The following is a 94,889-nucleotide window of genomic DNA, read 5'->3' as shown; positions in this document are numbered from 1 at the left end:
GTCTCGACAACCGGGTTTCCGCGGCAACCCGGATCGAGGTGGTCACCGAAGGTGTGTTCGCGCGCATGGTGCTCGACGATCCCGAACTTGCGGGCATTTCCGCTGTCATCTTCGACGAATTCCACGAACGGTCGCTTGATGCGGATTTCGGGCTGGCACTGGCGCTCGATGTCCAGTCGGCGCTGCGGGAAGACCTTCGCATCCTCGTGATGTCGGCGACGCTCGATGTCGAGCGCGTTGCCGGGCTGCTTTCCGATCCTCCTGTCATCGTCAGCGAGGGACGAGGCCACCAGATCGAGATCCGCCATCAGGACAGGCCGGCGGGCGAGCGGATCGAGGATACGGTCTCGCGCGCGATCATTGAAGCGCACCGATCGGAAACCGGCTCGATCCTCGCCTTCCTGCCGGGCCAGGCGGAAATCCTGCGCACGGTTGAGCGGCTGCAGGGTCGTTTCGGCCGGGAAACGCTGGTCGTGCCGCTTTATGGCAATCTTTCGCAGCGCGATCAGGATCTGGCGATCCGGCCCTGCCCTGCCGGACAGCGCAAGATCGTGCTTGCGACCTCGATCGCTGAAACGTCGATCACGATCGACGGGGTGCGTCTCGTGATCGACAGCGGTTTGCAGCGGCTGCCGGTGTTCGAGCCTTCGACGGGCATTACCAGACTGGAGACCGTGCGGGCCTCGCGCGCTTCGGCCGATCAGCGGGCCGGACGTGCCGGGCGAACCGAACCGGGTATCGCCATTCGTCTGTGGCATCCCGGCCAGACGGCGGCCCTGCCGGCATTCACGCCACCGCAGATCCTCGCGAGCGATCTCTCTAGCCTCGTCCTCGACCTTGCCCATTGGGGCGTGGAGGATCCGGCATCGCTGGCGTTTCTCGATCCGCCGCCTGCGGCCGCCTTCAAGGAAGCGAAAAGCCTTCTCACCCAGCTCGGGGCCTTCGATGAGCAGGGTCGGCTGACAGCGCGCGGCAAGACCATGCGCGACATGGCGCTGCCGCCGCGGCTTGCGGCGATGACGATTTCGGCGGCAGACGACGGCCATGGCCGTCAGGCTTGCCTGCTGGCAGTGCTCCTGACCGAACAGGGGCTTGGCGGATCGGATGTGGACCTCGACGAGAGGCTGCGACGTTTCCGCAATGAGAAAGGCGAGCGTGCCGACGCGGCAAGGCGGCTTGCGGACCGGATCGCTTCCGGCCTGCCCCGCAAGACGCAACCGGGTTTGCCAGCGACAGCCGGCCAGCTTCTGCTGCACGCCTATCCGGACCGGGTGGCGATCCAGCGCGGCGGGCGTGGCCGGTTTGTGATGGCAAACGGCCGCGGGGCGGAACTGCCCGAAACCGAGCGGCTTGCCGGTGCATCCATGCTTGTTATCGCCGATCTTTCCGGGCGGGCCGTCAAAGCCCGGATCCTTGCGGCAGCAGAAACCAGTCGTGCCGAGATCGAGGCCGAGCTCGACGATCTGATCGTGCGCCAGGACGAGACGGTGTTCGACCGCCAGAGCCTGAAGCTGCGGGCCCGCAAGGTGACGCGGCTTGGCGCCATCGTGTTTGAGGAAAAGCCGCTGCCCCGCAAGACGGGCGAAGCCGCAGCCCTGGCACTTGCCGAGGGTGTGCGGGAGCTGGGCCTTCAGGTCCTGCCGTTTTCCAAGGATGGCGCGCAGCTGCGCGAACGGCTGGGTTTCCTTCACCGCACGATCGGTGAGCCCTGGCCGGATATGGATGACGCGGCGCTGCTGGACCGGCTTGCCGAGTGGTTCGTTCCGTTTCAGGGACAGGCCTCCGGCATCGATACGATCCAGCCCGGCAGTCTTTCGGACGGGCTGCGCTCGCTTGTTCCCTACGACATCCTGCAGGAGCTCGGCCGCTTGGCGCCGACGCATTTCGAAGCGCCGACCGGGCAGCGTCATCCGATCCGCTATGATGGAGACGAGCCGACCCTGTCGATCCGCGTTCAGGAACTGTTCGGGCTGAAGACCCATCCGGCTGTAGCGGGCGGGCGCCTGCCGCTGCTGCTCGAACTGACATCGCCGGCGCACCGGCCGATCCAGACGACAAGAGACCTGCCCGGTTTCTGGTCAGGATCGTGGAAGGATGTGCGCGCCGACATGCGCGGACGCTATCCGAAACATCCGTGGCCGGAAGATCCGGCAGAGGCTCTGCCGACGGCGCGGGCGAAACCGCGCGGGACATGATAGGCAGACGTGACAGAATGCCGCCTGCGACCAAGAGGTGCGGCGCGCTATGAAAAGCGTCGTGACAGTCGAAGCGGAAAGCGGGACATAGAAGAGATGGCGACCAGAGACATGTCCGGCGACGAGATGGCGACCAGCGAAAGCGGCGTCATCGCCCTTTCCGATGCGGTGCGCAGCCGATCCAGCCGGCGGATGCGCCTGCAGACGCTGGTGCGGCTGCGCTGGCTTGCGGTTGCCGGACAGACGGCAACGGTGGTGATTGTCGCCTTCGTGCTGCAGTTCCCGCTGCCCCTGATGGAGGCCGCAATCCTGATCGCGGCGCTTGCCGTGGCAAACCTCACTCTGTCTGCTTGGTTTCCCGCGACGCATCGGCTCGGACCGCGGTCCGTCATTGCGCTTCTGGGCTTCGATCTTCTGCAGATGGCCTCGCTCCTGTTTATCACCGGTGGCCTTGCCAATCCCTTTGCGCCGCTGATCTGCGTGCCGGTGATCATTTCATTTGCGTCGCAACCCTTGCGCCATTCGATCATGCTGATCGTGTTTGCCCTGATCTGCACCACCACCATCGCCTTTTCGCCGTTCGACGTGCCCTGGTATGCGGGCCAGACGCTGGAGACGCAGCCGGTGATGCAGATTGGCGTCTGGTGCGCGATCGCCTCGATGATGATGTTTGCGGCCTTTTATGCATACCGGGTGTCGAGCGAGGCGGCGCTGCTGGCGGATGCGCTGGCCGCGACCGAACTGGTGCTGGAGCGGGAAAAGCACCTCTCGCAGCTCGACGGACTGGCGGCAGCGGCCGCGCACGAGCTTGGAACGCCGCTTGCCACGATCAGCGTCGTTGCCAAGGAAATGCTGCGCGACCTGCGCGAAGACGACCGGTTTCGCGAGGACGTGCTTTTGCTGCGCAGCCAGAGCGAGCGCTGCCGCGATATCCTGCGCCGGCTGACATCGCTGTCGACCGAGAGCGAGGAGCATATGCGCCGTCTGCCGCTGTCGTCGCTAATCGAGGAAGTGATTGCGCCGCATCGGCAATTCGGCATCGATGTGGAACTCGTCGAAAAAAGCGACATTGCCGGCGAGCCGGTCGGCAATCGCAACCCGGCAATTCTCTATGGTCTCGGCAACCTCGTCGAGAATGCCGTCGATTATGCCAGAGAGAAGGTCACGGTGACCACCGAACACACGGCTTCGCGGGTTGCCATCACGATCGAGGATGATGGTCCCGGTTATGCGCCGGATATACTCGCCCATATCGGCGAGCCCTATATGACCACGCGGTCTCGCGAAGACGAAAGCGCGGGTGGGCTCGGGCTCGGGCTCTTCATCGCCAAGACGCTGCTGGAGCGATCGGGGGCATCGCTCAAGTTCGGCAACCGCGATGCCGGCAAGGCAGGCGCCCGGATCCGGATCGAATGGCCGCGCAGCCTGATGGACCGGCCGGCGATAAAATGAGTGGCCGCTTTGCCAACGCGACCCATATTGAAGTGCAGCAACGGACCGTTGTCCGTGGAGACAGACGATGGATACGAATTCTGAAACCATTCCGGCACTCGAGGATCCCCAGCTTGGGGACGATCCGTTCCTGCTGCTCGTCGATGACGACGGCCCGTTCCTGCGCCGCCTGGCGCGCGCCATGGAAAGCCGCGGCTTTATTGTGGATGCAGCCGAATCGGTTGCCGAAGGGATCGCCAAGGCTGAAGCGCGCCCGCCGAAATATGCCGTGGTCGATTTGCGGCTGGGCGATGGCAACGGTCTCGACGTGATCGAAGCCATCCAGAAGTCCGGTTCGGACACCAAGATCGTGGTGCTGACCGGCTACGGCAATATCGCGACCGCGGTGACGGCTGTTAAGCTTGGAGCGCTCGACTATCTGTCCAAGCCTGCGGATGCGGACGATGTGTTCAACGCCTTGATGCAGCGCCCGGGCGAAAAGGCGGATGTGCCCGAGAACCCGATGTCTGCCGATCGGGTGCGCTGGGAACATATCCAGCGCGTCTACGAGGCTTGCGAGCGCAATGTTTCGGAAACCGCAAGGCGGCTGAACATGCACCGGCGCACGCTGCAGCGGATCCTTGCCAAGCGCGCACCGAAGTAAGTCTCGCCGGTCAGATGTCGTCGAAGCTTTTGCCGGTCGCCCATTCGGCCAGCATCAGCCTTCGCGCGGCGAGGCGGGAGAAATTCAGCATGATCGATTTGCGCGATGCGGGCGCCAGCTTATGTTCCGGTGCCTCGCGCATCTGGTGGGCGCCGTAGCCATCGGACAGGAACAGGCCGCAATCTTCCGGAAAGATATCGAGCGGCACGTCCTTGTGGGTGGCGAAGAACAGCCGGTCGCAGGAGGCGCGGTAATCTGGCCATTTGCGATCGACCCGGAAGTCTTCGATGGAGGTCTTGATCTCGATGATCCAGATCTCGCCCTTCTCCGACACCGTTATCAGATCGGCGCGGCGGCCATTGGAAAGCGCCATTTCCGGAAGAATGGCGTGCCGCATGTCATGGAGCAGGATCTGCATGCCGCGGCGGACCATCATGGCCCGCGACGACTGACGGCCGTCGACCAGCGGGTTATTATTGGCAATATTCAATATCGTCATGCACTTGACCTGTCACAGCCCCTCCGGGGGGTTACGGATGTTGCAAAAAGGACATTGCCTTTTGCATTCGTGGAAGCGCGATCCCCTGGCTTACTGCTATCGCTTGCCAAGCGCTGCGCTATGGAAAATAACGGGTCCGAAGGCGCCTGAGCGCCCATTTCAATCGATTCGTACATCAAGAGACATCCATGCGCTTTCGCAACAGCATGCTCGCACTCGGCCTGTTGGCAACCTCTGCCCTGGCCGGCTGCTCCACTACGTCCGACACACCCAGGACGGTCGCCCAGGCCGAAGCTCCGGTCCGTATCGAGACGGCGCAGATCTTTACCGATTCGTATGGGTCGATCACCGATGCAGGTTACACCCTGCCGGCGATCCCGATCAACCGGGTGAAGCCTCAGTTCGTTCGCCAGGTCGTCAATTACGAGACGAATGAGCGCCCGGGCACGGTCATCGTCAATACCCGCGAACGTCATCTCTATTTCATCCTGCCGGGTGGTCGTGCGATGCGCTATGGTATCGGCGTCGGCAAGCAGGGCTTCGCATGGTCGGGTACCGCCTATGTTGCCTGGAAGCAGGAATGGCCGAACTGGCATCCGCCGAAGGAAATGGCAGTGCGCAAGCCTGACATCGCCCGTTATGTCGAAAACGGCATGGGTCCCGGTCTGTCGAACCCGCTTGGTGCACGCGCCATGTATCTGTTCAACGAAAAGGGCCAGGACACGCTGTTTCGCCTGCACGGCACGCCGGAATGGGCCTCGATCGGCACCGCCGCTTCGTCGGGCTGCATCCGTCTGATGAACCAGGACGTGATCGACCTCTACAGCCGCGTCCGTCCGGGCCGCAACACCAAGGTCGTCGTGATTCAGTAACGGTTCAACGCCTGCAAATGCAAAAGCCGCCGAGGATTTCCCGGCGGCTTTTTTGTTGTCTGAGCGACGGGCCGGATTAACCGGCCTTTGCCTTGAGTTCCAGCCGGCGGCGGTGCAGAACCGGTTCGGTATAGCCGTTCGGCTGTTCGCGACCCTTGAGCACCAGTTCGAGCGCTGCCTGAAAGGCGACCGAGGCTTCGAAGTTAGCTGCCATCGGCGTATAGAGCGGATCGCCTTCGTTCTGGCCATCGACCACTGCCGCCATCCGCTTTAGCGTCTCGACGATCTGCTCTTCGGTGACGAGCTTGTGGTGCAGCCAGTTGGCCATATGCTGTGACGAGATGCGCAGGGTCGCGCGGTCTTCCATCAGCGCGATGTCGTTGATATCCGGCACCTTGGAGCAGCCGACGCCCTGGTCGATCCAGCGCACGACGTAGCCGAGAATGCCCTGCGCATTGTTGTCGAGTTCGCGCTGGATTTCTTCCGGCGTCCAATTCGGCCGCGAGGCGACCGGAACCGACAGGATATCGGAGAGCTTCGCACGGGTACGGGTCTTCAACCCCTTTTGGACCTCTGCCACATCAACCTTGTGATAGTGGGTGGCATGCAAAGTGGCGGCCGTCGGTGACGGGACCCAGGCGGTGTTGGCGCCCGCTTTCGGGTGACCGATCTTCTGCTCCAGCATCGCCGCCATCAGATCCGGCATCGCCCACATGCCCTTGCCGATCTGTGCATGGCCGGACAGCCCGCAGGCGAGACCGATATCGACATTCCAGTTCTCATAGGCCGCAATCCAGGCCGCCTGCTTCATGTCGCCCTTGCGGATCATCGGGCCGGCTTCCATCGAGGTGTGGATCTCGTCGCCGGTGCGGTCGAGGAAGCCGGTGTTGATAAACACGACGCGCTCCTTCGCGGCGCGGATCGCTTCCTTGAGGTTGATCGTGGTGCGGCGCTCTTCGTCCATGATGCCCATCTTCATGGCATTGTCGGCAAGGCCGAGCGCCTGTTCGACGCGCGTGAAGATCTCGGCTGCGAAGGCCACTTCTTCCGGCCCGTGCATCTTCGGCTTGACCACATACATGGAGCCGAGCTTCGAATTCTTGCGGCGGCCGGTGATGCCGCCATCCTTGCGACCGATGTCGTGGATGGCGATCAGCGCCGTGACGACAGCATCCATGATGCCTTCGGGCACTTCATGGCCGTCGCGGTCGAGAATGGCCGGGTTGGTCATGAGGTGGCCGACATTGCGGATCAGCATCAGCGAGCGGGCTTTGACTTCGACGGTTGCGCCATTGGGCGCCGTATAGTCAAAATCCGGGTTGAGCGTGCGCAGGAAGTTCTTGCCACCCTTGGCAACCTCTTCCGCTAGATCGCCCTTCATCAGGCCGAGCCAGTTGCGATAGACGGCAACCTTATCCTCAGCGTCGACAGCCGCGACCGAATCTTCGCAGTCCATGATTGTGGTGATCGCCGATTCGATCCTGACATCGGAAATGTGAGCCGGATCGTCCTTGCCGATCGCGGTTGCCGGATCGATGACGATTTCGACATGTAGGTTGTTTCTGACGAGCAGGATCCGGTTCGGCTCGCCCAGATAGCCGGCAAACTGCGTCGGATCGGTCAGGCCTGTCACCTCGCCGTTCGACAGCGTCACGAACAGGGCCGAATCTTCCACCTTGAAGGAGGCTGCATCCTTCCAGCTGGCGCCGGAAAGCGGGGCCGACTGATCGAGGAAGTCGCGCACCCAGGCGATTACCTGTTTGCCGCGAACCGGATTGTAGCCCTTGCCCTTGTCGGCACCATCTGTTTCAGGGATGGCGTCCGTGCCGTAAAGCGCATCGTAGAGCGAACCCCAGCGCGCATTGGCTGCGTTCAGTGCATAGCGTGCATTCATCACGGGGACGACGAGCTGCGGGCCGGCGATGCCGGCAATTTCCGGATCGACGTTTTCCGTCGAGACCTGGAAATCGGGTCCTTCGGGAAGAAGATAGCCGATCTCGCGCAGGAATTCCTCGTAGGCAGCCAGGTCGTTCGGTGCACCGTGCTTGCGGTACCACTCGTCGATCTCGAGCTGAAACGCATCGCGCCTGGACAGAAGCGCCCGGTTCTTCGGCGCAAGGTCGTGAACGATCGCGGAAAACTCGGCGAAGAAATGGTCGGCATTAATACCGGTCTCGGGAAGCGCTTCCGTAACCAGAAAGTCGTGCAGCTTCTGATCGATCTGCAGTCCGTTTTTTTCGATGCGAGTCATGCCGCGCCTCCCGTATGATTTTTTGGTGACATGCAGATTGCCCGCAAGACCTTGTCTGTCAATCGCCGACGATGCCATCGACCATGAAATCATGGGCCGATATGGACCGCTTACAAGAGGTGTTTCACGTGGAGCGCCGCCGGGTGACCTTCATCGGTATTCCGTCCTGCGGCTGGGTGGTAAGCTTTTGAACCGGCCAGACTTTGGTGCCCGGCACCACATCGAACCGGTAACTCTTCATCAACACGGCAAGCGCGATCACCGCCTCCTGCATGGCAAAGACGGCACCGATGCAGGTCCGCGGCCCTGCCCCAAACGGCAGGTACTGGAAGCGATTGATATTGCCGCGGTTTTCCGGAAGGAAGCGTTCCGGCATGAAAGCACGCGGCTTTTCCCAGTAGAGTTCATGCCGATGCAGCGTCCATGGCATGACGAGAACCGTCACGCCCGCATCGATGGTCACGGTCTCGCCCGTCGGGCTGGTCCAGCGATCGCCACGGATTGCCGCGCGGTTGATGGAGGGCGCCGGCGGATAGAGCCGCAGCGCTTCCTCGAAAGCCGCCCTCACCCAGGGCATTCTCTCCAGCCAGTCGACCGGTTCGGCCCCTTCGCCCAAGACCTGATCGATCTCCGTTTCCATCGCATCGCGCACATGCGGCGACTGGCCGACGCAATACAGCGTCCAGGCGAGCGCCCTCGCCGTCGTTTCGTGGCCGGCGCCGATGAAGGTCAGGATATTGTCTTCGATTTCGGCCATCGTCAGGCCGTCGGGCCCTTCGAGCTGCAGCAGCAATGTTAGAAAATCCTGCGGTACGGCATCCGGCGTCTCGCGGATCCGCTTCTGGCGCTGGATCATGGTATCGGCGACGACCTTGCGGAACTTGTCCAGCACGCGCTGGCCACCGATCCGCGTCAAGCGCGGTACCCAAGGAGGGGCGCGCAGAAGATCCATCGGATCGACACGGCCCATGCGATGCAGCAGGCTGTCGACGTCATCGGAAAATTTCTCGCTCTCGGTGACGATCTCGCCGGAAAACAGTGTCTCGGAAAGGATGGCGAACGCAAGTTCCGTCATGTCGACCGAGATGTCGTGGACCGCGCCCGAAGGATGGTCGGCCTCGTATTTCTCGACATATTCCTCCGACTTTGCCAGCATCTGGCCGGCAAAACCGCGGGAGTGGCGCGGCGTGAACACCGGCGCCATCGCCTTGCGCGAGCGCTTCCACACCGGCCCTTCCGCCGTCAGCAACCCGTCACGCAGGATCGGCCGCAGGATGAGCTGACGGATCTCCGACATCTCGTAATTGGCGGAATTATCGACAAGAATGTGCCGGATAAGGCCCGGATCGTTGACGATGAGGGTGCGTTCTTTCAGGAACTTCGTCTCGATCCACGGAAGCGTGTAGGACGGCTTTCCCCACAATTCGAGCGGATTGCGCATCACGGTGCGGATGACTTCCAGCCGCGACGGCGGGACGGTGCGCGGCTCCGGTGCCGGTGGCACGAAAGGTTCGGGGCGCATGTCCATATGAAGGGTCCTCATCTTTAAGAGATGAAGAACATATCAGAACTCAGAAGAGCGATTTCAACTCGGCGATCTTGTCGTTGACCAGCCAGCCGTAATAATTCTCTTCCGGCAAACCGCCGCGCGCCCTCAAGGCTGCCGCCCGTTGTGCCGAGCCGCCGGTGTTATAGAGAGTGGCTGTGATGCCGGGATTGCGGGAGATATCGACATTCGCAATCGTCTTGTAGTCGTCGATCGAACGGCGGATGTTCGCCGCCATGTAGGCGAGCGATTTGTCCGGGTCCATGATCGCGTCATAGACTTCCGATGCCTTGTTCTCGTCCAGCTTCGGGTAACCGGAAACGCGGGCGACGGTGTCTGAAAACATCATCGCCGTCAGCGGATTGAGCTGGCCGAGGCCGAAGGTCTGGCCGGCATAGAAGGGCTGGAAGAAGACCGCGCTGAAACGATTGTCCGGAAACGCCTTGCCATCGACCTTGCGGCCACGGAAAGCGTCTTCCCAGACATTTTCCCGGCAGGTCCAGAGACGGTAGGAGTCGAGACCCGTGCTGCATTTCGCAAATTGCGGGCGCTCTAGAAAATCCTTGATCGATTCGTCGTCGTAGCCGAAGCGGAAACTGTTGCCGGCATAGGCGGCGGCCTTGATGTAATAGGTCTGCAACCGGTCATAGGCATCGACATTATAGGTGTGCTCGCCAACGATCGCGCCGACGATATGGATCGGATCGAAGCCGTAGGCCGCTGCCGCAGATCTGATCTTGCCGATCAGTTTCTTGTCGGTTGCGAGCAGATCGCGGATCTTTTCATACTTGTCGTCGAACGTGGTGCGGCCGGCGCGGGTTCGGCGCACGGAGGCACCCGGCACTTTCGGCTGCACCGTATTGCGGTTGCCTTCCGGCACGATGGTCACCGCGGCCGCGTAGGTCGTGGAAGCGGCCGTCCATGCGACGGTCATCAGAAATGCAAGCAGGAGGCGTTTCAAAATTGTCGTGTCCCAATTACGGTCTGCACCGATAACGCTCCAAACGCTGAAACAGTCAGGTGGGGGAGAGCGGCGCATCACGAAAGCGCGTCACCCTTACGTGAAGAGATGCTGTAATGTCGAGAGAGTGGCATTCAAAATAGCGTCACTGCCAGCGTGAGCGACAGCCGGACGTTGCCCGGCTGCCACGAATTGAAGGTCAGAGGATGTAACGCGACAGGTCGGTATCGTTGGCGAGATCGCCGACATGCTTGCGGACATATTCGGCATCGATGGTAATCGCCGTGCCGCCCTGATCGGGCGCGGTGAAGGAAATCTCGTCCAGCACCCGCTCCATCACCGTCTGCAGCCGGCGGGCACCGATATTCTCGACGGTGGAATTCAGATGCACCGCGACGTCGGCCAGCGCGTCGAGCGCATCATCGGTAAAGTCGAGCGCCAGATCTTCGGTGCCCATCAGCGCCTTGTACTGCCGGATCAGGCTTGCCTCGGTTTCCGTCAGGATGCGGCGGAAGTCTTCCTTGGTCAGCGGCTTCAGCTCGACGCGGATCGGCAGACGGCCCTGGAGTTCCGGCAAAAGGTCCGATGGCTTCGACACATGGAAGGCGCCGGAGGCGATAAACAGGATATGATCCGTCTTTACCGGTCCGTATTTGGTCGAGACCGTGGTGCCTTCGACGAGCGGCAGCAGGTCGCGCTGCACGCCTTCACGTGAAACACCGGCACCCATGCCGCCGTCGCGGGCAGCGATCTTGTCGATCTCGTCGAGGAACACGATGCCGTCATTCTCGACCGAACGCACCGCTTCACGCTGGATCACCTCGTTGTCGATCAGCTTGTCGGATTCGTCGCGCACCAGTTCGCCGTAGGACTTGGCAACGGTGGTTTTGACCTTCTTGGTGCGCCCACCCATCGCCTTACCGAACATGTCGGAGAGGTTGAGAACGCCGATATTGCCGCCCGGCATGCCGGGAATGTCGAAGCCGGGCATGCCCGAGCTGGTGTCGGCCACCTCGATCTCGATTTCCTTCTCGTCAAGCTCGCCGCTGCGCAGGCGCTTGCGGAAACTGTCGCGGGTGGCAGGAGAGGCCGTCGATCCAACGAGCGCATCGAGCACGCGCTCCTCGGCACTTGCCTGCGCCTTCGCCTGCACTTCGGTGCGTTTTTTCTCACGGATCAGGCCGATGCCGATCTCGACGAGATCGCGGATGATCTGTTCGACGTCACGCCCGACATAGCCGACCTCGGTGAACTTGGTGGCTTCAACCTTGATGAAGGGAGCGCCGGCTAGCTTTGCAAGGCGACGAGAGATCTCCGTCTTGCCGACGCCGGTCGGCCCGATCATCAGGATGTTCTTCGGCATGACTTCGTCACGCAGGCTTTCGTCCAGCTGATGACGGCGCCAACGGTTTCGAAGCGCAATGGCAACGGCGCGCTTGGCGTCGTGCTGGCCAATGATGTGGCGATCGAGCTCGGAAACGATTTCCCGGGGAGAAAAATTGGTCATGAGTTCCTCTTGGCGTCCCTCGTCAACCGTCCTGTCAGGCCCGGCCCGTGAGAGATCCTCTGGCTAGGATGGCGTTATTCGGCGTCGAGCGTTTCGACGACGAGATTGTGATTGGTGTAGACACATATATCGGCCGCGATATCGAGCCCCTTGCGGGCAACCTCTTCGGCCGACATGTCCGTGTCCATCAGTGCACGGGCAGCGGCATAGGCATAGTTTCCGCCAGAGCCGATGGCGATCGTGCCGTGCTCGGGCTCCAGCACATCGCCGTTGCCGGTGACGGCGAGCGTAATCGACTTGTCGGCCACCAGCATCATCGCTTCGAGATTGCGCAGATACTTGTCGGTGCGCCAGTCCTTGGCAAGTTCGACGGCGGCGCGCATCAGCTGGCCGGGATACTGCTCGAGCTTCTTTTCGAGACGGTCGAGAAGCGTGAAGGCATCGGCCGTGGCGCCTGCGAAACCGGCAATCACATCACCGGTCTTGCCGATGCGGCGCACCTTGCGGGCATTGCCCTTCATCACCGTCTGACCGAGGCTCACCTGACCGTCACCGGCCATCACCACCTTGCCGCCCTTTCGGACCGTAATAATCGTTGTCATTCCATATACCTCTAAAAGCCCCTGAAGGGCGCCTTCGATTGCAAGCCCCAGCGACGTTCATGGCGGCTCCGTTGTGCCCTATGTAAGTGGGCATCCGCCGAATACAATCTTGTCGAAACGGCGCAGCGTGACGGCCCTGCTTCGACCGCGCTTTTGCTGGATATTTGATCTTGCGCCTGATATGGAGCGCGCAGAATAAGCATGGGTGACATGATGGTCGATACGACAGCCGCACGCACGGGAAGCGTTTCCCGCAAGACCAACGAGACTTCCGTTTCGGTTTCCGTCAATCTCGACGGCACCGGCACGTCAAAGATTTCGACGGGCGTCGGGTTTTTCGACCATATGCTGGACCAGCTTTCGCGCCATTCGTTGATCGACATGGAGATCGACGTGAAGGGCGACCTGCATGTCGACGATCACCATACGGTGGAAGATACCGGCATCGCGATTGGCCAGGCCATTTCCAAGGCGCTCGGCGACAGGCGTGGCATTGCCCGCTATGCCTCGCTCGATCTCGCCATGGACGAAACGATGACGAAAGCTGCGGTCGACGTGTCGGGCCGGCCCTTCCTGGTCTGGAACGTTTCGTTTTCGGCCCCGAAGATTGGCACGTTCGATACGGAACTGGTGCGGGAATTCTTCAACGCGCTGGCCCAGAATGCCGGGATCACGCTGCATATCCTCAACCATTACGGCGCCAACAACCATCATATCGCCGAGACCTGCTTCAAATCCGTGGCGCGCGTGTTGCGCATCGCGACCGAAATCGATCCGCGGCAGGCCAATCGCGTTCCTTCGACCAAGGGTACGCTTGCCTGACGCTTCCAGGAGTTTCATCCTTGAGAAGCTATCTCGTTCTGACGCCGAAAAATGGCCCCGACAGGGAGCACCGTTCCACCGTCATCATGCCGGACGGATTTTCCTGGCCGGCATTTCTGCTCTCCTGGATCTGGCTGTTCTGGCACCGGATGTGGATTGCCGGCGCGATCGCCCTTGCGATCCAGATCGGCAGCGGCGTTCTTTCGACGATGCCGGGTTTTGCGATCGGCGGCTGGCTGCTCGGCTTTGCGATGAACCTCATTGTTGCGCTGGAAGGCCGGCATCTCTACTCGCAGTCGCTGCAGCGCCGAGGCTACACCCTCGAAACCGTTGTGTTTGCGCAGGACAGGAGCACGGCCGAGCAGATGTATTTCTCCAATCTGCCGGAGCCTGAACCGAAGACGATGCCTACTCTTTCCAAGTGGGCGCCACAGACAAATACCCCTTCCCCAGCCGGCGCATGGCAGAGTTCCGGCGCCGGACTTTTCGATCACGGAGCACGCTGATGCGCGTCGCAATCATCGACTACGGATCGGGCAATCTCCGATCCGCCACTAAGGCTTTCGAACGCGCCGCCCGCGAGGCCGGCATCGACGCTGAAATCGACCTCACCGACAAGCCCGATGCTGTGGCCACGGCCGATCGCATCGTTCTTCCAGGCGTTGGCGCCTATGCCGATTGCCGGGCGGGGCTCGATGCCGTTTCGGGGATGCACGAGGCGCTGATTGAAGCGGTCGAGACCAAGGCACGCCCTTTCCTCGGCGTCTGCGTCGGCATGCAGCTGATGTCGTCGCGCGGACTTGAAAAGACCACGAGCGAGGGTTTCGGCTGGATCAAGGGCGATGTCGTCGAGATGACGCCCTCCGATCCCAGCCTGAAGATCCCGCAGATCGGCTGGAACACGCTGGAGCTTGCCAACCCGCATCCTCTGTTCGATGGCATTCCGACCGGACCGGACGGGCTGCACGCCTATTTCGTACACTCCTACCATCTGGCCGCCGCCAACCCTTCCGACGTCATCGCCACGACGGAATACGGTGGCGCGATGACGGCATTCGTCGGACGCGACAACATGGTGGGGGCGCAATTCCATCCGGAAAAGAGCCAGACGCTCGGCCTCGCCCTGATTTCCAACTTCCTGCGCTGGAAGCCCTAAACATGATTCTTTTTCCGGCTATCGATCTCAAGGACGGCCAGTGCGTGCGCCTCAAGCTTGGCGACATGGAACAGGCGACCGTCTACAATCCGGACCCTGCCGACCAGGCCAAGGCCTTTGAGGACCAGGGTTTCGAGTGGTTGCATGTGGTGGACCTCAACGGTGCCTTTGCCGGCGAAAGCGTCAATGGCGCGGCCGTCGATGCGATCCTCAAGGCAACGAAGAACCCGGTCCAGCTCGGCGGCGGCATCCGGACGCTCGAGCATATCGAAGCGTGGCTTAGCCGCGGACTGGCGCGCGTCATTCTCGGCACTGTTGCGGTGCGCGATCCTGCCCTCGTCATCGAGGCATGCGAGAAGTTTCCGGGCCAGGTCGCCGTCGGCATCGATGCCAAGGGTGGCAAAGTGGCGGTGGAAGGCTGGGCGGAAGCGTCCGAGCTCGGTGTCATCGAGCTTGCCAAAAAATTCGAAGGCGCTGGTGTTTCGGCAATTATCTATACCGATATCGACCGCGATGGGATCCTGGCCGGCATCAACTGGTCCTCGACGTTGGAACTGGCAGATGCAGTTTCCATTCCCGTCATCGCGTCGGGCGGTCTTGCCTCAATGGACGATATCCACCGCATGCTGCAGCCCGACGCGGCGCGCCTCGAAGGCGCAATTTCAGGTCGGGCGCTCTATGACGGCCGTATCGATCCTGCTGAGGCGCTGTCGCTGATCCGTGCTGCGAGAGGAGAAGCCGCATGACGCTCAAGGCCCGTGTCATTCCCTGCCTCGACGTGAAGGACGGCCGTGTCGTCAAGGGCGTCAACTTCGTCGACCTGATCGATGCCGGCGATCCGGTCGAGGCCGCAAAGGCCTATGATGCTGCCGGTGCCGACGAGCTCTGCTTCCTCGACATCACGGCCTCGTCCGACAATCGCGATACGATCTTCGATGTCGTCGCGCGCACCGCCGAACACTGCTTCATGCCGCTTACCGTCGGCGGCGGCGTTCGCGCCATCGCCGATATCCGCAAGCTGCTGCTGGCCGGGGCTGACAAGGTCTCGATCAACTCCGCTGCTGTGAACAATCCGGATTTCGTCTACGAAGCTGCCAACAAGTTCGGCAACCAGTGCATTGTCGTGTCGATCGATGCCAAGCGGGTGTCCGCACCAGGCGAGAGCGACCGCTGGGAGATCTTCACCCATGGCGGCCGCACGGCGACCGGCATCGATGCCGTCGAGTTTGCGCGAAAGATGGTCGAGCGCGGCGCCGGCGAGTTGCTCGTGACGTCGATGGACCGCGACGGCACGAAGATCGGCTACGATCTTGCGCTCACCAGCACCATCGCCGATTCGGTTCGCGTTCCCGTCATTGCCTCGGGCGGCGTCGGCACGCTCGACGATCTCGTTGCAGGCGTGACAGAGGGCCATGCGACGGCCGTTCTCGCCGCCTCGATTTTCCACTTCGGGACCTATTCGATTGGCGAGGCAAAGCGCTATATGGCCGACCATGGCATTGCCATGCGGCTCGACTGATATTCGGGACGGGAGGAGACGGTTTTGAGTGAATTCACCCTCGGCGATCTCGAGAAGATCGTTGCGCAGCGCGCCAAAGCCCCGCCGGAGGAGTCCTGGACTGCGAAGCTTGTGGCGGCCGGGCAGACCAAGGCTGCCAAGAAGCTTGGCGAAGAGGCGGTGGAAACCGTGATCGCCGCGGTGGCGCAGGATCGGCACGATCTCGTGTCGGAAAGTGCCGACCTTCTTTATCATCTTATGGTCGTATTGAACATTGCCGACATCCCGTTGCAGGATGTGCTCGCCGAACTTCAGCGCAGGACAGGCCAGACAGGCCTGCAGGAAAAGGCGAGCCGAGCTCCTTCATGAACATCGTTTCGACGCCCGAAAAGCATGATGTGGATATCCAGGAAAGCGGTGTTAACGCGGAATACTACTCGCCCTACCACCACTTCACGGCCGAGGAATGGGCGAAGTTTAGGGCCGATACGCCGCTGACGCTGAAGGCCGAGGAAATCGCCCGGCTGCGCTCGCTGGATGACCCGATCAACATCGACGAAGTCCGGCGCATCTATCTGTCGTTGTCGCGGCTTCTTTCGACCCATGTCGAAGCCTCGCAGCGGCTTTACCGGCAGCGCAACCGGTTTCTGACCCTTCCGGATGTATCAAAGACCCCGTTCATCATCGGCGTTGCCGGGTCGGTCGCGGTCGGCAAGTCGACCACCGCACGCGTGCTGAAGGAACTGCTTGCCCGCTGGCCAGCAAGCCCCAAGGTCGACCTGATCACGACCGACGGTTTTCTCTATCCAAATGCGGTTCTACAGCGTGAAAACCTGATGCAGCGCAAGGGTTTTCCCGAGAGCTACGATATCGGCCAGATCCTGCGGTTTCTTTCGGCGATCAAGGCCGGCGAGAAGAACGTCAAGGCGCCGCGCTACTCGCATCTGACCTATGACGTGCTTCCGGGCGAATATACGCTGGTGGACCGTCCCGACATCCTGATCTTCGAAGGCATCAATGTGCTGCAGTCGCGGGCACTGCCTGTTGACGGCAAGATCGTGCCGATCGTGTCTGACTTCTTCGACTTCTCGATCTATATCGACGCGGACGAGGAGCAGATCCACCAGTGGTACGTCCAGCGATTCATGAAACTGCGGCAGACGGCCTTTCGTGAGCCGACATCCTTCTTCAACAAGTATGCGGCAATCAGTGAGGCTGAGGCCCTTGCCGTTGCCGAAGGTCTCTGGGAAAACATCAACCTCAAGAACCTGCGCCAGAACATCATCCCGACGCGGCCGCGTGCGGATATCATTCTTCGCAAGGGTCGCGACCACTTCATCGAGACGGTGGCTTTGAGAAAACTGTAGGCTGTCCATCGAGACCCATCACACGATGGATCTTCCATCGTCAGCTATTGACCCTTCGCAGTGTCAGATTGATGCGACCGCCGTTCTTGAGAAGCGTCGACGTGCCGGGATAGATCCGGTCGACCCCGTGAAACGCCAGCCGCCCTTCCCCGCCCAGCACCACGATATCGCCGCTGGAGAGCTTGAAGGAGCCTGTCGAATCCTTGCGATCGACCCCGCCGACCCGGAACAGGCAGGTATTGCCGAGCGAGATGGAGAGGACCGGCGCTGTCAGGTCTGATTCGTCCTTGTCCTGATGCAGGCCCATTTTTGCGTCGTCGGAGTAGAAATTGACGAGACATGCCTCCGGCGGCTTGTCATAGCCGGCAAGGTTTTCCCAGAGATCCATCAGTTCCGAGGGAATGGCGGGCCATGGCCGGCCGGTCTGTGGATGGGTCTCCTGGTAGCGGTAGCCGCGCTCCTTGTCCGTTACCCAGCCGAGTGCGCCGCAATTCGTCATCCTGACTGACATTGGTTTGCCCGTGCCGGGCATAGCCGGGATATAGAGCGGTGCATCGGCAACAATGCCGCGGATGACCTCGACGAGCCGCTCCTGTGCGCTCCGGTCCAGATAGTCGGGCAGATGCCGGATGCCGTTTGCCAAAGTCGCCATATGATTCCCTCCGTGGACCTGCGCGGTCAGTCGCCGCTGGGCTTACCACGCATCTTCTTCACATCGGAGCGGCCGGATTTTGCTTTCAGCCGCCGCTCGACCGAGCCTTTGGTGGGCTTGGTTTTCCGGCGCGGTGGTGGTGGCGGCTCGGCGGCCTTGAGGATGAGTTCCTTCAGCCGCTCGCGCGCATCCTCGCGGTTGCGCTCTTGGCTGCGAAACCGGTTGGCCTCGATCATCAGCACGCCGTCCTTGGATACCTTCCGGCCGGCGAGCTTGATCGCGGCTTCCTTGATCCGCTCGGGCAGCGACGGGGAATTGACGAGATCGAAGAACAGCTGGACCGCCGTCGAGACCTTGTTGACATTCTGGCCGCCCGGACCGCCCGCCAGCACGAACTGCTCGGTGAGCTCCCATCCGGCGATGGTGATGCGGGTGTTGATCTCGAGAGGATTGCTGGCCATGGCCGTATTTCCCACAAACCGAAGCAAAAGAAAACCGCCGGCTCAGAGGAGCCGGCGGCTATAATGTTCCACGTGAATCCTTAAGGTCCAGCTGGGACCCAAGGATTACTCGGCGGCGATCTTCAGGCCAGGTGCTGCGTCGCGGACCTTGCTATCGACATGGTCTTCGAACTTCTCGAAGCTCTTGATGAACATCGAAACCAGCTTGGCTGCCTGATTGTCGTAGGCCTGGCCATCGGACCAGGTCGAACGCGGATCGAGAATCGAGGTTTCGACGCCGTTGACGGCGACCGGAACGGCAAAGCCGAAATTGGCATCCGTGCGGAACTCGGCATCCTTCAGGCTACCGTTCAGGGCTGCGGCCAGAAGAGCGCGCGTGGCCTTGATCGGCATGCGGCGACCGGTGCCGTATGCGCCGCCTGTCCAGCCGGTGTTGACCAGCCAGCAATCGACGCCGTGCTTGGCGATGAGGTCCTTCAGCAGGTTGCCGTATTCAGCCGGATGACGCGGCATGAACGGTGCGCCGAAGCAGGTGGAGAACGTGGCTTCCGGCTCCGTCACGCCCTTTTCCGTGCCAGCCACCTTGGCGGTGTAGCCGGAGAGGAAGTGGTACATGGCCTGTTCCGGTGTCAGCCTGGCAATCGGCGGCATCACGCCGAAAGCATCTGCCGTCAGCATGATGATCGTCTTCGGATGCGGCGCGAGACCGGTTTCCGATGCGTTCGGAATGAAATGCAGCGGATAGGCACTGCGGGTGTTTTCCGTCAGCGAATTGTCGTCGAAATCGGGAACGCGGTTGTCGTCGAGCACGACGTTTTCCAGAACGGTGCCGAAACGGCGGGTTGCCGCGTAGATTTCGGGCTCGGCTTCTGCCGAAAGCTTGATCGCCTTGGCGTAGCAGCCGCCTTCGAAGTTGAAGACGCCGTTTTCGCCCCAGCCATGCTCGTCGTCACCGATCAGCGTGCGGGTCGGGTCGGCCGAAAGCGTGGTCTTGCCGGTGCCCGAGAGACCGAAGAACACGGCGGTATCGCCGTCATTGCCGACATTGGCGGAGCAATGCATCGGCATCACGCCCTTGGCCGGCAGGAGATAGTTGAGAACGGTAAAGACCGACTTCTTGTTTTCGCCGGCATACGACGTGCCGCCGATCAGCACGAGACCGTTTTCCAGATCGCAGGCGATCACGGTTTCGGAGCGGCAGCCGTGACGGGCCGGATCGGCCTTGAAGCTCGGCAGATTGATGATCGTCAGCTTCTGCTCGAAACCTTCCAGCGTATCGCGCTTGGGGCGGATGAGGAGGTTGCGGATGAACAGCGCATGCCAGGCAAGCTCTGTGACGACGCGGGTCGGAAGCGCGTTTGCTTCATCGGCGCCGCCGATCAGATCCTGGACAAACAGGGTCTTGCCGCTGGCATGGGCCAGCATGTCAGCCTTCAGCACGGCAAAGTGCTCGGGCGACATCGGCTTGTTGTTGTCCCACCAGATCTTGTCTTCGGTACCCGCGTCGCGGACGACGAATTTGTCCTTGGGCGACCGGCCGGTATGCTGTCCGGTGCGAGCCCTCAACGCGCCGTCGATCGTCAGATCGGCTTCGCCCCGGCGAATCGCTTCTTCGTAAAGCTCGACTTCGCTGAGATTGTAATTCACACGCGATGCATTGCCGAGACCGATGTCTGCGAGCCCGTTCGATGGGTTGTGAAGTCCAAACTGCTCCATACGCGCGCTCCTTTTTGTGGATTGAACCTGGGCGGAACCTAGAGCGGGTTTTTAAAAAGGGCAAGATAATTCTGAAATAGAGTAATAATATCAGTTATTTAATCGATTTAAAAAATTTTATTCTCGATTAAATCGGTTTACGAGGGTTTTCTGTTCGCCGTTTCTGGGGGTCTTTCACGACCTGCAGACTGTGTTTGGCTCATTGGGACAAAGGTCCCTACCGACCGTGCGCCTCTTGGCGTTGCCACAATTTGTTCCACCTTTATACTGAAGAAGCGCATGGCTTTCGCCAATTCTGGCTGGGGACATCCAGGAGATGCGCCTATATGACGATGGAGACGGAGAGAATGCAGACAATCGCGCTCGTAGATGACGACCGCAATATCCTGACTTCAGTGTCGATTGCACTGGAAGCCGAAGGGTATAAGGTCGAAACCTATACCGATGGCGCCTCCGCGCTCGACGGGCTGATCGCCCGCCCCCCGCACCTGGCCATCTTCGATATCAAAATGCCGCGCATGGACGGAATGGAGCTGTTGCGACGCCTGCGACAGAAATCCGATCTGCCTGTGATCTTCCTCACCTCCAAGGATGAAGAGATCGACGAGCTGTTCGGGCTCAAGATGGGCGCAGACGATTTCATCACCAAGCCGTTCTCGCAGCGATTGCTGGTCGAGCGCGTGAAGGCGATCCTGCGCCGCTCCAGCGCACGAGAAGCCCAGCAGGCAAGTGGCGGCGTCAAGCCGACCCCGGACCAGTTGGCGGCCCGCACACTGGAACGCGGCCAGCTGGCGATGGACCAGGAACGCCACACCTGCACCTGGAAGGGCGAAGCGGTAACCCTGACAGTCACGGAATTCCTGATCCTGCATTCGCTGGCGCAGCGTCCGGGCGTCGTAAAAAGCCGTGACGCGCTGATGGATGCCGCCTATGACGAACAGGTCTATGTGGACGACCGCACCATCGACAGCCACATCAAACGCCTGCGCAAGAAGTTCAAGATGGTTGACACGGATTTCGACATGATCGAGACGCTGTACGGCGTTGGCTACCGATTCCGCGAGGCTGCGTAACGGTTGCCAGCTCCGAGACCCGGGAGCCTCTAAAAATTCGATCGTGCGGATGCGTAACTTGAAGCCACCGCGGCACAGGGCTTAGACTGTAAGCTCTCTGGAAGGACTGCACGTGGCAGACCGATTGCATGAAACCGGAACGACCAGACCCGCGAGTGCCGGAATACGCCGCGCCTCACGGCGCTTCTGGTCGCGACCGTTCACGCTCATTCGCCGGGTGTTCGGCCACGCGGTGTTTTCCAGCCTCACCCGCCGCATTCTGTTCTTCAACATCGCGGCGACCGTCGTTCTCGTCGCCGGCATCCTCTATCTCAACCAGTTTCGCGAGGGGTTGATCGATGCCCGCGTCGAGAGCCTGCTGACGCAGGGCGAAATCATTGCCGGCGCGATCTCCGCGTCCGCATCCGTTGATACCAATTCGATCACCATCGATCCGCAGAAGCTTCTCGAACTGCAGGCAGGCCAGAGCATCACGCCGGTGCCGAACGACGAGGACCTCGATTTCCCGATCGACCCCGAGCGGGTCGCGCCCGTGCTGCGGCGGCTGATCTCGCCGACCCGCACCCGCGCCCGACTGTTCGATGCAGACGCAAACCTGCTGCTGGACTCGCGCCACCTCTATTCGCGCGGCCAGGTGCTGCGCTTCGATCTGCCGCCGGTTGAAGATCAGTCGCAGACATGGAGCGAATGGGTTGCCGGCTTGTTCAACCGCATGCTGCAGCCCGGCAACCTGCCGACCTACAAGGAAGCGCCCGGCGGCGATGGCTCGATCTATCCGGAAGTGATGAACGCGCTCACCGGCGTTCGCGGCGCGGTGGTGCGCATTACCGATCGCGGCGAACTGATCGTTTCCGTCGCAGTCCCAGTCCAGCGGTTCCGTGCCGTGCTCGGCGTCCTGCTTCTTTCCACCCAGGCCGGCGATATCGACAAGATCGTGCATGCGGAGCGGCTGGCGATCATGCGCGTCTTCGGTGTGGCGACGCTCGTGAACATTCTCCTGTCGCTGCTTCTGTCCTCCACCATCGCCAATCCGCTGCGCCGGCTTGCGGCCGCTGCCGTTCGGGTGCGTCGCGGCGCCAAGCAGCGTGAAGAGATCCCGGACTTCTCCTACCGCCAAGACGAGATCGGCAACCTTTCGATCGCGGTGCGCGACATGACCAACGCGCTCTACGACCGCATCGACGCGATCGAAAGTTTTGCAGCCGACGTGAGCCACGAGCTGAAGAACCCGCTGACCTCGCTGCGCAGCGCCGTCGAGACACTGCCGCTCGCCAAGTCCGAGGCCTCGAAACAGAAGCTGACCGATATCATCTTCCACGACGTCCGCCGCCTCGACCGTCTCATCAGCGATATCTCCGATGCATCCCGGCTCGACGCGGAGCTTGCCCGGACCGATTCGGCACCTGTCGGCATGGATACGTTGCTCGGCAACCTCGTCGATATTTCCAGACAGATCCGCACCGGCCGCAAACCGGTCGAGATCGATCTGGTCATCGACGCGAAGGGCGGGCAGAAACCAAACTACCTCGTCAACGGCCACGACCTGCGGCTTGGCCAGATCATCACCAACCTTATCGAAAATGCCCGCTCCTTCGTGCCGGAAAAAGGCGGTCGCATTGCCATCCGCCTCGCCCGGGTCAAGGACAAGGTGGTCGTCACCGTGGATGACAACGGTCCGGGCATTCAGGCCGAAAACATCGATCGCATCTTCGAGCGGTTCTACACCGATCGCCCCGATGGCGAGAGCTTCGGCCAGAATTCGGGCCTGGGACTGTCGATCAGCCGTCAGATCGCCGTGGCGCATGGCGGCTCGCTACAGGCGGAAAACCTTGTCGATCCCCAGACGGAGACGCTCAAGGGTGCGCGCTTCACGCTGTCGCTTCCTTCAGGCGAAGAGCCATGAGCGACACGCAACGGGTCAATATCCATGCAACGGCGATCGTCGTCGGGACCCGCGGCATCCTCTTCACCGGTCCTTCCGGCAGCGGTAAATCCATGCTGGCGTTTGCCTGTCTGAGTGCCGCCAGACGCCAGGGCGTCTTTTCGGCGCTGGTGGCCGACGACCAGGTGTTTGTCTCGCGCGAGAATGATCGCCTCGTCGCACACCGGCCGCAGACGATCGCCGGCCTCATCGAATTGCGCGGCAGTGGCATTATCGAAGTAGACTCCGCCCCGTCAGCTGCCCTCGATCTTGCCGTGCGCGTCCTGTCGTCTCCGAACGACGAACGGTATCCGCCGGACAACGAACGCTTTGCGCTTTCGGGTCTCGGAGACATTCCACTGGTGAGATTATGGTCGCTCTTTCCGGAGCCACTTTCCGCGCTTTCCGGCCTTTTCCCGGCATTTCGAGGGGAGCGACCCTTCTGACCCGATCCGGCTCGCGATTTTTTAACTTGAACTTGATGCGGACATGGCGAAGATGGCTCCCCACCGCTGGACGCCTGTATTGCGTTGCGATATTGGCCGCAAGTTTCCATAGCAGGGGGCAGTTTTCATGATCGGAATTGTGCTTGTCACTCATGGCAAGCTGGCTGAGGAATTTCGACAGGCCGTCGAGCACGTCGTCGGACCTCAGAAATTCATCGAAACCATTTGCATCGGCCCCGAAGACGATATGGACCAGCGGAGGCAGGATATCGTCGATGCGGTCGCCAAGGCCGATGACGGATACGGCGTCATCATCCTCACCGACATGTTCGGCGGTACGCCGTCGAACCTTTCGATCTCGGTGATGGAAAGCGGCAAGACGGAGGTCATTGCCGGCATGAACCTGCCGATGCTGATCAAGCTTGCCGGCGTCCGAAGCGACAACAACATGGAGCGCTCGCTGGTGGAGTCCTCCGAGGCCGGCCGCAAATATATCAACGTCGCAAGCCGCGTGCTCAGCGGAAAATAAGAAAGCACTGCAAACGCATGTCTCCCCTTGCCCCACGGCATTTCACAATCGTCAACAAGCGTGGTCTCCACGCGCGAGCATCGGCCAAGTTCGTGCAGATGGTGGAAAGTTTCGAAGCCGATGTGAGGGTTTCAAGGGATGGATCGACAGTCGGCGGCAATTCCATCATGGGCCTGATGATGCTGGCCGCCAGCACCGGCTGTTCGATCGAGGTCTCCGCAAGCGGCCCGCAGGCTGTTGAAGCGCTCGACGCTCTGGAGGCGCTCGTTGCCAACAAGTTCGGCGAAGAAGCTTGATAACCATAGCAACCGAACGGACATAAACATATAAAGACGTCTTTATGTGTTAGTTGCAAGTCAGCCTCAAGCCTGTTACACCGCTGGCGAGATTTTTCGTCGACGCCCGGATGAACGGAAATCCGTTCCCCTGCCTTCGACACACCACGCGGAGAGCTTTATGAGCACTGACAAGGATTACATCGTCGCGGATATCGAACTTGCTGCCTACGGCCGCAAGGAGCTCGACATCGCCGAAACCGAAATGCCGGGCCTGATGTCGTGTCGCGAGGAATTCGGTGCATCGCAGCCGCTCAAGGGCGCCCGCATCTCCGGTTCGCTGCACATGACGATCCAGACGGCGGTTCTGATCGAGACGCTGAAGGAACTCGGCGCCGACATTCGCTGGGCCTCCTGCAACATCTTCTCGACCCAGGATCATGCCGCTGCTGCAATTGCAGCGTCCGGCATCCCGGTATTTGCCGTGAAGGGTGAATCGCTCACCGAGTACTGGGAATACACCGACAAGATCTTTCAGTGGACCGATGGCGGCTTCTCCAACATGATCCTCGATGATGGTGGCGACGCCACCATGTACATCCTGCTCGGCGCCCGCGCCGAAGCCGGTGAGGACGTTCTTTCCGTGCCCACATCGGAAGAAGAAGAGATCCTGTTCGCGCAGATCAAGAAGCGTCTTGCCGCTTCGCCAGGCTGGTTCACCAAGCAGCGCGATGCGATCAAGGGTGTGACCGAAGAGACCACCACAGGCGTTCACCGCCTTTATGATCTTTCCAAGAAGGGCCTCCTGCCCTTCCCGGCCATCAACGTCAACGACTCCGTCACCAAGTCGAAGTTCGACAACAAATACGGCTGCAAGGAATCGCTGGTCGACGGCATTCGCCGCGGCACCGACGTGATGATGGCCGGCAAGGTCGCCGTCGTCTGCGGTTACGGCGATGTCGGCAAGGGTTCGGCTGCTTCGCTCCAGGGCGCCGGTGCTCGCGTCAAGGTCACGGAAGTCGATCCGATCTGCGCCCTGCAGGCTGCCATGGACGGGTTTGAAGTCGTCGTGCTCGAAGACGTCGTCGCCTCGGCCGATATCTTCATCACCACGACCGGCAACAAGGACGTCATCCGCATCGAGCATATGCGCGAGATGAAGGATATGGCGATCGTCGGCAATATCGGCCATTTCGATAACGAGATCCAGGTTGCGGCGCTGAAGAACCTGAAGTGGACCAACGTGAAGCCACAGGTCGACATGATCGAGTTCCCGAAGGGCAACCGGATGATCCTTCTGTCGGAGGGTCGCCTTCTCAACCTCGGAAATGCCACCGGCCATCCGTCCTTCGTCATGTCCGCCTCGTTCACCAACCAGACGCTGGCCCAGATCGAGCTGTTCACGAAGCAGGGCGAGTACAAGAACGAGGTCTATATCCTGCCCAAGCACCTCGACGAAAAAGTTGCCCGTCTTCACCTCGGAAGGCTCGGCGTGACGCTGACCAAACTTTCTGACGAACAGGCTGCTTATATCGGCGTCTCGTCGCAGGGTCCGTTCAAGGCTGAACACTACCGCTACTGATCCGTAGCCGAACAATCCACAACATCTTGTGGCCGCAGCCTTGACAAAGGCTGCGGCTTCTTTTTTGGCCCCGCGCCTTCCCGCTCTCTGCCGCGGCAGGTATTGTTACAGCTCTTGATTCGTACTCGTTCGAGCCTCCGGCTTCGGGCAAGGTGCGATGTGGTATGTCTTGTCGATAAGCGGCAATTGGACGGAGACAGACCGGTCATGTCGGTAAGAAAAACGAGCCTGCGAAAGCAGGCCGATCTCATTTGTGGCGTGGCGATGAGCTGCGGCCTGGACGCCTGCAAAGAGGCGGCAAATGGGCGGTGGAAGAAAGACCTTGCCCGGCTTGCGCCGGTGAGCTTGGCACGTCCGGCTGCAGCGTTCCTGGCGGGGACGGTGCTCTCAGGCGTGGCTGGGATGGCGCATGCACAGGAGGCCGGCACGGTCGGCCCGCACATGTTCTCGTCGACCCAGGTGATCTGGTCGTCGCTGGTGCTTGGCGCGCTGGGGGCTGCCCTGCTGTCGGCCGTCTGGCTGGTTCGCCAGCGCGGCAACATGGAAGCCGAAACCCAGGATATGCGCAGCGCGCTGTCGGATGCGCAGCAGCGGATTTCCAAGTACGAAGCGCTGATCGCCGACAAGAACCGCCGCATCGTGGTGTGGGAAAGCGGCTACTCCAAACCTGAGTTCCTGGGCCAGTTGCCGGCTGAAACCGGTGCGCCGCAGCAGGATCGCGATTTTCTCGCTTTTGGACGCTGGCTGCGCTCTTCTTCGGCAATCGAGCTGGAAAAGGCGATCGACGCTCTGCGCGGCGAAGCCCGCAGCTTCGATCTGGTTCTTGAAACCAACCGCGACGAAATCCTTGAGGTGCAGGGCCGCGTTTCGGGCGGAAAGGCGTTTGTCCGCTTTATCGCGCTCAACAACCTGCGCGCCGAGCTTGCCGAACTGAAGATCGAACGCGAACGGTTGACCCACTCCATCTCGCTTTTCCACTCGCTGCTCGACACGATCGAACAGCCGGTCTGGCAGCGCGACGCACAGGGCAGGCTTGCCTGGGTCAACCACGCCTATAGCGATGCCGTCGAAGCCAAGGTTCCGACGCAGGCCGTTGACGAAAGCCGCGAATTCCTGGGCACGATCGCGCGTGAGAAAATCCGCGCCGTCGCAACAGCCAACTCGCCTTTCCACGACCGCATCTCCACTGTCGTGCGCGGCAATCGTACCGTGTTCGACGTTGTCGATGTCGTAGCAACGAACGGTTCCGTCGGCATTGCGATCGATGTGTCGGAAGCCGAATCGGTGCGCGAAGAGCTGAAGCGGACGCTCAACAGCCACGCCGAAACGCTGGACCATCTCGCGACACCCGTCGCGATCTTCGACGGCGAACGGCGGCTGCAATTCTACAACCAGGCTTTCGTCCAGCTGTGGGGCCTTTCCCTGCCCTTCCTCGAATCGCGACCGGATAATTCCGAACTGCTCGACAAGCTGCGCGCCAACGGCAAGCTGCCGGAAGAGCTCAGCTGGCGCAACTGGAAGGAATCGGCGCTGTCGATCTACCAGGCGCTCGATACCAAGACCGATACCTGGCATCTGCCGAACGGCCAGACGCTGCGCGTCATCGCCACCGCGCACCCTCGCGGCGGCGCCACCTGGGTGTTCGAGAACCTCACCGAACAGGTCGATCTCGAAACCCGTTACAACACGCTGGTTAAGGTTCAGGGCGAAACGATCGACCACCTTGCAGAAGGCGTGGCCGTGTTCGGCCCTGACGGCCGAATCACACTGTCCAACCCCGCTTTCCGTGCGCTCTGGGGCGTGACCGCCGACGAGACCAAGCCGGGCACCCATATCAAGGCGATCGAGAAAGCCTGCGCGCCATCCTATGACGAGCCGGACGGCTGGCGTCATTTCGGGCAGATGCTGACCAATTTCGATGACGAACGGGCCTCGATTCAGGGAACGTTCGAGCTCTATTCCGGCCTGATCCTTGATTATGCCGCGACGCCTTTGCCGAATGCCCAGACGATGTTCACCTTCGTCGACATGACGGCCAGCGCGCGCGCCGAGCGGGCACTCAAGGAAAAGAACGAGGCGCTGCAGAAGGCAGACGAGCTGAAGAACGATTTCGTCCAGCATGTTTCCTACGAGCTGCGCTCGCCGCTGACCAACATCATTGGCTTCACGGATCTCCTGAAGACGCCCGGCATGGGCGAACTGAACGATCGACAGGCGGAATATATCGACCACATCTCCACGTCCTCGTCGGTGCTTCTCACCATCGTCAACGATATCCTTGATCTCGCGACCGTCGATGCCGGCATCATGCAGCTGAACTATTCGCAGCTGGCCGTGGACGAGCTTCTGGACGACGTGGCGATGCAGATCGCCGACCGGCTGCACGAAAATACGGTGACGTTGGAAATCATTGCGCCGACGGCACTCGGAACCGTGTTTGCCGACGAGCAGCGGCTGAAGCAGATCCTGATCAAGCTTCTGATGAACGCCACCAATTTTGCGCCCGAGGGGTCCGCGATCTCGCTGAATTGCTGGCGCGACGAGGGCAACGTGTTCTTCTCGGTAACTGACAGAGGCCCCGGCATTCCTCCTGACATGCTGAAAACGGTGTTCGACCGGTTCAAGGCGAACGCCAAGGGCGGCAAGCGCAGCGGTGCAGGCCTTGGTCTTTCGATCGTCGAAAGCTTCGTCAACCTCCACAACGGGGACGTCTCGATCGACAGCCGGGCCGGACAGGGAACGGTTGTCACCTGCCGCATTCCGGTTGGATCGCGGGCCCGTTCGGTCGCTGCCGAATGATCGCTGCGCCTGGCGACAGCATTGTCGTGACACTGGCCGACGAGGCAGAGACAATTCTCTTCGGCGAGGATCTGGTGCTGGCGCTGAAGGCCGGCGACTGCCTGGCCCTTTCCGGCGATCTTGGCGCCGGCAAATCGACTCTGGCCCGGGCCTTCCTTCGGGCCATGGCGGACCAAAACGATCTGGAAGTCCCGAGCCCTACTTTCACGCTGGTCCAGATCTATGACCTGCGCATTCCCGTGGCGCATTTCGATCTCTACCGGCTGGCCGATCCATCCGAGCTCGACGAGCTTGGTTTCGACGAAGCGCTTTCCTCCGGCATCTGCCTTGTCGAATGGCCGGAAATGGGCGGCGATCTCCTGCCTCTCGACCGCATCACGCTGACGCTCGAGCACGAGACGGTTGGCCGACGCGCGACGATCACGGCACCGGAAGCAGCCTTGGCCCGCATTCGCCGGGTGATCGCCATCCGCGAGTTTCTTCGCGCAAACGGCCACGCCAATGGCCGACGCCGGTTCCTGACCGGCGATGCCTCGATGCGGGCCTATGAAACGGTTCTGAGCGAATCAGGCGAGACACTGATCCTGATGGACTGGCCGAAGCGGCCCGAGGGTCCGCCGGTTCTCGACGGCAAGCCCTATCCGAAAGTGGCGCATATCGCCGAGGACGCCTATCCGTTCGTGGCGATCTCCGAATACCTGCGCGGCATCGGCCTTTGCGCGCCTGAAGTGCTCGAGGTCGATTACGACCAGGGCATTCTCCTCATCGAAAATCTCGGCCAGGACGGTGTGCTCGACGAGGACGGGCAGCCGATCGGCGAACGTTACCGCGAAAGCGTCGTGGCGCTGGCCTATCTGCATGGCCATGAGATCCTCCAGGATCTTCCCGTCGCCGGGTCCAGCACGCATCACATTCCGGATTTCGATCCGGTTGCGATGAAGATGGAAGCGCGGCTTCTGCTCGACTGGTATCTGCCGTGGAAGCGGGGCGGACAGGCTGGAGAGGACGAGCGAGAAGAGTATCTCTCGATCTGGGACGGGCTGATCGCAGAGCTCGGCTCTGCAGAGAAGAACCTGCTGCTGCGCGATTTCCATTCTCCGAACATCATCTGGCGTAGCCAAGCCTCCGGCGTGCATCAGGTGGGCCTGATCGATTTTCAGGATGCGATGATCGGCCCGACGGCTTACGACCTCGCGTCGCTGGTCCAGGACGCCCGCGTCGATATTCCCAAGGTTCTGGCCGATCAGATGATGATCGACTACCTGACGCTGCGCCGCGCACTGGGCGGATTTGACGAAGCGGGTTTCCTGAAATCCTGGGCGATCATGGCGGCACAGCGTAACTGCAAGCTCGCCGGTCTCTGGGTTCGGCTGCGGGAACGCGACGGCAAGCCGCACTATATGAAGCATATGCCGCGAACATTGCGCCATCTTTCGACGGCACTCGCGCATGAAGCACTCGCGCCCTTGCGCGATTGGTGCCACAGGGCTGGTATAGAGCTTCCCGAATCATAAATACGGTTGCATGGACATGACCAACACCCCGATCACGCAGGCTATGGTGCTGGCGGCAGGGCTCGGTACCCGGCTTCGCCCGATCACCGATACGATGCCGAAGCCACTGGTGCCCGTTGCCGGAAAGCCGATGATCGACTACGGGCTCGATGCCCTGGCCGACGTCGGCGTGACCCATGCGGTCGTCAACGTCCATCACTTCGCCGACCGGATGGAAGCGCATCTCGCCGCCTATCCGCGCCTTGAGATCACCGTGTCCGACGAGCGGGCGCAGCTGATGAACTCGGGTGGCGGCTTGAAGCAGGGTCTGTCCCTGCTTCAACGAGGCTTTGTCTTCGTCATGAACGCCGACCTGTTCTGGATCGGTGAAAAGCCAAGCAAGCCCACAAACCTTGAGCGTTTGGCCGAATTTTTCGATGCTGAGCGCATGGATATGGCGCTGCTTTGCGTGCCGCTGGAGTGCACCACCGGACACAACGGCAAGAAGGATTTCCAGCTTTCCTCCGACGGAAGACTGTCGCGCTACACCGAAGGGCAAGACAACCCGGTCGTCTATGCGGGTGCGATCGTCATGCACACGTCGCTTCTCGACGACGCGCCTGATGATGCCTTCAACCTCAACATCTATTTCGACCGCGCCATCAAGAACGACCGGCTGTTCGGCCTCGTGATGGATGGCGAATGGATCACCGTCGGCACGCCGGAAGCGCTGCCTGAAGCCGAAGCCGTGATTGCCCGCCACAAAGCAGGGGCCTGATCCGATGTCGGATGCATCGCCGAACCGCCTCTTCTCCATCCCGTCAGGTGCGCCTTTCCTGAAGACGCTAGCCGCAGCACTCTGCGACGGGCGGCTGAACGAGACGTTTCGCTACGATCCCCAAAATCCGCTGTCGCTGGCTGACGTCACAATTTTTGTGCCGACCCGCCGTTCGGCGCGTGTGCTGCGCTCGGAATTCGTCGATCTTCTCGGCGGTCGCGCCGCGATCCTGCCAGTCATCCGGCCACTTGGCGAAACCGACGACGATCAGGGCTTTTTCGATCTGGTGGCACCCAAGGAAATGGATCTAGCCCTGCCGATCGGCGGCACGGCGCGACTTCTCGAACTCGGACGGCTGATCCTTGCCTGGCGCAACCAGCTGCCGAAGATCGTGCTGGACGTGCATTCGGAATCGCCGCTGGTCGCGCCCGCAAGCCCGGCGGACGCGATCTGGCTTGCCCGGGCGCTGGCGGAACTGATTGATGCGATCGAGACCGAGGAACGCGACTGGAAGGACCTCGACAATCTCCAGACCGGCGAACATGCGCTCTGGTGGCAGCTGACGGCCGAATTCCTGAAGATCGCCAGCGGCTTCTGGCCGACCCGACTTGAAGAGTTGAAACGCTCTTCGCCGGCAAAGCATCGCGCTTCGATCCTGCGCGGAGAGGCGCGACGGATTACCGAGCGGCAGCACAAGGGGCCCGTGATTGTTGCAGGATCCACAGGCTCTGTTCCGGCAGCGGCCGAGCTGATCGCGGCGATCTCCAGGCTTGCCGAAGGCACGGTTGTCCTGCCGGGCCTCGACATGACGATGCCGCAGGACCAGTGGGACATGGTGGGCGAGGAAACCTTCGACGGCAAGCCCGACCCTTCGAGCCGCAGCCATCCGCAATTCGGTTTGTCCCGCCTGTTGAAGAAGATCGGTGCCACGCGCGAGGATGTCACTGTCATCGGCGAGACAGAGGCTGATCTTGCCTTTCGCGCCGAGGCGATCTCGCAGGCGCTGGTGCCTGCCAAGGCGACCGATCGCTGGAATACGTGGCGCCAGGACTCCGACCCTGAAAGGCTGCGCGCGGCCTTTGCCGATGTTGCGCTGATCGAAGCTGCCAACGAGCGCGAGGAAGCGGTGGCAATTGCCATCGCCTTGCGGCTCGCGCTGGAGAAACCCGGACGCAACGGTGGCGAAGCACAGGCGGCGCTAATCACGCCCGACCGCGCGCTTGGCCGCCGCGTCACCGCAGAGCTTGCCCGTTTCGGCATCCTCGCCGATGATTCGGCAGGTTCCGCCCTTTCCGGCACGCCGCAGGGCACGCTGACCCAGCTTCTGCTCGAAGCGACGCTTCGCCCCGGCGACCCTGTGGCGATCGTGGGTCTCCTGAAACACCCGCTGATACGGCTTGGCCTTCCGCCGGCCGAGCTACGCGCCGCGATCGATGCGCTGGAAGTGCTGGCACTCCGCGGTGGCGTCGGCGACATGGATATTTCAGCACTTGAGCCGCTTCTCGATGCGCAGCTGACCGCGATCCTCGAAGACCGGCACATGCCGCATTGGCGCAGCTCGTTGCCCGAAGGCGCGGTCGGTCAGGCAAAGGATATCACAAAGCGGATATCGGCGGCGGTCGAACCGCTGGTGAGCGCCTTTATCCGCCGCCGGGCGGATGGACGCGGGTTGACGGCAAGACTGACGCTGTCCGATTGGGCGACACGCACCGGGCGCGCGCTCGAGGCGCTGTGCATCGACGAGCGCGGTGATCTCTCGGCCCTCTGGTCGGGCGAGCCCGGCGAACGTCTCTCGGGTCTGCTGGGCGAAGTGATCGAGACGGAAGGCCAGATCGAGGCCGACGGACCGCAGTGGATCGACATCGTCATGGCGCTGACGACAGGCGAAGCGGTGAAGCCGCGATCGCTTGCGCATCCGCGGGTGTTCATCTTCGGCACGCTGGAAGCACGGTTGCAGAGCGTCGATACAATGATCCTCGGCGGTCTCAACGAAGGCTCCTGGCCGGGACAGACGGTCAACAATCCGTTCCTGTCGCGCTCGATGAAGACCGATATGGGGCTGGAACCGCCCGAACGTCGCATCGGCCAGCTGGCGCACGATTTCGAAATGGCCTGCGGCACCCGCAACCTGATCTTTTCCCGCTCCACACGACAGGGATCGACGCCGACGGTTGCTTCCCGCTGGCTGCAGAGATTGTTGGCGCTGGGCGGCAAAAGTTTTGCCGACGAATTGAAGGTGCGCGGCAGGGATGTCCTTCACTGGGCGTCGCTGATCGATCGCGGCGACAACCAGCAGCCGGCCAGGCGCCCTGCCCCCAAACCGCCGGCGGAGCTGCAGCCGATCAAATATTCGTTCAGCGAAGTCGGACGGCTGCGTCGCGACCCCTATTCGATCTATGCACGGCGTATCCTCAAACTCGATCCGCTGGCGCCGTTCAACGAAGATCCGGGTGCGGCACAGCGCGGCACGCTCTACCACGCCATTATCGACCGCTATACGCGCGAAGGCCACAAGCCCGGCACGCCGGTTTCACGTGAAGCAATGCAGCGCATCACGCGAGAGCTGTTCGACGCCGAACACCTGCCGGCGCATATAGACCGGGTCTGGCGGCCGCGCTTTGTCGAGGTGGCGCGGGCGTTTCTCGACTGGGAAGAGCGTCGCGCACCGGAAGTCCGCAGCAGCGTTACGGAAGCCGGTGCCGGTTTCGAGGTTGAGAGTGCCGGCATTCGCGTCACCGGCATTGCTGACCGGATCGACATGAAGCGGTCCGGTGAGGCCGATATCATCGACTACAAGACCGGCCTCAATCCTTCCATCCTGCAGGCCAGGTCGCTGCTCGACCCGCAACTTGCCTTGGAGGCAGCGGCCCTTCAGGCAGGCGCCTTCAAGACGATGGGCATCCAGCGGCCCGGCGATCTTCTTTATGTCCGGCTTCGCCCCGGCGACCGGTTCAAGGAAGACCGGATCAACAATGAGGGCGCAACCGCGAATGCCAAGCGCCAGCCGAAATCGGCGATCGATCTGGCGCAGGAATCGATCGACCAGCTGACCAAGTTCGTCATCAAGCTGCGTCAGGGCGATGCGGGGTTCGCCTCTCGGCTGGTCCCGTTTGCTCAAGGCGATTTCGGCGGCGAATACGATCACCTCGCCCGCGTTGCCGAGTGGTCGACCGCCGATGACGATGGAGAGGCCGACGCCGATGAGTGATCTTTTCACCGACCTTCCGGATAACCCGGCTTCGGACCTGCCGGATGGTGACGACCCGATCCACTGGATCGATTGGACCACGGTTCAGCAATCGCGTGCCTCGGACCCGGCCAGTTCCGCCTGGGTGTCGGCCAATGCCGGCTCCGGCAAGACGCATGTGCTAACCCAGCGGGTAATCCGGCTTCTGCTTGCCGGCTGCCGTCCCTCAGCCATCCTATGCCTCACTTATACAAAGGCCGCGGCATCGGAAATGTCGAACCGTGTGTTTCAGCGGTTGTCCGAGTGGACGGTTCTGTCCGACGCGGAGTTGCGGGCAAGGATTGCGGCTATCGAAGGTCGTGAGCCGGATTCCTCGACGATTTCCGAGGCGCGGCGCCTGTTTGCGAAGGCGCTGGAAACGCCGGGTGGTCTCAAAATCCAGACGATCCACGCCTTCTGCGAAGCTCTGCTGCACCAGTTTCCGCTGGAGGCCAATGTGGCAGGCCATTTTTCCGTGCTCGACGACCGCGCTGCCACCGCCCTTCTCTCCGAAGCGCGTCGTTCGCTGCTGACGGCCACATCCGCCGAAGATGATCCGGATCTGGCGGAAGCCTTTGCGCATGTTCTCGATCTCGGCGACGAGTTCGGGCTGGAAGCGCTGCTGTCCGACATCGTTGCAAGACGCACGGCGATCCGCAAATTTACGGCGCAGGCGGAGAAGAACGGCGGCATCGGCCCGGAACTGAAGCGGGTCCTGGGGCTCGATCCTGCCGATAGCGAAGACAGCATTGCCGCCACCTATTGGCCGCTGCCCCAGCTTTCCGGCATCACGCTCGATCTCTATCTGTCGCTTGCCGATCAGAAGGGCGGCTCGACCGTCCATGAGGTGGCCTATGGTTTGCGTCTGGTCGCCAAGGAGACGGATGTCTTCAAGCGTGCCGCTTATCTCGACTCCATCTTCCTGACGGCTAAGGGAACGGTAAAGTCGGATCGCAGCCTGATCGCCAGCGCCATGACCAAGATCGCACCGGAGCTTGCCGGCGCGATCGATGCGGCGCGAGAGCATGTTCTGAGCTGCCGGAACCGGTTGCGGCTGTTTCGCCTGTTTGCGGCCACCAAGGCGGCGCTGACACTCGCCGCACGCCTGACCGACGACTACGAGGACCTGAAACGGGGCCGCAGCCTTCTCGATTTCGAGGATCTGATCGCTCGTACCGCCGATCTTCTCACTCGCGACGGTGTCGGCGCCTGGGTGCATTACAAGCTCGACCAGGGCATCGATCACATTCTGGTCGACGAGGCGCAGGATACCAGCCCGATTCAGTGGACCGTGATCAAGTCGCTGGCGGAAGATTTCTATTCAGGCAACAGCGCGCGCGATACGCGCCGCACGATGTTTGCCGTCGGCGACGAGAAACAGTCGATCTATTCGTTCCAGGGCGCGCGCCCTGAGCGGTTCGCCGAGGAACGCAGCGCGACGCAAAAGCAGGTGGCGGCCAGCGGCCAGCCGTTCCATGCGATCCGCCTGCCGCTGTCCTTCCGGTCGACAGCCGACATTCTTTCTGCCGTCGATCAGGTGTTCTCGATCGAGGAAAATGCCAAGGGCCTGTCCGCGATCGGCGATCCGGTGCAGCACCGTTCCAACCGCATGGGTCATCCCGGCGCGGTCGATCTGTGGGACGTGGTGGCGCCGGAGGTTTCCGAACAGGAAGACGACTGGACGGCGCCGTTCGATTCGACCCCGGACAAGGCACCGGCTGCCATTCTCGCCTCTCGCATCGCCGCCCGGATCGGCGAGATGATCGGCCGCGAGACGATCATCGAAAAGGGCGTGGAACGGCCGATCGAGCCTGGCGACATTCTCGTTCTCGTGAGAAAGCGCGACGCCTTCGTTAACGGGCTGACGCGGGCGCTGAAACGTCGCGACAACATTCCCGTAGCAGGCGCCGACCGGTTGAAGCTGACGAGCCATATCGCGGTGCAGGATCTGCTGGCGCTTGGCCGCTTTCTGCTTCTGCCGCAGGACGACCTGTCGCTGGCGGCGCTGCTCAAAAGCCCGTTGTTCGATCTGTCCGAGGAGGATGTGTTCGAGGTTGCGGCGCTCAGACCCGAAGATGACAGCGCCTGGACGCAGCTCAAGCGTCTTGCCGAAAAACAGCCGCTGCGGTTTCGTGATGCAGCGGAGCGATTGCAGCATCTGCTGACGCTGTCGCGGCTGCTCAGCCCGCATGATCTCTACGCCCGTATTCTCGGACAATATGGCGGACGGCGGAAGTTTCTCGGACGGCTCGGCACCGAGGCGGGCGATATTCTCGATGAATTGCTCACCTTCGCGCTCGATCACGAGACATCCGGCCTGCCCGGCCTGCAGGCCTTCGTGTCGACGCTGGAGCTCGAAAGCCCGGAGGTGAAGCGCGAACAGGATGGCGGCCGCAACGAGGTGCGGATCATGACCGTGCATGCCTCCAAGGGTCTGGAAGCGCCGGTCGTGTTCCTGGTCGACAGCAATTCGAAATCCTTCATCCCGTCGCATGTGCCGAAATTCCGGCTGCTGAAGACCGTCCATGGTGACGTTCCGGCCTGGCTCTCGGGCAAGACGCTGTCCAACCCGCTGACGGCGGCGGACGACGAACGGTTAAAGACCTCTGCCGAAGAAGAGTACCGGCGTCTTCTCTATGTGGGCATGACCCGTGCTGCCGATCATCTTGTGATTTGCGGTTATCGCGGCAGCCGCGACAATCCCGATAGCTGGCAGGCGATGATCGCACGTGCCTTGTCGGCGAGCGGTCAGCACTGCAGCCCAGCCACATTTTCCGGCCCCGAGGGCGAGTGGAACGGCCTGTCGTGGCGCCTGCCCGCGGCACCGGGCAAAGCTGCTGCCAAAGCGGACCACACAGCTGCCGTCGGCTCCGAAAGGGAGGCTTCCGCCCCTACCCTGCCCACGGCGCTTTCGCGACCGCTGCCGCCCCGCAAGATCCTGCCGCGGCCACTTAGCCCGTCCGGTGCTGGCACGATGATCGATGACGATGCGGATGATCTGATTGTCACATCGCCGCTGTTCGGCGACAAGGCGACCGGCAGCCTGGCGCTGCAAAAAGGCAAGCTCGTGCATCGGATGCTGCAGATGCTGACCGACTTCCCGGACGGCGAACGCGAGGGTGCAGCCCGGCGTTATGCAGACCGCGCCGCCCGCTTCTGGCCGCCGGCTGAGCGACAGAAGCTAGTTGAGAGCGTCATGTCTGTTCTGTCCCTTCCCGAGCTCGCGCCGGTCTTTTCTGCGCGCAGCCAATCGGAGGTCTCGATCATGGGAACGCTGACGCTGGAGGGCCAGGACTACGCGATCTCGGGCCGGATCGACCGGCTGGTCGAGATGGAGGACCGCGTCATCATCCTCGATTACAAGACGAACCGCTTTCCGCCGGGCACTGCGGAAGACGTGCCATTGACCCACAGGGCACAGCTCTCCATCTACCGCGAAATCCTCACGCCTCTTTATCCGGGCAAAGCGATCGACTGCGTGCTCGTCTACACCGAGACGGCAAAGGTAATCCCGCTGGGTGTGGAGCTGATGTCCCGTTCGCTTGCAGAACTTAAGACAAAGTGACATGACGGACATTGAAAATAGTGAGTGCCGATCTCACATCTGGGTCAACAAGAATCGAAGGAGAGCCCAATGGCTACCGTGAAAGTCGATACAAACAATTTTCAGGCTGAAGTTCTGGACGCCGTAGAGCCGGTCGTCGTCGATTTCTGGGCTGAATGGTGCGGCCCGTGCAAGATGATCGCTCCGAGCCTTGAAGAGATTTCGACGGAACTCGCCGGCAAGGTGAAGGTCGTCAAGCTGAACATCGATGAGAACCCGGAACTGGCTGCCCAGTTTGGTGTGCGCTCGATCCCGACCCTTGCCATGTTCAAGGGCGGCGAAGTGGCCGACATCAAGGTTGGCGCTGCGCCAAAGACGGCTCTAGCAGCCTGGATCTCCAGCGCCGCTTAAGCTTCTGTTTCACGTGAATCTAAAAACCCGGCTGATCGATCAGCCGGGTTTTTTGTTATCTGCTGTTGATAGATCCTGTCCGTCATCAGACCGGTGGCGTGCCATTGTCGGCGAGTACATTGCCGGCGAAATAGAGCGAGCCGCCGATCAGGATACGGGGCGGCGGACTGCCGGGCAGCTGGCGGCGGGTGATTTCCTGCAAGGCTTCGATGGTGGAACCCGCGGGCTCGGCCACCAGACCAGCGTCGAACGCAGCATTGGCCAGCACAACTGGATCAAGGCCTGCCTCGCTATCGCGGATGCGGACGGTAAAGACGTGTTCGCCGAGATCCGCAAAGGCCCGGAAATAGCCGACGGGATCCTTTGTATTGATCATGCCGGTGACGAGGTAGAGCGGCCGGGGCTGGCGTTCCTCGAAGGCGGCCATGGCTTCGGCAATCACTTCGCCTCCGGCCGGGTTGTGCCCGCCGTCAAGCCAGATTTCCGAACCCGGGGGCGCGAATTCGAGCAGTTTGCCTTCGACCAGCTTTTGCAGGCGGGCCGGCCATTCAACCATGCCCATCGCCTTTTCCATCGTCGCGTCCGTCACCGTGAAACCGGCGGCCTTGACGGCGCGGATGGCGGCAGCGGCGTTGGCGAACTGGTGGCGACCGGGAAGGCGCGGCAGTGGCAGGTCTTGCAGGCCGTCTTCGTCCTGGTAGATCAGCCGGCCGAATTCCTCATGGGCGGAGAAATCCTGGCCATAAATGGAGAGCGGACAGCCCAGCCGTTCGGCAGTCGCAACCAGAACCTCGCGGGCCGCATCAAAATCCTGGGCGCCGACGACAACGGGGCGGCGCCGTTTCATGATGCCGGCCTTTTCGGCCGCGATCAGTTCGACCTTGTCGCCGAGATAGGCCTGATGATCGAGCGCGATCGGCATGATGACCGAGACGGCCGGATCGACGATGACGTTGGTCGCGTCGAAACGACCGCCCAAGCCCACTTCCAGCACCACGGCATCGGCCGGCTGCTCGGAGAAGATCAGGAAGGTTGCCGCTGTCAGGATCTCGAACACGGTGATCATCTGGCCGGCATTGGCATCGCCGACGCGGCGAAGCGCATCCGCCAGCAGCGCATCATCGACAAGCTGGCCGCGGCCGCCCTTGACGCCAATGCGAAAGCGTTCGTGCCAGCGCACAAGATGCGGCGAGGTGTGGACATGCACGGCGTAGCCACCCGCTTCGAGAAGCGCGCGACAGAAGGCGGTGCAGGACCCCTTGCCGTTGGTGCCGGCCACATGAATGACCGGCGGCAGTTTCAGATGTGGCTTGCCGAGCACCTCAAGGAGGCGGGTAATGCGCTCGAGCGACAGATCGAAACCCTTCGGGTGAAGGGTCATCAGCCGCTCGATTTCCTGCTCGGCCGCACTTGCCACGGGCTGGTTCATCGTCGTCATCCCGAAGCTCCGGCTCCGATCACGTTAGGTCAGAACCGGTGTTCAGGCGCTGACGGCGACAGGGGCGGCAAGGAATTCCTGATCGGGCTGTCTCATCAGCATCTTCAGGATCCGCGCCAGCGTTGCCGGGATATCGTGGCGCTTGACGACCATATCCACCATGCCGTGCTCAAGCAGGTATTCTGCTGTCTGGAAGCCTTCTGGCAGCTTTTCGCGCAGGGTCTGTTCGATCACGCGCTTGCCGGCAAAGCCGATCTCGGCGCCCGGTTCGGCGATATGGACATCACCGAGCATGGCATAGGAAGCGGTCACGCCGCCGGTGGTCGGGTTGGTCAGCACACAGATATAGGGAAGGCCTGCTTCCTTCAGCATGTCGACGGCAACCGTGGTGCGGGGCAGCTGCATCAGCGACAGGATGCCTTCCTGCATGCGGGCGCCGCCAGAAGCCGGGAAGATCACCAGCGGGCACTTTTCCTTCAGCGCACGCTCGGCCGCCTTGACGATCGCTTCGCCGGCCGCCATGCCGAGCGAACCGCCGATGAAGTTGAATTCGTGCACGACGGCGACGAGTTTAACGCCATGGACGGAACCGAGACCGGCGAGGATAGTGTCCTCCTGATCGGTCTTGATACGGCTGTCCTTCAAGCGGTCAGCATATTTCTTGGAGTCGCGAAACTTGAGCGGATCTTGGGCGACCTTCGGCTGCACCAGCGATTCGAACTCGCCGTCGTCGAACATGTCTCTCAGACGCGCCTTGGCCGGCATCTTCATGTGGAAGCCGGAGGCGGGAATGACCCACTTGTTCTCTTCGAGATCCTTGTGGAAGACCATTTCCCCGGTTTCCGGGCATTTGATCCAGAGATTTTCCGGAACGTCCCGATCGGGACGGCCGAGCATGGAGTTGATGCGCGGCCGGACGTAATTGGTGATCCAGTTCACTTGGCGTACTCCGAGTTTGGACTTGTCAGGCCTATCTGGGCCAGTTATTCGGCGGCAACAAGGCGGGCGGAACGCACACCGGTGGCCAGGCCGCGGACGAAGGTGGAAACGGCAGATACCGTATCTGGTGTCGCAGCGCCATCCTTGGTGAGACTGCCGGCGACCTGCGCGACGATCGCGCTGCCGACGACAACACCGTCAGCCGCAGCGCCGATGGCTTGTGCATGGTCGGCAGTCTTGACGCCGAAGCCGACGCAGACCGGCAGGTCGGTATGACCCTTGATGCGGGAGACAGCGCCCGAGATCAGCGACAGATCCGGCAGAGCGGATCCGGTAATGCCGTTCATCGAGACGTAATAGACGAAGCCGGACGTGTTGTGCAAAACGGTCGGAAGGCGCTTTTCGTCCGTGGTCGGCGTGGTCAGACGGATGAAGTTCAGCCCCTTGGCGATCGCCGGGATGCAAAGCTCATCATCCATTTCAGGCGGCAGGTCGACGATGATCAGGCCGTCGATTCCGGCTTCCAGCGCGTCATCAACAAACCTGTCGACGCCGTAGATATAGATCGGATTGTAGTAGCCCATCATGACGATCGGCGTCGCGGCATCGGTCTTGCGGAATTCGCGGGCGAGATCCAGCGTCTTGGCAAGTGTCTGGCCGCCTTTCAGCGCGCGCTGCGCCGCCATCTGGATTGCCGGACCATCGGCCATCGGGTCGGAAAAGGGCATGCCGAGTTCGATCACGTCGGCGCCGGCATCCGGCAGGGCCTTCATGATGGCCAGCGACGTGGCAAAATCGGGATCGCCGCCCATGAAGTAGGTGATCAGTGCCGGGCGGCCTTCGGCCTTCAGATCGGCAAAACGCTTGTCCATCCGTGCGGTCATGTTCAGAGCCCCATTCCAAGGATTTTGCCGACAGTGAAGATGTCCTTGTCGCCGCGACCGCACAGGTTCATGACGATAATTTCGTCCTTGGACATCTTTGGTGCGCGCTTCATGACTTCGGCCAGTGCGTGCGAGGGTTCGAGCGCGGGGATGATGCCCTCGGTGCGCGTCAGGAACTGGAAGGCTTCGAGCGCTTCTGTATCCATTATCGGGACGTATTCGACACGTCCCATGTCTTTCAGCCAGGAATGCTCCGGGCCGATGCCGGGATAGTCGAGACCGGCCGAGATCGAATGACCTTCCTTGATCTGGCCATCGCCATCCTGCAGCAGATAGGTGCGGTTGCCATGCAGAACGCCAGGCGAGCCTGCCGTCAGCGAGGCGCAGTGCTCCTCGCCGTTCAGGCCCTTGCCGCCGGCTTCGACGCCGACGATCCTGACGCTGTCATCATCGAGGAACGGATGGAATAGGCCGATCGCATTCGATCCACCGCCAACGGCTGCTACCAGCATGTCGGGCAGACGTCCTTCGGCTTCCAGCATCTGTTCCTTAGTTTCGCGGCCGATCACCGACTGGAAGTCGCGGACCATTTCCGGATAGGGATGCGGACCGGCAGCGGTGCCGATCATGTAATAGGTGTCATCGACATTGGTGACCCAGTCGCGCAATGCCTCGTTCATGGCATCCTTGAGCGTGCCGTGGCCTGACGTGACAGGGATCACCTCGGCACCCAAAAGCTTCATGCGGAAGACATTGGGTGCCTGGCGCTCGACATCTGTCGCGCCCATGTAAACGATGCAGGGCAGACCGAAGCGCGCGGCGACCGTGGCTGACGCGACGCCATGCTGGCCGGCACCGGTTTCAGCAATGATGCGGGTCTTGCCCATGCGCTTGGCAAGCAGGATCTGGCCGATGCAGTTGTTGATCTTGTGGGAGCCGGTGTGATTGAGCTCGTCGCGCTTGAAATAGATCTTGGCGCCACCGAGTTCTGCCGTCATGCGCTCGGCGAAATAGAGCGGGCTGGGGCGGCCGACATAGTGCTTGCCGAGATCGGTGAGCTGCTTTTGAAATGCGGGATCGGTCTTGGCCTTTTCCCATTCGCCCTGCAGATCCAGGATCAGAGGCATCAGGGTTTCCGCGACAAAGCGGCCGCCGAAAATGCCGAAGAGACCGTCCTCGTCGGGACCGGAACGGAACGAATTCAATTTTGGGGTCTCGTTCACTTTCAACTCCTTCAGCGTTTCGTAGCGGCGTCTGCCGCATCGAAGAACGCATCGATCATGCCCAGATCCTTGGCGCCTGGCGCGCTTTCGACACCGGACGATACATCTATGCCGCTTGCCCGCGTCGATGAGAGCGCAGTCGCGACATTATCCTTGTTCAGGCCCCCGGAAAGCATGTAATCCACGCTCTGGTCAAGCGACGCCATGGCCTTCCAGTCGAAGGAAATGCCGTTGCCGCCCGGAAGATCGGAGCCCGCCGGTGCCTTCGCGTCGAACAGAAAACGGTCAGCCACACCTATATAGGCATCGACCCCTGCAAGATCATCCGCGGACTTGACAGAAAACGCCTTCATGACAGGCAGACCGTAGAGCGCCTTGACGTGCAAAATCCGTTCCGGGCTCTCATGACCGTGGAGCTGAAGCATGTCCGGGCGAAGCAGCGAGACGATATCGTCCAGTTCCTCGTCATCGGCATCCACCGTGACCGCAACGATCTTAGCTCTGCCACGCACCCGGTCTGCCAGGTCGCCGGCGATCTCGGGCGCGATGTTACGCGGGCTCTTGGGGAAGAAGATAAAGCCGATATGGGTTGCGCCGCGCGTCACCGCACGATCGACCGCTTCTTCAGTCTTGAGGCCGCAGATCTTGATATCCGGTTTCATGTGCGCGGATTGGCACGAAACGCGCCCGGAGTCGAGCCCTTCAGCGGTTTGGTGGCGTGACAGTTCGGCACGGACTCCTCTTCTCAAGACCTCAGGCAATCTTCCGGGGTGTGATTCGGTTCTCCGCCACGATCCTGCACGCGCAAGGACATGCTCGCCGACATCATCACAACCAGAACCTCGGGCAAAAGAGCAGGTTTTTCCGGAAAAATAGACGTTCTCGATTCAGGTTTGATTTATTAGGGTTTTGCCAGTAACTTATTCCACAGCAAATTGTTTCTTGAAATGTTTTCGCAGGGGGTAGTCATGGCGGCAAGAGGTGCGAACTTTGTGCGCGCTGCAATGTGCCTTGCCGCGGTGAGCGCTCTTTCAGCCTGCACTCAGACGACTGCGTCGCTCGATTCCAAGTCTTCGAAGACACGAACTGCCCAGGTCAATATGGGTTCGGCAAAGCAGGTCTACACCTATTCGTCCAGCGACCGCGAATGCCTCAAGCGCGCGATGTATTTCGAATCAAGGCGCAGCAGCCCCGATGGTTTCATGGCTGTCGGCAGCGTCATCATGAACCGCCTGACCTCAGGTCTTTACCCTGAGACGATCTGTGGTGTCGTGGGGCAGGAAAAGCAGTTCGCGCCGGGTGTGATGACCCGCAAGATGGACGAAAACACTGCGCCGCAGCTGAATGAAGCAGCGGAAGCCGTGCTGAAGGGCAAGCGCCACCCCGATGTGAAGGAAGCGATGTTCTTCCACACGAAGGGCCTGCGCTTCCCCTACAAGAACATGCATTACGTGGCTGATGCCGGCGGCAACGTGTTTTACGAAAAGCGCGACGAGGACGGCAACTTGCAGACGCCAGAGCCGAAGCCTGCCGGGGCCTATGTCATGATGGCTGAAGGGACGATCGTACCAACGCCGGGAGCGATGAGCATGATCGCACGGGCCGAGCCTGTTCGTGAACAGACACCAAGCCCCGTTGCCGTTGCGTCCGCAGCAACGCAGCAGCCCTTGCCGGGCGTTGCCTCTGTCACAACGGTTGCCGACACATCTTCCGCCGCTGTCGCAACAGTGCAGCCTGTTTCCCATTCGCCCAGCATGATGCAGGCCTACCAGGCCGGCGCTGGCATGGATGCGGCAAGTGCCGCCATTCTTTCGACTGAAGCCTTGCCCAATAGCGGGCCTCTGCCGAAACGGCGCCCGGCGGGTGCCAAGACCGACACAGCCGGCGACATGGTAATGGTCGCGCCGACTCCGCGTCAGTTCCCGGCTCGCACAGCTACACCTTGATCTCTTCGTCCAGTTTCCGTTTGTTTTAGCCGGGCTTCAGCTGAAATCCAGCGCGTGAAGCTGCGAGCCATTCTGCTTCAGCCATTTGCGCGCCTCTTCCATCCTCGGGCAAAGCTGGTGGCAGAGAGCCCAGAACTTTGGCCCGTGGTTCATTTCCTTCAGATGCGCCACTTCGTGGGCTGCGAGGTAATCGATCACCAGCGGCGGCGCCATGACGATGCGCCAGGAAAAGCTCAGGTTTCCATCCCAGGAACAGGATCCCCACCGGCTTCTCGTGTCTTTCAGCGTGACTGATGCGACCGGCTTGCGGATCGATGCGGCATGGCGAAAAGCCAGCAACTCCATATCTCTACGTGCTTCTTTTTTCAGAAATGTCGCGACCCGACGGCCGAGATGATCCTCCAGCCCGCTTACCCTTACCACCGGCACGCCATCGACCACGGCGATTTCCGTCAGGCCGCGAAGCGTTCCGGTATGGTCGATGCGGTGCTGAACGCCGCGAATCGGCACGAAGCCGCCTGAGCGGATGGGATTGTCGGTGGAGAATTTCGAGAGCTTCGTGAGCAGCCAACGCTGATGGCGCTCGAGAAATTCCTCGATCTCGCTTTTCCGAAGGCCTGCCGGCACAGTGAGATTAAGCGCGCGGCCGCCGGGCTCGATGCGCAGCGTGATACGAGTGGCGCGACTGTTTTCCTTGATCGTCAGCGGCAAAGCGCGGTTTCCGACTTCAAGCGTGCGCTTCACGGTTTCGAGCGGTTTCGAGCGGGCGCGAAGGGGCTTTTTGAGGAGCGCGAACATGTAGCCTTTCTAGCCGATTCGAGAGAACCGTTCTCATGAAAAAGCCGGCGTCGCAAGGACGCCGGCTCGTTACGCTTTCAGAAGATCCGTTTGACCGATCAGACGTCGACGACCGGGTTCTGGCCGGAAGCGTTGCTGTTGCGGCGCTCGCGCATGAAACGATCGAACTCTTCCTGATCCTTGGCACGGCGAAGCTCGCGGGAGTAGTTGTCGAACTCGTCGCGCATCTCGTCGAGCTTGCGGCGTTCTTCATCCATGCGGTTGAGTTCGGCCTTGCGCCAATCGTCGAAGGCAACGTTGCCTGTCGAGAAATGCGTGTTGTAGCCAGCGGCGCGGCTTCTGGAAAACCATCGGCTGGTCTTGCCGGCCCATTCGTCGGCGCGATTATTGGCATCGCGCTTGAAGCCGCGAAGCCGATCCCCGAAGATGATATAGGCAAGCATAGCCAAGCCAAGCGGCCAGAAGACCACGAAACCGAGCACCATTAAACCAATGGTGGCCGGCGTCCATTCCGGACGAATCAATGCAGACTGGTTCATGGGTTACACCCTTCAATTCAATGCGGAGTGGCCTGATGCCAGCCCGATGATATCCGATTTGGTGAGCCTCAGACCCGCCTTCAAGAAGACAGGTCGCTAAATCCAAGAACATGCTGAAATACCTTGGAGAAATCCAGCTACCGGCATCGAACCGGATCTGCTCTCAGGTCGGCGAATCACCCTTGGTACTGCGCTTCCGGGATGCGGGCTTGGCAGCTTTGGTATCGGCCATGGCATGCTTGCGGGTGAATTCGATAATGCGGGGGGCGATTTCGCTGCGGAAACGCGAGCCGTTGAAGACGCCGTAATGCCCGACATCGGGCTGCATGTAATGCTGGCGCTTGTCATCCGGGATATTCGGACAAATCGTGTGCGCCGCCTTTGTCTGGCCGACGCCGGAAATATCGTCGTTTTCGCCTTCTACCGTCAGAAGAGCAACGGAACGGATCGCCTTCGTATCGACAGGCATCGCGCGATGCATCATCTCGCCCTTGGGCAAGGAATGACGGATAAACACGGCATCGACGGTCTGCAGATAGAATTCTTCCGTCAGATCCATCACCGCGAGATATTCGTCGTAGAATTCGCGGTGTTTTTCGGCAGGCTCGCCATCGTTCTTGACGAGGTGCTCGTAGAACTCCTTGTGAGCGGTGACGTGGCGGTCAAGGTTCATCGACATGAAGCCTGACAGCTGCAGGAAGCCCGGATAGACGCGCCGCATGAAGCCCGGCTGCGGAAACGGTACGCTCATAATGACATTGTCGCGAAACCATTCGAGTGGGTGATCTCCGGCGAGTTTGTTGACGGCTGTCGGATTGCTGCGGGTATCGATCGGTCCACCCATCAGCGTCATCGAGGCGGGCGCCATCTGATCACCGCGGGTCTCCATCACCGCAACGGCGGCAAGCACAGGCACCGATGGCTGGCAGACGCCGACCACATGGGTGCCGGGACCGATCTGATGCAGCATCTCGATCAGGTAGTCGATGTAATCGTCGAGATCGAAGCTGCCCTCGGTGACCGGAACCATGCGGGCATCGATCCAGTCGGTGATGTAGAGATCCGCATGCGGAAGCAACGCCTCGACCGTGCCACGCAGCAAGGTGGCATAGTGACCGGACATCGGCGCGACGAGCAGGATCTTCTGGTCGGCCGGGCGCGCGGCGGGCAGATCGCGGCGAAAATGCAGGAGATTGCAAAAGGGCTTTGCCCAGACGATCTCTTCGGTGACCATGACCGGCTTACCGTCGACCACCGTTTCCGGAAGATTGAAGCTCGGCTTTCCATAGCGTCGCGTCATCCGCTCGAACACTTCGAGACTGGCCGACATGGAGCGGCCAAGTGCTGTCTGGGCGAACGGGTTCATCGGGTTGTCGGACATGAAGCGCATGGCATCCGCGGCGGCCCGGAACGGCGCCATGGCGGCATGGTTCAACTCATAGAGCTGGTAGAACATGAAATCGGGCTCTCCTCATCCCTGGTCCGATATCCGTCAAAGCGGTGGCGGGCAAAACGTTCCGCCATCGGAATGCAGCAAGGCTAGCACTTGTGGAGGGAGTTATGAAAGGGCGGCGGTTTACCACCGCCCTTCCCTCGCTGCAGCACGCCTTGCCGATGCCAGCGATCGATCAGATATCGGCGACGAATGTCTGTTTCTGGGTGCCGAGACCATCGATGCCGAGTTCGACAACGTCGCCGGCTTTCAGGAAGCGCGGGGGCTTGAGGCCAAGGCCGACGCCCGGAGGCGTACCCGTGGAGATGACGTCTCCCGGATGCAGCGACATGAACTGGCTGAGATAGGAGACGAGGAAGGCGACGCCGTAAACCATCGTCTTGGATGAGCCGTTCTGCATCTTTTCGCCGTTGACCGTCAGCCACATTCCAAGGTTCTGCGGATCCGCGACCTCGTCCTTGGTGACAAGCCATGGGCCAATCGGTCCGAACGTGTCGCAGGACTTGCCCTTGGTCCACTGGCCCGCGCGTTCTGTCTGGAAGGCGCGTTCGGAGACGTCGTTGGTCAGGCAGTAGCCGGCAACGTAATCCAGCGCCTCGGCTTCCGACACGTATTTCGCGGTCTTGCCGATGACGACACCGAGTTCAACTTCCCAGTCGGTCTTTTCCGATGTGCGCGGAATGACGACGTCGTCGTTGGGTCCGACGATGGCGGAGGTGGCCTTCATGAAGATGATCGGTTCTGGCGGCACGGTGGCGCCGGTCTCGGCCGCGTGGTCGGAATAGTTGAGGCCGATGCAGATGAACTTGCCGGTGCCCGTCACGCAGGCGCCGATCCGATCGGCAGACAGTTCCGGCAATGTCGACGCGTCGATCGCGGCAATCTTAGTCAAACCCTCGGGCGAAATCGTCTCCCCGCCGATATCCGCGACATGGCCAGACAGATCACGGATCTTGCCATCCTGATCGAGCAATGCCGGCTTCTCCTGGCCCACAGGTCCTACACGCATCAATTTCAAGGTCTTATTCCTCCAGTTGTCAGACAAGTGTTTATGCAAAAAAGAGGCGCGATTGTCACCCCTCTTTCTGCCATCTGCGGTTCATTGCAAAGCAGCCCTAACTGCCTAGATTGGGTAAGACCCAAACTTGAGAGGACACTATGACGACCAGCAACAGCCGGACCTCGGAATTTCCAATCGACGCTTTCTTTCTGGATCGCTGGTCGCCGCGGGCCTTCGAGAAGGAAGCCATAGATCGGGAAACGATGCTGACCATTCTGGATGCCGCGCATTGGGCGCCCTCTTCCGGCAACAGCCAGCCTTGGCGCTTTGTCTACGCGCTACATGGCACCGAGGATTTCACCAGACTTGCGGATCTACTCGTTCCGGGCAATCGGCGCTGGGCAGAAAACGCGGGCGCGCTGGTCTTCTTCGTGTCGAAAACCTATCGCGTTTCCAAGGATGGCGAACGTCGCGAGGGCTATACGCATTCTTTCGACACGGGCGCCGCGTGGTTCTCAATCATCTGCCAGGCGATGAAGCTTGGGTATCATGCGCATGGCATGGAAGGGTTCGACAAGGAAAAGGCTGTTGGCGAACTTGGTTTGCCTGAGGGTTTCAGGGTGGAAGCCGCAGCGGCGATCGGGCGCATGGCAGCCAAGGACACGCTGCCGGAGGACTTGCGCGAGCGTGAGGTTCCAAGCCAGCGCAAGCCTGTATCGGAAGTCGCTTTCGAAGGAAGGTTTGCCGGCGAAGAATAATTGTTTCACGTGAATCGTCCATCCACAGGTTAGATTCACGTGAAACAGATTTCTGCTGGACAAACAAAAATGGCGGCCGGGAGGCCGCCATTTTTGCACGATGAAAAGATTGCTAGATATCGAGGTTGGCGACGTTCAGCGCGTTCTCTTGGATGAACTCGCGCCGAGGCTCGACCTCGTCGCCCATCAAACGCGAGAACAGGCCGTCTGCATCCGTCGCATCGGGAACCTTGACCTGAAGCAGCGAGCGAACGTTGGGATCAAGCGTTGTTTCCCACAGCTGCTCGGCATTCATTTCACCAAGTCCCTTATAGCGCTGCATGGACAGTCCTTTGCGTCCCGCCGCAAAGATCGTGTCGAGAAGGGCGCGTGGACCTGAAATATCCTGCTCGCTATCCTTGCGGGCAAGAACTGGCGACGTGCTATAGATCTCCTGCAGACGCGACGACATCTGGTCGATATGGCGGGCATCGGCAGAGCCGATCAGGGCCACATCGATCACGGCGACTTCCTTTACGCCACGAACCATCCGCTCAAAGCGCATGCCGCCTTCGTCGGTGACGTGACCCGACCAGCCACGCTCGGTTTCCTCGGCGATCATATCGAGACGCTTGGCGACTTCGTTAGCCGTCTGCTGGGCCCGTTCGGGGTTATCCGTCAGATCTGGATGAAGCGCGCCGGCAATGGCTGCCTGCTCGATGATCGAGCGGTTGTAGCGAGAATGCAGTCCCTCGATGATCGAGCGGATGCGCAATGCATCCTGGATGACTTCGCGCATATCCTGGCCGGCACGGACTTCACCGGAGCCGAGGGTCAGGGTCGTATCTTCCAGCCCCATGCCGATCAGATACTCTTCCAGAGCCTGCTCGTTCTTCAGGTACTGGATCGACTTGCCTCGCGTCACCTTATAAAGCGGCGGCTGGGCAATGTAGATGTGGCCACGCTCGATCAGTTCCGGCATCTGACGGAAGAAGAAGGTCAGCAGCAGGGTTCTGATATGGGCGCCATCGACATCGGCGTCCGTCATGATGATGATCTTGTGATAACGCAGCTTGTCAGCGTTGAACTCATCCTTGCCGATCGATGTACCCAGAGCGGTAATCAGCGTGCCGATTTCCTGGCTGGACAGCATCTTGTCGAAACGGGCGCGCTCGACGTTCAGGATCTTGCCGCGGAGCGGTAGGATAGCCTGGGTATCACGCGAACGGCCCTGCTTGGCGGAACCGCCGGCGGAGTCACCCTCGACGAGGAAAACTTCGGACTTGGCCGGATCGCGTTCGGAGCAATCGGCGAGCTTGCCGGGAAGCGAGGCGATATCGAGCACGCCCTTGCGGCGGGTGAGTTCACGAGCCTTGCGGGCCGCTTCGCGGGCAACGGCAGCTTCCACCACCTTGCCGACCAGGATCTTCGCTTCAGCCGGATGTTCTTCAAGCCAGGAGCTCAGCGCTTCGTTGACGAGGCTTTCGACAACCGGGCGCACTTCCGAGGACACGAGTTTGTCCTTGGTCTGCGACGAGAACTTTGGATCCGGCACCTTCACGGAAAGAACTGCGGTCAGGCCTTCTCGGCAGTCGTCACCCGTGAGCGAAACCTTTTCCTTTTTCATGATGCCGGACGAGTCCGCATAGGACGTGATCTGGCGAGTCAGCGCACCACGGAAGCCCGCCATATGAGTGCCTCCATCGCGCTGCGGAATGTTGTTGGTGAAGCAGAGAACGTTCTCGTGGTAGCTGTCATTCCACCACATCGCGACTTCAACCGTCATGCCATCCTTCTCGCCCTTGATGGCGACAGGCTTTTCGACGAGCGGCTTCTTGGAACGGTCGAGATATTTGACGAAAGCCTCGAGGCCGCCGTCATACAGCATTTCCTCTTCCTTCACGTCCGGCTTGCGCCGATCCGTGAGCCGGATTCGAACGCCGGAGTTGAGGAAGGCGAGTTCGCGAAGGCGGTGCTCGAGTGTGCCGTAATCGAACTCGGTCATAGTGAAGGTTTCGGTGCTGGCGAGGAAGGTAACTTCCGTGCCGGAGCGACCTTCATAATCCCCGATGACCTTCAGCGGCGCATCGGCGACGCCGTGCGTGAACGAGATCTCGTGAACCTTGCCTGAGCGACGGATCTTCAGCTTGAGCCAGACCGAAAGTGCATTGACGACCGAGACGCCAACGCCGTGCAGTCCGCCCGAGACCTTGTAGGAATTCTGGTCGAACTTACCGCCGGCGTGGAGCTGGGTCATAATGACCTCGGCTGCCGAGACGCCTTCGCCGGTATGGATATCCGTCGGAATGCCGCGACCGTTGTCGGTGACGCTGACCGAGCCATCCGCATTGAGCGTGACCGTGACGATATCGGCATGGCCGGCCAAGGCTTCGTCGATCGCGTTGTCGACGACTTCGTAGACCATGTGATGCAGACCCGAGCCGTCGTCTGTGTCGCCGATATACATGCCTGGGCGCTTTCGCACCGCATCCAGGCCCTTTAGAACCTTGATGGAATCGGCACCGTATTCGGCACTCGCGCCGTGATCGCTGACGGGTGTGTCGGTCATTCAGTCTCTTCCAGTTGGTTAAAATACCGGCGAGCGAATCACCGGAGTCTCCGCCTTGAATATAGGGAATTCAGGGCGGTTTCTAAAGGTTGGTGCCTCGCAAAATGCCTGGAAAGGCGTGGATGCGCAGAGATTTCCAGGGCAATTCAAGCCTTTTGCAGAAGTCTTCGCATTTCCTCTAGCACGTCCGGCGGCAAAGAGCGAATCCGTGCCGCCAAGGCGTTGGCAAATGCGGTGTATGCAGGCGCCAGGCCTGTCGTGTCGAGGACCACTTTCGGGCGCGAGGCTTCTGCGACCCGAAACAATTCTTCCGCTTCATCCCAGATGATGTTGAAATAGCCGGTGATACGCTGGAGCAGCTCGAATGTGGGCCGGCCCCGTTTGCCATGTTCCAAGGCCGACAGATAGGCAGGCGTAACCCCGATCGCCTCTGCCAGTTGCCTCTGGGTAACTCCCTTTTTGGCGCGCAGCTGTCGAAGCGCTTCACCAAAGGGCGTCACAGGACCGATCCCCGATAATCCGCACGGCTCTTTGAAAGCCGCACGTACATGGCGCCCTCGCCACCATGGTTTTGGGCTGCCCATTCGTAGGACGAGATCAGGAAACGAAATTCGGCCTTCGAGAACCACAGCGGCACCGCACGGCGCAGAACCCCCTCGCCGCCCACCGAGCGGCCCTTGCCGGTGATGACGAGAACATGGCGCAGACCGCGATCATGGGCACTGTAGAGAAAATCGAGCAGCAGATCGTGGGCGGCGTCCTGGTAGAGACCATGCAGATCGAGCCGAGCATCGATCGCAAGGCGACCCTTGGCGAGCTTCTTCCGGGTGGGTTTTTCCAGCGGATGATGGATGCCGGCAGGCTTTTTTACCTTCGGCGCGACTGCCGCGAAGGCATCGCTGACACGCTGGGTTGGCGGTACCGGGGGCTTGGAGACTTCATCCTCTGCCGCCAGTCGTGCCGCCATTTCCTCTTCGAAGGCAGCGATCTCTTTCATGCGCCCAGGCAGAGCACGGGCGGATTTCGCCACCTTGCCCCAAAGGATGCGTTCATCTGAACTGAGTTTTCGATCCTTCATGCGCCATATCCTACCCGGCATAACGGCCGGCTGCCGCGTTTGGAACGAGGATATAGAAATCCGCATCGTTTCGCACCGTGCCGGCAAGCTCGCCTGCGTGATAGCCGGAACCGGTGAAGATATCGCCCCTCGCAGGCCCAATAATGGCTGAACCCGTATCGAGCGCCAGCATCAGCCGCGCAAACGGCTTGCCGTCGTCGAGATGTGTCAGCCGTTCCGCATGGATGAAGAAGGGGTAGCCGAATGTGTGAATGGAGCGATCCACGGCGAGCGAGCGTCCCGCGATCAGCGGCACCTTGGCGGCAGCGATAGGACCGAGGTCAGGGTCGCTGACATCGGCCTCACGGAAGAAGATGTAGGACTTGTTGTGCCATAAGACTTCATCAACCTTAGCCGGATTCGACACCAGAGCTTCGGCAAGCCACGTCCGAATGCTCTGCATGGAAATGTCTTCGCGAGCGATTTCGCCACGATCGATCAGAAGCTTGCCGATCGGCGAAAACGGATGGCCTGCCTTTGCCGCGTAGGTGATCCGACGGACGCGGCCATCGGGGTATACCAGCCGAGCTGCGCCCTGAACATGGGCAAAGAAGACGTCGATCCGCGACCGTGCGAAGGCTATCTCCAGCCCCCGGCCGTCGAGACAGCCGCGATCGATTTCACCGCGATCCGGATAAGCGACGATACCATCCGGCGTCTGGCGGCCGAACATGTAGCCGGAGTCGAGATCCGCAGGGCGATTGCTTTCGTCGAGATCGACGAGATCGTCAGGCCGGAAATAGAAGGGATGGGTGAAAAGACCTTCGCTCACATCGGAGACGTCGACTTCCGGTTCGTAGAAGGCGGTGACGAATCCTTGTTCGTCATTGTGCTTCAGGATCCGGAAGGGTGTGCAGCATTGCTCGAAGAAAGTGCGAGCCGCAGAGGCATCGGCAAATGGTGCGGCCTGCTCGAAGAGGTCCGCCAGTTCCATGGCCTCAAGGCCGAGAGAACCCTTGCGATAGGGCTTAACGTTGCGGATATGGGCCGCGCAAGCGCGCATCGCCTCATACAGCGGGCTCGGATCGTCGGCAGCCCAACCGGGGAGATCCGCGAAGTCGACCCTCTCGAGGCGGAAGTCAGAGAGGGTGGGAGACGCGGAAATCATTGTTCGGATTCGGTAGCGACCAGCTTCCAGTTCGGGTCGCGGGAGCCGATGTCGCGGGCAAAGGTCCAGATGTCGATGACGTCGGCTACGGTTTCCTGATCGCCGTCGATCAGCGTGCCGGCCTTGTCGAAGGTTGCGGAGATCAACTGGCTGACAATGCGGACGGTAACCTGGGATTCGCCATCCTTGAGCGAAACCTGTGTCATGTCGCATTTGTCGATGCCGACAAATGTGGACTTGATCACCTCGCCCTTGGCCTCGCGCTCGGCGATTGCCGCTTCGAAACCGTCATAGACTTCATTGGAGAGAAGCCCTTTCAAGGTCTTCCGATCACCGTCGGCAAAAGCCATGACGATCATCTCGTACGCCATCCGCACGCCGTTGAGGAATTCCTTCGGGCGGAACGACGGATCTTCCTTCACGAGGGCACGAAGCGATGCGTTGAGCGGCGTATCAGGCTTTGCGACGGCATCGATATCGGCATTGCGTTGTTCCTCATCGACATTGTCGCGGCGAGGAAGCGTCACTACCTTGCTATCGTCCTCGACGGGACCGCGGGCAACATCGCGAGGGCTGACTGTCTCAGTCGGCGGCTTCTCATGTCCCGTGCGCCGGCCGAGGACGCTGCGCAATTGCAGGAATATCAGCACTGCTGCGACGAGGAAAAACAGTGTTATCAAGTCGTTCGAGCCCATTTTATCCCGCAATTGTCGTTTAAAAGTTCTATGCAGCTTTTCATATAGTCTCCTACCGCCCATCTTCAAATAGCAACGGCGTGAGATGAACCCATATCCGCCAATTAGATACAGGCAATGATTATGCGCTTACCATTCCTTCCGGTTGTTCTCCTGGCTTGGCCGCTGGCCGAAATCGCTGGTTTTGTTTTGGTCGGAAGAGCGATCGGACTTTGGGGAACGCTTGGCCTCGTCCTCGGAACGGGCCTCCTGGGCGCATTGATGATCCGCGGCCAGGGGATGACTATGCTGCGGCGGCTTTCGACAGAAGGGCGCGAAGGTCGGATGCCTGCAGCCGAACTGGTGAGCGGAGCGATGGTCGTGGTGGCTGGCATCCTGCTGATGCTGCCGGGGTTTCTGACCGACATCGTTGGTCTCGCGCTGCTTGTGCCCTTTATCCGCAAGCTGATCTGGTCGGCCATCGGCAGCCGCGTGGTCGTCGTGAATTCGGGCGATCGCAGAAGCCCGGGCGGTTTTCGCGCCGGTCCCGGCCCTGGCCCCGGTCCTGCGCCTGTTCATCCGGTTGGATCCGGCCCGGTGGTCGATCTCGATGACGACGATTATCGCCGCGAACCGAACCCGTCCTCGCCTTGGGCGGACAAGGATAAGCGGATCGAACCTTAAGGCTAAGATCTCGCAGGGTTGTAAGCCCCGGAGCGAAATGTTAAGTGCCCCCAACGCTTTTCAGCCACCCTTTCCAGCCTTGAGGAATTTTTATGGCAGACGATAACGAACAGGCTTCCGCCCCCTCGCTCAATATCCTGGCGCAGTACACCAAGGATCTTTCGTTCGAAAATCCCGGCGCGCCACGCTCGCTGCAGTCGCGCGACAAGGCTCCAGCGATCAATATCAGCGTCAACGTCAACGCCAATCCGCTTTCGGAAAACGACTTCGACGTCGTTCTATCGCTGAGTGCCGAAGCCCGCGAAGACGACAAGATCGTGTTTGCGGCTGAGCTGGTATACGGCGGCGTTTTCCGCATCACCGGTTTCCCGCAGGAGCACATGCTGCCGCTTCTGTTTATCGAATGCCCGCGTCTTCTCTTCCCGTTCGCACGCCAGATCATTTCCGACGTGACTCGCAACGGTGGCTTCCCGCCGCTGATGATCGATCCGATCGATTTCGGTCAGATGTTCTCGCAGCGTATGGCCGAAGAACAGACCAAGTCGCAGGTTCAGCCGCTCAACAGCTGAGCGAGCAACGGATAGAATATAAAAAGCCCGGTCACAGCCGGGCTTTTTTCATGTTTGGACTTCAGCAGAAATCAGTCGGCTGCATATTTCAGCCAGACGGCCTTATCCTTCAGTCCAATCACCATCGCGGCATGGGCGGCGATGTCGTCTTCGCTGATACGCGGTGGCAAAGGGCGTGGCCGTGCGGCGATCGCGGTTACCACCACATCATCGATCTCGATGACGTTTCTCGGCTGATCAGCACCGACCAGACCGAGAGCCGCCTGCCGGCCGCCGGTCATCTCGATATACACTTCCGCCAGGAGTTCGGAGTCGAGCAGCGCGCCGTGCTTGGTGCGATGGCCATTGTCGATGCCGTAGCGACGGCACAGTGCGTCGAGGGAGTTAGGACCCATCGGATGCTTTCGGCGGGCCATCGAAAGCGTATCGACCACGTTTTCCGGTGGGACCGGCGGCAGGCCTATGCGTTCAAATTCGGCATTGATAAAGCCGATATCGAAATTGGCATTGTGGGCGATCCACCGGGCGCCATCGAAGAAGTCGATGATCTGTTGCGCCACCTGGGCGAAGGGCGGCTTGTCTTTCAGCGACTCATCGGTAATGCCATGGACGGCCAGCGCATCCGGATGAACCTTGCGATCGCCCGGGTTGATATAGAGGTGCAACGTTCTCCCCGTCGGGAAGTTGTTGATGAGCTCTATGCCGCCGATTTCGATAATCCGGTCGGCCTTGGATTCAAGGCCGGTGGTTTCGGTATCGAAGATGATTTCACGCATGGGTATTTCCGTTCCTGCTGCCGGCTTTTAGAGTGGCGATGATGTCGCGCACGCTTGATCTGGCTGGCTCCAGTCCGGCGCCGGTGTCGATGACGAAATCGGCACGCGCCCGCTTTTCGGCATCCGGAACCTGCCGCGCCAAGATCATCGACAACTTCTCCTCTGTCATGCCGGGCCGCGCAAGTACCCTCTGGCGCTGCACCTGTGGATCGCAGCTGACGACGACGACAAAATCGACCCTTTTCTCGCCGCCGGTCTCGAACAGCAAGGGAATGTCGAGCACGACGAGCGCTGCGCCGGCGCTTTTGTGTTTATCGAGAAATTCCGTTTCGCGTTTGCGCACCAGCGGGTGGACGATGGATTCCAGCAGTTTGAATTTTTCAGGTGCTACCGAAAGCTGGCGCGACAGTTCCTGTCGGTCGACGACACCGTCTCTGACCGCATTCGGGAACGCCTCCGCGATCGGATCGACCGCTTCACCGTGATAGAGATCGTGGACCACCTGGTCGGCATCGTTGACCGGGATACCCTCTTGCGCAAACATTTCTGCGGTGGTGGATTTTCCCATGCCGATGGAGCCGGTGAGGCCGATAACGATCATCCGTGCATATCCATATCTGCGATGACGAGATCACGCAGCGCCCGATCGACGACAGGGCGGAGGCCGAACCATTTCTCGAAACCCGGCACGGCTTGGTGCAGAAGCATGCCGAGACCATCCACGGTCACGAAGCCCTGCTCCTCCGCCTGTTTCAGAATGTCCGTTTGCAGCGGGATATAAACGATATCGGTAACGACTGCGTTCGTGAGCATGGTCGAGAAGTCGAACTGCGGTATCGGCGCGCCGTCCATGCCGAGCGATGTTGTATTCACAAAGAGACCTGCGCCGGACATGACCTCGCCCAGTGCTTCCATCGCATGCGCGTGCACGTTTTGTCCGAACCGGTCGGCAAGTTCTTGCGCACGCGCCACGGTCCGGTTGACGACGTGGATTTCTCCGACGCCCTGATCCCTGACGGCTTGAATGATAGCACGGCTGGCACCGCCGGCACCGAGAATGACGGCGCGATCGACATTTCCCCAACCGGGCGACTGTTCGTCGAGGTTGGCGGTAAAGCCGTAGACATCGGAGTTCGAGGCGTGAAGAACACCGTCCTCCATCCACAGCGTGTTGGCGGCACCGAGTTCTTCGGCGATCGCATCTGGACGATCAGCGAGCGCAAAAGCCATTTCCTTGTGGGGAATGGTGACATTGCCGCCGCGATAGCCCGATGATCCGTCTTTGAGCTTGCTGATGAAAGCTGGAAAATCCTCAGGTGCCACCGCTTCACGTGTGTAGCGGTCAGCAATACCGAACTTAGCCAGCCAATGACCGTGGATGATCGGCGAACGCGAGTGCTTGATCGGCCAGCCCGTTACGAAAGCGTTAACCAAAAGTGTTTCACGTGAATCAGCCATCGATCGCTCCGATCGCGCGCAAGGTGTCGAGAAGCGGCAGCATGGGTAGGCCGAGAATGGTAAAGTAATCTCCCTCGATCCGCGAGAAGAGCTGAATGCCCTCACCTTCCAACTGGTAGGCGCCGACGCTTCCGAACACGGTTTCGCCCACCCTATCCAGATAGCGATCCACGAATATCTCGCTGAGCGGTCTGACGGTAAGATCGGCGTGTGCAACATGCTCCCAAAGGGTTTCGCCATCGCGTACAAGAGCGACGGCGCTGTTCAGCCTATGCGTCCTATCCGACAGAGAGAGCAGGCTTTCGCGCGCCTCTTCCCGTGATTTCGGCTTGTGATAAACGCGATGATCAAGCGACATGGTCTGATCCGACCCGATGACGATGGCGGAAGGATAGTGCCTGCTGACATCGAGCGCCTTGGCCTTTGCCAAGGTCAGCGCGACGATATCTGGGCTGGCGCCCACCAGTCCCGCCTCGATCTGACGTTCATCGATATCGGCGGCCCGGCTTTCGAAACTCAGCCCCGCATTTTCCATCAACATGCGTCTGAACTTGCTGGATGAGGCCAGTATGAGTGGCCTGGAGTGAGACATTGTCACGGCAGATCTCCGGATGGAATTAGTGCCGAATTACCGTAGCTTCGGGCGGAGCGCAACGATGGCCGCCGCCGTCTCCTCGATCGACCGACGGGTGACGTCGATGACCGGCCAGCCGTGGCGCGAGCAGAGCGCTCGTGCATATTTCAGTTCCTCGTTGATCGTTGCCCGATCCGTATAATGACCGCGATCGAAATTTTGCGTGGTTCCGAGTTCGCGGTGTTCGCGCACCTGTGAAATGCGGTCCGTCGTCGCGACCAGCCCGACGATCAGGGGGCGGGTTGCAGACAGAAGTGCGTGCGGAAGGTCGACGCCCGGCACGATCGGGATATTGGCAGTCTTGATACCGCGGTTGGCGAGATAGATGCTGGTCGGCGTCTTCGAAGTGCGGCTGATCCCGACCAGTACGACATCGGCCTCGTCGTACCCTTCGGGCATCTGGCCATCGTCATGATCCATGGTGAAGTTCAGCGCTTCGATGCGGGCGAAATATTCCGCGTTGAGCGCATGCTGCGCGCCGACGCGGTATTTAGACGGTGCTCCGAGATAGGTCTGGAATGTCGCCATAACCGGTTCCAGCACGTTGACGCACGGTGTTCCTATCTGACGGCAGCGGTCGTCCAGCAGTTTCGCAAGCTCGCGATCAACGATCGTATAAAGGACGATCCCCGGTTCACGATCGATCGCCTCCAGCACGGCGAGAACCTGCTTGCGGTTTCGCACCAGCGGATAGACGTGCTCGACAGCGAGCGAGGTCTGGAACTGGGCTGCCGCCGCGCGTCCTGTCGAGATCAGGGTCTCGCCTGTGGAGTCAGATATGAGGTGGAGATGGAAGAAGTTTTTTCTGTTCTCCACGTTGTTCTTCGTCCTCTGTTGATAACCGGGGAGAGAGTGACCGCGTTTGGAGGGACGGGCCCGACCCCTGGGATAACCTCCGAGTTGTCCACAATCACGTATTTCGAGGAAGCCGTTTCAGGCCCCCTGTTCAAAGCGGGGATAACCGGATGAACCTATCGATTGATTCACAAGATATCCACAAGAGAGCTTCACCAAGCGCCCGGCACAAGCAATTGATATCCCTGATCGAAATATGGTTATCCAGAAGCTCTGCCAAGAATGCCCGGAAGTTTTCCTTTTCAGCGATACGGAGCGGCAGATCGTCGCGTTTTCTGTGCAGGAGTTTTAATCCTTGCTACTCACCGACTCTAAGAAATAGAAGATCTTAAGAATCTTATTTTCTTTATTTGGAGAACCCATTGGCCGGTCCGACCAGGAAGATCGTTGAGGTGCTGAACGGCAAGACGATCACCCCACCGCCGATATGGCTTATGAGGCAGGCAGGTCGATATCTGCCCGAGTACCGGGAAGTCCGTGCGGCAGCCGGTTCGTTTCTCGATCTCTGTTATACGCCGGATCTGGCTGTCGAAGTGACGCTTCAGCCTATCCGGCGCTACCAGTTCGACGCAGCCATCCTGTTTTCCGATATCCTCGTCATTCCCGATGCCTTGAAGCGCAATGTTCGCTTCGTGCAGGGAGAGGGTCCAAGGATGGATCCGATCGACGAAGCAGGGATTGCAGCGCTCGATGGCAGCACGATGCTTTCCCACCTTGCACCGGTGCTGGAGACGGTTCGGAGGCTTCGGCTGGAGCTACCCCCTGAAACTGCCCTGATCGGCTTCTGCGGGGCTCCCTGGACCGTTGCGACCTATATGATCGCCGGTCAGGGAACACCGGACCAAGCGCCGGCACGTCTGTTCGCCTACCGCTACCCCGAGGCCTTCGAAAAACTGCTGGCTCTGCTGGCGGAAATGTCTGCCGAATATCTGATCGGTCAGATCGATGCGGGCGCAGATGTCGTGCAGATCTTCGATTCCTGGGCCGGCGTGCTCGGGGAGAAGGAATTCGAGGAATTTTCGATCAAGCCCGTGCGGCGAATCATCGATATCATCAAGGCAGCGCGACCTGACGCGAAGGTGATTGCTTTCGCCAAGGGTGCAGGCATGAACCTCAAACACTACCGGGCCCGGACGGGCGCAGATGCAATCGGGCTCGATTGGTCGGTGCCGATGTCGTTTGCGCAGGAGCTGCAGAAGGACGGACCTGTTCAGGGCAATCTCGATCCAATGCGCGTGGTGGCGGGCGGAAAGTCCCTAGACGACGGGATCGATGCTATCCTCCAGGGGCTTGGACAGGGACCGCTGATCTTCAATCTCGGCCACGGCATCACACCGCAGGCGGATCCGCAGACTGTTGCGCATCTTGTGAAACGGGTCAGAGGATCGGGCGTATGACGCCGGACGACCGCACCGGTGCCGGAAATGGGCGGCGTGTCGCGTTCCGGGCGGCGACGGCGCTTTCGGTTTTCGTCGTCGTGCTGTTTTTTATCTACTGGCTGCGGCCGGATGATTTCCTGCTCTACATCAAGGCGTTTCACGTCATCGCCGTGATTTCCTGGATGGCCGGGCTGCTCTACCTGCCCAGGCTTTTCATCTATCACACGGAAGCCCAGCCGGGTTCTGCCCAGTCGGAAACCTTCAAAGTGATGGAGGGGCGGCTCCTGAAAATCATCATGAACCCGGCGATGATGATCAGCTGGGCGCTCGGGCTTTATCTCGCTTGGGCAGTCTACGGTTTCCAGGGCGGCTGGCTTCATGCCAAGATACTGTTTGTCCTGCTGCTCACCATGGCGCATATGCGGTTCAGTGCCGCAGTTCGGGCTTTTGCCATAGACGGGCCGCGCAAAACCGCCCGCTACTGGCGGTTGATGAACGAAATCCCGACGGTTTTGATGATTGCCATCGTAATCATGGTCATCGTTAAGCCATTTTGATGGTGTCTTGAGCTTTTTCTTAACTCCGCCTGCCCCTCCCCCTTGCAGGCGTGCTCGTGAACAGCTATTTTCCCAGCCATCTCATCTCGTGGCATGTGTGTAATCGTCTGTCCTACCCCGGTGTCTTCCGCGGTAGCGAATTTCACCGACACGCCTGTTTCCCTAAAAAATTCTGAATATGGTCCCCTCTTCATGGCTGAAATGAAGCTTCAAGAACTCAAGAGCAAATCGCCGACCGATTTGCTGACATTCGCCGAATCGCTGGAGGTGGAAAACGCCAGCACCATGCGCAAGCAGGAATTGATGTTTGCGATTCTCAAGATTCTGGCCAGCCAGGATGTCGAGATCATCGGCGAAGGTGTCGTTGAAGTTCTGCAGGATGGCTTCGGATTTCTCCGTTCGGCCAACGCCAATTACCTGCCTGGCCCGGATGATATCTACATCTCTCCCTCGCAGATCCGCCGCTTTTCGCTGAAGACCGGCGACACCGTCGAGGGACCGATCCGCGGGCCGAAGGAAGGCGAGCGCTATTTCGCGCTGCTAAAGGTCAACACGATCAACTTCGACGACCCGGAAAAAATCCGCCACAAGGTGCATTTCGACAATCTGACGCCGCTCTACCCGAATGAGCGCTTCAAGATGGAACTCGACGTCCCGACGTCGAAGGACAATTCGGCGCGCGTGATCGATCTCGTCGCACCGCTCGGCAAGGGCCAGCGCGGCCTGATCGTCGCGCCGCCGCGCACGGGTAAGACCGTTCTCTTGCAGAACATCGCGCATTCGATCACGGCTAACCACCCCGAGTGCTATCTCATCGTTCTCCTGATCGACGAGCGGCCGGAAGAAGTGACGGACATGCAGCGCTCGGTGAAGGGCGAAGTTGTTTCCTCGACCTTCGACGAACCCGCCATCCGCCACGTTCAGGTGGCTGAAATGGTCATCGAGAAGGCGAAGCGCCTCGTCGAACACGGCCGCGATGTCGTCATTCTGCTCGACTCCATCACCCGTCTTGGCCGCGCCTACAACACGGTCGTTCCGTCATCCGGCAAGGTTCTGACCGGTGGTGTGGATGCCAACGCCCTGCAGCGCCCGAAGCGCTTCTTCGGTGCCGCCCGTAATATTGAAGAAGGCGGATCGCTGACCATCATCGCTACGGCGCTGATCGATACGGGCAGCCGTATGGACGAAGTCATCTTTGAAGAGTTCAAGGGTACGGGCAACTCGGAAATCGTGCTCGACCGAAAGGTTGCCGACAAGCGCATCTTCCCGGCCATGGATATTCTGAAATCCGGCACGCGCAAGGAAGACCTCCTCGTCCAGCGCCAGGACCTGCAGAAGATCTTTGTTCTCCGTCGCATTCTCGCGCCGATGGGAACGACCGATGCAATCGAGTTCCTGATCGACAAGCTGAAGCAGACCAAGAGCAACAGCGACTTCTTCGACTCGATGAACACCTGATCCTTAGCCGGATTCACTGCTACCGAGAGGCGCCCGTCGTAAAGACGGGCGCTTTCGAGTTTCTGGGACACAGTTCGAAAGCCGCACCATGAACCCTGATACGATCTTTGCCCTTTCGAGTGGAGCACTGCCCGCAGGTCTCGCCGTTATCAGGCTAAGCGGCAACCAGGCCTTCACCGCGGCTGAGACGCTTGCTGGTCGTTTAGCGACAGACCGTAAAGCATCGCTCAGAACGATTCGCGGCCGAAACGGTGCGATCATCGATCAGGGACTGGTGGTCGGCTTCCCGGGGCCAAACTCGTTTACGGGAGAAGACTGCGTCGAACTGCATGTGCATGGCAGCCGCGCCGTTGTTGCAGCTCTCGTCCTGGAGCTCGAGCAAATCGACGGACTGAGGTTGGCCGAGGCGGGAGAGTTTTCAAGGCGAGCTTTTGAGAACGGCAAGCTGGATCTGGTCGAGATTGAAGGTCTTGCGGATCTCATCTCTGCCGAAACGGAAATGCAGCGCCGGCTTGCAGTCGAGCAAAGCTTCGGGGGCCAGTCAGCGCTCTATATCGACTGGGCTGAGCGGCTGACGCGGTCGCGTGCTCTGATCGAGGCCGAGCTGGATTTCGCTGAAGAGGACGACGTGCCGGGTTCCGTATCGGAGCGGGTCTGGAGCGAGGTGGGCCAGATTTCTATGGAACTTCTGCAGCATCTGGAAACGGCAAAGTCTGGCGAGATCATCCGGGATGGCTACAAGATTGTCATCGCCGGGCCTCCGAATGCGGGCAAAAGCAGCCTTTTGAACGCGCTTGCGAACCGGGATGTGGCGATTGTGACGGAACGCGCGGGAACGACCAGGGATATCCTGCACGTCGATCTCGACATGTCGGGTTATCTGGTCCGGTTCTTCGATACGGCTGGCCTGCGGGAAAGCGACGATATTGTCGAAGTCGAAGGGATCCGTCGGGCCCGTGTTGCGATCGAGCAAGCCGACATGATCCTCGCTCTCAACGAGATCGATTCGCCGGCGTTACAAAACCATGAGTTTAGTCACGCTAACGTTCTAACTGTCGGAACGAAGCTGGATGCGCACGCACCTTCGGACGACTTCGACCTTTGCATCTCAACAAAAACTGGCGACGGGCTCGAGCTCCTCAGGGAGGCCATCCTCCGAAAGATCACAGCGTTGTGGACCGGTTCGCTGGTACCGAACAGAGCTCGGCAAGTCGACGCACTGAAAGATGCTTCCAATTTTATCGCAGAGGCGTTAAACGGCACGGAACTTGACTTGAGAGCCGAGAGCCTTCGAGCAGCCGCATCCGCCTTGGGGCGCATTACGGGCCGGGTCGATGTCGAGCAGTTGCTGGATGTTATCTTCTCGCAGTTCTGTATCGGAAAATGATTCACGTGAAACACTCGGCTGACGTGGGACAATGAATATGGACCAAAATTTCGATGTCATCGTCATTGGTGGTGGTCACGCGGGTTGCGAGGCCGCGAGCGCTGCAGCGCGGATGGGCGCGAGGACGGCCTTAATTACCCACAAACGTGAAACGATTGGTGTCATGTCCTGCAATCCCGCGATTGGCGGGCTGGGCAAAGGTCACCTCGTGCGCGAGGTCGATGCACTTGACGGTCTGATGGGCCGGGTCGCAGACGTTTCCGGAATCCAGTTCCGTTTGCTCAACCGGAAAAAGGGTCCCGCCGTTCGTGGTCCCCGTACGCAGGCCGACCGGCGCCTTTACCGTGAAGCGATGCAGAAGGAAATCTTCAATCACCTGAACCTCACTGTCATCGAGGGTGACGCATTCGACCTCATCACGGACACTGGTCGAGTGTCAGCTGTCATCATGAGGGATGGCGGTCGATTCGGATGCGGAACGGCTGTACTCACGACCGGTACGTTCCTGCGCGGGCTTATTCATATCGGGCAGGAAAAGATACCGGCCGGTCGGGTGGGTGAGGAACCATCGCTCGGGCTATCAGCGACGCTTCTTGGACTTGGCGTTGCCTTGGGGCGCCTGAAAACCGGCACACCGGCACGGCTTGATGGGCGGACCATCGCCTGGGACCAGCTTGACAAGCAGGAAGCCGATGAGCAGCCAGTTCCATTCTCGTTCATGACCGATAAAATCGTAACGCCGCAGATCAGCTGTGGAGTGACCCGCACGAACGAGGCGACCCATCGGATCATCTCCGACAACATCCACCTGTCCGCAATGTATTCCGGCCAGATCGAGGGCGTGGGCCCGCGTTATTGTCCGTCAATCGAAGACAAGATCGTGCGGTTCGGTGAGCGCGACGGGCACCAGATCTTCCTAGAGCCCGAAGGGCTTGATGATCCAACTGTTTACCCAAACGGAATATCCACGTCCCTGCCCGCATCAGTCCAGGAGGCTTTCATCCGGACGATCTCGGGCCTCGAGCAGGTCGAGATTATTCAGCCCGGCTATGCGATCGAGTATGACTATGTTGATCCGCGGGAATTGACACCCACGCTGGAAGTCAAGAAATTGCCAGGGCTGTTCCTGGCTGGCCAGATCAACGGCACGACGGGCTACGAGGAAGCTGCGGCGCAAGGGATGGTCGCCGGCCTTTCAGCAGCGATCACGGCTTCGGGCGGCCAGCCGGAGCCGTTCAGTCGTGCCGAATCCTATATCGGTGTCATGGTCGATGACCTCACGTCGAAGGGCGTGACGGAACCTTATCGGATGTTTACATCACGTGCAGAATACCGCCTTTCGCTACGAGCCGACAATGCCGATATCAGGCTGACTCACAAGGGCATTGAACTGGGCTGCGTGGGCACTGATCGTGCAGCGAAGTTCGCGGCCTACTCCAAAGCAGTCGACGAAACCCGTGCGATGCTGAAATCGCTCTCGCTGACGCCTAAACAGGGTGCAGCGCACGGATTGTCCCTCAATCAGGACGGCCAGCGGCGTACGGCGTACGAACTGCTCGCCTACCCCAACCAGTCGATGGCTGATCTGGCCGGTGTCTGGGGAGAACTCCGTGGGGTCAATCCAAAGGTAGCGGAAGCTCTCGAGATCGAATCCACCTACTCTGTCTACATGAATAGACAGGCTGCAGATATTGGCTCAACGATCCGCGATGAGTCAAAAACCATCCCCCTGTCCTTCGATTATTCTACAGTGCCCGGTCTCTCAAACGAGCTACGAATAAAGCTCGCGAAGCATCAGCCCAGCAATATGGCGCAGGCCGCGAAAGTTGACGGTATGACGCCGGCAGCGTTGGCACTTATTCTTGCGCTTGTAAAAAAAGAAGCCGCGGTCTCGGATCGCGTAAAACGAGTCTCGGCATGATGTTGAACGGCAGAAGTGTTTCACGTGAAACGCAGGAGAGGCTTGAGCACTTTGCCACGCTCTTCTCCAAGTGGGCGAAAACAATCAACCTTGTCGCTCCCTCGACCCTGAACGAGATTTGGCAGCGCCATATCGCCGATAGCGCGCAAATCTTTCAACTATCCCCGGAGCCATCAAAATGGATCGATCTTGGCTCGGGCGGTGGCTTTCCGGGCGTCGTGACCGCGATATTGCTCGCCGAGCTTGAAGATGGTTGGGTTCACTTGGTCGAAAGCAACCATAAAAAGGCTGCTTTCCTCCGCGTCGCCCTGAACGAAACCGGAGCTCGGGGTTCGGTTCATCCGCTCCGGATTGAGCAGGCGACACATGAGTTGCCTGAATGCCAGCGCGTTTCCGCTCGCGCTCTGGCTGATCTCGACCAACTTCTATCCTATTCCTCCGATTGGATGGTCGAGACGGAAGCCACAGCCTTCTTCCACAAAGGCCGGGATTATCGCCGTGAAGTCAGCGAAGCCCGTAGTCGCTGGGATTTCGATCTGCTAGAACATCGAAGCGTTGTCGAGCAGGACTCGGTTATTCTTGAGATCAGCAACCTCCGACGCAAGGACCCGTAAAGTCAGGTGCGATATGTTCGAAAAGAACCGTATTATTACCATCGCTAATCAAAAAGGCGGCGTCGGTAAGACGACGACAGCAATCAACCTGGCAACGGCGCTCGCCGCGATCGGCGAAAACGTCCTCATCATCGACCTTGATCCTCAGGGAAACGCCAGCACTGGCCTCGGTATTAACCGCAAGGATCGCGTTCATTCGTCTTATGACGTGCTGATGGGCGAAAGCGATATTGGCGAAACTGCCGTTCCGACTGCTGTTCCGAACCTGTCCATCGTTCCCTCCACCATGGATCTTCTCGGTTTCGAGATGGAGATTTCGCAGGCCACGGACCGCGCTTTCCGGTTAAAGCGGGCGCTGGATACTGACGTCGCGCGTGCATATTCTTATATCCTCGTCGACTGCCCACCCTCTTTCAATCTCCTGACGATGAATGCGATGGCCGCAGCCCATTCGGTGCTCGTACCTCTGCAGTGCGAGTTCTTTGCGCTCGAGGGTTTGAGCCAGCTCTTGGAAACGGTTGACCAGGTCCGCCGGACGGTCAACCCACTGCTCGATATCCAGGGCATCGTTCTGACGATGTTCGATGCGCGCAACAATCTGGCCCAACAGGTCGTGAGCGACGTCAGGACATATCTCGGTGATAAGGTGTACCACACGCTGATTCCGCGCAACGTTCGGGTATCCGAAGCGCCTTCATATGGTAAGCCGGCTATTCTTTACGATCTGAAATGCGCCGGGAGCCAGGCCTACCTTCAGCTCGCCTCCGAGGTGATCCAGCGGGAACGTCGGCGCAAGGCGGCTTGAAACCCTTCTTTGATTACACGAAATAACAGGTGACAGGATGAACGAAGATCCCTCGAAAAGGCGGCTGGGCCGCGGGCTTGCTGCGCTTATCGGTGAGATGGATCAGCCTGTGCAGGTCAATACACCTGCGAAAAACGTCAATCCGGACCGCATGGTGCCGATCGAGCATGTCTCGCGCAGTCCCAAAAACCCCAGGCGCCATTTCGATGAGGCCGAGCTGCAGGATCTCGCCAGCTCGATCAGGCAGCATGGCATTGTCCAGCCGGTCGTTGTTCGGACAGTCGACGGTCGCCTTGAGATCATTGCCGGTGAGCGCCGGTGGCGTGCAGCGCAACTGGCGGGACTGACTGAGATCCCAGTCATCGTCCGCGACGTAGACGATCGGACCGCACTTGAAATCGCAATCGTTGAAAACGTCCAGCGGTCCGACCTCAATCCGCTCGAAGAGGCACTCGGTTACGAGCAGTTGATTGCCGAACATGGCTATACCCAAAACGATCTGGGTGAAATCATCGGCAAGAGCCGCAGTCATGTCGCAAACAGCCTTCGCCTTCTGAAATTGCCGGACCCGGTTCGCGACATGCTGTCTGCCGGAAGCCTTTCAGCTGGTCACGCGCGTGCCTTGATCACCACGTCTGATCCCTCGTCCCTCGCGCGCACGATCGTGTCCAAAGGCATGTCGGTGCGCGATGCAGAGCGGCTTGCGCAAAACGATATCAAGTCCCAGGGCATGCCCCAGCTTGAAACCAAGTCGGTCGAAAAAGATTCTGATACGCTGGCCTTGGAGCGCACGTTGACCGATGCTCTCGGACTGGATGTGAAGATCAATCACCGCGGGGGCAGCGGCCAGGTTCGGATCAACTACCGCAATCTCGAGCAGCTTGAAGAGGTTTGCAGGTTGCTGGAGCGGCGCGGTTAGCACCTTCCCAGATCGTCATCAGCGATATCGCGACGACTGTATCGCGATCGCCATCAGGCTGTGGAAGGCGATGCTGGGCTCGAGACTCTGTCTTTGCCGGGACTGAAGGACGGCCGCCTGCAGGCGCTCGGTTTCGCGGGCAAGTGCCGCCGCGGTCCAGGATCGCAGCGCCTTTTCGATAATCGGCTTGCGCTTGAAATGGATATGGCGGCCGAGCGTCATCATGACCTGTGCGGCCTGCAGCTTCTTGTCGTCCATTTCCGCCCGCATCACATCCAGCAACTGGAACTGTCTGAGGCAGGATTGCAGGATCAGAAAGATCGGCGTCTTGGATACCAACACCTTCTGAAAAGCGCGCTGAAGAGACGCTACGTCCCCGGAGAGAATGGCGTCGACGGCCTCGTCCGCGGAGACGCTGCTCGCATCGCCGATGATTTCATCGACGTGATCTTCGCTAATAGTCCCCGCACCGCGACAATAGAGCGCCAGCTTCTTCACCTCGTTGCGGGATGCGATTCGATCGCCGCCGAGAAGCTCCATCAGGCGCTGGCGGGCAGCGCCGCTGATGGTGAGGCCTTCGGCCGACAGTTCGGTATCGATCAGGCCAGCAAGCGCGCGTGCATCGTCCGCGTAGCAGGGAATGACGGCGATGGAGCGGACCGGCTCCACCACCTTGCGAAGGCCGCTGCCCTTCTTCAGGTCACCAGCCTCGATGATTAAGATATTGGCGGGAGGCTCATCCTTGGCGAGCGCCTGCATGGCATCCAGCAGCGGCTTCTCGTTCATTGCGCCACGGAGCCAGACGAGCTTGGCGCCTCCGAAAAGGCCGAGTGAGTTGACCTCATCGAGAAGACGGCCGGGATCGCCCTGGAGATCGGATACATCAAGCTTGAGCATCGCGAAAGGGTCGTCCTGCGCGACACCGGTCTTGGCTGCGATCTGCGCAGCCCGCTCGGAAACGAGCCCGCGATCGGGCCCATAGATGACGAAGATCTTGTAGAGGCCGACCGACTTGTCAAGAAACCGGTCGAACTCGTGGGATTTTATTTCTGCCATACGGGAGGCGACTGGGGCTCGCGGGCAAGGGCAATGGCGATCTCACCACGCAGGAACTCGGCCGTCTCGCGGGCAGCACGGTTTTCAGCGTCGCGGATTGCCCGCAGTTTTGCAAAGCTCTGTCCCGGGACATCGATCAAGGCGACGACTTCGCGCTTGGCCGATTTCAGGATCTTGCTGTCGCTGATACGGGTCAGCGTATAGGTGACATCCACCTGAACGCGGCCGGCAACAGGGATGTTGCTGACAGACACGGTGTCATCGTCGCTGGTAAGGTCAAGAATGCTCGAGGCGGAGCTCGTGGCCGTCATTTTCACTTCGTAGAGCGGATGCGCCGTCTCGCCTGCACCATGACCGGTGAGGAAGACGAGATTGTTGCGGATCACCTGCTCGATACGGGTCTTCGGATCCGCAAACTCCACGGATGCGAGCTTCTGACCGGTGCCTTCCTGTTCGGAATAGAGAGGCCGTGCCTGGCATCCCGCCAGAAGGGCAAGGCCGGCGATGCCAAGTGCGATGCCAAAGCGGCGGAATGAACGATCAGGCAACAATGTTCACGATCCTCTGTGGGACGACGATGATCTTCTTCGGTGGCTTGCCACCGAGAGCGGCTTTTACCACGTCGAGTGCGAGGGCTGCAGCCTCGACGGCAGTTTGATCCGCGTCGCGCGCGATTGTCAATTCGGCGCGCTTCTTGCCGTTGATCTGGACCGGCATCGTGACGTCATTTTCAACCACGAGAGCCTGGTCGAACTGTGGCCATGCAGTTGTTGATACCATCTCGCCATTGCCGAGCACGGCCCAGCATTCCTCGGCCAGATGCGGCGTCATTGGCGCGACGATCTGGATCAGGATTTCCGAGGCGTTGCGAACAGCGGCACGGTAGGCGGCGTCGCCCTTGCCGGCGGCAACATCGGTCAGCGGCGCTGCAAGCGCGTTGACCAGTTCGTAGATGCGAGCCACGGCCTTGTTGAAGGACAGCTTGTCGAGATCGCCCTGAACGGCCTGCAGCGTCTTGTGGGCCAGCTGCGAGATTGCCAGTCCATCGCCATCCTTAGCCGGAGTCGGATCGACCGTCTTCAGGTTTTCGGCAGCTTCCGAGATCAAGCGCCACAGGCGCTGGGTAAAGCGGTAGGCACCTTCGACACCCGCTTCCGACCAGATCACGTCGCGATCCGGCGGACTATCGGACAGAACGAAGAAGCGGGCCGTATCGGCGCCGTAGGATGCGATAATGTCATCGGGATCGACGACGTTCTTTTTCGACTTCGACATTTTTTCGATCGAGCCGATGGTGACGTCGGCGCCGCTTGTCAGCAGCGTCGCGGTACGCTTGCCGTCGACTTCCTCGATACGGATATCGGCAGGAGCAACCCATTCACCGTTTTGGCCGGACTCGCCGAGACGGTAGGTTTCGTGCACGACCATGCCCTGCGTGAACAGGCCCTTGAACGGTTCCTTCACCGCCACGTGGCCGGTCTCGCGCATGGCGCGGGTGAAGAAGCGCGAATAGAGCAAATGCAGGATGGCGTGCTCGATGCCGCCGATATACTGATCGACCGGCAGCCAGTGATCGGCAACGGCCGGGTTTGTCGGCTCGTTCAACCAAGGGGCTGTGAAGCGGGTGAAATACCAGCTGGAATCGACGAACGTATCCATCGTATCCGTCTCGCGACGGGCATCGTGTCCGCATTTCGGGCAGCTGACATGGCGCCAGGTCGGGTGTCGGTCGAGCGGGTTGCCGGGCAGGTCGAAGGTGACGTCGTCCGGCAACTGCACCGGCAGGTCCTTCTTCGGCACCGGCACGACGCCGCAGACTTCGCAATGGATGACCGGGATCGGGCAACCCCAGTAGCGCTGACGGGAAATGCCCCAGTCGCGCAGGCGGAAGTTCACCTTGCGCTCGCCCTGCGGTGCATTGCCGAGCGTCTGTTCGGACAGCCTATCGGCAATGATCTGAAACGCTTCGTCCGTGGACTTGCCGTCCAGGAAGCGGGAATTGATCATCACGCCATCGTCGACGAAAGCGGTATCGCCGATCTCAAACGTGGCGGCATCACCATCCCTGGGCATCACCACGGCAACGACTGGAAGATTGTATTTGCGGGCGAAATCCAGGTCGCGCTGGTCGCCGGCCGGGCAGCCGAAGATGGCGCCTGTGCCGTATTCCATCAGCACGAAGTTCGCGACATAGACCGGCAGTTCCCAAGAAGGGTCGAGCGGATGCCTTACGCGGACGCCGGTGTCTATGCCCTTTTTCTCGGCCGTTTCCAGCGCAGCAAGGGATGTGCCCTGACGGCGGCATTCCTCGGCGAAGGCTTCGATCTCAGGGTTGTTCGCAGCCGCGGCCTTGGCCAGCGGATGGTCGGCAGCGATTGCCAGGAACGAGGCGCCGAACAGCGTGTCGGGACGGGTCGTATAGACCGTCACGTCCTTGTCGACGCCGGCGGGTGCGGTTTCCGTCACGATTTCCCAGCGCAGGCTCATGCCTTCGGAGCGGCCGATCCAGTTCTTCTGCATCAGCCGGACCTTTTCAGGCCACTGATCCAGGTTATCCAGTTCGTCGAGCAGATCCTGGCTGAAATCGGTGATCTTGAAGAACCACTGCACCAGCTCGCGCTGATCGACCAGAGCGCCGGAACGCCAGCCGCGACCGTCGATCACCTGCTCGTTAGCCAGAACCGTCTGGTCGACCGGATCCCAGTTGACCTTGGATTGCTTGCGATAGACCAGGCCCTTTTCCATCATGTCGAGGAAGAGGTGCTGCTGCTGCTGGTAATATGCCACGTCGCAGGTGGCGAACTCGCGCGACCAGTCCAGCGAAAGGCCCATCGCCTTCAGCTGCTTTTTCATGGATTCGATGTTCTGGTAGGTCCAGGCCTTCGGGTGGGTCTTGTTGTCACGCGCGGCGTTTTCTGCCGGCATGCCGAACGCGTCCCAGCCCATCGGGTGCAGAACGTTGAAGCCGCGGGCGCGCTTGTAGCGGGCGACAACGTCACCCATCGCATAATTGCGCACGTGACCCATGTGAATGCGGCCGGACGGATAGGGGAACATCTCGAGGACGTAATACTTTTCCCGCGGATCGGCATTGTCGGTTTCGAAAACCTTCGCCTCGTTCCAGGTCTGCTGCCAACGGGGCTCGGCATCGCGCGGGTTGTAACGTTCAGTCGCCATCTGGATGATATTCCGGGAAATCAGGATATAGGAGTCGGGCAGACCTTCACCATGAATGGCCGCAAGCGTCAAGTTTTTGAGGCCTGACACGTGCCAAACTTTGATGGGACATGCCCTTGGCAGAGCCTCATATGGGCTTTAATCGCTTGCATCACAAGAATAGCGAAAGGTGACGGACAATGAGCGTCGAAGAACGGCTCCAGGAAGTCAGGACAAGGATCGGCAAGGCGGAAGAAACGGCCAATCGCTCCGCGGGCTCTGTCTCGCTCGTCGCTGTCTCCAAGACATTCGATGCCGGTGACATTAGGCCGGTCATCGCGTCGGGCCAGCGTGTGTTCGGCGAAAACCGGGTGCAGGAGAGCCAGGGCAAGTGGCCGGAGCTCAAGGCGGAGACGCCGGGCATCACGCTGCATCTGATCGGTCCGCTGCAATCCAACAAGGCGGCCGATGCGGTGGCTCTGTTCGACGTGATCGAGACGGTGGACCGCGAGAAGATTGCACGAGCCCTGGCAGACGAAATGGCTAAGCAGGGCAAGTCGCCGAAGCTCTATGTGCAGGTGAATACCGGACTCGAACCGCAAAAGGCAGGCATCGAGCCGAAAGAGACGGTGGCGTTCGTCGCGCTTTGCCGAAACGAACTGGGGCTCGCCGTCGAAGGGCTGATGTGCATTCCGCCGGCGGATGAAAATCCGGGACCGCATTTCGCACTTCTGGCAAAGCTTGCCAAAGAATGCGGCGTGGAAAAACTTTCCATGGGCATGTCCGGCGATTTCGAGACGGCGGTGGAATTTGGCGCCACCAGCGTCCGCGTCGGTTCGGCAATCTTCGGCGCACGCTGAGGTCTAACCCGTTGGTCGGGCTTCCCGCCCGATCGTCCCTCCCCTACACTCGCCCGATCAGGCTATGCGGTTGTGTTGGGAGGTACAGATGCAAAGCCAATATTTCGACGTTTACAGCAGCTGGGAAAACAACCCAGAGGCCTTCTGGAAGTCCGCGTCAGAGGCGATCGACTGGTTCAAAGAACCGGACGCGGTCTTTGATGCCAATGCCGGTGTCTATGGTCGGTGGTTCGTGGGGGGTGAAACCAACACCTGCTACAATTGCCTCGACCGCCATGTCGCAGCAGGCAACGGCGATCGGCTCGCCTTTATCCACGACAGCGCGATGACCGGTGCGCAACGGTCCTTCACCTATTCCGAGGTTCTGGCGGAGGTGAAGGCGATTGCAACTGTCATGCGCGATCTCGGCGTCGGTTACAGCGACCGGGTCGTTATCTACATGCCGATGGTGCCGGAAGCGATCTTCTCTATGCTCGCCTGCGCGCGGATCGGTGCTGTGCATTCCGTGGTGTTCGGCGGTTTCGCGGCACAGGAACTCGCAGCACGGCTGAATGATAGCCAGGCAAAACTGGTCATCTCGGCGAGCTGCGGACTGGAGCCTGGCCGGGTCGTCGCCTACAAGCCGTTGCTCGACAAGGCAATCGACCTCGCAACCGTGAAGCCCGAGCATTGCCTCATCGTGCAGCGGCCGGAACTCATAGCGCAGCTCAGGCCCGAAAAGGGCGAACTCGACTTTGCCGATCTGGTCGGCAACGCGCTTGGCCGGGATATCGAATGCGTGGCGGTCAAGGCTACCGATCCGCTCTACATTCTCTACACATCCGGTACGACGGGACAGCCAAAGGGCGTGGTGCGCGACAACGGCGGTTACATGGTGGCGCTCGCCTGGAGTATGCCGAATATTTTCGGGATCAAGCCGGGCGAGGTGTTCTGGACCGCGTCCGATATCGGCTGGGTGGTCGGTCACTCCTATATCGTTTACGCGCCGCTGCTTGCCGGCAATACCAGCGTCATCTTCGAGGGAAAGCCGGTGGGAACGCCGGATGCAGGGACCTTCTGGCGCGTCATCGCCGACCATGACGTCAAGGTGTTCTTTACGGCGCCAACGGCGTTCCGCGCTATCCGCCGCGAAGACCCGGACGGCGAACTCATGGCGCATTACGATCTCAAGGGTCTGCGTGCTCTTTTTCTGGCGGGCGAAAGGGCGGATCCGGAAACGCTGAAATGGGCGGAGCAGAAACTGAAAGTGCCGGTGATCGACCACTGGTGGCAGACGGAGACCGGCTGGCCGATCGCCGCCAATCCGCTGGGCCTGGGGCTGATGCCGTTCAAGCACGGATCTCCCACACGACCGATGCCCGGCTACGCCATCGATGTTCTTGATGATTCCGGACTGCCGGTGCCGGCGGGGACGCTCGGTAACCTCGCCATCCGGCTGCCGCTGCCGCCCGGATGCCTGCCGACCTTCTGGAGCGCAGATGAGCGTTTTCGCGAGACCTGTCTCAGCACCTTCCCTGGGTACTATACGACGGCAGATGCAGGCGTGATCGACGAGGACGGCTACGTCTTCGTGATGGCGCGCACGGATGACATCATCAACTGCGCCGGGCATCGCCTTTCGACCGGCTCGATGGAAGAGGTCTGTGCGAAACATCCTGATGTGGCGGAATGCGCCGTGATCGGCATCAGCGATACGGTGAAGGGGCAGATCCCCTGCGGCTTCCTTGTCCTGAAGCATAATGTTTCACGGGAAACGGAGAAGATCTCGTCGGAAGTCGCAGAAATGGTGCGCTCGCAGATCGGCCCGGTCGCCGCGTTCAAGACGGTCATGATCGTACCGAAACTGCCAAAGACACGCTCGGGCAAAATCCTGCGGGGAACGATGCAGAAGATCGCGGACGGGATGCCCTGGACCATGCCGGCAACGATCGAGGATCCGGGCGCACTGGATGCGGTGACAGCCGCGCTCACCGCGAAAGGCTATGGAGGGGGCATGCGGGCTGTATCGCGCACAGGCGACACCTAGGCTGGCGACTGAGCGCCCAAATAAAAAGCCCCGGGCTGTGGCCTAGGGCTTTCGTAAAATCGTATCTCGAAGATCAAGGCTTAGAAGCGGCCGTCGTCTTCTTCGTCGTCGTCCTTGCGGGTCGACTTGAGGGAGGAAAGCTTGGCGAACACGGCGTTCGCATCGATTTCCTTTTCCTTCTCTTCTTCGCGTTCGCTGCGGAAACCGCCGAAGCCGATGTTTTCTGCTTCTGCAGCCGGCTGCAGGGATGCACCGAGTTCGGCAGCGGTGGGCAGCGGACGACCCTTCGAGGCCTTTTCGACTTCAAGGTCGAGATCGATCTGGCTGCAGAGGCCGAGCGTGACCGGGTCCATCGGCGCCAGGTTTGCGGCGTTCCAGTGGGTGCGCTCGCGGATCTGCTCGATGGTCGACTTGGTGGTGCCGACGAGGCGCGAAATCTGCGCGTCCTTCAGTTCCGCGTGATTGCGCACCAGCCAGAGAATGGCGTTGGGGCGATCCTGGCGCTTCGAGACCGGCGTGTAACGCGGGCCGCGGCGCTTGGATTCAGGAACGCGAACTTTCGGCTCGGAAAGCTTGAGCTTGTAGTTGATATCCTTTTCAGCGCGTTCGATTTCGTCGCGCGACAGCTGGCCGGTGGCGATCGGGTCGAGGCCCTTGATACCCTGCGCTGCTTCGCCGTCTGCAATCGCCTTCACCTCGAGCGGGTGAAGTTTGCAGAACTGGGCGATCTGGTCGAACGAAAGCGCGGTGTTGTCGACGAGCCAGACGGCTGTCGCTTTCGGCATGAGCAGTGTTTGAGCCATAGATATAGTTCCTCTGTCCGTCCGCGCCGGTGTCGCGGGCGTGGGTATCAACCACAATTTCCGGGAATTTATTGCCCTATATTCGATTTGCGTCGGAATTGCAAATCGTCCAGCACCTTACCCTTTGTCTAATTGCGGCCCATGTTCCAAGTGTTAGATATGGGTCAAAGCAGGGAGGAGCACATGTCCGAAAAAATTTATCCGGTCGAGAAAGCCACCAAGGCAAAGGCGCTCATCGACAAGGACAAGTATGACAAGTGGTATGAGGAAAGCATCGAAAACCCGGACAAGTTCTGGGGCAAGCACGGCAAGCGGATCGACTGGTTCAAGCCTTTCACCAAGGTGAAAAACACGTCGTTCAAGGGCAAGGTCTCGATCAAGTGGTTCGAGGATGGCCAGACCAACGTTTCCTATAATTGCATCGATCGACACCTGAAGACGCATGGCGAGCGCACTGCGATCATCTGGGAAGGTGACAACCCGTATATCGACAAGAAGATCACCTACAACCAGCTCTACGATCAGGTCTGCCGCATGGCGAACGTGCTGAAGAAGCACGGCGTCAAGAAGGGCGACCGGGTGACGATCTACATGCCTATGATCCCGGAGGCAGCCTATGCGATGCTGGCCTGCGCCCGCATCGGCGCGGTTCATTCGGTCGTGTTCGGCGGATTTTCGCCGGAAGCGCTGGCTGGCCGCATCATCGACTGCCAGTCGACATTCGTGATCACCTGCGATGAAGGCGTGCGCGGCGGCAAACCGGTGCCGCTCAAGGAAAATACGGATACTGCCATCCGCATCGCAGCCAAGCAGTATGTCACGGTCAACAAGGTTCTGGTCGTCCGCCGTACCGGCGGCAAGACGAACTGGGCGCCCGGCCGCGACCTCTGGTATCACCAGGAAATCGCCACCGTGAAAGAGCATTGCGAACCGGTGAAGATGAAGGCGGAAGACCCGCTGTTCATTCTCTACACGTCCGGTTCCACCGGCAAGCCGAAGGGCGTTCTGCACACAACCGGCGGCTATCTCGTCTATGCGGCGATGACGCATGAATACACGTTCGACTACCATGATGGCGACGTCTACTGGTGCACGGCCGATGTGGGCTGGGTGACCGGGCATTCCTACCTGGTCTACGGGCCGCTCGCGAACTGTGCGACAACGCTGATGTTCGAAGGCGTGCCGAATTTCCCCGATCAGGGCCGGTTCTGGGAAATCGTCGACAAGCACAAGGTCAACATCTTCTACACAGCGCCGACCGCCATCCGTTCGCTGATGGGGGCCGGCGACGAGTTCGTGACGCGGTCGTCAAGGGCCAGCCTGCGGTTGCTGGGAACGGTCGGCGAGCCGATCAATCCGGAAGCCTGGAACTGGTACCACGAAGTGGTCGGAAACAAGCGCTGCCCGATCGTCGATACCTGGTGGCAGACGGAGACCGGCGGCCACATGATCACCCCGCTCCCGGGTGCCACAGCGCTCAAGCCGGGTTCGGCGACGAAACCGTTTTTCGGCGTGCAGCCGCAGCTGGTCGATAACGAAGGCAATGTTCTGGAAGGGGCTGCCGACGGCAATCTCTGCATCATCGACAGCTGGCCGGGGCAGATGCGCACGCTCTACGGCGATCATGACCGTTTCGTGGAGGCGTACTTCACCACCTACAAGGGCAAGTACTTCACCGGCGACGGCTGCCGGCGTGACGAGGACGGCTATTACTGGATCACGGGCCGCGTCGACGACGTGCTCAACGTTTCCGGCCACCGTCTCGGTACGGCGGAAGTGGAATCGGCGCTGGTGTCGCACAATCTCGTGTCGGAGGCGGCCGTGGTCGGCTACCCGCACAACATCAAGGGCCAGGGCATCTATTGCTACGTGACGCTGATGGCGGGCAACGAGGGGACGGAGGAGCTTCGCCAGCAACTGGTCAAGCACGTGCGCCAGGAGATCGGCCCGATCGCGGCACCGGACAAGATCCAGTTCTCGCCCGGCCTGCCCAAGACCCGATCCGGCAAGATTATGCGACGCATTCTGCGCAAGATTGCCGAGGACGATTTCGGGGCGCTGGGAGATACGTCGACCCTCGCCGATCCAGGCGTGGTGGACGATCTGATTGCCAACCGGCAGAACAGGTCGGATTGATCCGATAACCCGGGTGGGGTGTCAGCGTAGCCGGCATCCCACCCGGGACTGGATTTCTTGAACGTCTCTCAGCGAATGGCATACGGTTTCGCACGGGATGCTGTCGCGGTCGGCATCGGCCCGGCTATACCCCTCGCACCAGAGGATGACGGCCTGTTCGCAGCTTGAAACGTCCTTGCAGGTTTTCGCCTGCGCTCCCGCGCCAAGCAAAACCGCCGCAACCAGAATTACAAATCTCTTCATTTCCACCCCCGCATGCGAGGGTATATGTGCGTATTCTCTAACTCAAGCGGCCAATACAGGCTCAGTCACCACAGACCGGCACCATTTTCCGCCCGCCGTCATAGGGTTGAACCAGTCCAGCGAGAAGCAGGTCCGAGCCAGCGCTGCGGCCATCGGGCAGCACGACGTCAGCGACGATGCGGCCGAAATATTTGTCTCCGGTAATGTTGACGAGCTCGATCGTCGCGGACGCTTTTGTCAGTGCCTCCAGGGCCTGCCGCGCGTCGCCGCCGGCTTGCTGGACGGAATGGCACTTCGACTTGAGCTCCGGCGCATCGATGCCCCTGATGCGGACATAGACTTCAACCCGCTGCTGCGGCCAAGGCCGCGCCTCGACCAGGATCGTATCGCCATCGATGACGCGTAGGATCTCGGCAGCAACAGGTCCCGAGATTTCTTCGCGCGCGCGCGCCTCAGCCGCAGGGGCTCCAAAGAGAACAGCAATGAGCGCGAGATATCTGACCATGAAAGGAATAAATTCCGATCATTGGTTGAAGTCAATAGGAATATTTGCTTATGGTTTTACCGCTCAGAAATCGATGGCGCGGCCGTTGATTTCCCAGTCGCCGAAGCGGGCGGGATCGGCGCCGCCGCGGCCGCCGAATTCTTCCGGCGTGTCCGTCTTTGCTGCTGCCTGCCGGCGCTCCTCGGCTTCCTTCAGCGCGCGCTGGGCAGCGGGCGAGAGTGGTTTGCTCGGCGCTGCGGTCTCGATCTGCGTTTCGCTGTTGTCGTTGTCGGGCGTCTGCATTTCATTCACCGGATGGTTTATTGAAAGTCTGAGCGAATTCACCACATTATAGGGCGTTCTGAAGATTTCGAAAACCCTTACACGGGTTGAATTGGCAACGGGAGATATGACGATGAATGTGATGCGCACCGCCATGCTTCTGGCCTTCATGACGGCCTTGTTCATGGGCATAGGCTTCCTGATCGGCGGCAAGGGCGGGATGATGATCGCGCTGGTGATCGCGGCCGGCATGAACCTGTTTTCCTACTGGAACTCCGACAAGATGGTGCTGTCGGCCTATCATGCGCAGGAAGTGGATGCGCAGTCGGCGCCGGAATTTTACCTGATGGTGCAATCGCTTGCGGCCAATGCGGGCCTGCCGATGCCGAAGGTCTATATCTACGATAACCCGCAGCCGAATGCGTTTGCGACCGGCCGGAATCCGGAAAATGCTGCCGTGGCCGCCTCGACGGGTCTGTTGCAAAGCCTGACGCATGACGAAGTCGCCGGCGTCATGGCGCATGAGCTCGCGCATGTGCAAAACCGCGACACGCTGATCATGACAATCACCGCGACACTTGCCGGTGCAATTTCCATGCTCGGCAATTTTGCGTTTCTGTTCGGCGGAAATCGCGGTAACAACAGCAATCCGTTCGGTTTTATCGGTGTGATAGTCGCCATGGTTGTTGCGCCGTTTGCGGCGATGCTGGTGCAGATGGCGATCAGCAGGACGCGCGAATATTCGGCCGACCGTCGCGGCGCCGAGATCTGCGGCAAACCGCTGGCGCTTGCCTCCGCACTCTCCAAGATCGCCGGCACGGCGCGCCAGGTTCCGAATTACGAAGCGGAGCGCAACCCGGCGACGGCGCATATGTTCATCATCAACCCGCTTTCGGGCGAGCGGATGGATAACCTGTTTTCGACCCATCCGAATACGGACAACCGGATCGCAGCACTTCAGCAGATGGCCGGTGAGTTCCGGGGGGACATCGGCGGCGGTGGCTCGACGGGGCAGTCTTCGGCTGCTAGACCGCAGCGAAGCGCGCGCTCCGTTCCGAATTCCGGCTCCGACAGCCGGTGGGGCCGCAGTTCGAACGAACCGCCCAAGGGTCCATGGTCTTGAACGACAAGAAAAACAACAAGCCTTCCAGATCAACTGGCGCGCGGGAAAACCCCACATCCCATGCTCCAGGCTCCCGTCCGGACGCCGGACCGGCAAAGCCGGGGCTCGAAGTCCGCATGACGGCGGCAAAGCTTTTGTCCGCGGCGATCGACAAGAAGATTTCGCTCGATGGTATGCTCGACCTTTCGCATGGCAACCCGGCCTACAAGGCGCTGGGAGATGCCGACCGGGCCCTGACGCGTGCCATCCTGACCACGGCCCTCCGCCATCTTTCGCGGCTCGAAGCGGCGATTTCGTCCATGATCGATACCCCACTGCCGCATGGGGCAAAATCACTGCATCATGTTCTGGTGGTTGCGGCCGCGCAGATCCTCCATCTCGACGTTCCCTCGCATGCGGCAGTCGACTTGGCAGTCGAGCAGGCCAATCGCGATCCGCGCAACCGTCGCTTTGCCAAGCTGGTGAATGCCGTTCTGCGCCGCATGGTGCGCGAAAAGGAAGAGATCCTCGCCGCCACCGCTTCGGTGTCGCCGGTACCGGACTGGTTCCGCAAGCGTCTGGTTGCCGCCTACGGCGAGACCGAGGCCGACAAGATTGCCGAAGCGCAGCTGACGCCGGCCGCCATCGATCTGACAGTAAAGAGCGATGCCAAGGGCTGGGCCGAAAAGCTCGGCGGCAAGCTGTTGCCAACAGGCAGCATCCGCCTGCAGGCTTTCCAGGGATCCGTGACCGGTCTCGAGGGTTTCGAGGACGGTGAATGGTGGGTGCAGGACGTTGCCGCATCCATTCCGGCACAGTTGTTCGGTGACCTCACGGGCAAGCGTATCGCGGATCTCTGTGCGGCGCCCGGCGGCAAGACGGCGCAGCTGGTTGTGGCCGGCGCGCACGTGATTGCCGTCGAGCAATCCGCCAACCGGCTGGCGCGGCTGAAGGAAAACCTGGCACGGCTCGGTCTCGAAGCGGAGCTTTCGAGCGGCGATCTGTTCGAATTCAAGCCGGACGAGTTGCTCGATGGCGTGCTGCTCGATGCACCCTGCTCGTCCACCGGCACCACCCGCCGCCATCCCGATGTGCTCTGGACCAAGGGACCCGAGGATATCGGCAAGCTTGCCGTGCTGCAGGAACGCATGCTGCGGCATGCGGTGAAGCTGGTAAAACCGGGCGGGCTCATCGTGTTTTCGAACTGCTCGCTCGATCCGCTGGAGGGCGAAAAGCTGGTGGCCAAGGTTCTGGCGGATACACCGACACTGGAACGCCAGCCGGTCAGCCCGAGCGATTGGCCGGGTCTGGAATCTGCGGTTTCAGATCTCGGTGAATTCCGCACCACGCCCGCCATGCTGCCGGGCGATGAGACCTTTGCCGGTGGCATGGATGGCTTCTTCGCGAGCGTGCTTCGCGTCAGGTAAGTCTTTATTCACTATAACCTTACATAGTTTCGGTTGATCCATAATCGATTCCGGGCGCTCGGGGAGAGCACCCGGCCCTGCGGAGAATATCTCAAGTGACGATGCGGCTTGCCGATCGCCGAAGGATTCTTGCCTTCGGCATGCGGGAGATCTGGCGACGCATGTGTCGCCGGTCCGCCGGCATGCGCCTTGCTCTGACACCGCTGCCGGTGCCGGACAGGCTGATCGTTGCGCCAACCGACCTGCGATCGATCGATCCCTTCATTGCCGAGGAAATTCTCGAAGGACGCTATCCGCTGGCCGGCCGCGTTCTCGAAACCTTCGGTCATTCGCCGTTCCAGGTCGAGCTTCCGTCCAAGGCGTTTGCCGAGCGGCTGCATTCGTTTGCCTGGTTGCGGCATGTTCGCGCCAACAAGACGGAAGAGGCCTGCGACCACGCCCGTGACGTGGTGGCGGACTGGATCACGCTGCATGGCCGTCGGCAGAGGGGCATCGGCTGGGAACCGAGCGTGGTGGCCGAGCGCGTGGTCGCATGGCTGTCCCACTCGACCGTCCTCTTGCAGGGCGCGGAGGCCGGCTTCTACCGCCGCTTCATGAAGAGCCTGGCGTTTCAGGTTCGCTACCTGCGCAAGATCGCCGGCTGCATTCCCGCCGACGAGACCCGGCTTCGCATCCGCATCGCGCTCGCCATGGCGTCTGTTTCCATGCCTACACGCGCGGCCTTTATCCGTCGCGAAGGTGCGCGGCTCGACCGTGAACTGGAATTCCAGATCCTTGCCGATGGCGGCCATCTCTCGCGCAATCCGCGCTCGATGCTGGATGCGCTGCTCGATCTTCTGCCGCTGCGGCAGACCTATATCAATCTCGGCCATGATCTGCCGCAAAAGCTGATCCCGACGATCGACCGCATCTATCCGGCGCTGCGCTTCTTCCGGCACCAGGATGGTGATCTGGCGCTGTTCAACGGCGCGACGGCGACACCGGCAAGCGAACTGATGTCGGTGCTGCGGTATGACGAAAGCGGCGGCAAGCCGTTCAAGGCGCTGCCGCATATGAACTACCACCGGCTGACGGCGGAGGACACGACGCTGATCGTCGATACCGGCTGGTCGGAGCCGGAATTCTCGCGCACCGCGCATGCCGGTTGCCTCGCCTTCGAGCTCTCGTCGGGCCGCAACAGGTTTATCGTCAACTCGGGCTCACCGAAATTTTCCGGGCGCGGCCACCGCAAGATGGCGCGCTCGACGGCGGCGCATTCGACGCTGACGCTGTCTGAGACGTCATCGAGCCGGATCGCCAAGTCGAAGCTTGCCGGCCCCATCCTGCTTCCCGGCGTCTCAGATGTCACGATCGACCGACGCGACGATGCGCATGGCAACGACTGGCTGCGGGCGACCCATGACGGGTATCTCAAGGAGTTCGGCTATCTCTACCACCGCGAGATCGGCCTCAACACGACCGGCAACAAGATCAAGGGCCATGACCGGCTGTTCGTGCCCGATGGCGAGGAGCCGGGAGACGAGAGACTGGTGGCTGTGGTTCGCTTTCACATCCATCCGGCCATCCGGCTGGTGCGGCGCGACCCCGAAAGCGTCGTGATGCAGGCGAGTGACGGCGAGAAATGGCTGTTTTCGGCGCCGGGTCTCGAGGTCATGATCGACGAGGACATCTTCTTTGCGGATGTTTCCGGCCCTCGCCCGAGCCAGCAGCTGGCGATCGAATTCACCCTGCCCGAGGTCACCGAAATCCGCTGGATGCTGCGGCGCGCCGACTAGCCATTCTTGGAATAGGGTTTCCCTGAAGGGGTAGCTGTGCTAACCGGCGGCCAATCCCTTTTCGCCCTTTTGGGCACCCTCTTTCAGGAGAGACCGATGGCCGTCGCATCCAAGAAAATCCCAGCGCCCGACCGCGTCAAGATCCGCACAGCGCTTCTTTCCGTGTCCGACAAGGCCGGCATCATCGAGCTCGCGAAAGCGCTGACCGAGCAGGGTGTGAAGCTCTTGTCCACCGGTGGCACGCACAAGGCGATCGCGGCGGCTGGTCTTGCCGTCACCGACGTCTCCGAAGTCACGGGCTTTCCTGAGATCATGGACGGTCGCGTCAAGACGCTGCATCCGACGGTGCATGGCGGCCTTCTCGCCATCCGCGACGACGAGGAACATGTCGCGGCGATGAAGAAACATGGCATCGAGAGCATCGATCTTTCGGTCATCAATCTCTATCCGTTCGAGGAAGTGCGCGCAGCAGGCGGCGACTATCCGACGACGGTCGAGAATATCGATATCGGCGGCCCGGCGATGATCCGTGCGTCTGCCAAGAACCATGCCTATGTCACGATCGTCACCGATCCCTCTGATTACACTGCCCTGATCGAGGCGCTGCAGGCCAATGGCGGCGAGACGGACTATGCGTTTCGCCAGAAGCTTGCCGCCAAGGCCTATGCCCGCACCGCAGCCTATGACACGGCGATCTCCAACTGGTTTGCCGAAGCGCTCGAGATCGAGACGCCGAGCTATCGGACGATCGGCGGCGTGCTGAAGGAAGCCATGCGCTACGGCGAGAACCCGCACCAGAGCGCCGGCTTCTACGTGACTGGCGAGAACCGCCCCGGCGTTGCCACGGCGGTGCTGCTGCAGGGTAAGCAGCTGTCCTACAACAACATCAACGATACCGATGGCGCCTTCGAGCTGATCGGTGAATTTGCGGCCGATCAGGGACCGGCTTGTGCCATCATCAAGCACGCCAACCCCTGCGGCGTCGCAACCGGCTCGACGCTGAAGGACGCCTATCTGCGGGCGCTGGCCTGCGACAGCACCTCTGCCTTCGGCGGCATCATCGCGCTCAACCAGCTGCTCGACGCCGAGACGGCGGAAGAGATCGTCAAGCTGTTTACCGAAGTAATCATCGCACCCGAGGTTTCCGACGAGGCGAAGGCGATCATCGCTTCCAAGAAGAACCTGCGCCTGCTGGTGACCGGCGGTCTGCCGGACCCGCGTTCGCGCGGCATTACGGCAAAGACCGTTGCCGGCGGCCTTCTGGTGCAAAGCCGCGACAGCGGTGTCATCGAGGATGTCGATCTGAAGGTCGTGACCAAGCGCGCACCGACGCCGACCGAGCTTGAAGACATGAAGTTTGCCTACAAGGTGGCAAAGCACGTCAAGTCCAACGCCATCGTCTATGCCAAGGACGGCCAGACGGCGGGAATTGGCGCTGGCCAGATGAGCCGGATCGACTCCGCCCGCATCGCCGGGCTCAAGGCCGAAGACGCGGCGAAGGCTATGGGCTGGGCCGAGCCGATGACGAAGGGGTCAGCGGTCGCATCGGAAGCCTTCTTCCCGTTTGCCGACGGTCTGCTTTCGGCGATCGCTGCCGGTGCCACCGCGGTCATCCAGCCCGGCGGGTCGATGCGCGATGCGGAAGTGATTGCGGCCGCCGACGAGCATGGTGTGGCGATGGTGTTTACCGGCATGCGTCACTTCCGGCACTAATCCAGGCTGAAGACTTTCTATCCGGCCGGTCTGTCGGCCGGATAGGGCACGGTCAGAAGCAGGATCAGGCCGGTACCGAGAAAGACGATCAGCGTCGCCATGCCGAGATGGGCCGAGCCCGTTGCATAGGCGACGATGGAAAACGACAGCGTGGCGAGAAAGCTCGTGGCGCGTCCAGACAGCGCGTAGATCCCGAAATAGCGGCCGGCCTCCGAGACATCGATGCTGCGGGCAAGGTATGACCGCGACGAGGCCTGGACCGGGCCGAAGGCGGCACCGATCAGAAGCCCGAACAGGATATAGGCCTTTTCCGCCGCGGTGCCGAACATTCCACCTGAGTCCTCCATGGAAAGCGGCATCAGGCCGAAGAAGACCTCGCCCGGGCTGGTGGAAACGATGCCGAGTGTTGCGATCAGCAGCAGGACGAGACTTGTAACCACCACCGTCTTTGATCCGAGCACGCGGTCGAGGACCCCGGCGGCGATACAGCCGAAAATCGCCACGACATTCAGGATGATGCCGTAGATGCCGATCTCGATGGTCGCCCAGCCGAACATGGCCGCCGCAAACGTGCCGCCGAGAATGATGAGGCCGTTGACGCCATCCTGATAGAGCATGCGGGCAATCAGGAAGCGGACGATGTCGGGGCGATGCTTAAGTTCACGCAGCGTGCCTGCAAGTTCGCGGAAGCCGGAGCCGACGGCCTTTGCGAGAGGCAGGCCTTTCGGGGCGTCCGGCGTGAAGAAGAACATCGGCAGGATGAATAGAAGATACCAGATCGCCGCGATCGGGCCGGTGATGCGCGCGTCCTCGCCGAGCGCCGGATCAAGCCCGAACAGCGGCGGAATGCCGAGGAGCGTCAGACCCGTTTCCGGATTGGCGGCAAGCAGCGCGACGACCGCGATCAGCACGGTCATGCCGCCGAGATAACCCAGACCCCAGGCGATGTTCGAAACCCGGCCGATATCGGCCTTGGATACGAGGCGCGGCATCATGGAATCGTTGAAGACGATGGAAAACTCCGCCGCGATCGAGGCAAGGATGATGCAGGTCACCGGCAGGGTGAGTGGCGAGCCGGGGGCGGCCTGCCAGAGCAGGAGGAGGCTTGCGATCTTGATGAGTGCAAAGCTTGCGATCCATGGCTTTCTGGCCCCCGACTGATCGGCGATCGATCCCAGGATCGGAGACAGGATGGCGATGACGACGGAGGATGCCGTCGCCATGTTGCTCCAGGTGGTCTGGGCGGAGATCGGGTCGTCGGTGAGGCGCGCGACGAAATACGGGCCGAAGATGAAGGTGATGACAACCGTGAAGAACGGCTGTGCCGCCCAGTCGAACAGCATCCAGCCCCAAATGCCGCGCCGGCCTGGTTTGGCCGGCGCCTCGTCAAGTCTTGTCTCGGCCATCTTCTTTTCCCCGGAGCCCCTGCCCTCAAGTCGACCGTGCGTGTGCCAGATCTCCAAGCAGACCGGCGGCGACGGAAATCTTCGAGAGCGTCAGATCGCCGCTTTCGCTGAGGCTCATCAGTTCGGCGCCGATGCGGTTGACGCGCAGTCGATCGCCAGCGATCCAGGCCTCCACCGGCTTCTTGTCCTTGCGGTGCTCGGTCAGGACGGCAATGACGATGTCACGGCGGGCCGATGCGAGCTGTTGCAGGCTGCGTGACAGTGCCAGGCTTTCGTAATGGTCGCTTGTGCCAATCCGCTCGCCGGCCACGATCAGCCGGTTGACGCGGAACGTTTCGGTGACGGCGAAATAGCTCTCGATGGCGCGCGCCATGCTTTCGCCGGTCCGGTCGGCAATCCGCATGATCTCCGGCACGATGACGAGGGCCGATAGCAGGCGTATCTCTTTCACGAGACCGGACGGCGCACCTTCGGCCTCCAGTTCTGCGGCAAGCGGGCCCGTTTCGGCGATGATATCGTCGGTCACGGTGGCGCGCAGCCCCTTGATGGCGGCCCTGAGCCTGGCGATGGCATCAGTCAGTTCCGTCGTGCCGATCTGCGTCTGGAGCGCGAGATAGGTGCCGATGCCGATGATGCGGGTAACCTGGGCGTAGAGATCATTCTGAACCCGGCCGGAGATCTTGCCATCCAGCTGGTCGATTTCGGCCCAGATATTCTCCAGATCGAAGCCGTCGCGAACGAGGAAGAGTGCCTTCACGACATTGGCCGCGGTGGCGCCCGTCATGTCGCTCATCATGTGGATAAAGCCCGGTCCTCCGCGGTTGATGGCTTCGTTTGCCAGCGCCGTCGCGACGATCTCGCGGTGCAGGCGGTGGCCGGCAATATCGGCGGCATAAGCCTTCTGCATTTTCGCCGGGAAATAGGCTTTCAGCACGGAAGCAAAATATGGGTCGTCCGGGATGGTGCTGTCGATGAGTGCGTCGAACAGGACGATCTTCGAGTAGGAGACGAGCACGCCGATCTCCGGTCGTGTCAGCGGTCTCCCACTGGCGTAGCGCTCGGCAAGCTCGGCGTCGTCGGGCAGAGTCTCGACCTTGCGGTTCAGCCGCCCTTCGCTTTCGAGGACCGACATCAGGCGGGCGAGCTGCTCGCGATTGGCGGCACCCTTGCGCTCGACGAGCGAAATCGCCAGTGGTTGCAGGTAGTTGTTGCGCAAGACGAGATGACCCACGTCTTCCGTCATGGAGGCGAGCAGCGTGTTGCGCTTGGCGCGGGTCAGCCTGCCGTCCTGCATGGCCGGATTGAGCGCGATCTTGATATTGACCTCGACGTCGGACGAATTGACGCCTGCGGAATTGTCAATCGCGTCGGAATTGCAGCGCCCGCCGGCCAGCGAATAGGCGATGCGGCCCTTCTGGGTAACGCCGAGATTGGCGCCCTCGCCGATGACGCTGGCACCGACTTCGCCGGCCGTGATGCGGATCGGATCATTGGCGCGGTCGCCCACTTCGGTATCGGTTTCGGACGCGGCCTTGATATAGGTGCCGATGCCGCCGAACCAGAGAAGGTCCACCTTGCTTTTCAGGATCGCCGTCAGGATCTCGAAGGGTGAGGCCGTCATCTTGTCGATACCGATCGCCGCTGCCGCCTGCTTGGTCAGCTTGACGGATTTTTCCGTGCGCGAAATGATCATTGCACCTTCAGACAGCGTCGAGCGGTCGTAATCCTGCCAGCTGGAGCGGGCAAGGGCGAACATGCGGCTGCGTTCGGCGAAGGACTTTTCGATATCCGGATCCGGATCGATAAAGATGTCGCGGTGGTCGAAGGCGGCGATCAGACGGATCTTTTCCGACAGAAGCATGCCGTTGCCGAAGACGTCGCCCGACATGTCGCCGACACCGGCGACCGAGAACGGCGTCGTCTGGATGTCGATGTCCTTTTCGCGGAAATGCCGCTTGACCGCTTCCCAGGCGCCGCGGGCGGTGATGCCCATCTTCTTGTGGTCGTAGCCCGCAGAGCCGCCCGATGCGAAGGCATCATCCAGCCAGAAGCCGGCTTCCTGCGCCAGACCGTTCGCGGTGTCGGAGAAGGTTGCCGTTCCCTTATCGGCAGCGACGACAAAGTAAGGATCGTCCTCATCGATGCGCAGCGTGTTTTCAGGCGGGACCACCTCTCCGTCGATGATGTTGTCGGTGACGGACAGAAGCGTGCGGATATAGGTCTTGTAAGCTTCCTTGCCGGCGTTGAAGAAGGCGTCGCGCGCGGCGGCGGCGGGAAGCATCTTCGGGAAGAAGCCGCCCTTGGCGCCGACGGGAACGATGACGGCGTTCTTCACCTGCTGCGCCTTCACGAGGCCCAGCACTTCGGTGCGATAATCCTCGCCGCGATCCGACCAGCGGATGCCGCCTCTAGCGACCTTGCCGAAGCGCAGGTGAACACCTTCGACTTCGGTGCCGTAGACGAAGATCTCGCGGTACGGGCGCGGTTCCGGCAGGCCGTCGAGCATGTCAGGATCAAGCTTGAACGCCAGCATCGGCTTTGCGCCGCCGTTCTCGTCCACCTGGAAATAGTTGGTGCGAAGCGTTGCGTCGATCGCGTTGACGAAGCGGCGAAGCGTGCGGTCCTCGTCGAGGTTCGGGACGTTGCCGAGCGCTTGCTCGATCGTCTCGTGCAGCTCGGTCAGCTTCCTGATACGGGCTTTTTCGGCAATCTTCGGATCGAACCCGTCGCGGAACAGGCGGAAGACGGAGGCGGAGATTTCCGGATACTTGTTGAGCGTATCGGCGATGTAGGTCTGCGAGTAGACGATGCCGGCCTGGCGCAGATAGCGCGCATAGGCGCGCAGCACGGTCACTTCGCGGGCGGAAAGACCGGCAAGCAGAACGAGTCGGTTGAAGCCGTCATTGTCGATCAATCCCTCGAAGGCTTTGAGGAACGCGTCTTCGAGCCGCTGTCCTTCGCGCGCGAGATCGATCTCACGGGCGCCTTCGAGCTGCAGTTCCATGTCGTGCAGCACGATCCGGTCCGCCTGGGGGCCGGCGTGGATTTCGAATGTCTGCTCGCTGACCACGTGAAAGCCGAGATTTTCGAGAAGCGGCACGCGGCGCGACAGGGAAAGATGCTGGTCGCGGTGGAAGATCTTTAGCGAAACGGTATTGGCATCGTCACCGGGGCGCCGGTAGAAGTCGATGCGGATTGTTTCACCCGCCGCGCAGGCGGCAATATCGGGAAGGTCGGCAAAGGTCTCTTCCGGCGAGAACGCTTCCTGGAAAGCGCGGGTGACGGACAGGCGGGGTCCGTCTTCCGCAAGCAATGCGAACCTGTCTTCCCACGGCGTCGCGATAAGGCGCACAGCCTCCTCGAGCTTTGCCTGCGCGACACGCGGCGTCTTGCCGCCGCTGCGACCAATGATCATATGGACGCGGGCAACGCGGGCTTCCGGGAAGGCCGGGTAATAGGCCGAGACGTGGCCGTCGAAGATCTCGCAGAGATATGCGCCGACCTTTTCGCGGACGATCGAATTATAATCCTCGCGCGGCACGTAGACGATGACCGAAACGAAACGGTCGAAATGGTCGATACGCGGCAGCACGCGCACGCGCGGCCTCTCGCTCAGCTCCATGATCTGTTCGCAGAAGCTCGAGAGCACGTCGAGATCGATCTGGAAGAGATCGTCGCGCGGGTAGGATTCCAGCGTGTTTTCGAGCATGCGGCCCGAATGGCTTTCCGGATCGAACCCGAAATTCTTTTCAATACGGGCGATCTTTGCGCGCAGCAGCGGCACGTCGCGGACGGACTGGGTATAGGCAGTGGAGGTGAACAGGCCGACGATGCGCAGTTCGCCGACCACATTGCCCTTCTCATCGAAGCGCTTCACCCCGACGTAATCCATATAGGCGCGACGGTGCACGACGGATTTGACGTTGGCCTTGGCGACGATGAGGAAATCCGGGCCGTCGAGAAATTCGAGGATTTCTGGCGTCGTCGTGACCTGATCCTTGCCCTGACGCAGGACGAGCACATCCGGATCGGACAGAATGCCGAGGCCCCTGCCCTTGCCGCGCTCCACCTTGGCATCGGCGCCCTTGCCCGAATAGGTGTATTCGCGCATGCCGAGGAAGGTGAAATTGTCGTTCCTGAGCCAGTCGAGAAAAGCATACGCCTCGTCGGCATCGGCCTTCTTGCCTTTTTTAGCGTTGACGAGTTGGGCCTGGGCGTCTTTGAGAACGCCGAGCATCGCGGACCAGCCGGTAATGGCCTGGTGCACCTGGTTAAGAACAAAGCGGATTCGCTCGACCAGCCCGTCGGCTTGCTCGTCGTTGAGCTGAGGCACATGGATCTGGATCAGGCTGATGTGATGGGCCGGGTCGCCGGGTCGCTCGCTCGAGTGAAGCGTCGGCTGCTTGCCGGGTTCGATGACGAGGATCGGATGGACGGCCATCGTGAGGTCGCGATAGGCCGTCGTCACCTCACCCATGACCGAATCGAACAGGAAGGGCATGTTGCGATCGATCACCGTAATGATCGAAACGGGCATTCCATCGGGCTCGACGCCATCGAGTGTCTCGATCGTGACGTCGGCCTTCATGCGCGTCCAGGCTTTCAGCCTTCTGGCGGCATGCCCGGCGCAGAGTGCGAGCATTTCGGGCGTGTAGTTTTCGAGATCGTCACTGCTGGCGCGGCTGAAGATCAGGAAGGGATCGAGATGGTCCTCCATGCCGGAAGCGGCCGCAATCTTGCCCGCCTTCTCGATCTGCTTGTCCCGCTTCGGGTTTTGCCGGCCTGCCATCTGTCTCTCCCTAAATTTTTTCTCAACGTGCGATAAAACGCAGCCAATGTCATTATGCTTTGCCGCGGTGTCTCACCGGTGCTTGCGGCTGGAATTTGTCATAGGCGTGTCACGTCTTGTTGACATGCCGACACAGAAATCCGATCAACGGTTCGATAACGTCGAAAGCAAGCATCATGCAGGGTAATTCAGGCGCGGTCATCGTCATTTCCAGCCATGTGATCCGTGGCTCGGTCGGTAACCGGGCCGCCGTCTTCGCGCTCGAGACCCTGGGATATCCCGTCTGGGCCATGCCGACCGTCGTTCTGCCCTGGCATCCCGGGCACGGTCCTTCGACGCGCCTGACGTTTCCCGAATCGGATTTCGACAAGGCTATAGACGATCTCATCCGGGCGCCATGGCTCGGCGAAGTGAAGGCGGTGCTGACGGGCTATTTCGGCAATGCCGCGCAGCCGCGTGCCGTGGCACGACTGATCGAGGCGCTGCGGAAAAACAACCCGGACCTTATCTATGTCTGCGATCCCGTGATGGGCGATCTCGGCGGGCTCTATATCCCGCAGCCGACAGCCGAAGCAATCCGCGACGAGCTTCTGCCGCTTGCCACCATCGCCACACCGAACCGATACGAGCTTGCCTGGCTCTCGGGTGCACCGCTCGATGATAACAATGCGATCATGGAGGCGGCAATCGCGCTCGGGCCGCCGCGGATGCTGGTGACCTCGGCCGTGCCGATGATGACAGGCAGTACAGGCAATCTCTATCTCACCGGCAATCATGCGCTGCTGGCTGAACACCGGCTGATCGACCACGCCCCGAACGGGCTCGGAGACCTGCTCTCAGCGGTTTTTCTCGCCCGCGTCATGTCCGGCATGGATGAAGAGAAAGCCCTGCAAACAACGACTGCCAGCGTGTTCGAAGTGCTGGCGCGTTCGGTAAAGCGCGGGGCCAACGAGCTGACGCTGGAAATGGATGCCGCCAGCCTCTCGACGCCGATGGCGATGGTCCAGATGCGCCGGCTCGTGCATCCCCTTAAGAGGCGCAAGCCGTAAGCTCAAAGAGCATGCCCATCCACACAATGGCCGTTGATTCTCGTCTGGCTGCACGATAATCGTGAGCCATGAGCGAATTTCCAGAAAAACTGCTTTCGGGCTACCGTAACTTCATGAGTGGTCGTTACAGCGACGAGCGGGAGCGCTACCGTGCGCTCGCCGATACCGGCCAGAAGCCGCATACGCTCCTGGTTGCCTGTTGCGACAGTCGCGCGGCGCCCGAGACGATCTTCGACTGCGGTCCGGGAGAACTCTTCGTGGTCCGCAACGTCGCCAACATGGTACCGCGCTACGAGCCCGACAGCCAGTTTCACGGGACATCGGCTGCGGTTGAATACGCGGTGCAGGTGCTCGAGATCCGCAATATCGTTGTCATGGGCCACGGCCGCTGCGGCGGTATCCAGGCAGCGCTCGACGCTTCCATGAAGCCGCTGTCGGAGGGTGATTTCATCGGCAAGTGGATGGGTTTGGTCAGGCCTGCGGCCACGCAGATCCAGAGCAACGACCTGATGACCCAGAGCGAGCGTCAGACAGCGCTCGAACGGGTGTCGATCCGCAATTCGATCGCCAATCTGCAGACCTTCCCCTTCGTCCGCAATCTCATGGAAAAGGGAGAACTCGACATTCACGGCGCCTGGTTCGATATCTCGACCGGCGAGTTGTGGGTGATGAACGAGAAGGGCGATTTCACCCGGCCAGACATCAGTGTACCGGCGATCGACGCCGAGCAGAGCCCGGCCTGATCATTTCAACCGTGTAACGGCTCAGCCGCCGTCGATCTGGGCGCCCATGTATGCGATCGCCTGCTGGTAGACGGTTGCCGCGTTCCAGCCTTGGATGGCGACGAAATTCGGCTCGCCCTGCTGGTAACCGGCGCCTGTACGCCAGCCATGACCCTTGAGGAAGTTGGCGGTCGATGCCAGGGCATCGGCGCGCGAACGGACCATGTCGATATGGCCGTCACCGTCGCCATCGGCGCCGTAGCGGATGACGTTGAGCGGCAGGAACTGGGTCTGGCCGATTTCGCCATGCGCTGCACCCTTTGCAGTGGTGCTGAGATCACCGCGGGCAACGAGCTGCAGGGCAGCGTAAAGCTGTTCGGTAAAGTATGCCGAACGGCGGCAGTCATAGGAAAGCGTTGCGACGGCTGACAGCGTATGCTGGTCGCCCATGTAATTGCCGAAACCGGTTTCCATGCCCCAGATCGCCAGGATCGGACCGGCCGGAACGCCGTAGCGGCGCTCGATCGACGCAAACAGCGCTGCGTTGGATTTCTTCATGGACTTGCCGCGCGAGATGATCGTTGCGCCACCGCGCTTCTTCATGAACTCGTCGAAGGAAAGCTTGAAGCTTTTCTGGCCGCGGTCGGCGCGAATGGTCGGGCGGTTGTAGACGACGTTGGCAAAGGCGCGGTCGAGAACTGCAGGGCTGATACCCTTGGACGGTGCCTGCTGCTTGAAATCGGCGACCCAGCGGTCGAAACCGGCTCCATCATTGCCGCAGGCGGCGGCAAAGGCCGGGGCTGCGGTTGCAAGCGTTGCTGCTGCGATCAATCCTGCCAGAATAGTCTTCATCATGCGGTCAAACCCGTCGAAAGTCCGGATTGCTTGGCCGAAAGCTTCCGGAAGAATTGCGCTATATTCGGCCTTATGACCCCAGTGGCGGATAATCGCAATTCATCTTCCCATGAATAGTTCGTGAAGAGAGACGAATCGAAAAAACCCCGTCATTTCTGACGGGGCTTTCTAAGCGGATTTGCTTAATAAAGTACGTTACTTATTAAGCAGCAACCGTGCGTGGCTTGATGAGACCGCGATTGACCAGAAGTTCGGCGATCTGGATCGCGTTCAGCGCGGCACCCTTG

General features: G+C 60.5%; 82 protein-coding genes (2 of these 82 only partly in view). 44 read left to right on the top strand and 38 right to left on the bottom strand.

What is annotated here, in order from left to right; translation table 11 throughout:
• The 3 genes from hrpB to J3A65_RS18255 all read left to right on the top strand — a co-directional run.
• A protein-coding gene (gene hrpB, locus J3A65_RS18265) for an ATP-dependent helicase HrpB (RefSeq protein WP_209902677.1) crosses the window boundary here: on the top strand, positions 1-2,195 show its 3' portion. 304 nt of this gene lie to the left of the window's left edge; only the last 2,195 of its 2,499 coding nucleotides appear in the window; its start codon lies beyond the left edge, outside the window; its stop codon occupies positions 2,193-2,195.
• A 126-nt stretch (positions 2,196-2,321) separates the two neighbouring features.
• On the top strand, positions 2,322-3,647 hold the full coding sequence (locus J3A65_RS18260; protein WP_209903605.1) for an ActS/PrrB/RegB family redox-sensitive histidine kinase: 1,326 nt from the start codon (positions 2,322-2,324) through the stop codon (positions 3,645-3,647).
• A 67-nt stretch (positions 3,648-3,714) separates the two neighbouring features.
• On the top strand, positions 3,715-4,290 hold the full coding sequence (locus J3A65_RS18255; protein ID WP_192078935.1) for an ActR/PrrA/RegA family redox response regulator transcription factor: 576 nt from the start codon (positions 3,715-3,717) through the stop codon (positions 4,288-4,290).
• A gap of 10 nt (positions 4,291-4,300) precedes the next feature.
• Here the strand turns inward: J3A65_RS18255 and J3A65_RS18250 are convergent, their stop codons facing one another.
• A complete protein-coding gene (locus J3A65_RS18250; protein WP_113109942.1) occupies positions 4,301-4,789 on the bottom strand; it encodes an MmcB family DNA repair protein in 489 nt (162 codons plus the stop codon).
• A 188-nt stretch (positions 4,790-4,977) separates the two neighbouring features.
• On the opposite strand from J3A65_RS18250, the gene J3A65_RS18245 reads away from it, so the two are divergent.
• Positions 4,978-5,661, top strand: coding sequence for a L,D-transpeptidase (locus tag J3A65_RS18245; RefSeq protein WP_113167228.1), 684 nt, complete (start codon positions 4,978-4,980; stop codon positions 5,659-5,661).
• Positions 5,662-5,737: 76 nt separating this feature from the next.
• On the opposite strand, the gene J3A65_RS18240 is transcribed toward J3A65_RS18245, so the two are convergent.
• From J3A65_RS18240 to hslV, 5 genes are all read right to left on the bottom strand, one after another.
• Complete coding sequence (locus J3A65_RS18240; RefSeq protein ID WP_209902674.1) at positions 5,738-7,912, bottom strand: malate synthase G; 2,175 nt, start codon at positions 7,910-7,912, stop codon at positions 5,738-5,740.
• 124 nt (positions 7,913-8,036) lie between these two features.
• Positions 8,037-9,440 (bottom strand): cytochrome P450, encoded by a 1,404-nt coding sequence (locus tag J3A65_RS18235; RefSeq protein WP_209902672.1) that lies wholly within the window; start codon positions 9,438-9,440, stop codon positions 8,037-8,039.
• Positions 9,441-9,483: 43 nt separating this feature from the next.
• Positions 9,484-10,419, bottom strand: coding sequence for a DUF1402 family protein (locus tag J3A65_RS18230; RefSeq protein WP_162728268.1), 936 nt, complete (start codon positions 10,417-10,419; stop codon positions 9,484-9,486).
• Positions 10,420-10,618: 199 nt separating this feature from the next.
• A complete protein-coding gene (hslU, locus tag J3A65_RS18225; RefSeq protein WP_062577159.1) occupies positions 10,619-11,926 on the bottom strand; it encodes an ATP-dependent protease ATPase subunit HslU in 1,308 nt (435 codons plus the stop codon).
• A 74-nt stretch (positions 11,927-12,000) separates the two neighbouring features.
• A complete protein-coding gene (gene hslV, locus J3A65_RS18220; RefSeq protein ID WP_062463013.1) occupies positions 12,001-12,528 on the bottom strand; it encodes an ATP-dependent protease subunit HslV in 528 nt (175 codons plus the stop codon).
• A gap of 213 nt (positions 12,529-12,741) precedes the next feature.
• On the opposite strand from hslV, the gene hisB reads away from it, so the two are divergent.
• Genes hisB through coaA form a run of 7 tightly spaced genes read left to right on the top strand, consistent with a single transcriptional unit; the run spans position 12,742 to position 17,371 of the window.
• Complete coding sequence (gene hisB, locus J3A65_RS18215) at positions 12,742-13,350, top strand: imidazoleglycerol-phosphate dehydratase HisB (protein ID WP_062577203.1); 609 nt, start codon at positions 12,742-12,744, stop codon at positions 13,348-13,350.
• A gap of 20 nt (positions 13,351-13,370) precedes the next feature.
• Entirely contained in the window at positions 13,371-13,856 is a 486-nt protein-coding gene (locus J3A65_RS18210; RefSeq protein ID WP_209902670.1) for a DUF2628 domain-containing protein, read from the top strand.
• Entirely contained in the window at positions 13,856-14,506 is a 651-nt protein-coding gene (gene hisH, locus J3A65_RS18205) for an imidazole glycerol phosphate synthase subunit HisH (protein ID WP_113109945.1), read from the top strand. Before J3A65_RS18210 ends, hisH begins: the two co-directional genes overlap by 1 nt.
• A 2-nt stretch (positions 14,507-14,508) precedes the next feature.
• On the top strand, positions 14,509-15,252 hold the full coding sequence (gene hisA / locus J3A65_RS18200) for a 1-(5-phosphoribosyl)-5-[(5-phosphoribosylamino)methylideneamino]imidazole-4-carboxamide isomerase (protein ID WP_209902668.1): 744 nt from the start codon (positions 14,509-14,511) through the stop codon (positions 15,250-15,252).
• Positions 15,249-16,025, top strand: coding sequence for an imidazole glycerol phosphate synthase subunit HisF (hisF, locus tag J3A65_RS18195; protein WP_209902666.1), 777 nt, complete (start codon positions 15,249-15,251; stop codon positions 16,023-16,025). Before hisA ends, hisF begins: the two co-directional genes overlap by 4 nt.
• A 24-nt stretch (positions 16,026-16,049) precedes the next feature.
• Positions 16,050-16,373: a phosphoribosyl-ATP diphosphatase gene (locus J3A65_RS18190; RefSeq protein WP_092665224.1), complete on the top strand. Its 324-nt coding sequence runs from the start codon at positions 16,050-16,052 to the stop codon at positions 16,371-16,373.
• Complete coding sequence (coaA, locus tag J3A65_RS18185; protein WP_209902664.1) at positions 16,370-17,371, top strand: type I pantothenate kinase; 1,002 nt, start codon at positions 16,370-16,372, stop codon at positions 17,369-17,371. The genes J3A65_RS18190 and coaA overlap by 4 nt, the downstream gene beginning before the upstream one ends.
• 40 nt (positions 17,372-17,411) lie before the next feature.
• On the opposite strand, the gene J3A65_RS18180 is transcribed toward coaA, so the two are convergent.
• From J3A65_RS18180 to J3A65_RS18170, 3 genes are all read right to left on the bottom strand, one after another.
• Positions 17,412-18,023 carry an alpha-ketoglutarate-dependent dioxygenase AlkB gene (locus J3A65_RS18180; RefSeq protein WP_209902662.1) on the bottom strand — a complete coding sequence of 204 codons (612 nt, stop codon included), beginning with the start codon at positions 18,021-18,023 and terminating at the stop codon, positions 17,412-17,414.
• 26 nt (positions 18,024-18,049) lie between these two features.
• The gene (gene arfB, locus J3A65_RS18175; protein ID WP_192078925.1) at positions 18,050-18,484 is read right to left on the bottom strand and encodes an alternative ribosome rescue aminoacyl-tRNA hydrolase ArfB; all 435 of its coding nucleotides are present in this window, start codon (positions 18,482-18,484) and stop codon (positions 18,050-18,052) included.
• A 105-nt stretch (positions 18,485-18,589) separates the two neighbouring features.
• Positions 18,590-20,200 carry a phosphoenolpyruvate carboxykinase gene (locus J3A65_RS18170; protein ID WP_209902660.1) on the bottom strand — a complete coding sequence of 537 codons (1,611 nt, stop codon included), beginning with the start codon at positions 20,198-20,200 and terminating at the stop codon, positions 18,590-18,592.
• Between the two features lie 347 nt (positions 20,201-20,547).
• Here J3A65_RS18170 and J3A65_RS18165 point away from each other — a divergent pair, with 347 nt between their 5' ends.
• From J3A65_RS18165 to trxA, 12 genes are all read left to right on the top strand, one after another.
• Positions 20,548-21,273, top strand: a complete 726-nt coding sequence (locus J3A65_RS18165) for a response regulator transcription factor (RefSeq protein WP_092665285.1) — start codon at positions 20,548-20,550, stop codon at positions 21,271-21,273.
• A gap of 163 nt (positions 21,274-21,436) precedes the next feature.
• Positions 21,437-23,176, top strand: coding sequence for a sensor histidine kinase (locus tag J3A65_RS18160; RefSeq protein WP_113110003.1), 1,740 nt, complete (start codon positions 21,437-21,439; stop codon positions 23,174-23,176).
• Entirely contained in the window at positions 23,173-23,640 is a 468-nt protein-coding gene (locus J3A65_RS18155) for a serine kinase (protein WP_062577137.1), read from the top strand. The genes J3A65_RS18160 and J3A65_RS18155 overlap by 4 nt, the downstream gene beginning before the upstream one ends.
• A 127-nt stretch (positions 23,641-23,767) precedes the next feature.
• Entirely contained in the window at positions 23,768-24,169 is a 402-nt protein-coding gene (locus J3A65_RS18150; RefSeq protein ID WP_062462977.1) for a PTS sugar transporter subunit IIA, read from the top strand.
• Between the two features lie 17 nt (positions 24,170-24,186).
• On the top strand, positions 24,187-24,465 hold the full coding sequence (locus J3A65_RS18145) for an HPr family phosphocarrier protein (RefSeq protein ID WP_062577136.1): 279 nt from the start codon (positions 24,187-24,189) through the stop codon (positions 24,463-24,465).
• Between the two features lie 160 nt (positions 24,466-24,625).
• Positions 24,626-26,026, top strand: a complete 1,401-nt coding sequence (gene ahcY / locus J3A65_RS18140) for an adenosylhomocysteinase (RefSeq protein WP_062462971.1) — start codon at positions 24,626-24,628, stop codon at positions 26,024-26,026.
• Between the two features lie 207 nt (positions 26,027-26,233).
• The gene (locus tag J3A65_RS18135; protein WP_209902658.1) at positions 26,234-28,825 is read left to right on the top strand and encodes an ATP-binding protein; all 2,592 of its coding nucleotides are present in this window, start codon (positions 26,234-26,236) and stop codon (positions 28,823-28,825) included.
• Entirely contained in the window at positions 28,822-30,339 is a 1,518-nt protein-coding gene (gene tsaE, locus J3A65_RS18130; protein WP_209902655.1) for a tRNA (adenosine(37)-N6)-threonylcarbamoyltransferase complex ATPase subunit type 1 TsaE, read from the top strand. The genes J3A65_RS18135 and tsaE overlap by 4 nt, the downstream gene beginning before the upstream one ends.
• A gap of 16 nt (positions 30,340-30,355) precedes the next feature.
• A complete protein-coding gene (locus tag J3A65_RS18125; RefSeq protein ID WP_209902653.1) occupies positions 30,356-31,096 on the top strand; it encodes a nucleotidyltransferase family protein in 741 nt (246 codons plus the stop codon).
• Positions 31,097-31,100: 4 nt separating this feature from the next.
• A complete protein-coding gene (addB, locus tag J3A65_RS18120; RefSeq protein ID WP_209902651.1) occupies positions 31,101-34,304 on the top strand; it encodes a double-strand break repair protein AddB in 3,204 nt (1,067 codons plus the stop codon).
• Positions 34,297-37,887 (top strand): double-strand break repair helicase AddA, encoded by a 3,591-nt coding sequence (gene addA, locus J3A65_RS18115; protein WP_209902649.1) that lies wholly within the window; start codon positions 34,297-34,299, stop codon positions 37,885-37,887. The genes addB and addA overlap by 8 nt, the downstream gene beginning before the upstream one ends.
• A 69-nt stretch (positions 37,888-37,956) precedes the next feature.
• A complete protein-coding gene (gene trxA / locus J3A65_RS18110; protein WP_062462956.1) occupies positions 37,957-38,277 on the top strand; it encodes a thioredoxin in 321 nt (106 codons plus the stop codon).
• A gap of 85 nt (positions 38,278-38,362) precedes the next feature.
• On the opposite strand, the gene J3A65_RS18105 is transcribed toward trxA, so the two are convergent.
• Genes J3A65_RS18105 through J3A65_RS18085 form a run of 5 tightly spaced genes read right to left on the bottom strand, consistent with a single transcriptional unit; the run spans position 38,363 to position 43,423 of the window.
• On the bottom strand, positions 38,363-39,715 hold the full coding sequence (locus tag J3A65_RS18105; RefSeq protein WP_245341584.1) for a folylpolyglutamate synthase/dihydrofolate synthase family protein: 1,353 nt from the start codon (positions 39,713-39,715) through the stop codon (positions 38,363-38,365).
• A gap of 42 nt (positions 39,716-39,757) precedes the next feature.
• Complete coding sequence (accD, locus tag J3A65_RS18100) at positions 39,758-40,654, bottom strand: acetyl-CoA carboxylase, carboxyltransferase subunit beta (protein WP_192078917.1); 897 nt, start codon at positions 40,652-40,654, stop codon at positions 39,758-39,760.
• A gap of 44 nt (positions 40,655-40,698) precedes the next feature.
• A complete protein-coding gene (gene trpA, locus J3A65_RS18095; RefSeq protein ID WP_209902646.1) occupies positions 40,699-41,538 on the bottom strand; it encodes a tryptophan synthase subunit alpha in 840 nt (279 codons plus the stop codon).
• A gap of 2 nt (positions 41,539-41,540) precedes the next feature.
• Positions 41,541-42,761 (bottom strand): tryptophan synthase subunit beta, encoded by a 1,221-nt coding sequence (gene trpB, locus J3A65_RS18090; RefSeq protein WP_209902645.1) that lies wholly within the window; start codon positions 42,759-42,761, stop codon positions 41,541-41,543.
• 11 nt (positions 42,762-42,772) lie between these two features.
• Positions 42,773-43,423, bottom strand: coding sequence for a phosphoribosylanthranilate isomerase (locus J3A65_RS18085; protein WP_113167242.1), 651 nt, complete (start codon positions 43,421-43,423; stop codon positions 42,773-42,775).
• A 306-nt stretch (positions 43,424-43,729) separates the two neighbouring features.
• Here J3A65_RS18085 and J3A65_RS18080 point away from each other — a divergent pair, with 306 nt between their 5' ends.
• Positions 43,730-44,707, top strand: coding sequence for a cell wall hydrolase (locus J3A65_RS18080; protein WP_245341582.1), 978 nt, complete (start codon positions 43,730-43,732; stop codon positions 44,705-44,707).
• A 36-nt stretch (positions 44,708-44,743) separates the two neighbouring features.
• Here the strand turns inward: J3A65_RS18080 and J3A65_RS18075 are convergent, their stop codons facing one another.
• From J3A65_RS18075 to J3A65_RS18060, 4 genes are all read right to left on the bottom strand, one after another.
• On the bottom strand, positions 44,744-45,505 hold the full coding sequence (locus J3A65_RS18075; protein ID WP_209902642.1) for a SprT family zinc-dependent metalloprotease: 762 nt from the start codon (positions 45,503-45,505) through the stop codon (positions 44,744-44,746).
• Between the two features lie 98 nt (positions 45,506-45,603).
• Complete coding sequence (locus tag J3A65_RS18070) at positions 45,604-46,044, bottom strand: DUF2852 domain-containing protein (RefSeq protein ID WP_092665207.1); 441 nt, start codon at positions 46,042-46,044, stop codon at positions 45,604-45,606.
• Positions 46,045-46,207: 163 nt separating this feature from the next.
• Entirely contained in the window at positions 46,208-47,500 is a 1,293-nt protein-coding gene (gene phaZ, locus J3A65_RS18065; RefSeq protein ID WP_209902640.1) for a polyhydroxyalkanoate depolymerase, read from the bottom strand.
• A 172-nt stretch (positions 47,501-47,672) separates the two neighbouring features.
• Positions 47,673-48,515 (bottom strand): fumarylacetoacetate hydrolase family protein, encoded by an 843-nt coding sequence (locus tag J3A65_RS18060; protein WP_209902638.1) that lies wholly within the window; start codon positions 48,513-48,515, stop codon positions 47,673-47,675.
• A 140-nt stretch (positions 48,516-48,655) separates the two neighbouring features.
• Here J3A65_RS18060 and J3A65_RS18055 point away from each other — a divergent pair, with 140 nt between their 5' ends.
• Complete coding sequence (locus J3A65_RS18055) at positions 48,656-49,255, top strand: nitroreductase family protein (RefSeq protein ID WP_092665198.1); 600 nt, start codon at positions 48,656-48,658, stop codon at positions 49,253-49,255.
• Positions 49,256-49,367: 112 nt separating this feature from the next.
• On the opposite strand, the gene gyrB is transcribed toward J3A65_RS18055, so the two are convergent.
• The 5 genes from gyrB to J3A65_RS18030 all read right to left on the bottom strand — a co-directional run bounded on the left by gyrB (position 49,368) and on the right by J3A65_RS18030 (position 54,723).
• Complete coding sequence (gene gyrB, locus J3A65_RS18050; RefSeq protein WP_062577110.1) at positions 49,368-51,803, bottom strand: DNA topoisomerase (ATP-hydrolyzing) subunit B; 2,436 nt, start codon at positions 51,801-51,803, stop codon at positions 49,368-49,370.
• 146 nt (positions 51,804-51,949) lie between these two features.
• Positions 51,950-52,303 (bottom strand): helix-turn-helix transcriptional regulator, encoded by a 354-nt coding sequence (locus tag J3A65_RS18045; RefSeq protein WP_092665195.1) that lies wholly within the window; start codon positions 52,301-52,303, stop codon positions 51,950-51,952.
• Positions 52,300-52,881, bottom strand: coding sequence for a Smr/MutS family protein (locus J3A65_RS18040; RefSeq protein ID WP_082471708.1), 582 nt, complete (start codon positions 52,879-52,881; stop codon positions 52,300-52,302). The genes J3A65_RS18045 and J3A65_RS18040 overlap by 4 nt, the downstream gene beginning before the upstream one ends.
• A gap of 10 nt (positions 52,882-52,891) precedes the next feature.
• Complete coding sequence (locus tag J3A65_RS18035) at positions 52,892-54,028, bottom strand: murein transglycosylase A (RefSeq protein ID WP_209902635.1); 1,137 nt, start codon at positions 54,026-54,028, stop codon at positions 52,892-52,894.
• Positions 54,025-54,723, bottom strand: a complete 699-nt coding sequence (locus J3A65_RS18030) for a Tim44/TimA family putative adaptor protein (RefSeq protein WP_209902633.1) — start codon at positions 54,721-54,723, stop codon at positions 54,025-54,027. Before J3A65_RS18030 ends, J3A65_RS18035 begins: the two co-directional genes overlap by 4 nt.
• A gap of 123 nt (positions 54,724-54,846) precedes the next feature.
• Between J3A65_RS18030 and J3A65_RS18025 the strand changes: the two genes are divergently transcribed.
• Positions 54,847-55,386 (top strand): FxsA family protein, encoded by a 540-nt coding sequence (locus J3A65_RS18025; RefSeq protein ID WP_062463061.1) that lies wholly within the window; start codon positions 54,847-54,849, stop codon positions 55,384-55,386.
• Between the two features lie 92 nt (positions 55,387-55,478).
• Complete coding sequence (secB, locus tag J3A65_RS18020) at positions 55,479-55,955, top strand: protein-export chaperone SecB (protein ID WP_062462904.1); 477 nt, start codon at positions 55,479-55,481, stop codon at positions 55,953-55,955.
• 71 nt (positions 55,956-56,026) lie between these two features.
• Here secB and dnaQ read toward each other — a convergent pair whose 3' ends face one another.
• Genes dnaQ through J3A65_RS17995 form a run of 5 tightly spaced genes read right to left on the bottom strand, consistent with a single transcriptional unit; the run spans position 56,027 to position 59,639 of the window.
• Entirely contained in the window at positions 56,027-56,731 is a 705-nt protein-coding gene (gene dnaQ / locus J3A65_RS18015; protein WP_062462901.1) for a DNA polymerase III subunit epsilon, read from the bottom strand.
• Complete coding sequence (gene coaE / locus J3A65_RS18010) at positions 56,724-57,332, bottom strand: dephospho-CoA kinase (RefSeq protein WP_062462898.1); 609 nt, start codon at positions 57,330-57,332, stop codon at positions 56,724-56,726. Before coaE ends, dnaQ begins: the two co-directional genes overlap by 8 nt.
• The gene (locus J3A65_RS18005; protein WP_209902631.1) at positions 57,329-58,189 is read right to left on the bottom strand and encodes a shikimate dehydrogenase; all 861 of its coding nucleotides are present in this window, start codon (positions 58,187-58,189) and stop codon (positions 57,329-57,331) included. Before J3A65_RS18005 ends, coaE begins: the two co-directional genes overlap by 4 nt.
• Complete coding sequence (locus J3A65_RS18000) at positions 58,182-58,781, bottom strand: Maf-like protein (protein ID WP_184655647.1); 600 nt, start codon at positions 58,779-58,781, stop codon at positions 58,182-58,184. Before J3A65_RS18000 ends, J3A65_RS18005 begins: the two co-directional genes overlap by 8 nt.
• 36 nt (positions 58,782-58,817) lie before the next feature.
• The gene (locus tag J3A65_RS17995) at positions 58,818-59,639 is read right to left on the bottom strand and encodes a pyruvate, water dikinase regulatory protein (protein ID WP_062462887.1); all 822 of its coding nucleotides are present in this window, start codon (positions 59,637-59,639) and stop codon (positions 58,818-58,820) included.
• A gap of 401 nt (positions 59,640-60,040) precedes the next feature.
• On the opposite strand from J3A65_RS17995, the gene hemE reads away from it, so the two are divergent.
• The 8 genes from hemE (at position 60,041) to J3A65_RS17955 (ending at position 68,718) form a co-directional block, all read left to right on the top strand.
• Positions 60,041-61,075: a uroporphyrinogen decarboxylase gene (gene hemE / locus J3A65_RS17990; protein ID WP_192088324.1), complete on the top strand. Its 1,035-nt coding sequence runs from the start codon at positions 60,041-60,043 to the stop codon at positions 61,073-61,075.
• A complete protein-coding gene (hemJ, locus tag J3A65_RS17985; RefSeq protein WP_092665176.1) occupies positions 61,072-61,614 on the top strand; it encodes a protoporphyrinogen oxidase HemJ in 543 nt (180 codons plus the stop codon). Before hemE ends, hemJ begins: the two co-directional genes overlap by 4 nt.
• A gap of 192 nt (positions 61,615-61,806) precedes the next feature.
• The gene (gene rho, locus J3A65_RS17980; RefSeq protein ID WP_092665173.1) at positions 61,807-63,072 is read left to right on the top strand and encodes a transcription termination factor Rho; all 1,266 of its coding nucleotides are present in this window, start codon (positions 61,807-61,809) and stop codon (positions 63,070-63,072) included.
• 88 nt (positions 63,073-63,160) lie between these two features.
• Entirely contained in the window at positions 63,161-64,459 is a 1,299-nt protein-coding gene (mnmE, locus tag J3A65_RS17975) for a tRNA uridine-5-carboxymethylaminomethyl(34) synthesis GTPase MnmE (protein ID WP_209902629.1), read from the top strand.
• Between the two features lie 37 nt (positions 64,460-64,496).
• Positions 64,497-66,380, top strand: a complete 1,884-nt coding sequence (gene mnmG / locus J3A65_RS17970; RefSeq protein WP_209902627.1) for a tRNA uridine-5-carboxymethylaminomethyl(34) synthesis enzyme MnmG — start codon at positions 64,497-64,499, stop codon at positions 66,378-66,380.
• Positions 66,377-66,994 carry a 16S rRNA (guanine(527)-N(7))-methyltransferase RsmG gene (gene rsmG, locus J3A65_RS17965; protein ID WP_209902624.1) on the top strand — a complete coding sequence of 206 codons (618 nt, stop codon included), beginning with the start codon at positions 66,377-66,379 and terminating at the stop codon, positions 66,992-66,994. The genes mnmG and rsmG overlap by 4 nt, the downstream gene beginning before the upstream one ends.
• 13 nt (positions 66,995-67,007) lie before the next feature.
• Positions 67,008-67,799 carry a ParA family protein gene (locus J3A65_RS17960; protein WP_092665164.1) on the top strand — a complete coding sequence of 264 codons (792 nt, stop codon included), beginning with the start codon at positions 67,008-67,010 and terminating at the stop codon, positions 67,797-67,799.
• Positions 67,800-67,836: 37 nt separating this feature from the next.
• On the top strand, positions 67,837-68,718 hold the full coding sequence (locus J3A65_RS17955; protein WP_062462870.1) for a ParB/RepB/Spo0J family partition protein: 882 nt from the start codon (positions 67,837-67,839) through the stop codon (positions 68,716-68,718).
• A gap of 18 nt (positions 68,719-68,736) precedes the next feature.
• On the opposite strand, the gene holA is transcribed toward J3A65_RS17955, so the two are convergent.
• From holA to leuS, 3 genes are read right to left on the bottom strand one after another with little or no spacing between them, the layout of a single operon-like run.
• Positions 68,737-69,774 (bottom strand): DNA polymerase III subunit delta, encoded by a 1,038-nt coding sequence (gene holA, locus J3A65_RS17950; protein WP_209902622.1) that lies wholly within the window; start codon positions 69,772-69,774, stop codon positions 68,737-68,739.
• Positions 69,762-70,325, bottom strand: a complete 564-nt coding sequence (locus tag J3A65_RS17945; RefSeq protein ID WP_092665158.1) for a hypothetical protein — start codon at positions 70,323-70,325, stop codon at positions 69,762-69,764. The genes holA and J3A65_RS17945 overlap by 13 nt, the downstream gene beginning before the upstream one ends.
• Positions 70,315-72,951, bottom strand: a complete 2,637-nt coding sequence (gene leuS / locus J3A65_RS17940) for a leucine--tRNA ligase (RefSeq protein ID WP_209902620.1) — start codon at positions 72,949-72,951, stop codon at positions 70,315-70,317. Before leuS ends, J3A65_RS17945 begins: the two co-directional genes overlap by 11 nt.
• 179 nt (positions 72,952-73,130) lie before the next feature.
• On the opposite strand from leuS, the gene J3A65_RS17935 reads away from it, so the two are divergent.
• Both J3A65_RS17935 and J3A65_RS17930 read left to right on the top strand, forming a co-directional pair.
• Entirely contained in the window at positions 73,131-73,790 is a 660-nt protein-coding gene (locus tag J3A65_RS17935; RefSeq protein WP_113109974.1) for a YggS family pyridoxal phosphate-dependent enzyme, read from the top strand.
• 88 nt (positions 73,791-73,878) lie between these two features.
• Positions 73,879-75,816: an AMP-binding protein gene (locus J3A65_RS17930; protein WP_209902617.1), complete on the top strand. Its 1,938-nt coding sequence runs from the start codon at positions 73,879-73,881 to the stop codon at positions 75,814-75,816.
• An 80-nt stretch (positions 75,817-75,896) separates the two neighbouring features.
• On the opposite strand, the gene J3A65_RS17925 is transcribed toward J3A65_RS17930, so the two are convergent.
• Positions 75,897-76,619 (bottom strand): DUF1013 domain-containing protein, encoded by a 723-nt coding sequence (locus J3A65_RS17925; RefSeq protein WP_062462856.1) that lies wholly within the window; start codon positions 76,617-76,619, stop codon positions 75,897-75,899.
• Positions 76,620-76,802: 183 nt separating this feature from the next.
• Here J3A65_RS17925 and acs point away from each other — a divergent pair, with 183 nt between their 5' ends.
• Entirely contained in the window at positions 76,803-78,755 is a 1,953-nt protein-coding gene (gene acs / locus J3A65_RS17920; protein ID WP_209902615.1) for an acetate--CoA ligase, read from the top strand.
• Between the two features lie 304 nt (positions 78,756-79,059).
• Here acs and J3A65_RS17915 read toward each other — a convergent pair whose 3' ends face one another.
• Both J3A65_RS17915 and J3A65_RS17910 read right to left on the bottom strand, forming a co-directional pair.
• The gene (locus J3A65_RS17915; protein WP_209902613.1) at positions 79,060-79,503 is read right to left on the bottom strand and encodes a thermonuclease family protein; all 444 of its coding nucleotides are present in this window, start codon (positions 79,501-79,503) and stop codon (positions 79,060-79,062) included.
• 63 nt (positions 79,504-79,566) lie between these two features.
• On the bottom strand, positions 79,567-79,785 hold the full coding sequence (locus tag J3A65_RS17910; RefSeq protein WP_062462846.1) for a DUF1674 domain-containing protein: 219 nt from the start codon (positions 79,783-79,785) through the stop codon (positions 79,567-79,569).
• A gap of 112 nt (positions 79,786-79,897) precedes the next feature.
• Between J3A65_RS17910 and htpX the strand changes: the two genes are divergently transcribed.
• The 4 genes from htpX (at position 79,898) to purH (ending at position 85,781) form a co-directional block, all read left to right on the top strand.
• Positions 79,898-80,887: a zinc metalloprotease HtpX gene (gene htpX, locus J3A65_RS17905; protein WP_113167277.1), complete on the top strand. Its 990-nt coding sequence runs from the start codon at positions 79,898-79,900 to the stop codon at positions 80,885-80,887.
• Positions 80,878-82,293, top strand: a complete 1,416-nt coding sequence (locus J3A65_RS17900) for a transcription antitermination factor NusB (protein ID WP_209902611.1) — start codon at positions 80,878-80,880, stop codon at positions 82,291-82,293. The genes htpX and J3A65_RS17900 overlap by 10 nt, the downstream gene beginning before the upstream one ends.
• Positions 82,294-82,394: 101 nt before the next feature.
• Entirely contained in the window at positions 82,395-84,068 is a 1,674-nt protein-coding gene (locus J3A65_RS17895; RefSeq protein ID WP_113469243.1) for a heparinase II/III family protein, read from the top strand.
• 96 nt (positions 84,069-84,164) lie between these two features.
• Positions 84,165-85,781 carry a bifunctional phosphoribosylaminoimidazolecarboxamide formyltransferase/IMP cyclohydrolase gene (gene purH, locus J3A65_RS17890; protein ID WP_209902609.1) on the top strand — a complete coding sequence of 539 codons (1,617 nt, stop codon included), beginning with the start codon at positions 84,165-84,167 and terminating at the stop codon, positions 85,779-85,781.
• Positions 85,782-85,798: 17 nt separating this feature from the next.
• On the opposite strand, the gene J3A65_RS17885 is transcribed toward purH, so the two are convergent.
• Both J3A65_RS17885 and J3A65_RS17880 read right to left on the bottom strand, forming a co-directional pair.
• Positions 85,799-87,187, bottom strand: a complete 1,389-nt coding sequence (locus tag J3A65_RS17885; RefSeq protein WP_209902607.1) for an MFS transporter — start codon at positions 87,185-87,187, stop codon at positions 85,799-85,801.
• Between the two features lie 25 nt (positions 87,188-87,212).
• The gene (locus J3A65_RS17880; protein WP_209902604.1) at positions 87,213-91,976 is read right to left on the bottom strand and encodes an NAD-glutamate dehydrogenase; all 4,764 of its coding nucleotides are present in this window, start codon (positions 91,974-91,976) and stop codon (positions 87,213-87,215) included.
• Between the two features lie 173 nt (positions 91,977-92,149).
• Here J3A65_RS17880 and pdxY point away from each other — a divergent pair, with 173 nt between their 5' ends.
• Together pdxY and J3A65_RS17870 are read left to right on the top strand one after the other, a co-directional pair.
• A complete protein-coding gene (gene pdxY, locus J3A65_RS17875) occupies positions 92,150-93,025 on the top strand; it encodes a pyridoxal kinase PdxY (protein ID WP_343060998.1) in 876 nt (291 codons plus the stop codon).
• Positions 93,026-93,093: 68 nt separating this feature from the next.
• Positions 93,094-93,768 (top strand): carbonic anhydrase, encoded by a 675-nt coding sequence (locus J3A65_RS17870; RefSeq protein WP_209902602.1) that lies wholly within the window; start codon positions 93,094-93,096, stop codon positions 93,766-93,768.
• Positions 93,769-93,789: 21 nt separating this feature from the next.
• Here J3A65_RS17870 and J3A65_RS17865 read toward each other — a convergent pair whose 3' ends face one another.
• Together J3A65_RS17865 and J3A65_RS17860 are read right to left on the bottom strand one after the other, a co-directional pair.
• Positions 93,790-94,602: a lytic murein transglycosylase gene (locus tag J3A65_RS17865; RefSeq protein ID WP_062462825.1), complete on the bottom strand. Its 813-nt coding sequence runs from the start codon at positions 94,600-94,602 to the stop codon at positions 93,790-93,792.
• A gap of 202 nt (positions 94,603-94,804) precedes the next feature.
• On the bottom strand, positions 94,805-94,889 hold the final stretch of the coding sequence (locus J3A65_RS17860; protein WP_209902600.1) for an aspartate-semialdehyde dehydrogenase. It continues 950 nt past the right edge of the window; the window shows 85 of its 1,035 coding nt (coding positions 951-1,035); its start codon lies off the right edge, out of view; the stop codon is at positions 94,805-94,807.

It is taken from the genome of Rhizobium sp. PvP014, from assembly GCF_017876855.1.
GTDB lineage: Bacteria > Pseudomonadota > Alphaproteobacteria > Rhizobiales > Rhizobiaceae > Neorhizobium > Neorhizobium soli.
The sequence above is the reverse complement of the archived record's forward strand: the minus strand, read 5'-3'. Positions and strand labels throughout refer to the sequence as shown.

Bases quoted from the DNA above. Each gene is read 5' to 3' on its own strand.
- J3A65_RS18260 (WP_209903605.1), top strand. From the start codon at position 2,322: ATGGCGACCAGCGAAAGCGGCGTCATCGCCCTTTCCGATGCGGTGCGC.
- J3A65_RS18255 (WP_192078935.1), top strand. From the start codon at position 3,715: ATGGATACGAATTCTGAAACCATTCCGGCACTCGAGGATCCCCAGCTT.
- J3A65_RS18250 (WP_113109942.1), bottom strand. From the start codon at position 4,789: ATGACGATATTGAATATTGCCAATAATAACCCGCTGGTCGACGGCCGT.
- J3A65_RS18245 (WP_113167228.1), top strand. From the start codon at position 4,978: ATGCGCTTTCGCAACAGCATGCTCGCACTCGGCCTGTTGGCAACCTCT.
- J3A65_RS18240 (WP_209902674.1), bottom strand. From the start codon at position 7,912: ATGACTCGCATCGAAAAAAACGGACTGCAGATCGATCAGAAGCTGCAC.
- J3A65_RS18235 (WP_209902672.1), bottom strand. From the start codon at position 9,440: ATGGACATGCGCCCCGAACCTTTCGTGCCACCGGCACCGGAGCCGCGC.
- hslU (WP_062577159.1), bottom strand. From the start codon at position 11,926: ATGACCAATTTTTCTCCCCGGGAAATCGTTTCCGAGCTCGATCGCCAC.
- hslV (WP_062463013.1), bottom strand. From the start codon at position 12,528: ATGACAACGATTATTACGGTCCGAAAGGGCGGCAAGGTGGTGATGGCC.
- hisB (WP_062577203.1), top strand. From the start codon at position 12,742: ATGGTCGATACGACAGCCGCACGCACGGGAAGCGTTTCCCGCAAGACC.
- hisH (WP_113109945.1), top strand. From the start codon at position 13,856: ATGCGCGTCGCAATCATCGACTACGGATCGGGCAATCTCCGATCCGCC.
- hisA (WP_209902668.1), top strand. From the start codon at position 14,509: ATGATTCTTTTTCCGGCTATCGATCTCAAGGACGGCCAGTGCGTGCGC.
- hisF (WP_209902666.1), top strand. From the start codon at position 15,249: ATGACGCTCAAGGCCCGTGTCATTCCCTGCCTCGACGTGAAGGACGGC.
- coaA (WP_209902664.1), top strand. From the start codon at position 16,370: ATGAACATCGTTTCGACGCCCGAAAAGCATGATGTGGATATCCAGGAA.
- J3A65_RS18180 (WP_209902662.1), bottom strand. From the start codon at position 18,023: ATGGCGACTTTGGCAAACGGCATCCGGCATCTGCCCGACTATCTGGAC.
- arfB (WP_192078925.1), bottom strand. From the start codon at position 18,484: ATGGCCAGCAATCCTCTCGAGATCAACACCCGCATCACCATCGCCGGA.
- J3A65_RS18170 (WP_209902660.1), bottom strand. From the start codon at position 20,200: ATGGAGCAGTTTGGACTTCACAACCCATCGAACGGGCTCGCAGACATC.
- J3A65_RS18165 (WP_092665285.1), top strand. From the start codon at position 20,548: ATGCAGACAATCGCGCTCGTAGATGACGACCGCAATATCCTGACTTCA.
- J3A65_RS18155 (WP_062577137.1), top strand. From the start codon at position 23,173: ATGAGCGACACGCAACGGGTCAATATCCATGCAACGGCGATCGTCGTC.
- J3A65_RS18150 (WP_062462977.1), top strand. From the start codon at position 23,768: ATGATCGGAATTGTGCTTGTCACTCATGGCAAGCTGGCTGAGGAATTT.
- J3A65_RS18145 (WP_062577136.1), top strand. From the start codon at position 24,187: ATGTCTCCCCTTGCCCCACGGCATTTCACAATCGTCAACAAGCGTGGT.
- ahcY (WP_062462971.1), top strand. From the start codon at position 24,626: ATGAGCACTGACAAGGATTACATCGTCGCGGATATCGAACTTGCTGCC.
- J3A65_RS18135 (WP_209902658.1), top strand. From the start codon at position 26,234: ATGTCGGTAAGAAAAACGAGCCTGCGAAAGCAGGCCGATCTCATTTGT.
- tsaE (WP_209902655.1), top strand. From the start codon at position 28,822: ATGATCGCTGCGCCTGGCGACAGCATTGTCGTGACACTGGCCGACGAG.
- J3A65_RS18125 (WP_209902653.1), top strand. From the start codon at position 30,356: ATGACCAACACCCCGATCACGCAGGCTATGGTGCTGGCGGCAGGGCTC.
- addB (WP_209902651.1), top strand. From the start codon at position 31,101: ATGTCGGATGCATCGCCGAACCGCCTCTTCTCCATCCCGTCAGGTGCG.
- addA (WP_209902649.1), top strand. From the start codon at position 34,297: ATGAGTGATCTTTTCACCGACCTTCCGGATAACCCGGCTTCGGACCTG.
- trxA (WP_062462956.1), top strand. From the start codon at position 37,957: ATGGCTACCGTGAAAGTCGATACAAACAATTTTCAGGCTGAAGTTCTG.
- J3A65_RS18105 (WP_245341584.1), bottom strand. From the start codon at position 39,715: ATGACGACGATGAACCAGCCCGTGGCAAGTGCGGCCGAGCAGGAAATC.
- trpA (WP_209902646.1), bottom strand. From the start codon at position 41,538: ATGACCGCACGGATGGACAAGCGTTTTGCCGATCTGAAGGCCGAAGGC.
- J3A65_RS18085 (WP_113167242.1), bottom strand. From the start codon at position 43,423: ATGAAACCGGATATCAAGATCTGCGGCCTCAAGACTGAAGAAGCGGTC.
- J3A65_RS18080 (WP_245341582.1), top strand. From the start codon at position 43,730: ATGGCGGCAAGAGGTGCGAACTTTGTGCGCGCTGCAATGTGCCTTGCC.
- J3A65_RS18075 (WP_209902642.1), bottom strand. From the start codon at position 45,505: ATGTTCGCGCTCCTCAAAAAGCCCCTTCGCGCCCGCTCGAAACCGCTC.
- J3A65_RS18070 (WP_092665207.1), bottom strand. From the start codon at position 46,044: ATGAACCAGTCTGCATTGATTCGTCCGGAATGGACGCCGGCCACCATT.
- phaZ (WP_209902640.1), bottom strand. From the start codon at position 47,500: ATGTTCTACCAGCTCTATGAGTTGAACCATGCCGCCATGGCGCCGTTC.
- J3A65_RS18055 (WP_092665198.1), top strand. From the start codon at position 48,656: ATGACGACCAGCAACAGCCGGACCTCGGAATTTCCAATCGACGCTTTC.
- gyrB (WP_062577110.1), bottom strand. From the start codon at position 51,803: ATGACCGACACACCCGTCAGCGATCACGGCGCGAGTGCCGAATACGGT.
- J3A65_RS18040 (WP_082471708.1), bottom strand. From the start codon at position 52,881: ATGAAGGATCGAAAACTCAGTTCAGATGAACGCATCCTTTGGGGCAAG.
- J3A65_RS18035 (WP_209902635.1), bottom strand. From the start codon at position 54,028: ATGATTTCCGCGTCTCCCACCCTCTCTGACTTCCGCCTCGAGAGGGTC.
- J3A65_RS18030 (WP_209902633.1), bottom strand. From the start codon at position 54,723: ATGGGCTCGAACGACTTGATAACACTGTTTTTCCTCGTCGCAGCAGTG.
- J3A65_RS18025 (WP_062463061.1), top strand. From the start codon at position 54,847: ATGCGCTTACCATTCCTTCCGGTTGTTCTCCTGGCTTGGCCGCTGGCC.
- secB (WP_062462904.1), top strand. From the start codon at position 55,479: ATGGCAGACGATAACGAACAGGCTTCCGCCCCCTCGCTCAATATCCTG.
- dnaQ (WP_062462901.1), bottom strand. From the start codon at position 56,731: ATGCGTGAAATCATCTTCGATACCGAAACCACCGGCCTTGAATCCAAG.
- coaE (WP_062462898.1), bottom strand. From the start codon at position 57,332: ATGATCGTTATCGGCCTCACCGGCTCCATCGGCATGGGAAAATCCACC.
- J3A65_RS18005 (WP_209902631.1), bottom strand. From the start codon at position 58,189: ATGGCTGATTCACGTGAAACACTTTTGGTTAACGCTTTCGTAACGGGC.
- J3A65_RS18000 (WP_184655647.1), bottom strand. From the start codon at position 58,781: ATGTCTCACTCCAGGCCACTCATACTGGCCTCATCCAGCAAGTTCAGA.
- hemJ (WP_092665176.1), top strand. From the start codon at position 61,072: ATGACGCCGGACGACCGCACCGGTGCCGGAAATGGGCGGCGTGTCGCG.
- rho (WP_092665173.1), top strand. From the start codon at position 61,807: ATGGCTGAAATGAAGCTTCAAGAACTCAAGAGCAAATCGCCGACCGAT.
- mnmE (WP_209902629.1), top strand. From the start codon at position 63,161: ATGAACCCTGATACGATCTTTGCCCTTTCGAGTGGAGCACTGCCCGCA.
- mnmG (WP_209902627.1), top strand. From the start codon at position 64,497: ATGGACCAAAATTTCGATGTCATCGTCATTGGTGGTGGTCACGCGGGT.
- rsmG (WP_209902624.1), top strand. From the start codon at position 66,377: ATGATGTTGAACGGCAGAAGTGTTTCACGTGAAACGCAGGAGAGGCTT.
- J3A65_RS17960 (WP_092665164.1), top strand. From the start codon at position 67,008: ATGTTCGAAAAGAACCGTATTATTACCATCGCTAATCAAAAAGGCGGC.
- J3A65_RS17955 (WP_062462870.1), top strand. From the start codon at position 67,837: ATGAACGAAGATCCCTCGAAAAGGCGGCTGGGCCGCGGGCTTGCTGCG.
- holA (WP_209902622.1), bottom strand. From the start codon at position 69,774: ATGGCAGAAATAAAATCCCACGAGTTCGACCGGTTTCTTGACAAGTCG.
- leuS (WP_209902620.1), bottom strand. From the start codon at position 72,951: ATGGCGACTGAACGTTACAACCCGCGCGATGCCGAGCCCCGTTGGCAG.
- J3A65_RS17935 (WP_113109974.1), top strand. From the start codon at position 73,131: ATGAGCGTCGAAGAACGGCTCCAGGAAGTCAGGACAAGGATCGGCAAG.
- J3A65_RS17930 (WP_209902617.1), top strand. From the start codon at position 73,879: ATGCAAAGCCAATATTTCGACGTTTACAGCAGCTGGGAAAACAACCCA.
- J3A65_RS17925 (WP_062462856.1), bottom strand. From the start codon at position 76,619: ATGGCTCAAACACTGCTCATGCCGAAAGCGACAGCCGTCTGGCTCGTC.
- acs (WP_209902615.1), top strand. From the start codon at position 76,803: ATGTCCGAAAAAATTTATCCGGTCGAGAAAGCCACCAAGGCAAAGGCG.
- J3A65_RS17915 (WP_209902613.1), bottom strand. From the start codon at position 79,503: ATGGTCAGATATCTCGCGCTCATTGCTGTTCTCTTTGGAGCCCCTGCG.
- J3A65_RS17910 (WP_062462846.1), bottom strand. From the start codon at position 79,785: ATGCAGACGCCCGACAACGACAACAGCGAAACGCAGATCGAGACCGCA.
- htpX (WP_113167277.1), top strand. From the start codon at position 79,898: ATGAATGTGATGCGCACCGCCATGCTTCTGGCCTTCATGACGGCCTTG.
- J3A65_RS17900 (WP_209902611.1), top strand. From the start codon at position 80,878: ATGGTCTTGAACGACAAGAAAAACAACAAGCCTTCCAGATCAACTGGC.
- J3A65_RS17895 (WP_113469243.1), top strand. From the start codon at position 82,395: ATGCGGCTTGCCGATCGCCGAAGGATTCTTGCCTTCGGCATGCGGGAG.
- purH (WP_209902609.1), top strand. From the start codon at position 84,165: ATGGCCGTCGCATCCAAGAAAATCCCAGCGCCCGACCGCGTCAAGATC.
- J3A65_RS17885 (WP_209902607.1), bottom strand. From the start codon at position 87,187: ATGGCCGAGACAAGACTTGACGAGGCGCCGGCCAAACCAGGCCGGCGC.
- J3A65_RS17880 (WP_209902604.1), bottom strand. From the start codon at position 91,976: ATGGCAGGCCGGCAAAACCCGAAGCGGGACAAGCAGATCGAGAAGGCG.
- J3A65_RS17870 (WP_209902602.1), top strand. From the start codon at position 93,094: ATGAGCGAATTTCCAGAAAAACTGCTTTCGGGCTACCGTAACTTCATG.
- J3A65_RS17865 (WP_062462825.1), bottom strand. From the start codon at position 94,602: ATGATGAAGACTATTCTGGCAGGATTGATCGCAGCAGCAACGCTTGCA.